The sequence below is a fragment of the Streptococcus sp. HMSC078H03 genome (genome assembly GCF_001808655.1).
GTDB lineage: Bacteria > Bacillota > Bacilli > Lactobacillales > Streptococcaceae > Streptococcus > Streptococcus salivarius_G.
In genome coordinates this window covers 1-115,343 of the sequence record NZ_KV794072.1, presented here as the reverse complement: position 1 = coordinate 115,343, position 115,343 = coordinate 1, and the positions used below count along the sequence as shown (strand labels likewise).

At 39.6% G+C, this 115,343-nt stretch carries 116 protein-coding genes, 1 tRNA gene, 1 other RNA gene and 3 pseudogenes (1 of these 121 running past the window's edge); 90 read left to right on the top strand and 31 right to left on the bottom strand.

What is annotated here, in order from left to right; translation table 11 throughout:
* The 6 genes from rpsK to HMPREF2607_RS00635 form a co-directional block, all read left to right on the top strand.
* On the top strand, nt 1-22 hold the 3' portion of the coding sequence (gene rpsK / locus HMPREF2607_RS00660) for a 30S ribosomal protein S11 (protein WP_002885718.1). 362 nt of this gene lie to the left of the window's left edge; only the last 22 of its 384 coding nucleotides appear in the window; its start codon lies beyond the left edge, outside the window; the stop codon is at nt 20-22.
* Between the two features lie 48 nt (nt 23-70).
* Entirely contained in the window at nt 71-1,009 is a 939-nt protein-coding gene (locus HMPREF2607_RS00655; RefSeq protein WP_002887046.1) for a DNA-directed RNA polymerase subunit alpha, read from the top strand.
* A 17-nt stretch (nt 1,010-1,026) separates the two neighbouring features.
* Nucleotides 1,027-1,413, top strand: coding sequence for a 50S ribosomal protein L17 (gene rplQ, locus HMPREF2607_RS00650; RefSeq protein WP_002885709.1), 387 nt, complete (start codon nt 1,027-1,029; stop codon nt 1,411-1,413).
* 249 nt (nt 1,414-1,662) lie between these two features.
* The gene (locus tag HMPREF2607_RS00645) at nt 1,663-2,958 is read left to right on the top strand and encodes a glutamate-cysteine ligase family protein (RefSeq protein WP_021144708.1); all 1,296 of its coding nucleotides are present in this window, start codon (nt 1,663-1,665) and stop codon (nt 2,956-2,958) included.
* A 191-nt stretch (nt 2,959-3,149) separates the two neighbouring features.
* A tRNA-Leu gene (locus HMPREF2607_RS00640) sits at nt 3,150-3,235 on the top strand.
* A 145-nt stretch (nt 3,236-3,380) separates the two neighbouring features.
* Nucleotides 3,381-4,262, top strand: coding sequence for a class II fructose-bisphosphate aldolase (locus HMPREF2607_RS00635; RefSeq protein ID WP_002887043.1), 882 nt, complete (start codon nt 3,381-3,383; stop codon nt 4,260-4,262).
* A gap of 83 nt (nt 4,263-4,345) precedes the next feature.
* Here HMPREF2607_RS00635 and HMPREF2607_RS10575 read toward each other — a convergent pair whose 3' ends face one another.
* The 15 genes from HMPREF2607_RS10575 to HMPREF2607_RS00560 all read right to left on the bottom strand — a co-directional run bounded on the left by HMPREF2607_RS10575 (nt 4,346) and on the right by HMPREF2607_RS00560 (nt 18,101).
* Nucleotides 4,346-5,692 carry a tyrosine-type recombinase/integrase gene (locus tag HMPREF2607_RS10575; RefSeq protein ID WP_070475376.1) on the bottom strand — a complete coding sequence of 449 codons (1,347 nt, stop codon included), beginning with the start codon at nt 5,690-5,692 and terminating at the stop codon, nt 4,346-4,348.
* Nucleotides 5,692-5,940, bottom strand: a complete 249-nt coding sequence (locus tag HMPREF2607_RS00625) for a DNA-binding protein (protein WP_070475374.1) — start codon at nt 5,938-5,940, stop codon at nt 5,692-5,694. Before HMPREF2607_RS00625 ends, HMPREF2607_RS10575 begins: the two co-directional genes overlap by 1 nt.
* 13 nt (nt 5,941-5,953) lie before the next feature.
* Nucleotides 5,954-7,066: a CHAP domain-containing protein gene (locus HMPREF2607_RS00620; protein WP_070475372.1), complete on the bottom strand. Its 1,113-nt coding sequence runs from the start codon at nt 7,064-7,066 to the stop codon at nt 5,954-5,956.
* 16 nt (nt 7,067-7,082) lie between these two features.
* Nucleotides 7,083-7,307 carry a hypothetical protein gene (locus tag HMPREF2607_RS00615; protein WP_038675095.1) on the bottom strand — a complete coding sequence of 75 codons (225 nt, stop codon included), beginning with the start codon at nt 7,305-7,307 and terminating at the stop codon, nt 7,083-7,085.
* A gap of 1 nt (nt 7,308) precedes the next feature.
* On the bottom strand, nt 7,309-9,189 hold the full coding sequence (locus HMPREF2607_RS00610; protein ID WP_070475370.1) for a conjugal transfer protein: 1,881 nt from the start codon (nt 9,187-9,189) through the stop codon (nt 7,309-7,311).
* Between the two features lie 11 nt (nt 9,190-9,200).
* Nucleotides 9,201-11,705, bottom strand: coding sequence for an ATP-binding protein (locus tag HMPREF2607_RS00605; RefSeq protein ID WP_070475369.1), 2,505 nt, complete (start codon nt 11,703-11,705; stop codon nt 9,201-9,203).
* A 13-nt stretch (nt 11,706-11,718) separates the two neighbouring features.
* Nucleotides 11,719-12,129: a conjugal transfer protein gene (locus tag HMPREF2607_RS00600; RefSeq protein ID WP_070475367.1), complete on the bottom strand. Its 411-nt coding sequence runs from the start codon at nt 12,127-12,129 to the stop codon at nt 11,719-11,721.
* Nucleotides 12,130-12,131: 2 nt separating this feature from the next.
* Nucleotides 12,132-12,356 (bottom strand): hypothetical protein, encoded by a 225-nt coding sequence (locus HMPREF2607_RS00595; protein WP_021144863.1) that lies wholly within the window; start codon nt 12,354-12,356, stop codon nt 12,132-12,134.
* Nucleotides 12,357-12,365: 9 nt separating this feature from the next.
* Nucleotides 12,366-13,361: a conjugal transfer protein gene (locus tag HMPREF2607_RS00590; protein WP_070475365.1), complete on the bottom strand. Its 996-nt coding sequence runs from the start codon at nt 13,359-13,361 to the stop codon at nt 12,366-12,368.
* Between the two features lie 11 nt (nt 13,362-13,372).
* On the bottom strand, nt 13,373-13,930 hold the full coding sequence (locus tag HMPREF2607_RS00585; protein ID WP_070475363.1) for a conjugal transfer protein: 558 nt from the start codon (nt 13,928-13,930) through the stop codon (nt 13,373-13,375).
* Between the two features lie 4 nt (nt 13,931-13,934).
* Complete coding sequence (locus HMPREF2607_RS00580) at nt 13,935-14,165, bottom strand: hypothetical protein (protein ID WP_021144867.1); 231 nt, start codon at nt 14,163-14,165, stop codon at nt 13,935-13,937.
* Nucleotides 14,166-14,179: 14 nt separating this feature from the next.
* Nucleotides 14,180-15,412, bottom strand: coding sequence for a replication initiation factor domain-containing protein (locus tag HMPREF2607_RS00575; RefSeq protein ID WP_070475361.1), 1,233 nt, complete (start codon nt 15,410-15,412; stop codon nt 14,180-14,182).
* Between the two features lie 207 nt (nt 15,413-15,619).
* On the bottom strand, nt 15,620-17,308 hold the full coding sequence (locus HMPREF2607_RS00570) for an FtsK/SpoIIIE domain-containing protein (protein ID WP_070475359.1): 1,689 nt from the start codon (nt 17,306-17,308) through the stop codon (nt 15,620-15,622).
* A 13-nt stretch (nt 17,309-17,321) separates the two neighbouring features.
* Entirely contained in the window at nt 17,322-17,783 is a 462-nt protein-coding gene (locus tag HMPREF2607_RS00565; RefSeq protein WP_070475357.1) for a conjugal transfer protein, read from the bottom strand.
* 21 nt (nt 17,784-17,804) lie between these two features.
* On the bottom strand, nt 17,805-18,101 hold the full coding sequence (locus tag HMPREF2607_RS00560) for a hypothetical protein (RefSeq protein WP_064520885.1): 297 nt from the start codon (nt 18,099-18,101) through the stop codon (nt 17,805-17,807).
* Between the two features lie 860 nt (nt 18,102-18,961).
* Here HMPREF2607_RS00560 and HMPREF2607_RS00555 point away from each other — a divergent pair.
* The 11 genes and pseudogenes from HMPREF2607_RS00555 to HMPREF2607_RS00505 all read left to right on the top strand — a co-directional run bounded on the left by HMPREF2607_RS00555 (nt 18,962) and on the right by HMPREF2607_RS00505 (nt 26,821).
* Nucleotides 18,962-19,303 carry a helix-turn-helix domain-containing protein gene (locus HMPREF2607_RS00555; protein WP_070475356.1) on the top strand — a complete coding sequence of 114 codons (342 nt, stop codon included), beginning with the start codon at nt 18,962-18,964 and terminating at the stop codon, nt 19,301-19,303.
* A 5-nt stretch (nt 19,304-19,308) separates the two neighbouring features.
* The gene (locus HMPREF2607_RS00550; protein ID WP_070475354.1) at nt 19,309-19,488 is read left to right on the top strand and encodes a helix-turn-helix transcriptional regulator; all 180 of its coding nucleotides are present in this window, start codon (nt 19,309-19,311) and stop codon (nt 19,486-19,488) included.
* Nucleotides 19,489-19,494: 6 nt separating this feature from the next.
* Nucleotides 19,495-20,781 (top strand): Abi family protein, encoded by a 1,287-nt coding sequence (locus HMPREF2607_RS00545; RefSeq protein WP_070475353.1) that lies wholly within the window; start codon nt 19,495-19,497, stop codon nt 20,779-20,781.
* A 92-nt stretch (nt 20,782-20,873) separates the two neighbouring features.
* On the top strand, nt 20,874-21,734 hold the full coding sequence (locus HMPREF2607_RS00540; protein WP_070475351.1) for an ImmA/IrrE family metallo-endopeptidase: 861 nt from the start codon (nt 20,874-20,876) through the stop codon (nt 21,732-21,734).
* An 8-nt stretch (nt 21,735-21,742) separates the two neighbouring features.
* Complete coding sequence (locus tag HMPREF2607_RS00535) at nt 21,743-22,429, top strand: helix-turn-helix domain-containing protein (protein ID WP_070475350.1); 687 nt, start codon at nt 21,743-21,745, stop codon at nt 22,427-22,429.
* Nucleotides 22,430-22,443: 14 nt separating this feature from the next.
* Nucleotides 22,444-22,899 (top strand): hypothetical protein, encoded by a 456-nt coding sequence (locus HMPREF2607_RS00530; protein ID WP_186821379.1) that lies wholly within the window; start codon nt 22,444-22,446, stop codon nt 22,897-22,899.
* Nucleotides 22,899-23,643: pseudogene (locus HMPREF2607_RS10000) on the top strand (hypothetical protein). Before HMPREF2607_RS00530 ends, HMPREF2607_RS10000 begins: the two are co-directional and overlap by 1 nt.
* Nucleotides 23,640-24,002 carry a hypothetical protein gene (locus HMPREF2607_RS00520; RefSeq protein WP_070475348.1) on the top strand — a complete coding sequence of 121 codons (363 nt, stop codon included), beginning with the start codon at nt 23,640-23,642 and terminating at the stop codon, nt 24,000-24,002. Before HMPREF2607_RS10000 ends, HMPREF2607_RS00520 begins: the two are co-directional and overlap by 4 nt.
* Nucleotides 23,995-24,288: a DUF5960 family protein gene (locus HMPREF2607_RS00515; RefSeq protein ID WP_070475347.1), complete on the top strand. Its 294-nt coding sequence runs from the start codon at nt 23,995-23,997 to the stop codon at nt 24,286-24,288. Before HMPREF2607_RS00520 ends, HMPREF2607_RS00515 begins: the two co-directional genes overlap by 8 nt.
* Nucleotides 24,289-24,368: 80 nt before the next feature.
* On the top strand, nt 24,369-25,538 hold the full coding sequence (locus HMPREF2607_RS00510) for a hypothetical protein (protein ID WP_070475346.1): 1,170 nt from the start codon (nt 24,369-24,371) through the stop codon (nt 25,536-25,538).
* Nucleotides 25,538-26,821, top strand: a complete 1,284-nt coding sequence (locus HMPREF2607_RS00505; protein ID WP_070475345.1) for a DNA cytosine methyltransferase — start codon at nt 25,538-25,540, stop codon at nt 26,819-26,821. The genes HMPREF2607_RS00510 and HMPREF2607_RS00505 overlap by 1 nt, the downstream gene beginning before the upstream one ends.
* A 47-nt stretch (nt 26,822-26,868) precedes the next feature.
* Here the strand turns inward: HMPREF2607_RS00505 and HMPREF2607_RS00500 are convergent, their stop codons facing one another.
* Together HMPREF2607_RS00500 and HMPREF2607_RS00495 are read right to left on the bottom strand one after the other, a co-directional pair.
* Nucleotides 26,869-27,171, bottom strand: a complete 303-nt coding sequence (locus tag HMPREF2607_RS00500) for a hypothetical protein (RefSeq protein ID WP_070475343.1) — start codon at nt 27,169-27,171, stop codon at nt 26,869-26,871.
* A 16-nt stretch (nt 27,172-27,187) separates the two neighbouring features.
* Nucleotides 27,188-27,655, bottom strand: coding sequence for a hypothetical protein (locus HMPREF2607_RS00495; RefSeq protein WP_315940785.1), 468 nt, complete (start codon nt 27,653-27,655; stop codon nt 27,188-27,190).
* Nucleotides 27,656-28,144: 489 nt separating this feature from the next.
* On the opposite strand from HMPREF2607_RS00495, the gene HMPREF2607_RS00490 reads away from it, so the two are divergent.
* From HMPREF2607_RS00490 to HMPREF2607_RS00485, 3 genes are read left to right on the top strand one after another with little or no spacing between them, the layout of a single operon-like run.
* Entirely contained in the window at nt 28,145-28,501 is a 357-nt protein-coding gene (locus HMPREF2607_RS00490) for a hypothetical protein (protein WP_002885732.1), read from the top strand.
* 32 nt (nt 28,502-28,533) lie between these two features.
* Entirely contained in the window at nt 28,534-28,872 is a 339-nt protein-coding gene (locus HMPREF2607_RS09995; protein WP_073687829.1) for a hypothetical protein, read from the top strand.
* 15 nt (nt 28,873-28,887) lie between these two features.
* Nucleotides 28,888-29,448 carry a TIGR01440 family protein gene (locus HMPREF2607_RS00485; protein ID WP_045772033.1) on the top strand — a complete coding sequence of 187 codons (561 nt, stop codon included), beginning with the start codon at nt 28,888-28,890 and terminating at the stop codon, nt 29,446-29,448.
* 53 nt (nt 29,449-29,501) lie between these two features.
* Here the strand turns inward: HMPREF2607_RS00485 and treR are convergent, their stop codons facing one another.
* A complete protein-coding gene (treR, locus tag HMPREF2607_RS00480) occupies nt 29,502-30,212 on the bottom strand; it encodes a trehalose operon repressor (RefSeq protein ID WP_014635135.1) in 711 nt (236 codons plus the stop codon).
* A 155-nt stretch (nt 30,213-30,367) separates the two neighbouring features.
* On the opposite strand from treR, the pseudogene HMPREF2607_RS10740 reads away from it, so the two are divergent.
* From HMPREF2607_RS10740 to ilvC, 15 genes and pseudogenes are all read left to right on the top strand, one after another.
* Nucleotides 30,368-30,762, top strand: a pseudogene (locus HMPREF2607_RS10740) (glucose PTS transporter subunit EIIB); the annotation flags it as partial.
* Complete coding sequence (locus tag HMPREF2607_RS00475) at nt 30,753-32,318, top strand: PTS sugar transporter subunit IIABC family protein (protein WP_398581617.1); 1,566 nt, start codon at nt 30,753-30,755, stop codon at nt 32,316-32,318. The pseudogene HMPREF2607_RS10740 and the gene HMPREF2607_RS00475, both read left to right, overlap by 10 nt.
* A gap of 67 nt (nt 32,319-32,385) precedes the next feature.
* Entirely contained in the window at nt 32,386-34,011 is a 1,626-nt protein-coding gene (gene treC, locus HMPREF2607_RS00470; RefSeq protein WP_070475341.1) for an alpha,alpha-phosphotrehalase, read from the top strand.
* An 81-nt stretch (nt 34,012-34,092) separates the two neighbouring features.
* The gene (locus tag HMPREF2607_RS00465) at nt 34,093-35,988 is read left to right on the top strand and encodes a M13 family metallopeptidase (protein WP_070475339.1); all 1,896 of its coding nucleotides are present in this window, start codon (nt 34,093-34,095) and stop codon (nt 35,986-35,988) included.
* A 115-nt stretch (nt 35,989-36,103) separates the two neighbouring features.
* Nucleotides 36,104-38,716 (top strand): annotated as a pseudogene (adhE, locus tag HMPREF2607_RS00460) (bifunctional acetaldehyde-CoA/alcohol dehydrogenase); the annotation flags it as partial.
* Between the two features lie 161 nt (nt 38,717-38,877).
* Complete coding sequence (locus tag HMPREF2607_RS00455; RefSeq protein ID WP_048790857.1) at nt 38,878-39,723, top strand: hypothetical protein; 846 nt, start codon at nt 38,878-38,880, stop codon at nt 39,721-39,723.
* A gap of 25 nt (nt 39,724-39,748) precedes the next feature.
* A complete protein-coding gene (locus HMPREF2607_RS00450; protein WP_021147500.1) occupies nt 39,749-40,720 on the top strand; it encodes a hypothetical protein in 972 nt (323 codons plus the stop codon).
* A 159-nt stretch (nt 40,721-40,879) separates the two neighbouring features.
* Nucleotides 40,880-42,364, top strand: coding sequence for a threonine synthase (gene thrC, locus HMPREF2607_RS00445; protein ID WP_045769373.1), 1,485 nt, complete (start codon nt 40,880-40,882; stop codon nt 42,362-42,364).
* Nucleotides 42,365-42,424: 60 nt separating this feature from the next.
* Nucleotides 42,425-43,711, top strand: a complete 1,287-nt coding sequence (locus HMPREF2607_RS00440) for an MATE family efflux transporter (protein WP_070475337.1) — start codon at nt 42,425-42,427, stop codon at nt 43,709-43,711.
* A gap of 111 nt (nt 43,712-43,822) precedes the next feature.
* Entirely contained in the window at nt 43,823-44,188 is a 366-nt protein-coding gene (locus HMPREF2607_RS00435; RefSeq protein ID WP_002885694.1) for an Asp23/Gls24 family envelope stress response protein, read from the top strand.
* Nucleotides 44,188-45,855: a DAK2 domain-containing protein gene (locus HMPREF2607_RS00430; protein ID WP_070475335.1), complete on the top strand. Its 1,668-nt coding sequence runs from the start codon at nt 44,188-44,190 to the stop codon at nt 45,853-45,855. The genes HMPREF2607_RS00435 and HMPREF2607_RS00430 overlap by 1 nt, the downstream gene beginning before the upstream one ends.
* A 169-nt stretch (nt 45,856-46,024) precedes the next feature.
* The gene (gene ilvD / locus HMPREF2607_RS00425) at nt 46,025-47,746 is read left to right on the top strand and encodes a dihydroxy-acid dehydratase (protein WP_048790860.1); all 1,722 of its coding nucleotides are present in this window, start codon (nt 46,025-46,027) and stop codon (nt 47,744-47,746) included.
* A 133-nt stretch (nt 47,747-47,879) separates the two neighbouring features.
* Complete coding sequence (locus HMPREF2607_RS00420; RefSeq protein WP_022496094.1) at nt 47,880-49,580, top strand: acetolactate synthase large subunit; 1,701 nt, start codon at nt 47,880-47,882, stop codon at nt 49,578-49,580.
* Nucleotides 49,573-50,049, top strand: a complete 477-nt coding sequence (ilvN, locus tag HMPREF2607_RS00415) for an acetolactate synthase small subunit (protein ID WP_002887025.1) — start codon at nt 49,573-49,575, stop codon at nt 50,047-50,049. Before HMPREF2607_RS00420 ends, ilvN begins: the two co-directional genes overlap by 8 nt.
* A 74-nt stretch (nt 50,050-50,123) precedes the next feature.
* Nucleotides 50,124-51,146, top strand: a complete 1,023-nt coding sequence (gene ilvC / locus HMPREF2607_RS00410) for a ketol-acid reductoisomerase (RefSeq protein WP_002887024.1) — start codon at nt 50,124-50,126, stop codon at nt 51,144-51,146.
* Between the two features lie 131 nt (nt 51,147-51,277).
* Here ilvC and tyrS read toward each other — a convergent pair whose 3' ends face one another.
* Nucleotides 51,278-52,534: a tyrosine--tRNA ligase gene (tyrS, locus tag HMPREF2607_RS00405; protein WP_003092098.1), complete on the bottom strand. Its 1,257-nt coding sequence runs from the start codon at nt 52,532-52,534 to the stop codon at nt 51,278-51,280.
* A 101-nt stretch (nt 52,535-52,635) separates the two neighbouring features.
* On the opposite strand from tyrS, the gene pbp1b reads away from it, so the two are divergent.
* The 17 genes from pbp1b (at nt 52,636) to HMPREF2607_RS00320 (ending at nt 71,626) form a co-directional block, all read left to right on the top strand.
* Nucleotides 52,636-55,059 carry a penicillin-binding protein PBP1B gene (gene pbp1b / locus HMPREF2607_RS00400; RefSeq protein WP_070475333.1) on the top strand — a complete coding sequence of 808 codons (2,424 nt, stop codon included), beginning with the start codon at nt 52,636-52,638 and terminating at the stop codon, nt 55,057-55,059.
* Between the two features lie 359 nt (nt 55,060-55,418).
* Entirely contained in the window at nt 55,419-59,000 is a 3,582-nt protein-coding gene (rpoB, locus tag HMPREF2607_RS00395; protein ID WP_070475330.1) for a DNA-directed RNA polymerase subunit beta, read from the top strand.
* 100 nt (nt 59,001-59,100) lie between these two features.
* Nucleotides 59,101-62,739, top strand: a complete 3,639-nt coding sequence (rpoC, locus tag HMPREF2607_RS00390) for a DNA-directed RNA polymerase subunit beta' (protein WP_002887020.1) — start codon at nt 59,101-59,103, stop codon at nt 62,737-62,739.
* A 162-nt stretch (nt 62,740-62,901) separates the two neighbouring features.
* Nucleotides 62,902-63,264 (top strand): DUF1033 family protein, encoded by a 363-nt coding sequence (locus HMPREF2607_RS00385; protein WP_070475328.1) that lies wholly within the window; start codon nt 62,902-62,904, stop codon nt 63,262-63,264.
* 79 nt (nt 63,265-63,343) lie between these two features.
* Complete coding sequence (comGA, locus tag HMPREF2607_RS00380; protein ID WP_002887018.1) at nt 63,344-64,285, top strand: competence type IV pilus ATPase ComGA; 942 nt, start codon at nt 63,344-63,346, stop codon at nt 64,283-64,285.
* Entirely contained in the window at nt 64,167-65,267 is a 1,101-nt protein-coding gene (gene comGB, locus HMPREF2607_RS00375) for a competence type IV pilus assembly protein ComGB (protein WP_142246479.1), read from the top strand. Before comGA ends, comGB begins: the two co-directional genes overlap by 119 nt.
* Nucleotides 65,268-65,275: 8 nt before the next feature.
* Entirely contained in the window at nt 65,276-65,590 is a 315-nt protein-coding gene (gene comGC, locus HMPREF2607_RS00370; RefSeq protein ID WP_037611125.1) for a competence type IV pilus major pilin ComGC, read from the top strand.
* Nucleotides 65,550-65,978 carry a competence type IV pilus minor pilin ComGD gene (comGD, locus tag HMPREF2607_RS00365; protein ID WP_253183813.1) on the top strand — a complete coding sequence of 143 codons (429 nt, stop codon included), beginning with the start codon at nt 65,550-65,552 and terminating at the stop codon, nt 65,976-65,978. The genes comGC and comGD overlap by 41 nt, the downstream gene beginning before the upstream one ends.
* A 31-nt stretch (nt 65,979-66,009) precedes the next feature.
* On the top strand, nt 66,010-66,240 hold the full coding sequence (gene comGE, locus HMPREF2607_RS00360; RefSeq protein ID WP_021144685.1) for a competence type IV pilus minor pilin ComGE: 231 nt from the start codon (nt 66,010-66,012) through the stop codon (nt 66,238-66,240).
* Nucleotides 66,227-66,664: a competence type IV pilus minor pilin ComGF gene (gene comGF / locus HMPREF2607_RS00355; protein ID WP_021144684.1), complete on the top strand. Its 438-nt coding sequence runs from the start codon at nt 66,227-66,229 to the stop codon at nt 66,662-66,664. The genes comGE and comGF overlap by 14 nt, the downstream gene beginning before the upstream one ends.
* Nucleotides 66,642-66,959 carry a competence type IV pilus minor pilin ComGG gene (comGG, locus tag HMPREF2607_RS00350; RefSeq protein WP_021144683.1) on the top strand — a complete coding sequence of 106 codons (318 nt, stop codon included), beginning with the start codon at nt 66,642-66,644 and terminating at the stop codon, nt 66,957-66,959. The genes comGF and comGG overlap by 23 nt, the downstream gene beginning before the upstream one ends.
* 44 nt (nt 66,960-67,003) lie before the next feature.
* Nucleotides 67,004-67,960 (top strand): class I SAM-dependent methyltransferase, encoded by a 957-nt coding sequence (locus HMPREF2607_RS00345; RefSeq protein ID WP_002885753.1) that lies wholly within the window; start codon nt 67,004-67,006, stop codon nt 67,958-67,960.
* A 56-nt stretch (nt 67,961-68,016) separates the two neighbouring features.
* Complete coding sequence (locus tag HMPREF2607_RS00340; RefSeq protein ID WP_014635115.1) at nt 68,017-69,210, top strand: acetate kinase; 1,194 nt, start codon at nt 68,017-68,019, stop codon at nt 69,208-69,210.
* Nucleotides 69,211-69,460: 250 nt separating this feature from the next.
* Complete coding sequence (locus tag HMPREF2607_RS00335) at nt 69,461-69,658, top strand: helix-turn-helix transcriptional regulator (protein ID WP_014635114.1); 198 nt, start codon at nt 69,461-69,463, stop codon at nt 69,656-69,658.
* Between the two features lie 11 nt (nt 69,659-69,669).
* A complete protein-coding gene (locus HMPREF2607_RS00330) occupies nt 69,670-70,326 on the top strand; it encodes a CPBP family intramembrane glutamic endopeptidase (RefSeq protein WP_014635113.1) in 657 nt (218 codons plus the stop codon).
* A gap of 77 nt (nt 70,327-70,403) precedes the next feature.
* Complete coding sequence (locus tag HMPREF2607_RS00325) at nt 70,404-70,850, top strand: hypothetical protein (RefSeq protein ID WP_014635112.1); 447 nt, start codon at nt 70,404-70,406, stop codon at nt 70,848-70,850.
* 113 nt (nt 70,851-70,963) lie between these two features.
* Nucleotides 70,964-71,626, top strand: coding sequence for a CPBP family intramembrane glutamic endopeptidase (locus HMPREF2607_RS00320; RefSeq protein ID WP_002885821.1), 663 nt, complete (start codon nt 70,964-70,966; stop codon nt 71,624-71,626).
* Nucleotides 71,627-71,652: 26 nt separating this feature from the next.
* Here the strand turns inward: HMPREF2607_RS00320 and proC are convergent, their stop codons facing one another.
* Together proC and pepA are read right to left on the bottom strand one after the other, a co-directional pair.
* Nucleotides 71,653-72,423, bottom strand: a complete 771-nt coding sequence (gene proC, locus HMPREF2607_RS00315; protein WP_013991257.1) for a pyrroline-5-carboxylate reductase — start codon at nt 72,421-72,423, stop codon at nt 71,653-71,655.
* A gap of 15 nt (nt 72,424-72,438) precedes the next feature.
* Nucleotides 72,439-73,506, bottom strand: a complete 1,068-nt coding sequence (gene pepA / locus HMPREF2607_RS00310; RefSeq protein ID WP_021152626.1) for a glutamyl aminopeptidase — start codon at nt 73,504-73,506, stop codon at nt 72,439-72,441.
* A gap of 99 nt (nt 73,507-73,605) precedes the next feature.
* On the opposite strand from pepA, the gene HMPREF2607_RS00305 reads away from it, so the two are divergent.
* From HMPREF2607_RS00305 to tadA, 8 genes are all read left to right on the top strand, one after another.
* A complete protein-coding gene (locus tag HMPREF2607_RS00305) occupies nt 73,606-73,890 on the top strand; it encodes a DUF4651 domain-containing protein (RefSeq protein ID WP_021152625.1) in 285 nt (94 codons plus the stop codon).
* On the top strand, nt 73,887-74,201 hold the full coding sequence (locus HMPREF2607_RS00300) for a thioredoxin family protein (protein WP_070475326.1): 315 nt from the start codon (nt 73,887-73,889) through the stop codon (nt 74,199-74,201). The genes HMPREF2607_RS00305 and HMPREF2607_RS00300 overlap by 4 nt, the downstream gene beginning before the upstream one ends.
* A 3-nt stretch (nt 74,202-74,204) precedes the next feature.
* Nucleotides 74,205-74,729, top strand: coding sequence for a hypothetical protein (locus tag HMPREF2607_RS00295; protein ID WP_022496105.1), 525 nt, complete (start codon nt 74,205-74,207; stop codon nt 74,727-74,729).
* Nucleotides 74,730-74,760: 31 nt separating this feature from the next.
* Entirely contained in the window at nt 74,761-75,384 is a 624-nt protein-coding gene (ytpR, locus tag HMPREF2607_RS00290; protein WP_002885779.1) for a YtpR family tRNA-binding protein, read from the top strand.
* A gap of 137 nt (nt 75,385-75,521) precedes the next feature.
* On the top strand, nt 75,522-76,553 hold the full coding sequence (locus HMPREF2607_RS00285) for a YeeE/YedE family protein (protein ID WP_070475324.1): 1,032 nt from the start codon (nt 75,522-75,524) through the stop codon (nt 76,551-76,553).
* 14 nt (nt 76,554-76,567) lie between these two features.
* A complete protein-coding gene (locus HMPREF2607_RS00280) occupies nt 76,568-76,795 on the top strand; it encodes a sulfurtransferase TusA family protein (protein WP_003095911.1) in 228 nt (75 codons plus the stop codon).
* A gap of 228 nt (nt 76,796-77,023) precedes the next feature.
* Complete coding sequence (locus HMPREF2607_RS00275) at nt 77,024-77,416, top strand: single-stranded DNA-binding protein (RefSeq protein ID WP_002885697.1); 393 nt, start codon at nt 77,024-77,026, stop codon at nt 77,414-77,416.
* A 769-nt stretch (nt 77,417-78,185) separates the two neighbouring features.
* The gene (gene tadA / locus HMPREF2607_RS00270) at nt 78,186-78,704 is read left to right on the top strand and encodes a tRNA adenosine(34) deaminase TadA (protein WP_021144676.1); all 519 of its coding nucleotides are present in this window, start codon (nt 78,186-78,188) and stop codon (nt 78,702-78,704) included.
* Between the two features lie 84 nt (nt 78,705-78,788).
* Here the strand turns inward: tadA and HMPREF2607_RS00265 are convergent, their stop codons facing one another.
* From HMPREF2607_RS00265 to HMPREF2607_RS00255, 3 genes are read right to left on the bottom strand one after another with little or no spacing between them, the layout of a single operon-like run.
* On the bottom strand, nt 78,789-79,043 hold the full coding sequence (locus tag HMPREF2607_RS00265; RefSeq protein ID WP_037620444.1) for a hypothetical protein: 255 nt from the start codon (nt 79,041-79,043) through the stop codon (nt 78,789-78,791).
* Nucleotides 79,044-79,090: 47 nt separating this feature from the next.
* The gene (locus HMPREF2607_RS00260; RefSeq protein WP_002885883.1) at nt 79,091-79,258 is read right to left on the bottom strand and encodes a class IIb bacteriocin, lactobin A/cerein 7B family; all 168 of its coding nucleotides are present in this window, start codon (nt 79,256-79,258) and stop codon (nt 79,091-79,093) included.
* 19 nt (nt 79,259-79,277) lie between these two features.
* Nucleotides 79,278-79,436: a class IIb bacteriocin, lactobin A/cerein 7B family gene (locus tag HMPREF2607_RS00255; RefSeq protein ID WP_002885650.1), complete on the bottom strand. Its 159-nt coding sequence runs from the start codon at nt 79,434-79,436 to the stop codon at nt 79,278-79,280.
* Nucleotides 79,437-79,756: 320 nt separating this feature from the next.
* Between HMPREF2607_RS00255 and ffs the strand changes: the two genes are divergently transcribed.
* The 7 genes from ffs to HMPREF2607_RS00220 all read left to right on the top strand — a co-directional run bounded on the left by ffs (nt 79,757) and on the right by HMPREF2607_RS00220 (nt 84,818).
* Nucleotides 79,757-79,842: signal recognition particle sRNA small type (ffs, locus tag HMPREF2607_RS00250), an RNA gene on the top strand.
* Between the two features lie 14 nt (nt 79,843-79,856).
* The gene (locus HMPREF2607_RS00245) at nt 79,857-80,696 is read left to right on the top strand and encodes a methyltransferase domain-containing protein (protein ID WP_003092095.1); all 840 of its coding nucleotides are present in this window, start codon (nt 79,857-79,859) and stop codon (nt 80,694-80,696) included.
* Nucleotides 80,697-80,809: 113 nt separating this feature from the next.
* Nucleotides 80,810-81,562 (top strand): HAD family hydrolase, encoded by a 753-nt coding sequence (locus HMPREF2607_RS00240; RefSeq protein WP_003092016.1) that lies wholly within the window; start codon nt 80,810-80,812, stop codon nt 81,560-81,562.
* 85 nt (nt 81,563-81,647) lie between these two features.
* Complete coding sequence (gene dapD, locus HMPREF2607_RS00235) at nt 81,648-82,346, top strand: 2,3,4,5-tetrahydropyridine-2,6-dicarboxylate N-acetyltransferase (protein ID WP_002886999.1); 699 nt, start codon at nt 81,648-81,650, stop codon at nt 82,344-82,346.
* A gap of 77 nt (nt 82,347-82,423) precedes the next feature.
* Entirely contained in the window at nt 82,424-83,557 is a 1,134-nt protein-coding gene (locus tag HMPREF2607_RS00230; RefSeq protein ID WP_021144675.1) for an N-acetyldiaminopimelate deacetylase, read from the top strand.
* Nucleotides 83,558-83,625: 68 nt separating this feature from the next.
* Complete coding sequence (locus HMPREF2607_RS00225; protein WP_003092039.1) at nt 83,626-84,153, top strand: 5-formyltetrahydrofolate cyclo-ligase; 528 nt, start codon at nt 83,626-83,628, stop codon at nt 84,151-84,153.
* On the top strand, nt 84,144-84,818 hold the full coding sequence (locus HMPREF2607_RS00220) for a rhomboid family intramembrane serine protease (protein WP_014635099.1): 675 nt from the start codon (nt 84,144-84,146) through the stop codon (nt 84,816-84,818). Before HMPREF2607_RS00225 ends, HMPREF2607_RS00220 begins: the two co-directional genes overlap by 10 nt.
* A gap of 45 nt (nt 84,819-84,863) precedes the next feature.
* Here HMPREF2607_RS00220 and galU read toward each other — a convergent pair whose 3' ends face one another.
* The 6 genes from galU to HMPREF2607_RS00190 all read right to left on the bottom strand — a co-directional run bounded on the left by galU (nt 84,864) and on the right by HMPREF2607_RS00190 (nt 90,283).
* A complete protein-coding gene (gene galU / locus HMPREF2607_RS00215; protein WP_003091906.1) occupies nt 84,864-85,778 on the bottom strand; it encodes a UTP--glucose-1-phosphate uridylyltransferase GalU in 915 nt (304 codons plus the stop codon).
* A gap of 17 nt (nt 85,779-85,795) precedes the next feature.
* Nucleotides 85,796-86,818, bottom strand: coding sequence for an NAD(P)H-dependent glycerol-3-phosphate dehydrogenase (locus tag HMPREF2607_RS00210; protein WP_022496721.1), 1,023 nt, complete (start codon nt 86,816-86,818; stop codon nt 85,796-85,798).
* Nucleotides 86,819-86,936: 118 nt separating this feature from the next.
* A complete protein-coding gene (locus HMPREF2607_RS00205) occupies nt 86,937-87,497 on the bottom strand; it encodes an MptD family putative ECF transporter S component (protein WP_038676838.1) in 561 nt (186 codons plus the stop codon).
* Between the two features lie 8 nt (nt 87,498-87,505).
* The gene (locus HMPREF2607_RS00200; RefSeq protein WP_021144672.1) at nt 87,506-88,297 is read right to left on the bottom strand and encodes a formate/nitrite transporter family protein; all 792 of its coding nucleotides are present in this window, start codon (nt 88,295-88,297) and stop codon (nt 87,506-87,508) included.
* Nucleotides 88,298-88,414: 117 nt separating this feature from the next.
* Entirely contained in the window at nt 88,415-89,662 is a 1,248-nt protein-coding gene (locus tag HMPREF2607_RS00195; protein WP_049545211.1) for an NAD(P)H-dependent oxidoreductase, read from the bottom strand.
* An 18-nt stretch (nt 89,663-89,680) separates the two neighbouring features.
* A complete protein-coding gene (locus HMPREF2607_RS00190; protein WP_021144670.1) occupies nt 89,681-90,283 on the bottom strand; it encodes an NADPH-dependent FMN reductase in 603 nt (200 codons plus the stop codon).
* 207 nt (nt 90,284-90,490) lie between these two features.
* Between HMPREF2607_RS00190 and HMPREF2607_RS00185 the strand changes: the two genes are divergently transcribed.
* The 5 genes from HMPREF2607_RS00185 to HMPREF2607_RS00165 all read left to right on the top strand — a co-directional run bounded on the left by HMPREF2607_RS00185 (nt 90,491) and on the right by HMPREF2607_RS00165 (nt 94,203).
* A complete protein-coding gene (locus HMPREF2607_RS00185; RefSeq protein ID WP_021144669.1) occupies nt 90,491-90,937 on the top strand; it encodes a dUTP diphosphatase in 447 nt (148 codons plus the stop codon).
* Between the two features lie 10 nt (nt 90,938-90,947).
* Entirely contained in the window at nt 90,948-91,415 is a 468-nt protein-coding gene (locus HMPREF2607_RS00180; protein ID WP_021144668.1) for a cysteine hydrolase family protein, read from the top strand.
* Nucleotides 91,412-92,773, top strand: coding sequence for a DNA repair protein RadA (gene radA, locus HMPREF2607_RS00175; protein ID WP_081051385.1), 1,362 nt, complete (start codon nt 91,412-91,414; stop codon nt 92,771-92,773). Before HMPREF2607_RS00180 ends, radA begins: the two co-directional genes overlap by 4 nt.
* A gap of 86 nt (nt 92,774-92,859) precedes the next feature.
* Nucleotides 92,860-93,555: a TIGR00266 family protein gene (locus HMPREF2607_RS00170; RefSeq protein WP_002885783.1), complete on the top strand. Its 696-nt coding sequence runs from the start codon at nt 92,860-92,862 to the stop codon at nt 93,553-93,555.
* A gap of 150 nt (nt 93,556-93,705) precedes the next feature.
* The gene (locus HMPREF2607_RS00165; RefSeq protein WP_002885818.1) at nt 93,706-94,203 is read left to right on the top strand and encodes a beta-class carbonic anhydrase; all 498 of its coding nucleotides are present in this window, start codon (nt 93,706-93,708) and stop codon (nt 94,201-94,203) included.
* 95 nt (nt 94,204-94,298) lie between these two features.
* Here the strand turns inward: HMPREF2607_RS00165 and HMPREF2607_RS00160 are convergent, their stop codons facing one another.
* A complete protein-coding gene (locus tag HMPREF2607_RS00160) occupies nt 94,299-94,652 on the bottom strand; it encodes a DUF3397 domain-containing protein (RefSeq protein ID WP_002885872.1) in 354 nt (117 codons plus the stop codon).
* Nucleotides 94,653-94,823: 171 nt separating this feature from the next.
* Here HMPREF2607_RS00160 and rplK point away from each other — a divergent pair, with 171 nt between their 5' ends.
* The 18 genes from rplK (at nt 94,824) to tgt (ending at nt 115,199) form a co-directional block, all read left to right on the top strand.
* Nucleotides 94,824-95,249: a 50S ribosomal protein L11 gene (gene rplK, locus HMPREF2607_RS00155; RefSeq protein ID WP_002885648.1), complete on the top strand. Its 426-nt coding sequence runs from the start codon at nt 94,824-94,826 to the stop codon at nt 95,247-95,249.
* Nucleotides 95,250-95,348: 99 nt separating this feature from the next.
* Nucleotides 95,349-96,038: a 50S ribosomal protein L1 gene (gene rplA, locus HMPREF2607_RS00150; protein ID WP_002885800.1), complete on the top strand. Its 690-nt coding sequence runs from the start codon at nt 95,349-95,351 to the stop codon at nt 96,036-96,038.
* A gap of 179 nt (nt 96,039-96,217) precedes the next feature.
* Complete coding sequence (locus HMPREF2607_RS00145) at nt 96,218-98,188, top strand: peptide ABC transporter substrate-binding protein (RefSeq protein ID WP_021144665.1); 1,971 nt, start codon at nt 96,218-96,220, stop codon at nt 98,186-98,188.
* A gap of 236 nt (nt 98,189-98,424) precedes the next feature.
* Nucleotides 98,425-99,879 carry a glutamate--tRNA ligase gene (gltX, locus tag HMPREF2607_RS00140; protein WP_021144664.1) on the top strand — a complete coding sequence of 485 codons (1,455 nt, stop codon included), beginning with the start codon at nt 98,425-98,427 and terminating at the stop codon, nt 99,877-99,879.
* Nucleotides 99,880-100,333: 454 nt separating this feature from the next.
* The gene (locus HMPREF2607_RS00135; RefSeq protein ID WP_002885760.1) at nt 100,334-101,641 is read left to right on the top strand and encodes a GHKL domain-containing protein; all 1,308 of its coding nucleotides are present in this window, start codon (nt 100,334-100,336) and stop codon (nt 101,639-101,641) included.
* 59 nt (nt 101,642-101,700) lie between these two features.
* Nucleotides 101,701-102,591, top strand: a complete 891-nt coding sequence (locus tag HMPREF2607_RS00130) for a hypothetical protein (RefSeq protein ID WP_002885882.1) — start codon at nt 101,701-101,703, stop codon at nt 102,589-102,591.
* A 21-nt stretch (nt 102,592-102,612) separates the two neighbouring features.
* On the top strand, nt 102,613-103,893 hold the full coding sequence (locus HMPREF2607_RS00125; protein ID WP_021144663.1) for a hypothetical protein: 1,281 nt from the start codon (nt 102,613-102,615) through the stop codon (nt 103,891-103,893).
* 23 nt (nt 103,894-103,916) lie between these two features.
* Complete coding sequence (locus tag HMPREF2607_RS00120) at nt 103,917-105,233, top strand: GHKL domain-containing protein (RefSeq protein ID WP_021144662.1); 1,317 nt, start codon at nt 103,917-103,919, stop codon at nt 105,231-105,233.
* Nucleotide 105,234: 1 nt separating this feature from the next.
* On the top strand, nt 105,235-105,978 hold the full coding sequence (locus HMPREF2607_RS00115) for a response regulator transcription factor (RefSeq protein WP_002885796.1): 744 nt from the start codon (nt 105,235-105,237) through the stop codon (nt 105,976-105,978).
* 944 nt (nt 105,979-106,922) lie between these two features.
* Entirely contained in the window at nt 106,923-108,122 is a 1,200-nt protein-coding gene (locus HMPREF2607_RS00110; RefSeq protein WP_002885646.1) for an argininosuccinate synthase, read from the top strand.
* 326 nt (nt 108,123-108,448) lie between these two features.
* Nucleotides 108,449-109,834 (top strand): argininosuccinate lyase, encoded by a 1,386-nt coding sequence (gene argH, locus HMPREF2607_RS00105; protein ID WP_060971562.1) that lies wholly within the window; start codon nt 108,449-108,451, stop codon nt 109,832-109,834.
* A gap of 84 nt (nt 109,835-109,918) precedes the next feature.
* A complete protein-coding gene (gene rnpA / locus HMPREF2607_RS00100; protein ID WP_002891957.1) occupies nt 109,919-110,254 on the top strand; it encodes a ribonuclease P protein component in 336 nt (111 codons plus the stop codon).
* A gap of 115 nt (nt 110,255-110,369) precedes the next feature.
* Nucleotides 110,370-111,176 carry a membrane protein insertase YidC gene (locus tag HMPREF2607_RS00095; RefSeq protein WP_070475322.1) on the top strand — a complete coding sequence of 269 codons (807 nt, stop codon included), beginning with the start codon at nt 110,370-110,372 and terminating at the stop codon, nt 111,174-111,176.
* Between the two features lie 11 nt (nt 111,177-111,187).
* Nucleotides 111,188-112,231 (top strand): RNA-binding cell elongation regulator Jag/EloR, encoded by a 1,044-nt coding sequence (jag, locus tag HMPREF2607_RS00090; RefSeq protein WP_021144659.1) that lies wholly within the window; start codon nt 111,188-111,190, stop codon nt 112,229-112,231.
* Between the two features lie 131 nt (nt 112,232-112,362).
* On the top strand, nt 112,363-112,959 hold the full coding sequence (locus tag HMPREF2607_RS00085; RefSeq protein WP_064520950.1) for a TetR/AcrR family transcriptional regulator: 597 nt from the start codon (nt 112,363-112,365) through the stop codon (nt 112,957-112,959).
* Nucleotides 112,956-113,519, top strand: coding sequence for an NAD(P)H-dependent oxidoreductase (locus HMPREF2607_RS00080; RefSeq protein ID WP_070475317.1), 564 nt, complete (start codon nt 112,956-112,958; stop codon nt 113,517-113,519). The genes HMPREF2607_RS00085 and HMPREF2607_RS00080 overlap by 4 nt, the downstream gene beginning before the upstream one ends.
* A 195-nt stretch (nt 113,520-113,714) precedes the next feature.
* Nucleotides 113,715-113,849, top strand: coding sequence for a 50S ribosomal protein L34 (rpmH, locus tag HMPREF2607_RS00075; protein WP_002885866.1), 135 nt, complete (start codon nt 113,715-113,717; stop codon nt 113,847-113,849).
* 207 nt (nt 113,850-114,056) lie between these two features.
* A complete protein-coding gene (gene tgt, locus HMPREF2607_RS00070) occupies nt 114,057-115,199 on the top strand; it encodes a tRNA guanosine(34) transglycosylase Tgt (RefSeq protein WP_060971559.1) in 1,143 nt (380 codons plus the stop codon).
* Nucleotides 115,200-115,343 lie beyond the last annotated feature (144 nt).

The window sequence follows — 115,343 nt, the reverse complement described above, 5'->3', positions numbered from 1 at the left end:
TCCAAAACGTCGTCGTGTGTAATCTTTAATAACAATAGTACACAAGGTTCGTTTCGAGGGAGTATAATAAATGATTGAGTTTGAAAAACCAATAATAACAAAAATTGATGAAAATAAAGATTACGGCAAATTTGTCATCGAACCACTAGAACGTGGTTATGGTACAACTTTGGGTAACTCTCTTCGTCGTGTACTTTTGTCATCACTTCCAGGTGCTGCCGTAACATCAATTAAGATTGATGGAGTACTCCACGAATTTGATACCGTACCAGGCGTCCGTGAAGACGTGATGCAAATTATCCTTAATATTAAAGGACTTGCTGTAAAATCTTACGTCGAAGACGAAAAAACAATTGAACTTGATGTCCAAGGTCCAGCTGAAGTTACTGCTGGAGATATCTTGACTGATAGCGACATTGAAATTGTTAACCCTGATCATTATCTTTTCACTATCGCTGAAGGAGCTTCTTTGAAAGCGACTATGACAGTAGCTACAAACCGTGGTTATGTTCCAGCAGATGAAAACAAGAAAGATGATGCACCAGTGGGAACATTGGCTGTAGATTCAATCTACACACCAGTGAAAAAAGTCAATTATCAAGTTGAACCTGCCCGTGTAGGTAGCAACGATGGTTTTGATAAATTGACAATCGAAATCATGACAAACGGAACAATCATCCCTGAAGATGCCCTCGGTCTCTCGGCTCGCGTTTTGATTGAACACTTGAACTTGTTTACTGACCTTACTGACGTTGCTAAAGCTACTGATGTAATGAAAGAAACTGAAAAAGTGAACGATGAAAAGGTGCTTGACCGTACCATCGAAGAACTTGATTTGTCTGTACGCTCATATAACTGTTTGAAACGTGCCGGTATTAATACCGTTCATGATTTGACAGAAAAAACTGAGCCTGAAATGATGAAAGTCCGTAACCTAGGTCGTAAATCTCTTGAAGAAGTCAAAGTTAAGTTGGCTGATCTTGGACTTGGACTCAAAAACGATAAATAATAATATAGGAGGATAACATGGCTTACCGTAAACTTGGACGCACAAGCTCACAACGTAAAGCGGTTCTTCGTGATTTGACTACAGATCTTATCATTAACGAAGCAATCGTTACAACTGAAGCACGTGCTAAAGAAATCCGTAAAACAGTTGAAAAAATGATCACTCTTGGTAAACGTGGTGATTTGCACGCACGTCGTCAAGCAGCTGCATTTGTACGTAACGAAATTGCATCTGAAAGCTATGATGAAGCAACTGATAAATATACATCAACAACTGCTCTTCAAAAACTTTTCTCAGAAATCGCACCTCGTTATGCTGAACGTAACGGTGGATACACTCGTATCCTTAAAACAGAACCACGTCGTGGCGATGCTGCCCCAATGGCAATCATCGAACTTGTTTAATTTTTATCAATTTTGTTGAGTGTTATGATGATGGAATAGCTTAGCTTTTCTTAGTCTAGCTCTGGTCTACCGCTGGGCAAACGCCTAGCGGGAACACTCATCATAAAAATGGGAATAAATAAGCATGTAACGCTTGTTTACGAAAGGTAATACTGTTATTTTTCGTAAGCAGGCGTTTTTTTGGGCTATAAATCGTCTGAATATTTTGATATAATGAAATAAGCTTATTTCAAAAAGGGGGACATTATTTTGACAACAGCCAAGGAACTGCTTAAGCAAAGGTATTATGAGCCAATTAAGGAGCAACCGGAATTATTTGTGGGGATTGAGTTGGAATACCCAGTTGTTAATTTGAGTGGTAATGCTACAGATGTCTCTCTTACAAAACAGTTACTAGTCTATCTCTTGGATAATTTTGATTTTCAAGCTGATAAGTATGATTCTGATAACAATCCTATTCAGCTTATTGATAAAGCTTCTGGAGATATGATTCTTTTTGAAGTCTCCTACAATACGATTGAGTTTGCTTTTGCAAAGGCTGAAAGAATCTCTGAGGTTGAGGAACGTTTGGATACTTACCTCGGTATAATCCAACCTTATCTGCAGAATCATAATCATGAGTTGCAAGGTTGGGGAGTGAATCCAAACTGGGTAAAAAATGACAACAGATCTGTTAAATCTCCTCGTTATGAGATGCTTATGGATTTTCTCGAGTTATCTAAAGCAAAGAAGGATCCTTTCTTTCATGATTATCCAGAATATGGTTCTTTCATCTGTGGGAGTCAGGTACAGTTAGATGTTTCAAAAACGTCCTATTTAAGGGTTTTAAATGCTTTTAATCAAATAGAGGGACCCAAGGCAGTATTATTGGCAAACTCTGAATTTTGGGGTTCTGATTGGGATTTAGCGCTTTCCCGTGATGTTTTCTGGGAGAATTCCATGCATGGTGTGTTTGAGGAAAATGCAGGGGTATTTCCTAAGGTGTTTAAGAGCGAAGATGACTATTTTTCTTACTTGTCTGAGACAGCCATTTTTACTGCCAAGCGTGGTGATGAAACCTACTATTTTGAACCAATACGTGCTAAAGACTATCTAAGTACGTCATCTGTCAAAGCACACTCTATTCATGGCAAAGTAGTCACTATTGAGCCAAGTGAGGAAGATTTTAAGACTCACCGTTCTTATCAATTCCAAGATTTAACGACACGAGGGACGATTGAGTTTCGCAGTGTTTGTACCCAACCTTTCTCATTAACCTTTGCACCAGTAGCCTTTCACCTTGGTCTTTTAGTCAATTTGGAAAATCTGGAAAATATTTTGAATGACTCACCTTTTTTTGAAGCATTTGACTATGATTTTCCTAGAATTCGTCGTTTATTTTCGAAAAAAGATATTTCTGCTACAGACCTCAAAATGATTTTACCTTTGACAGAATCGTTATTGGCTTGTGCTGAGGATGGCTTAAAATCGCGTGGTTTTGGAGAAGAAGTCTACTTAGCTCCCCTTAGAGAGAAATTAGATAAACTGAATAAGAGTTTAGGTTAATCTTTGATAAAAGATATAATAGATAACTTTTGCTAAAAAATTTAAAAAAAGGCAAAAAAGTATTGACGTCAGCAAACAATAAATGGTATTATATAGTAGTTGTTTCGAAAGAGACAAGAGAAAGTTATAAAAACTTTCAAAAAAAGTATTGACACGAGTTGTCAATCTTGATATAATAACTAATGTTGTTAGCGGAAATGGCGGAATTGGCAGACGCGCAGGACTAAGGATCCTGTGACCGCTTTAGGTCGTGAGGGTTCAAGTCCCTCTTTCCGCAGAGTAACCAGTCAGATGACTGGTTTTTTTGTATTAAAAAATCAAAACGCTTACAAATTGTAGAAAAGCTAGTTTTTTGAGTCTAATTGTGATAGAATAAACTTGTAAACGGGTTCAAACCCAAAAAAATATAGGAGGCCTTTATAATGGCAATCGTTTCAGCAGAAAAATTTGTCCAAGCAGCTCGTGATAATGGTTACGCAGTTGGTGGATTTAACACAAACAACCTTGAGTGGACTCAAGCTATCTTGCGTGCAGCAGAAGCTAAACAAGCTCCAGTACTTATCCAAACTTCTATGGGTGCAGCTAAGTACATGGGTGGTTACAAATTGTGTAAAGTTCTCATCGAAGAATTGGTTGAATCAATGGGTATCACTGTACCAGTTGCTATTCACCTTGACCACGGTCACTACAATGATGCTTTGGAATGTATCCGTGTAGGTTACACTTCAGTTATGTTTGACGGTTCACACCTTCCAGTTGAAGAAAACCTTGAAAAAGCAGCTAAAGTTGTTGAATTTGCACACGCTAACGGTGTATCAGTTGAAGCTGAAGTTGGTACAATCGGTGGTGAAGAAGATGGTATCATCGGTGATGGTGAATTGGCACCAATCGAAGATGCTAAAGCTATGGTTGCAACTGGTATCGACTTCCTTGCAGCAGGTATCGGTAACATCCACGGTCCTTACCCAGAAAACTGGAGCGGACTTCACCTTGACCACTTGCAAAAATTGACAGAAGCTGTTCCTAACTTCCCAATCGTATTGCACGGTGGATCAGGTATTCCTGACGATCAAATCCAAGCAGCTATCAAACTTGGTGTTGCTAAAGTTAACGTTAACACTGAATGTCAAATCGCATTTGCTAACGCAACACGTAAATTTGTTGCTGAATACGAAGCAAATGAAGCAGAATACGACAAGAAGAAACTCTTCGACCCACGTAAATTCTTGAAACCAGGTTTCGAAGCTATTACAGAAGCTGTTGAAGAACGTATCGACGTATTCGGTTCAGCAAACAAAGCTTAATTAGACTATATAAGATTGAAAATAAAGGGTTTGTCCAATGTGGACAAGCTTTTTTCTTGTGTTTTGCCACAGATTTGCCACACTTATTGTGTAAGAGTATCAAGGATAGGTATAATTTGATCCTTTGTTTTTTTAGTGATATGCAAATAAATTTCTGTTACACGACTACCTCTAGAATGTCCAACACGATCTTGAATAGCCTCCAAAGGTACTCCTTGTTCAGCTAAGAAGCTGATATGCGTGTGTCGGAAGATATGAGTTGTAATATGTTTATTGAAACTAAGCTTATTGTCAATATCGATTCCTGCCCGTCTCGGATTTCCCTTGCGGTTTAGTTTACCATTTTCTGAAGAGTTGAGGAAGTTGTTTAAGACACTGTAATGAAGAGGAGTACCATTGTAATCAGGTTTATGGATGCTCTTAGAGGTGAAAATCCATCCATTATCTTTATAGTCAGGATTGAATCTTATATGTTGGTGATTTAACTCAATTTCCTCTTTAAGAATTTCGATAGCCCTTTTAGATAATTGGACATTTCGGTAACTTTGTAAGTTTTTTACATTACCTTCATAGCTATCTTCTGAGGCTCCTCCATGAGTAGCACGAGTTCTAATAACTGAGGCTATATTTTTATTAAAATTAATAGCTTCCTCCTTTAAACCGAGTACTTCACCAATACGCATTCCTGTTAGTGCTTGAAATTCAAAAATACGTGCATACTGTTTATTGTACTTACGAACAATGGATAATACTTCTTTGAGTTCCCAAGATTCAAGATATTGATCTTCTATATCTGATTTCTTTAAATGATTTAATTCGTCAGAAAGCCCTTTCCTACCAATACTTATATAGGGCATTGGATTTTGGTCAGGAGAAATGTAATCATGAAGAATGGCAAACTTATAGATTGATGTTAAATCGGATTTTACACCTTGTGCGAGTCTTTTATGGTTTCCTATAGGATAAAGATTATCAAGTAAGTTTTTAATTAAACTAGATGGAATATTTTTTAAAATCGAATCCTTAGGGATTTGCTTAGTAATATGGTTACGGTATCTACCATCTTCACCTGCTAATGTTTTAGGAGCAACTAGTTGTCTTTCAACTCGTTCATTATGCCATTCATTCCAGACCTCATCAAGCGTGATATCTGATTTTTCTAGAAGAATAGTTCTAGTCAGCTCTTCATAAACCTTATTGGCCTTCTCTTGAAGTTCTTTATGGATAATAGCTTTAATTTGAGGAGAGAGTTTTATTTTTCCTGTGGGATCCTTTTTATTGGCGATAGTGTACCAATCAGATAGAATTTCTCTACGTTTATTCGTTAATGGGTTATTGAAGTAGGTTCTAAATTTTACTTCAATATATCCAGCTTTATCAGCAGGACGTGTTGATTTTTGAGTAATATTAGCTATTTTAACTTGCTCCATTATCCCACCTCCTTAAATCGTTTATCTTGCCTATAACGTAGGAAATTTAAGAATCCCTCAAAGTTGATCCAAACGGTTCTGTGACCGGAATTAATCACATAGTCTTTGAATTGGGGATTTAGTCTCATCTCAGTTAGCAGATTGTTAAGAGTTTTGAGTTTAAGTCCTTCAAAACGTTTCATAAGGGCCATTTTGTCACCCCATTCGGCTTTGCAGTTTTCAACTGGTACGTATTTAAGCTTTAGCATAAATAACTCCTTTCTATTTTCCAATAACATAAGTAAATTGTTTTGCTGTTTCTGCATCAAAAGTGCGGTAGCTAACGACTCCTAGGCCTTTGACGTTTGATTCAGAGATAAGAATAGAGCCATCTGATTTGACTTGTTCCACAAAGGCAACGTGTCCATAGGTTGGATCTGCACCAGCTTGTCCTGGGCTAAAAGATAGTGCGGAGTGTTCGGTAGGGGTATGAGTTGTTTGGTAACCAGGGGCATTCATCCATTGACCGCCATTTCCCATGTACTCTCCGAAGCTAACACCGACCTCTTTTCCTCGGTTATAGACAAACCAGGTACATTGTCCCCAAGGATAAGACAGACCTGTATAGCTTGAGGTATTTATTTCTTTGGTGAGGCTGTAGCCTTGTGGGACATCCCCAGTTGTGACACCACCTCCGTCTCTGGTTTTTCCTGTCGTTTGTTCAGGGGCCTTTGGTGTGCCTCCATGCTCATCGATATAAGTATCGAGTTTTTGCATGGTTTCAGCACGCCTTTTTCCTGAGCCAGTGGTATCGGTGAAGTAGACCCCACCATCTGTTGACGTATTGAGAGACCCACTCGCAAATTTTTGCGCTTTGTCATCTTGGACTTTGAAGGTTTCATTTTTATTGCCAATGATGGTCTGATTGGTGAGTCCAACAACGGCCACTTCATCGTTAAAATTATTGGCATTTTCTGGATTAGAGTCAAATGCCCCAAAACCAAACATATTAGAGCCTGGATTTGTAGCGACTCCAGCTGTTCCAAGTGAGCTTTCATTTAAGGCAATCGCAACAATGGCACGAACATCTAGATTAGACTTAGCCTCCCAATCTAGGAGCTTTTTCCCATTGATGCGCTTCTTGTCATAGGAGATTCCTAAAGTATCTAAAAAACCGTCCAATTGCTCTGCTTTAATACCATAGCGATGGACGAGTAAATTATGGGTATAGGGATCTCCATTTGACCAGTGGTCCGTGTAGGTTGCCCCATTTAGTGATTGAGAAGAGCCACCAGTGCTACCTCCTCCGACGGCTCCCATAATGATGATAATGATAAAAACGGGAAAAAAGAGAGGAATGAGGCTAGACAATAAATACCATTTTAGTTTTTTCATCGGCTCTCCTTTCTACTCAATGTCTGATATAAGCTGTAAATAGAACAGTCCCAAAGCGCCATTTGGCATCTAAGACGACGGAATGAGCTTTTGTTTGTGCAATGATCTGGTCTTTATCTTTTTCTGATACTGGAAATAAAAGAAGGAAATCGACGGAGCGTTTTCCTTCTTGGTAAGCCTTAAAAAGTGTTTCTTCAAGCATTCTTGGAAAGGCTGTTCTTGAGCGTATTTTAGTATTCATTCTATTCTCCTCTCAATTGGTTTAGGCGTTGCGTTAAACGATCTCGTCGCTCGATATTGGCTCTTATTTTATCGTCTCGTGTCATAGTCTGACGATAAGCACGGGTGAAGGCATTAGATCCTTGAGCTTTATACATGGCTTGAGGGTCTTTGTAATCATCCAATCTCCGTTCTAAAGTATTGATACGGTGCTGTTTGAATGGTGACATCCACTCTTCTCTGAGCGTTTGGAATTCATCCTCTGAACTAGGTGTTCCTTCTGACATGATTGGTGACTCGCTAGGAGGTGTTGGGTTCTCTTCTTCAATCGGCTTGAAGTTATCAGGTGGTGTCTGTGTTGGAGGAATGATTGGTTCTGGAGATTCTGGGGTTATTGGAGCCTCTGTTGGTCCAGATGGCATAACTGGTTCTGGTTGACTTGGTTCCTTACGAGTAAAGAAGGAGCCTGCATTTTGGAAATGGCTCTTGGCATTCATCATCACCCCAGTCCCAAAACCAGCCCCAGCCAATGCAAAGTTTCCCAGGTGTTGGGCCGTCGCAAGGCTTCGTGTTGGGACTTGTGAAGCAACCTCTTTGCTTTTTGTGACGCCATGTTCAACTTTAGTCCCAATATCTGTCGCAACCATTCGAGCTTTGGAGCCAAGAATGAATTGGAGGAGTTGGCCTTTGAATCTCCAGATGAGGAAATAGATGACACCTTTAGAAACCACAGATACTAAGAGTTTGAAGACAAGACCAAATAAGAGAAGGGACGGCAAGGTTTTTAGAACACCATCAAACCCATTTGTGACTATGTTTTCTATCATTTTTTCAATATAGAAAATAAGAAGTGTTAAGAGAGTTGTAATCGCTGGAAAAATCAAGCCCCCAAACATAACTTTAAGCACTCCAAAGACCAACTCTTGCATCCTTGGAACGAAGGACATGAGAAGGACTACTGGAAAAAGTAGAATCATGGTGAGAACAAGGATTTGAGCCACCACATTTAAGAGCTGGATAAGGATAATGGGGACGGCTAATACAAAAGCTTCTACAATTTTAAAAATCACATAGAACATCCGAGTGAAGATGAAGTCTGGCATGGCTGACACCCAACGGTTCTTTTCACCATCATCGTTGGCTCCGTCTCCTAGATCGTCTAAATACTTGGAACGGTCTTTGGCTTTGACTGCCTTAAAGTTCCCATTCTTATCACTAGTTCCAAGGACTTTACTGTCGTCAAAGGCTTCTTCTTTCCCGTCTTGGCTGTTCTTGTATTTGCCATTTTCTTGGCCAGTATTGACAAAGACATAGGCTTTATAGGACGTTTCTGCAATGTAGCTATCTGACATCGATTTTCCAATTTTAATAGACTTGTCTTTGGCATAGTCCACCTTAATGCCTGCAATCTTTTTGGTAACGTCTTTAGAGACATTATTAACGGTATCAAGGAGATAAAGCCCACCAGAGGTTCCAGCAACAGTCCCAAAGTACCCCAGAGCTAATAGGAGTACTAGACAGACATGAAGGAGTGTTCTTGAAAAGGAGCCTTTTGAAAAGAAATATTGATAGAACAGATAGAAAGCTAAAACCAAAAGCAAGGTGCCTACAAGTGATTTGTTGGTAATGTTACCAGTATTAGAGCCCGTAAATCCGTGCCAAATACTGCTTGCCCCATGAAAGACATAGGTTTTATAGGTGGCGTAGAGATCAATCTTTTCTAAAATGCGAATGAGAAGGGAAAAGAAGCCAACGACGGCATTGAGAATGAAAAAGAAGAGGTTAACGAAGAGTTCATTAATCAGAACCCAGGCCCCATTAAAGGAGCCAAAGTTGGTTGGTTCCATGTAGGACTTTAGGGAGAAGATATCCACTCCCTTTAGCTTGGCAAAAGCTTCTTGCATCGGTTCACCTCCTAACTAGCGTATTTATTTTCGAGATTTGAAGACACTGTTGCTTTCATAGGTTTTAGAAGCATATCAATATCTTCAAAGAGATTGTGGACGGAAATCATATTGAGATTACCGTAGACATCGTAGTAAAGGCACTGACCAGAAATCATATTATCGATCCATTCGAGGTTGCTTTCAGTGACTTCGAGATTGACGTGTCTGAGAATATCTTCACGTTCAGACTTTTCATAGAAGGCAAAGATGGTCCCAAATCCAGTCGTGTCATCGTCGTTTTCTGCATCATGTACAGATTGTGTAATCAGTGCCAAGGTATTATTTTTAGAGCGTCCGATACGTCTCATATTTTTGATAACGGCTTTTCCTTCTGCGGATTTCATGAGAATCCAAGCTTCGTCAAAGAACTCAATGGTATCTTCATTTTCATTGCGTTCGCCAAAGTGGGTACAAAAGGCCCCAAGTGCAAACATGAGGGCTATGGAGTTTCGTTCGTGGTCTGAAATCTTTGTGGAGTCATCTTTTGGAAGCTTGAGGTTATTGACTTCTAGAATAGTGACTCGGGACTCATAGTTAAGTCCTGGAGTTGTGCCATCTGAGAAGGCTAGTTCCAAGATAGAATTCGTCACAATTGATGTAAGATAACGACCAACCGAAGCGATTTCAGAGGAAGTGGAGTCTCTAAGCACTTTTAGGACATGCTTAAATCCGACGTTTTCACCAGCTACTCGACGTTCTACGATAGCGTTAATGGCCTCTGTGATGGCTGTTTTCTGATCCATCGTCACGTCATCGACAGCTTGTAGCAGAAACTCAAGCATGTTCTTTGCGACCTCTACGGCTTGTTCCTTATCAAGGACTACAATGGGGTCTAGAACTCCGTGGTTTGATGGCAGTGAGCTATCCAGTGTCACAAAGTTAAAGTTGTCAATCTGTTTTTTGCGTTCGGGGTAGCGTCGTGCAAATTCAGGGGAGTTGATTACCTCTTGATAGTGATTTCTGAGTTCTCGTTTTGGGTCAATATAGAGGGTTTTAACATTTTGTAAAGCCACACTTAAAAAGATAATCTGAGCGAGGAAAGATTTTCCTTGTCCTGTCGCACCCGTAATAATGATATGTGGGTTCTTGGTAATCTTTCCGGCAATATCTTCTTTATTTCCGACTGTGGCATTGTAGAGGACGATATTTTTAGAGGAATCAATGGCTTTAGCGATAGTGTCCCAACGACCTGTCCAGTTGTCCACTCGGCCGATATACCAACCGATACGGTTCCCTGAGGACGTATTGGTAAAGGGCATGAGTTCTGAGAACCCACGAGCTGTGACCATGTGTGTCCAAGTACGTGTTTTCTTTTGAAGGTTTTCCCCGTAGAGTAGGGCTTGAAAGAGATAAGGTCCATCTTGAGAGGCTTCACTGATTTCAACGCCCATATCATCAAAATAGTTGAGAACTACTTGTCGTCTTTGACGAAGCTGATTGACACTAGAAGCAGAGACAATCAGATATGCTCCATATTCGATGATATCTTCCTTGTTTCCGACTTTCTTCATCAGGTCTTTTAGGGAAATAGAGCCCATGATGATTTCGTCTTGTTGGACGGTGTCCGTGTTTTCAGCTTCTTCCATGATGTTTCGATAACGGGTATTAGATCGCCCCATTCTCCCCTTAATTTTGTTGGTATCAATAAATTCTGCCTTAATGCGTAGTTCTACGGGAAAGTTCAATCGTTGGACAAATTCGCCTAGGTGAAAGCCGTTGAATTGCACAGGAAACTTCCCAACAGGAAGAATGGTCACAAAGGAAGAACCATAAGGACTTTCGAGCTTGAGGAAGCCTCCTTTTAGGACTTTAATTAGGGTGTCTGTGATATTAAATTGGGAGCGATTAGCGAGGACCTCCTTTTTGTAATGGGGAATATAGCGGAGGTATTGCATCCTCTGGTAGTAAAAGAGTTCTTCATTGGTTAGACGTTTGGCACGTAGGACGGAAAAAGCTTGGAAAATAGTGAATTCGTCACTTCTGTAATCGTCATACCAGGTGGGACTCAATGCGTATTCGTAACCAAGACCGTTTGCGATTTTCTCCGAAAACTCGTTAAAGCTCTCATAGGCCAAGTCTTTCACTGTTGCCCCGTGATTTTGTTTGCGTAAGGCCACTCCGACGACCCAATCAAACTGATAAGGAATTTCCATTTCATCCGTGAGACGGTCAACCGTGTAAAGAAGGAGTTCTTCTCCCAGTTCACGGCTATCATCTGCCAATGCTTCTGAAAAGTCCCTCATTTTCTCTTCTAAGAGATAGTCTTTGGGAATGAGTGAAATCTCAAAGGACTTGTTTTTCTGGAGTTTCTTCATCATTTGGGCAACTGTAATCTTGTGTTTGTCCTTTTTCTCTTCATCTGTAATAGTGATGGGAGTATTGGGAATGCGGTAATAAGCCACTACCGTTCGATCTTTTTTGAGGGCTAAATTTTCATGGGTTTTCCTAATAGGATAGGTTAAGGTAATACTCATAAGACCTCCTTTTCTATAGATTTGTTTTTTCAAAGACAATTTCTTCTACTGGCTCTATTCGGTCTTCATGATAGATCGCTTTTTTATTGAGCTTGAAATCCCAGAAGTAAATCAGGTAGTCCCCAATGAAAACGTGCATCTTCTTACCGTGTGGTTCGTACTCGGTGTAGAATTTAGCGAGTTTATAGGGGAGGTACCAGTAGAGCAGTAGTGAGATAGAGTGTGTGACTTTTGCGAGGGGGACCAGAATGAATCCTCCAAAGAGCAACATGGCCACAAAAACGACGGCAAAGACAATGAAAAAGGATAGTTGCATTGGTGTTGCGAAGTACCAAAGGCGAGTTCCCTTTTTTGTCTTGATTTCCTGGATCCAATAGGGGGCGTTCAAGCCCTTACTGTAGTCATAGAGTCTTTCGTCAGTCATACTTAAAGTCCTGAATCAATACCAAAGAGTCGTAGGAACCAGCCGACCACTTTTAGGATATCTTGTCCTTTTGCGATAGAGACGATGACGGCATAGAAACCAACGACTGAGAAGAGTTGAAGCCATGAACTGTTTCGCCAAGCTTTAATAGCCAACAAAACAGCGATAGCGGTGAGAATCCAAATTCCATCGCCTTGGAGGAAGGTACGTAGATTGTCTGTGTTCATAGAGTTCTCCTAATCTTTATCGTTTGCGTAGTTGAGAGGAATGGTGTGTTCTAGTTTTGTAACATAGTAGCTCTTGTCTTTTTCTGAGAGCGTGAAGGTGAAGTTTTCAGAGTGTGTCGTTCCTCCCACCTCAAAGGTTGCTTGTACATAAGCAATGAGATCAGCCCCATCTCTCTTAAGATAGGTGTAGTCAATCGTTTTAAAGGTGGTATTGGCTACAATAGCAACGTTCTTAGCAATAAGATTGAGGTTGTCTTGGTTAGTGGTATAGTTGGTAAAGAAAACCTTGAGGAGCTTTTCAACCTTCTTGTGTTGACTGTCTGAGACGTGGTCGTTGGCTGTGAGTTGGAGTTGATCGTCTTCGCTAAAGTGTCCAGCTTGTGAAGACTCAATCGCTGAGAACCAAGGAAGTCCAGAAACGTAGTATTTTCCCTCTTTTTCATCAAAGGGAATATTAAATCCCGTCACCAGTTCTTTTTCCTCGGTGTCTTTGTCATGTTGGATCATTTCCTTGTATTTGACCTTGTAGGTGGCTACCTTCCCTTCGACCGTGACTAATTGTGAGTAGAGCAGGGTACTTGGGTTACGCACTTGACCTTGTGCTTTAACGTCTGGAACGAAGTTATAGAAACTGTTGAGGTGTTCGACTTGTGCTTGTTGTTTATCCCCTTCTTGTGGGAGGGTGAAGTAGGCGTAGACATAGTCATTGAGGTAATACTGGAGCTTGTAGTCATACTTGCGATTAGCGTCTATAGGCTGTGCTTTTTGTTTTTGAGTCGCTTCCACTTGAGCTTGTAGTGTTCCCACTTTATTTGAGAGTGTGATGGCACGGACGGATCCCATAAGACCAACAAAAAGGAGGAACGAAATTCCTCCGATAACAGCTAGATTGACGGTCTTTTTCGTAGTAACTTTTAGCTTTGGTGGGCCTCCTTTCTTCTCCACCTTTTTAAAGTTTGAGAGGTATTCCCTTGCTTTTAGTAAGTATCGTTTAGCTTTTATCATAGGTCCTCCTTTTAGAGACTAGCAAGTTCAATGAGTTTGGAACCTTTGGCATAGAGTCGCTTATTGGCTTTTTCAATCTCACTGTTGATGTAGTAGTAGCCTCGTAACTCATTATGCAGTTGTTCGACTAACTCAGACTTTAGATCCTTGGCTTCTTCTTTTTTGAGAAGGGCATTTAGTTCTCCAGCCTTGGTCCAAGCTTGCTTGTGGTCTTTCTTTTTGAGTAATTCTCCGAGTTCGTTGGTAACTTGTCCAACTTTTGTTTCAAACATCGTTTTAGTGGCCATATCAATTTCCTTTCTAAATGTGTCGTGATTGTTTTTGATGGTCTGTTGAATATAGGCAATGAGAGAGGGACGCATCCGTTTATTGAGACTCAGTACCTGACCATCTAGTGTGAAACAGGCATGTTCATAGTCGTAGAAGCCCCTATCATCTGGAGGTTTTTCGGTGCATCTTCCAGCACATTCATAGTAGAAGTCCTTACCTTTCCTAAGGAGGATATACATGTTCCAAAACTCCTGATCAGGAAGAAGAAGGAAGTCTGCTTGATAGATTTTCTTGAGCATGGCCTTAGCCCTCTAGGAGGTCCTCGTAGCCAAGTGCTTGATAAATAAAGTCTGTATCAAACCAGAGCCAATCATTGATTTGAGTGTCGGTAGGGGTGTTGCCTGAAAAGAGATCTTCACAGATGGTGGTTAGGGTATCTATCCCACCACGTTCACGGACAGTGTTTAAGGTACTCAGTCCACCAGACCAGGCTTTAAAGTTGTTTAATGAATTGATTTCGACTTTGTATTCCATAAGGGATTTCCTTTCTAGTGTTCATAGTGTTTGTTGGTTTTGAGGAGTCTTAAGATAGCCTCCCCACGATCAGTAATTTCACCGCTATTTTGAATCATCTTCATGTATTCTGTTTGCATGATTTTGTCTGCTTCAGAAACGAGTGCGAGAGAATTTGCGACTTGGTAGGTTAACCAGCGAATGGTTCGTTCGATACTGTAGGGTTGTGGACTGGTTGAGAGTTTTAGGGGTTCAACCCCTCCAAAGAGCCTTTGCCATTTTTCATAGGGCTTATAGGCTCCAAACCGAGTGAGACCATCATAGACTTGGATTTCCTTGTTCACGATACCTCTTGCGATTTCTCCGAGGTCCACACCGTTGATGTATTCCTCCACAACCCCTTGGGCTTTCTGGTCTGAAAAGCGTAGTTCGTAGCGGTTCCAGATACCAAAAATCTCCAAGGATTCTTCCAAGGAGATATTTTCCATACGGGCGATTTCGTATCGCTTTTCATAAAAGTTGAAGTAGAGCTGGCTTTGACGACTCCCAAAGTAAAGGGAAAGACCGTGATTGGCTTCCATATCCTCGTTATCGGTGAAGGAGCCCCCACCTGTGATGTTCCATTTTCGAATGGTATCTAGGACAATTTCTTTGGCGTAGAGCTTATCAATGAGCTTTGGGATTTGGATATGTTCATCTTCGTGCCCATAGCCTTTATAGAGCTCGTCTAGGGCGATATCAAGGCGTTTTACCCTGACATCTTCGTAAGCATAGAGAATATTTTGAAGAAAGGTCTGCCAAGAAATCCCCTTGTGCTCTAAGAGGAGTTCCATCTCCCGACAGCCTTGACCAGAGAGTTGGAGACACGTTTGGTAGTTATTAGTCGCAGACTTATCAAAGAAATCGAAAATCCAAATGTTTCCCCGTTGCCACAAGTGGGTATAATTCATAAGCCGTGTTTCTTGGTCAGTAAATTCGCTTAAGTGACAAAAAAGAAAGTTCTCACAGAAAGTTTCTAAATCTCGCAAACTAGGGAAGGTTAGTCGCAAGTAGTCGATGTGAGCCCTGAGGTTGTTTTTGTGACACTCTTGATAATAACCGAGTTTTTCTTTGAGTTCTCGGAACTTGTCAATGGTGAGACCTCTTTCCCCTGCTTCATAGGAGCGGTAAGTTCTTATCGGTAAGTCAACGGCTTGTGCAAAGGCTTTTTGGCTGAGGCCTGTTTGTTTTCTGAAGTTTTTGATCTGAAAGGGACTTATTTTAGTCATTCATGGGAACACCTCCTTTTGACTAAGTGACACACTTTTTGGACCAAAGTGACACACTTTCTAAATCTTGAAATCCCAACTCCCACAAGGAATGAGGAGGGGTGGACGTGGCACTTTGGCCAAATGTAACCCCCCTATTAGAAATCGGGGGTTGAAGTCTCATCATGGCCTAGGAACTTCGGGCTACGGTCTGCGCCTGACCTGTGGTCAGGCTTGCCCTTGCCCTTGTCCTAGCCCATGATGACTAAGCACCGCTTCAACGGCTTTTGGATAAGATTTGCGTCCTCCCTCCTCAAAGTGGATGAGACTTTCAAGAAGGAGTTCTTCTTGAAAAGGATCGACTAGAATGGCGGATTCCGTCCGTTCAAAAACAATCCCTTGTTCTTGCAAGAGATAGATAATCTTTCGGAGCGTCGCCATTTTGAGGTCCTGTTCCTCCGCAAACTCCTTGAGCGGACGTCCATTGGTTTCATTGTTTAGAACTTCTTCCTCCTCTATTGGTTCAATCGGTTCTGGTTGTTGGTGGTCTTCTCCAAAGACTTCAAATTCTTCGCCATTGTATTCCATGATAGGGATTTTTGAGTAGGCATCATAGAAAGAGAAGCCTTGGTCAAGTGGTACGTAAGGGGAGAAGAATTCGCCAGCCAAGTCGCCATTATTAGCGATATAGCCTCGTCCTTTAACTTTGACCCCATTGATTTCATCGAGCTTTTTAAATTCTTTGGTTTTGTTAGCATCTCCAAACATCATGTCGTAACCTGTTGATTCCAAGTGGCCAACTGAGAGGCGTTTCATAAAGTTATCTCGAAGAGCTGTTTTGATAAATTCACCGTCAGGCCGTTGCATGGCAAAGATGATAAAGACGCCAGATTGACGCCCTTCTAAGACGAGCTGAGAGAGGTATTCCATGAGTTCTGACTGTAGGCTATAGTCACGGTCAATCTTGGCCATCAAAGCTGCCCACTCGTCGACGAGGATAAATTTGGGTGTCATGCCGTAGTGTGTAAAGTTCTTCCCAGCTTGAAATTTGGGTGAGGTCGACATGAGTTCATAGCGTTTTTCCATGAAGGCGACGTTCTCTTTAAAACACTGGATGATATCTTCTTTACTTGTATAGACACGACCATGAAAGACAGGAATCTTTTTGAGTCCAGCCAGATCAGAGTTCTTTGGGTCACAGATATCCACAAAGCCAATCTTAGCCAGTGCATAGATAATGGTCATAAGAACAACGGTTTTACCGCCACCAGTTCCCCCACCAATGAGCAAGTGAGGTTCTTCAATATAGTCCCAAGTGACGTCTGTCATAAGTTGGAGTTTAGAGCCCTTAACCTCGACCTCATTAATAGTGATACGGCTATCAATGCGGTTGATGGCAATGTCATAGGTGATGAAGCGTTTATCAAAGGTTTTATTACGAAAATCCCCGTTAAACATGACTTCAAGAGTTGACCCAAGATTGAGAAAACGGTCCTGAAATTTATTCCCTTCTAGGATAAAACGGACTTCAATCTTGTAGCGAGACTGTTTCAAGTACACCTGAGGAAGGACAATCTTTTCAATCGTTTTGTTTTCACGCCTGATATTCTTAATCAAATAGAGGTTATTTTCTATCAGGAAACGAGACAAAATTCGAAGACTATTGAGCTTTTGGAAGAAGACGATTTTCTCGTAGCACATGCGATTCAGTAGGTAAGACACCAAACAAGAAGTAACAAGAATACCCCCGATATAGTAAACTTGTGGCAAGGGATGGTCTTTTAATTCTTCTAGGTTAAGATAGCAATAATGTCCAATAGCCAACAAAGAAGGGAACCACCAGATAAACCAGGTGATTCCCCTAATATGACGATAAAAGGCCCTAACTCTTATCCCACGATAGGTAAAGAGCTTCATAGTGCATCACCTCCTAGTTTTCTTTCTTGTTGTCTAGAGGTTTATTTTCCTTAAGAGGTGTTCCTCCACTTTTTTTCTTGATTTTAGAAGCAAAGAGCTTGTAAATATCATTACGGTTAACGTGAGTGTGGGTGATCACAATATCTTCAAGTTCTACCTCTTCTCGATATTTAATCCCTAAATCTTCAATCTCAGACTGGGCCATATCCGCAATGGTGAAAAAGAGGGTTTCATGTTGGATAGAAGAATGAATCGCGACAACAATCCCTCGGATTTCTCCTGTGTTAACTTGGACGAAAGAGCCGTCAGGGTTGCGTTGGGTGCGGTCTTCTTCATAGATGATATCAGGGCCTTCAATGCCACGGAAAGATAGCTTTCCAAGGACTTCTGGCACGTTGAGACCATCTGTAATGACACGATAGGTCTTGTCCGCAATTTGTAGTTTTTCCCCGTAGTTTAATCCGATTTTAGCCATATGTATTTCTCCTTTACTTTCTTATTTTTTTAGGACCAATTTTTCCGCAAAGACATTGAGAGCTGGAGCAACTGAGTTGCCGTTTAGAGCTGTATCTGAGAGAAAAATCGGGTTGACCGCTTCTACGAGAGCATCTTCTGGGAAGACCGTTGTAGAAGCAGGGGTAATAACGTGGAAAGCCCCATGTTTTTCGCTATTAAGAATATGACGTTGGTATTTACCTTCTTTTCCAAAGATAAAGCGAGGTGCATTCCCTAGTTTTTCGTAGTAAGCAGGACCAATAAAGTCTGGTTTCATGATAAGTGTTTCTGGAATCATAGAATTTTCCTTTCTAAATTTAAGCAAAAGAAAAGAGTTAAGCTAATTGCTTCACTCTTGAATAATAGTGGGTAAATAGTTTACGTTTAAACTGTCGACTATAGAACTGAATATCACCACTAGGATAGCTGTTTCTTCGAGCTTCTTGGACTATATGATCTAGGTCAACAAGGGCTTGTGTATAGAGTTTAGCTTGTAGTTTAGGTGAGTAGTTAAACATGCCATAGGTGAATTCATAGTTATCATAGAGGCGTTTACATTGTAATGCGAAAAAAGTTAGTCATAATTTCTCCTTTATTGTAAGCGTAAAAAAGCTACTAAGATATAAGGAAGACTTAGTAGCTTGAGGGTAAGTCCATCTCAACAGATAGACAGCAGTAAAGAAAAGTTGTTTGGTTGGAAAGAACCCTCTTTCCACGGTGGCAACGTTTAGCAAGGTGCTTTGCATCAATTACCATCGCTTGCCCGGCCAATCTCTTTAGGTAGTCATTGTCATACCCTAGGGATTCTCTTACGCAACTCTGCGCAACCAGTTCACTTTACTATTCGGCAAAAGTGCTAAACGTCCGAAATGCGTGGAAGCCCACAAAATACTTGTTTTCATCTTCACTTCAACCCTAAAACGGACTTGACTTTACTTATCAAAACAATTACAATAAAGGTACGAAGATTAGTGTAGTTTGATAGTCAGTCCTCTGGTTGTCAGACGCACTTTTTATTTAATTGTCAATGATCGTAATGCTGAAAGTTCGGCATTATTATTTTTAAAACCGATATAACTATCAGCTATATTTAAATTATATAACCAATAGTTATATATGTCAAGGGATAATTTGAAAAAAATTTTTTAGAGGTTTAAAATGGAATTTTCGGAACGCTTAAAAGACCTTAGAAAACAAGCAGGGCTCACGCAAGTTGATGTGGCAGAAAAACTAGGAATTTCGCAACCAGCCTATGCTTCATGGGAACGTGGGGTCAAAAAACCAACACAAGACAATCTAGTCAAGATTGCACAGATTTTAAATGTATCAGTAGACTATTTAGTTGGGAATTCAGAAGAGAGAATAGATGAATTAGATAATATTGAATTACTTTTCCGTATGAATTCAAAAGGTCTGACTGAGGAAGAGAAAGAAATATTCAAAAAAGAACTAATTGAGTTTATGGAAGAACGGAAGAAGGCGTTTGATAAAGGAATGTGATTTCTATGAAAATAAAAGAATTGAGAGTTGAACGTGGTCTGACAAAAGTTCAATTAGCCAAGGAATTAGGTGTCAATAAAAGAACGATTCTTCGATGGGAGAATGATATGATGAGTATATCTTTGAAAAATGCTGTAAAGGTGGCAGAATTTTTTGAGATTAGTTTAGATGAGTTGGTGAGATAAATATTTATGGCAAGACAATTTTCAGGGACTATTGAAGAGGTTTTTAATAACTATGGAACAGTGTCTACTTTAATTGGTGGCACAAAGGTTAGTTTTTTCTTTTTTATAACACCGGATATGTTATATAAGGGTAAGTATCTCAAAATGGCTAGAAAAGTTACTTTTAGGTTGATAAATTCGCAAATAAGGGATGTTAAAGTAAAAATTGCGACAGATCTTTGCTCTTGCCCTGGGGAAAAAATCAAAAAATTTAAAATTAGCAAAAAAGATATAACAGACGTCAATGATTATCATGCTTATATCTTTCAACATTTTTATAAAGTAACCGATACCGAAATATTAGACGAGATAATTGATAAAGACATTGAGCTTAAAGAAGTTATTTTAAAATGGGTTTTAAAAATGGAGAAAAATATAAAATCTCAATTAACTAAGCTCTTAATGGAATCTTCCATTAACTCTTCGGAGTTTTATGAAGCTCTTGGCCAAAATAATTCTCTAAATCCTTTAAAAAATAAAATTTTTAAGATTTTAAAATCACGTTACATGTTTCGAGCTGAATTTGAATTATTTAAAATCGATAAAACTGATAATAATGATGCGGCATCCATTAAATTAGTTGATGTTCCACTAACTCTTTTCTTCGAAAATTTAACCATTGATGAGTTAAGTAAGGTTTACAGCTATGTGATAGAATTTTTTCATACAAGGTTTAATAATGAATCCGATTCATATAAATTTTTGATTTATTCTAAGCAAATGTTTGCGGAATTATCAATTATTAGAAATGCTTCTGCTCATGGAAATCCACTAATCCCCACTATTTTGGATGATTCATATAGTCCAAGTTTCTTATTTGATTTGAAGTCAGTTTGGCCCCATCATAATTCAGGAAATAATGTTGAAGAAGAATGGGAACTTTTTCATGCAATCCGCTGGTCAACTAGAATGTTGGCAAAAGATGGGATAGCTCCTATATATGCGGGAAGTCCGCAATTGACAGCTCTTTATATTTCGAAATATATTTTAATAAATCCGGCACGAAGATCTTTTTTTTCATTCTTATTTGTAGTTTTATGCTATTTCAGATTTATTAACATTAAAGAAAGAGAAAGCTTTTATCACGATTTTAGTTTATTTATGATTATTCCGGAACATTCTTTAGAAGATGAAGTAGAGAATAATATTTTCTTTAATTATCCTAAAGATAATTCGGTAATGAAACAAATATTTATTTTTACTTACGTACTCTTTAGTGACGAATTTTGGCTATATCTTCCATTGATTCATTAAAAAAAGGTGGACAAGCGTCCACTTTTTTTATACAATCAACTAAACCAAAATAGTTTAGTTTTGTCATTCATACTTAAAGGAGGTATCGTTCTTTGGATGAATTGTATACAAGAGTAAGTAATGCAACAAAACAAGCGTTATATCAGTTTATGAAGGACCAAGATATTTCTTTGCTGAACTATCATTTTGATTATTATTTTCGATTTTGTATTCAACAAAATAATATTCAAGTAATTCCTCATCATTTCTCCAGTCATAAGATAGAAGGATTAACAGTAGTAGATAAGTTAGGAATCAGTTTTTCTTTTGAGATAGATAATCTAAAAGTAAAACAGAATTTTACACTGTGTCATGAATTAGGTCATTTTATACTTAAACATGATGGAAATTATTTTGCAGAATCAGTTGATAATCAAGATAATTTACTAGAGCGTGAGGCAAATATTTTTTCTGCTGTAGTACTAATGCCTGATATTGTCCTTCTTTCAAAAATCTACTATAGTTGCGATACTTTCCATCAAGTACAAAATAGTCTAGAAGTTTCAAAACAGGCTTTATTTTTTCGTCTTTTGGACTTTCTACGGGAATATTATCCTGATAAAGATAGTGAAATCAAACAAGCGGTTGAGACTTACATTGAAGGGAAGAATGCTTCTATTTTTCGTTTGTTTCATGATATTAGAGAACAAATTATCGAGGAGTTCCATCAGTTTCAACCTTCCCTTATTAATCAGGTTAAGCAGAGAGTTAGAAAAGTAGGCTTTACAACCAGTCAAGAATATCCAGATTTATTGAACCAAGATAACTGGAAAGCAATCAAGGAAGAAAGTATTAATTTAAAAACGTGGCTTATTTATAATAAAGGGAAGTCGATTGCGTATGTTTGGGATAAAGAAAAATTCTCAGATGAAGAGGCAAGAAAAAAGGCAGAAATACAGTTACTATTAATGTGAGGAGAACTATGTATCAGCCAGAAAAACTAAAAGCTCGTAGAAAAGAGCTAAGAATGACTCAAAAAGATATTGCAGATCAATTAGGTATTAGTTATCAAGCCTATTCTGCATGGGAACGTGGAGTAAAAGAACCGTCCAAGGAAAAAGTCCAACGACTAGAACAAATACTAAGAGTACCAAAAGGTTACTTTACAGAAATTGAGATTGTTCGTCTGTATAATACATTGTCGAATAAAGGTAAAAATCAAGTAGTAGACTATGCCCGTGACTTGGTACAAAAAGAGAAGACTCAACAAGTAATATCTGTTTCAGAAAATCTCTATGAGTACCATGTATACGAAAAGATGTCGGCTGGTATCGGTGCTTCTGTTTATGATGATCGAAATTATGATACAGTCTACTTTAACGAAGAACTGGCGCATGATTTTGCTTCATGGGTATCGGGGGATTCAATGGAGCCAAAATATCAAAATGGGTCTGTAGCTCTTATCCGTGAGACAGGTTTTGATTATGATGGAGCAGTCTATGCTGTAGTGTGGAACTTTCAGACCTTTATCAAGAAAGTCTACCGTGAGAAAGAGGGGCTACGCCTAGTTTCTATTAACAAGGATTATAAGGACATCTATATTCCTTATGATGAAAACCCTCGTATTGTGGGTAAAATTGTAGGAGACTTTATGCCATTAGAGGTATAAGTTAGGAGAATACCATGGGAATGACGTATAAAGCAAAATTAGAAAAAGCTAAAATGAGGAATATCACTATCCCCTCAGAAATTTTGAAAAAAGATATTGTGGGCGTATATAAGTTTTTTGCCATTTTAGAAGATGAAAAAGTCTGTTTTTATATTGGAAAATCAACTAATATCAGAGAACGATTGTTGTCTTCAAACGGCCATATTCATTTGTTTTTTAAAGAATCAGAGAAGTTAGTACCGTCTGAAATTAAATATTATCTTGATCAAAATTATGAGATTTTAGTTGAAATAGAAGAGGTTGATTACTTCGATACGGACTTTAGCAGAGCATCTCATCGACTTTCTTTGGCTGAAATAACTGAAATTGTTAAATATCAAAGTATAGGACAATGTTTGAAGCAACTACCAGAAGGCATAGGAAAAGGTGAGATGGAATATTGGGAAAACAAATATAAAAGAGATAGATAATGGGCTATTTTGATTGTTCACGAGAACCAAAATCTGATATTGCTTTTGTAGATATGAGATTTTTCTATGCTAGTGTTGAGTGTGTGGAACTTGGATTGTATCCTTTAAGGACCTCGCTTTGTGTGATGAGTAGAGTAGATAATTCGAACGTACTTATCATAGCTTCCTCTCCAATGTTCAAGAAAGTCTTTGAGAAATCGAACGTAGGGCGAAGCTATGATTTACCCTTTGATATTTATACTAGGAAATTCTCAAGTCTTTCCTAGGGATTATGTCAAATAAGTTGATATTGAATTGATTTTAAGAGAAATGGCAGAGCAGGTAGCTATTCGATTGAGAAGAGCTCACAAAAAGTGTTGTACGGTCTCTATCTCCATAGGCTTTTCAAGGAATGAAATGACCTATCCAGGCTCAGATGAAGGTAGAGCCGACTAATAATACTAGAGTTATCACAGACCATGTTCTGTTATTGTTTAGAAAGAAATATGATTCAGGAGCAGTCAGAATGTAGCCGTTAGTTATTCAAATTTTGTAGATGATTCTATCCAGATTATCTCGTTATTTGATGATGTAGAGAAAATTGATAAATAAGAAAGGCTCCATACAGCTATTGATACCATCCGAAATCAATTTGGATTTACTACAATTTAAAAGGGGAACTCTTGGCTAGAAGCATCAAGAAGTTTAGAGCGAAATAAGTTGATTGGTGGTCATTCAGCTGGTGGACTAGATGGTTTAAAATGATTGATAGAAGTTATCTTCCCTTCCAGTCAGCAAGGGAACATCAAGATAGGGGAATGATGAAATGGATGGGCTTCTTCCTTTCAGAACATACAACCTCATTGACAGATGATAAGAACAAGGTTGATATGAGTAGCGAGTTGACTAAGTTAGATAAACTCACCTTGATTAACCAGTTGTATGTTGGTAGGTTGACAGGAATATTTGAAGTCAAATCCGACAAGAGAAAAGAAGGATACACTGGACAGGTAACAGAAATCAGCACGTCTGAAATCACAATAAAAACAGCTGATAAGTACCAGCTACTTCAAGTGGATAATATTTTGGGAATCAGTTTAATGGAGGAATTGAGCGGTGAGTAGGAGAGAAATTTATAAAGATAAATTACAGTTTGACTATTTCTCGAATTCGTATATTAAGTTTGAAGAAGACTTCTACAAGTATTCAGCTATGGATGTACCATTGACATTCCTCACTGATGATATACTAAGAGAAATGGCCATGAGTCAAAAGAACTATTTCAAACTCAATAAGGAGAATAGCAAAGATGGACGAGATCACTATTTCTACTTCAAAATTGAAATGAGTGATGAAAGTAAGATGGTTAGGAAGTATCAGTATTTGCAGGTGTTTAGAAGTGTACAGTGAAAATTTATATAGTTTGATGGCCTAAGTCAATTAGGCTCAAGTATGATATAATAAACAATACGAAAAGGAGTCATGTGTGTATGTGTTCAAGTATTGATATATTAGAAAAAGCATTTCAAGATATAATAAACAATAGTGACGAGATTAAAAGAGGAATCTCTGAAATTTTATTGGACAAAAAAGAAGTAGATAATGCTAACTATGAAAAAGAAGTTGAATACATCAATGGTATTACTTCTGATTTCACAATAACTGATGGTCAATTCCGCCTATTGTCTACTCTTGAATGTAAACGAGCTGATATTGGTGTGACAGAGTATGTCAGAGGGATTGGGCAACTATTCCAATATGAGTATTTCTTTGAACAAAAAATTTCTCCGAGAAAGTTTTCGGAATATTTATATGATGAAGGAAAAGAATATAATACAGCAATTGTAATCCCATCTGATTTCTATAAGAATACAACACTAAATATTGGACGTTTTAAATACCCTAAATCAACTAAAATAATTGAAATCAATTTAGCATCGAAAAATGTCCGAGAAATTGATAGAAAACTTTTAGATGAGTTTGCTAAAAAAGACTCTAATACAACTGCTATTTCATCATACTACTTACGTGACAATCGAATTTTTGAGTATTTTATAGCTTTACAATATATAAACTATTGGCATTTTCTTAATCCTGGCTCGAATGAGCCATTGAATAGAAAAAAGATGGAAGAGCATCTCAAAAAGACAGAAACAATCAATAATGGAAACTGGCGAAACGTCTTTATTACTCTAGCTTCTTTAGGATTTACTGATAGTAAAAATCATCTGACAAGTAGTGGAAGAAGAATGGCTATGTTGGACTTATCTGAGTTTTCATATACCTTATTTGATGCTTATATTAAACCATACATTAAAGTTTTGCTGGCTACTTTAAACAATAATCGTGATTCAAATACTGGGAAAGTAAATTTAAGTAATCAAGAAATTGTTGAAAAAATAAAAGAAGAATACAGCAATAAAGAGGTTCTGTATTTGACTGAGAGCAGGGGAAGATATGTTTCCAGTTGGTTAAATATTATGCGTGATGATTATGGATTTGTAGATTTTAAACCAAGAAATAATACAAGAGAAGTCAAATATGATCCATTTGATCTGTCGAAAGATGATTTAATTCAAAAAATAAAAGAGCAACCCATTGCTAAACGATACTGTGAAAAGTTCTATGAACTTTTAAGAAATGGAGATTTCAATAACTAATGAATACTGGTTATACGATTTTGGAAACTTTTGTGGGAGCTGGAGGTTCTCACTTAGGATTCATGCAAGAGAATTTTAAGACAGTCTATGTGAATGACTTTGTAAAAGAGTGTTTAGAGACTCTTACTTTTAATAATCCAAATTTAGCAGAAGAAAAGGCAATTATTGACAATACACCAATTGAGGAGTTGAAGCCCTATGAATTATTAAAAGAAACTGGACTGAAAGCAGGTGAGCTTGATGTAATGTTCGGTGGAGTTGTCTGTAAAGGCTTTAGTCTAGCTGGTGAAAGAAGTCCAAATGATGAACGAAATACATTATATAGAAAGCAACTTGATCTCGTTGAGGCTTTTAAACCAAAAATTTCTATTGTGGAGAATGTTCCGGGTATTGTAAATGCAGAAATTCTGGACCCTGAAACACCAACAGAAATCAAAGAGCAGGTTGATGAGATTTGGCAAAAATTAGAACGCTATAAAGGGCAAAAAGCAAGTCTCAGAAAAGTCAATGGAATAACAGAGGAGTTTGAAGAGGAAGGTAAAGCATTACGATATGAGAAGGCTGACATGATGAAGTCATTAAAACAGGATGGATATCTTATTTCAGTTATTGATGACCTTTATCAGACATATGAAAGACTTGGCTATACTGTTGTTCATAAAGTGTTGAATGCTGCTTGGTATGGTTCAGCAACAAAACGTGAACGTGTTATTATTGTTGCAGTAAGGAAAGACCTAAAATTAGAATATAAATTTCCTGAACCTCGTTTTATGAGCAAGGATATCTTTAAAAAAGATATGCCGGTTGATTATTTAGATCTTCCTAAACCTAAAACAGTTAATGATGCATTGAGTGAAATTGACTATACAGATGAGGAAGATTTGGATAATGTTCCGATGAACCACAATGAAAAAACTGTACGTCGTTTTAAATATATCCCTGAAGGTGATTCAATCGCAAATCATATTGATGAATTGCCGGCTGATTTAAAAATAAGTAAGTTTTATTCTCGTGGTTCTACAATGAGATTAGCTGGTTATGAACCCAGTCCTACACTGGTTCCTGGCCATAGTAATTTCCCAGTACATCCACGAGAACATAGAAGTATCACTGTTAGGGAAGCTGCAGCAATCACCGGATTCCCTTTGGATTATAAATTCTTTGGCAATCATTCTAAACGTTGTGAACATGTTGGAAACGCAGTTCCCCCAGCATTAGCAAATGCATTAGCAAAAGAATGTAATATACTTTTAGATGAGTATTATCAAAAAGGAAAAAAATGATTAACAAAAAGACAGTAGCATAATTTGATTTGCTACTGTCTTTTATCTTACCCATAATATTCTATTTTAGACGGCTTAATAACCTCATTATAGAAATTCTCTACGCTCATCATAACATATCCTTTTGATTGTTCAGGTATTGACAGGACAAGTTCTTCATATGAAGGTAGAGAAGTAACGTCATTTAGCAAGACATTCAATTCTTTGGTCTTGCAAAGTTGGTATAGTTCATTGCTGAAAGTAGATAGTTGCTCTGAATGATTAGAATGAAAAACATTCTTTTGGATTCTAATGTCTAGGTTTTGGATAAAATCATATAGATTATCATAGATTTCTGAGTTGATTTTCATTCAAATGACCTCCTCTTTAGTTTTGCAATTCATTGTATTTCTTGACGGCTTCTTTATAAGCATCAGTACCTTCTTTATAGTACTCATGTTCAGTACCACTGATATCAACGGTGATGACTCCATCAGAATGTTTGTAAGTCACTTCTTTGGCTGAAGCATCATCACCAGAAAGTTCAAAGGTATTGTTTTTACTATTGATGGTGAATTTGTCGTACTCTCCCTTCTCAATCGTACCTGCAGTACCTTTGACAGTGAATGACAACTCATTTCTTAGACCATTCTCGGTATCAATCCAGTAGTAGTTGCCATCTAGGTTGTTTTGTGATGAGCAAGAAATGAGAAGAAAAACTGCTAGGACAAGAAGCAGAAGTGATAAGATTTTTTTCGTGATGAATTTCTCCTTTTCTACTATTATAACAGATAATTCTTTCTCTATTATTAATAAGTGAAGTTCGTATAAACGGAAAATGATTGAAATAAACATTTATTAAACCAAGTCTTACGACTTGTGGCAAATTTAATTAAATATTTTGCCTCCAATTAGCCACACTTTTTATAGAATTAATAGGAACAATAAGGTTATCTTCCTATTAATATGTTTGGTTGGAATCCTAAATATAGCGTTTTACGATGTAATGGGAAGTATGGCGAATAAATCAACTATGTTCAGCAAACAAAGCTTAATTAGACTATATAAGCTTGAAAATAAAGGGTTTGTCCAATGTGGGCAAGCCTTTTTCTTATGTTTTGCCCCCGATTTCTAAATTTCAGTTCGTTTTGATTATAGAAGTAGCGCAAACAAAGCTTAATTAGCTTATTAAAACAAGGTCCTTTTCGGATCTTGTTTTTTTGTACTAAAATAATTAGTTAGTATCTGCCAATCAATCCGTGATTGAGAGTAAACAATTTTAAAGAGTGGATATGGTTTTGGTTGATAGATTCTATTTCCTAACTTTTTAAGATATGCTATAATATGAATATGTTTGATAATTATATTGTACCTGTATTTTTTGGTGGTGGAGCTCTTGCTCTACTAGGTTTAGTGTTATTTGGTTGGGCTTTGCCTTCATTTTTGAAGGGTAAGTGGTCTTATTTGATTTCTTTGCTAGGTTTAGGTTTGGTTGCTTTTGCCTATTTTGATTCGGCGATTGTTATCACTTATAAAATCTGGCTTGGATTGCTAGGTGTTATCATGGTTGGTTGGGGACTTCCTTTCAACAATCGCAAGGGACGCCGTGCAATGACTATTTTTTGGGCCATCATGGCAATCGTTGTAGGTATTGCTGCTATTGCATTTACTATTGCTTATGGTGTTATTAACCGCCACTAACATGAAACTGTAAAACATGCTATAATAATGGCATGTTTTATTTTATGACCCTATCATTTATTATCATGCCTGCCTTGGGCTGCTTCTTAATAGGTTTGGCTTTTGCTAAACCAGATCGTTGGGACTTTTCTTGGATTTTATCCTTAATAGGTTTGGTGGCCTTTATTTCTTCTTTTTGGCATATAGCACGTGTAGATTTATGGTTTATGCTAAGTTATAGTGTTGGTCCTTTTTTGATGGGATTTGGTTTCTCCTGGGATCTAAGTAAGAAACGTCGTAGGCAGTTATTATTATTAGGGGCATTTTTCCTTGTCTTTTTTGTGATTCTGTACTATCTTATTGTGCGAATCCTGAATACAGCTGTTGTCTAAAGGAGGGCTGTTGTGATGTTGCTAGATTTAGAAGAGAAGACACGTGTGCTTGTAGAAGATATTGTTGAACGTTCCGCTATTGGGCGAGGAGCTATCTTTGTTTTGGGGTTGTCTTCCAGTGAGGTTGCTGGTGGGACTATCGGAAAAGCCTCTAGCCGTGAAATTGGTCAACGAATTGTGAAAACTATTCTTGAGGTTTTGGAAGCTAAAGGGATTTACTTGGCTGTTCAGGGCTGTGAACATTTGAATCGTGCTTTGGTTGTTGAGCGTGAGCTTGCCATGGCTAAAGATTTGGAAATTGTGAATGTTCTTCCGACCTTACACGCTGGGGGAAGTGGTCAGCTGGCCGCTTTCGATTATATGAAGGATCCTGTTGAGGTGGAGGAAATTGTTGCTCAGGCTGGTATTGATATTGGGGATACCTCTATTGGTATGCATGTGAAGAGGGTCCAAGTTCCTCTTCGTCCGATTATTCCAGAATTAGGCGGTGCCCATGTGACTGCTTTGGCGAGTCGTCCTAAGTTAATTGGTGGCGCTCGTGCGGAGTATCTAGCAGATCCTATTCGTAAAAACTAAAAAGTATCGGACAAGAATGTCCGATACTTTTTCTGTTAGCTGGGCTTTTCGTTTTAATGATGGCGCTTGGCATAATCAACAAATTTGAATTTTTCAAGTTTGTGGCGACTTTCCGTAAATTGGAACTGTTTTCCATTGTTTAAATAAACTTTTGAACGGACACAGACGACGTGCTGGTCCTTACCTAGGTCGATAAGAATCTTATCCTGATCGGTAGCATTATCGATAGTGATTTCTTTAAAGGCGTGGGAAATGCTAAGGTTGAGCTGATTCTCAATGTAGTCGTAAATAGAGTATTCAGCAATGCTACGGTTTAGTTGAGGAACAAGGCTTGCATCTAGGTAATCAATATCTATAACAGAGGCACAGCTATCAACGACTCTTTGACGAACAACACGCCAGACCTGTCGGCTATTAGAAAAACCAGTTCTTTCTGAGAGTTTGGAATCAACGATGATTTTATCCAGAGAAATAACGTTGGTTTGCGAATTAAGGCCTTGTTGTTCTATTAGTTCTTGGTAACTAGTAAGGTCAGACACAGGAAAGTTGATTTGTTCCTGGTTAATAACCTGAGAACCAGAGCCATGAATTTTTTTGACCAAGCCTTCTTCAACGAGTAAGGTTAATGCCTTTCGTATAGTATCTCTACTAACCTGGTAAGATTGAACCAGTTCTTGCTCGGTGGGGAGGAAGTCTCCCACTTGATACTTTTGCTCATGGATAGCTTTTTCTAAATCTTTATAAATAATCTGATATTTTTTCATCTTTCTCCTCATTTGTAGGTAAAAAAACATACAACCGATGTTTTTTTACAAAAATATGTTAAAAAATCCCGGAACACTTGCAGACAAATTTGCAATCGTTTACAATCAGTTTATCAAGTCAATCAGATATTGTCAAAAAAGAAAAGGAGATTCAAATGGGTAAATTTGAACAAGAAGCCAAAGATCTGCTTGCTGCAATCGGTGGTAAAGAAAATGTGACTGCTGTCACTCACTGTGCGACGCGCATGCGTTTTGTTCTTGGTGATGACAAGAAGGCAAATGTGAAAACAATCGAAGCCATTCCTGCTGTTAAGGGGACTTTCACCAATGCAGGTCAATTCCAAGTTATCATTGGTAATGATGTGCCAATCTTTTATAACGATTTCACTGCTGTATCAGGGATTGAAGGTGTTTCTAAAGAGGCTGCTAAATCAGCTGCCAAGAGTAACTAAAACCCAGTTCAGCGTGTTATGACAACCTTGGCGGAGATCTTTACACCTATTATTCCAGCTTTGATTGTTGGGGGGGCTTCTTCTTGGTCTGCAAAATGTCTTGGGTAGTATCCAATTCAGTAATCTAGGTGGTAAAACAATTGTTGAGGTCTCGAAATTCTGGGAAGGTGTTAATGAAATTGTTTCAGTCATCAGTGGTGCTATCTTTGGTTTCTTGCCAGTAGGTATCACATGGTCTGTCTCTCGTAAGATGGGGACAAGTCAAATTCTTGGTATTGTACTTGGGATTTGCTTGGTTCATCCTAGCTTGCTTAGTGCCTATGAATATGCGGCTCACAAGGCTGCAGGAGATATTCCACACTTTATCCTTGGTTTTGAAAAAGTTGGTTACCAAGGACAAGTTATTCCTGCCCTCTTGGCTGGTTTAACACTTTCTTACCTTGAAATTTTCTGGCGTAAATACATTCCAGAAGTTATCTCAATGATTTTTGTACCACTCTTGTCATTGGTTCCAGCAGTTATCCTTTCTTACGCTGTTCTTGGTCCAATTGGTTGGTGGCTTGGAGGCCTTATCTCAGGTGTGGTATTGGCCGGTTTGACTGGTCCTGTTAAATGGCTCTTCGGTGCAATCTTTGGTGCCATCTATGCACCATTTGTTATCACTGGTCTTCACCATATGACTAATGCGATTGACCTTGAGTTGGTGCGTACTGCTGGTGGTACTGGTTTATGGCCAATGATTGCTCTCTCTAACATTGCACAGGGTTCAGCAGTATTTGCTTACTACTTTATTAAACGTCACGATGAACGTGAAGCACAAATTTCACTTCCGGCAACTATTTCAGCTTATCTTGGTGTTACTGAACCAGCACTTTTTGGTGTTAACGTTAAGTATGTCTATCCATTAGTAGCAGGTATGTCTGCGTCTGCCTTGTCAGGCTTGCTTTCAGCGGTTTTTGGAGTTCAAGCAAACTCTATTGGTATCGGTGGTCTTCCAGCAATCCTCTCAATTAAACCTCAATATTGGGCAATCTTTGCGATTATCATGATTGTCGATATTGTAGTTGCTATGGTATTGACATTCCTCTTCCACAAAACTGGATTTTTAACGAAAACAGAGGAAGATGGGCACGCACAAGAAGCTCTTAAAGAAGCTTCAGAAGGTTTGGTACAACCAACGGTTCTTGTTGAATCAGCAGAGGTTGTTAGTCCACTTGCTGGCCAAGTTAAACCACTTAGCCAAGCCACAGACCCAGTCTTTTCATCAGGTGTAATGGGACAAGGTGTTGTCATCGAACCAAGTCAAGGCGAATTGGTTTCACCAGTGAATGGTACAGTGACAGTACTCTTCCCAACTAAGCACGCCGTAGGTATCGTTTCTGAAGAAGGTGTTGAAATGCTAATGCACATTGGTATGGATACGGTTAGTCTTGACGGAAAAGGTTTTGAGGCTCATGTTGAACAAGGTGATAAAGTTGTTGTTGGTCAACAATTGATTAGCTTTGATATGGATGTTATCAAAGAAGCTGGTTTGGTCACTGAGACTCCAGTTATCATTACAAATCAAGATGATTTCCAAGCAGATGTTGAAGGAAATCTTCCACGTGATATCAACCGTGGGGATGATCTCATGACTGCAACGCGTACAAAATAATGACACATAAGGGGTGGAGGCATAAAGGCCCCACCCTTTGAGTTAAAAAATAGAAAAGGAATGGAATATGGCACTAGATAAAACAAAGGTTGTTTACCAAATTTATCCAAAATCATATAAGGACACTACAGGAAATGGAATCGGTGATTTCAGAGGAATCATTGAAAAAATTCCTTATCTAGCAGAGTTGGGCGTGGATATGGTTTGGCTCAATCCTTTCTATCCGAGCCCACAACGTGATAATGGTTACGATATTTCAGACTACACAGCTGTCAACCCTGTCTTTGGAGATATGGCTGATTTTGAAGAAATGGTCCGTGTCGGTAAAGAGCACAAGATTGACTTCATGCTAGACATGGTGCTTAACCATTGCTCAACAGAGCATGAGTGGTTCCAAAAGGCATTAGCTGGGGATAAGTATTACCAAGATTTCTTCTTCATCCAAGACCAACCAACCGATTGGTTGTCTAAATTTGGTGGTTCTGCCTGGGCTCCTTTTGGAGATACAGGGAAATATTATCTTCACCTCTTTGATGTGACCCAAGCTGACCTCAATTGGCGCAATCCAAATGTTCGCAAGGAGTTGTTCAAGGTGGTCAACTTCTGGCGTGACAAGGGAGTCAAAGGTTTCCGTTTCGATGTAATCAATTTGATTGGGAAAGATGAGGTCTTGGTAGATTGCCCTGAAAATGAAGGGAAACCAGCTTATACGGATAAACCAATTGTCCATGACTATCTTCGTATGATGAATGAAGCGACCTTTGGTTCTGATGATAGCTTTATGACAGTTGGAGAGATGTCATCGACAACCATTGACAACTGTGTTTTGTATTCAGCACCGGAGCGCCACGAGTTGTCTATGGCCTTTAACTTCCACCATCTTAAAGTAGACTATGAAGATGGTCAAAAATGGACCATTGCTCCCTTTGATTTTGAAGAGCTCAAGCGTCTCTATCATACTTGGGGCAAGGAAATGAGTGAACGTGGTGGTTGGAGTGCCCTTTTCTGGAATAACCATGATCAACCTCGTGCTTTGAATCGCTTTGTGGATATTAAAAACTTCCGTAATGAAGGAGCGACCATGCTCGCTGCTAGCATTCATTTGTCACGTGGAACACCTTATATCTACATGGGCGAAGAGATTGGAATGATTGATCCAGACTATGATTCGATGGCAGATTATGTGGATGTCGAGTCCATGAATGCTTACCAGATGCTTTTGGATCAAGGTAAGTCTCCTGAGCAAGCCTTCAAGATTATCCAAGCTAAGTCACGAGATAATTCTCGTACGCCAATGCAATGGGATGCTTCTGAAAATGCAGGTTTTTCAACAGGCACTCCATGGTTGAAAGCTGGTAAATCTTATAAAGACATCAACGTTGAAAATGAAATCGACGGACCAATCTTTAAATTCTATAAAGAATTGATTCGCTTGCGTAAAGAAATGCCTATCATCTCAGAAGGCAGCTATCAGCCAGCACTTGAAGATAGTCAACAAGTCTATGCATTTGAACGTCACTTAGATGGTCAAAAACTCTTGGTACTCAATAATTTTTATGGAAGTGAAGCAGAAGTGGAGATTCCAGCAGAATACCAGTCAGGGCGCGTGCTCTTATCAAACTATGACGATGCAGAGCTTGCTGAAAAGGTAAGTCTTAAGCCTTATCAAACCCTAGCAATCTTAGTTAAATAAGCCAAACTTTCCTCAGTAAATGCTTTTGCTGGGGAATTTTGTTATAATGAAAGCACTTTTAATGTTGATGGAGGAAGTGTAATGACACGCTTACAAGATGATTTTTATGATTACGTCAATGGAAAATGGGCGGAGACCGCTGTAATTCCTGATGATAAACCTTCAACCGGTGGTTTTATGGACTTGGACCAAGATATCGAAAACTTGATGTTGGATATCACTGGAAAATGGCAACGAGGTGAAGAATTGCCCGAAGACAGTATTCTCCAAAACTTTGTCAAATATCATAAGATGGTAGCAGATTTTGATGCAAGAGAAGCAGCTGGTGTGGCTCCAGTCATGCCCTTGATCAATGAAATCAAGGCCTTGTCTTCTTTTGAAGACTATACCAGCAAGTTAGGCACCTATGAACTAGCTGGCAAACCAAATCTCTTGCCATTTAGCGTGTCACCAGACTTTATGAATGCTCAAATGAATGTCTTGTGGGGAGAAGCACCGGCTCTCATCTTGCCAGATACGACCTACTATGAAGAAGGTAACGAAAAAGGTCCAGAATTACTAGCTATCTGGCGCCAAATGATGGAAAAACTCTTGGCAAAATTTGATTTCTCAGAGGAAGAAATCAAAGATATCCTGGATAAGGTCATTGCAGGGGATGCAGAATTGGCCAAATATGTCTTGTCGAACGAAGAAAAATCAGAGTATAACAAACTCTACCATCCCTATGAGTGGGCGGATTTCAAGGCCTTGGTTCCAGAATTGCCACTCGATGCCTTCTTTACAGAAGTGATCGGACAAACTCCAGATAAAATCATCGTGCCAGAAGAGCGTTACTGGAAGGAATTCGCACCAACATTCTACTCAGCAGCCAACTGGGAGACCCTTCATGCTGCATTGAAACTCGGCGCAGCTCTTTCTTGGACTCTATTTTTGACGGAAGAAATCCGTGTCTTGGCTGGTGAATATAGTCGTACGATTTCAGGTATTCCAGAACCTCGTTCCAAAGAAAAAGCAGCCTTGTCATTAGCAGAAGTGCCTTATAGCCAAGCGCTTGGATTATGGTATGCGGGAGAAAAATTCTCACCAGAAGCAAAAGCAGACGTAGAGCATAAAGTTGCAACTATGATTGAGGTTTACAAGGCTCGTCTAGAAAAAGCAGATTGGCTCGCCCCTGAGACTCGTGAAAAAGCAATTGTCAAACTCAATGTCATCACACCTCATATCGGTTACCCTGAAAAGTTACCAGAAACTTATGCCAAGAAGATTATCGACGAGAGCAAAACCTTGGTTGAAAATGCTCAAGCTCTCTACGAAATTTCAATTGCTCATAGCTGGAGTAAGTGGAACCAACCAGTTGATCGAAGTGAATGGCATATGCCAGCAAATATGGTCAATGCCTACTATGATCCGCAACAAAACCAAATTGTATTCCCAGCAGCAATTTTGCAGGCACCTTTCTATGATCTTCACCAATCGTCATCAGCTAACTACGGCGGAATCGGTGCAGTCATTGCCCATGAAATTTCACACGCTTTTGATACCAATGGTGCTTCCTTTGATGAGAATGGTAGCTTGAAGGACTGGTGGAAACCAGAAGATTACGAAGCCTTTACCGCTCGCACGCAAAAAGTCATCGATCAGTTCGAAGGCCAAGACTCTTACGGTGCTAAGATTAACGGGAAATTGACCGTCTCTGAAAACGTAGCGGATCTTGGAGGCATCGCTGCAGCCCTTGAAGCCGCTAAGAAAGAGGAGGATTTCTCAGCAGAAGAATTCTTCACCAACTTTGCTCGCATCTGGCGCATGAAAGCTCGGACAGAATATATGCAACTCCTTGCAAGTGTCGATGTCCACGCACCAGGAAAACTCCGTACCAATGTTCAACTACCAAACTTCGACGAATTCCACAAGGAATTTGACGTCAAAGAAGGCGACGGCATGTGGCGTGCCCCAGAAGATCGTGTGATTATTTGGTAATAATGATGAAATCTGTCCAAAAATGGATGGATTTCTTTATTTTTGTCGTTGTAAGGGTTTACATAACGACTAGAAAACGCTATAATATACTTGTGTTAAAGCTTGTGAAGTTTTTAACAAGTATTCAAAGGAGTTTCATATGACTAAACAAACTAAAGATGTTCAAACAGTAATTGATGAATTGGCAACAAAGGGTGTTGAAGCCCTTGATGCTATGGCTAACTTTACGCAGGAGCAAGTGGACCATATTGTTCACCAAGCTGCGATTGCTGCCCTAGATAAACACATGTATTTGGCAAAATTGGCCGTTGATGAAACAGGGCGCGGTATTTATGAAGATAAAGCCATCAAGAACATGTATGCTTCTGAATACATTTGGAATAGTATTAAATATGATAAAACTGTAGGCGTTATTGCTGAAGATAAAGAACAAGGCTTGATTTCTATTGCTGAGCCAGTCGGTGTTATCTGTGGGGTTACACCAACAACTAACCCAACTTCAACAACCATTTTCAAAGCACTTATTGCTCTTAAGACACGTAACTCTATCATTTTTGCCTTCCACCCATCAGCTCAAAAATCATCTGCAGAGGCAGCTCGTATCGTTCGTGATGCAGCTATCGAAGCAGGTGCACCTAAGGACTGCATCCAGTGGATTGAAGAGCCATCTATCGAGGCAACTGGTCTTTTGATGAACCATCCTAAGATTGCTACAGTACTTGCGACTGGTGGACCTGGTATGGTTAAGGCTGCTTATTCAACTGGTAAACCAGCGCTTGGTGTAGGAGCCGGAAACGTCCCATCTTATATTGCTGCTGATGCTAAGGTTAAACGTGCTGTCAACGATATCATCGTTTCAAAAACTTTTGATAATGGTATGATTTGTGCTTCTGAACAAGCAGCTATCGTTGATGCAGCTATCTATGACGAAGTTAAGGCTGAATTTGAAGCACATCAATGTGTCATCATTTCTAAAAAAGCTGACATTGCTAAATTGGAAAAAGTTGTTCTTAATGAAGCTCGTACAGCTGTAAATGGTGCCATTGTAGGTCACTCAGCTATTGAAATTGCTGAAAAAGCTGGTCTTAAAGTTCCTGCAGGTACAAAATTGCTTTTGGCAGAAATTCCAGATGCAACAATGGAACACCCACTTGCCTTGGAAAAATTGTCTCCAGTACTTGCTCTTATCAAATCTGACGGCGTTGAAGATGGTTTCAAAAAAGCAGAAGGTATGCTCAATTTGGGTGGTCTTGGACACACAGCTGTTATCCACACTGAAAATGAAGAGCTCCAACTCCAATATGGTATCCGCATGAAAGCCTGCCGTGTCTTGGTAAATAGCCCATCAGCTGAAGGTGGTATCGGTAATATCTACAACAACATGATTCCATCATTGACTCTTGGTTGTGGTTCACATGGTCATAACTCAGTGTCACACAATGTTAGCTCATTCGATCTCTTGAATGTCAAAACATTGTCAAAGCGTCGCAATAACATGCAATGGTTTCGCGTCCCACCAAAAATCTTCTTCGAAAAAGATTCAATAACTTACTTGCGCCACATTGAAGCTGAGCGCGTGATGTTGGTTTGTGACCCTGGTATGGTTCAGTTTGGTTACGCTGACTTGGTTAAACGTCAATTGGAACTTAACCGCCACAGACCAGCAGTAGATGTTTTCTCAGATGTTGAGCCAAACCCATCTACGAATACGGTTTACAAAGGTTTGGAACGCTTTGTAGACTTCCAACCAGATGTGATCATCGCTCTTGGTGGTGGTTCTGCAATGGATGCTGCTAAGGCTATGTGGATGTTCTTTGAACACCCAGATGTAAGCTTCTTCGGTGCTAAACAAAAATTCTTGGATATTCGTAAACGTACTTACAAGATTCCTTACGCTCAGAAGACAACATTTATCTGTATCCCAACAACTTCAGGTACAGGTTCAGAGGTAACGTCATTCGCGGTTATCACTGATAGTGAAACTCATATCAAGTACCCATTGGCAGATTATGCTTTGACTCCGGACATTGCTATTGTTGACCCTGCTTTGGTTATGAGTGTGCCTGCTAGCGTTACAGCAGATACAGGTATGGACGTTTTGACTCACGCCATTGAATCTTATGTATCAGTCATGGCTAGTGACTATACACGTGGACTTTCACTTCAAGCGATTAAACTTGTTTTTGAAAATCTCGAACATTCTTACCGCTTTGGTGATGAAGAATCACGTGAAAAAATGCATAATGCGTCAACAATGGCTGGTATGGCCTTTGCCAATGCCTTCCTTGGTATCAACCACTCACTCGCTCACAAGGTTGGCCCTATGTTTGACATTCCACACGGACGTACTAATGCGATTTTGATGCCTCACGTTATCCGTTACAACGGTCGTGATCCTCAAAAACACGCTATGTTCCCTAAATATGACTACTTCCGTGCAGACAAAGATTACGCAGATATCGCTCGTTTCATGGGATGGGGTACTGACAAACAATCAGATGCTGAATTGGTTGAAGTTTTGGCACAAAAAGTATACGAATTGGGTGTTGCCGTTGGTATTGACATGAACTGGAAGGGACAAGGTGTCACTAAGAAACTTCTTCAAGACACTGCCTATACTTTGGCCGAACATGCTTATGAAGATCAATGTACAACAGCTAATCCGAAAGAACCACTTATTTCAGAATTGAAAGAAATTATCGAAATTGCCTTTGATTACAAAGGGTAAGCGATAGACAAAGGTAGCTCTATAAGGGCTACCTTTTTTTGCTAGAAATCCTCTATATTAGAGTGTTTATCCAAATTAAAAATAAAGGACTTTCCCGAATAAGATAGAAAAACGCTTTAAGAATTGTTATAATAACCTTACAGCAAGATAAGGAGATTCCTATGACAAAAGAAGAAGGGCTTAGTTTGGGTGAAACAGCACATCCTCTCAAGCCTCATGAATTGAGGTCATCAATGGCTTCTACAGCAGGGAATAGAGCGACTAATAAGTTTAAAGAGTTTAATGCTGATAGGATGGTGAGTGTTCAATTCAATCCTAGTCAACAAGTAAAAGAATCAAAGGAGCCAGTAACCTCGAAGAATATTGTGGGGATGGTATCAGGTGTGATTGCAGCGATACTCACCATACTTTTGATTGTTTGTCTCGTGATGGGATACCGTTATCGAGCCGCAAGCATTGAGGGCGATTGGACAAGCCCAACCTTTAGTGAGAAAATGTTAGCCACTCTGAAAGATACTGCTACTACTAAGAATAAAGTTAGTAATGCTTTACCACAAGGTCAAAATCTTATCACCGATATCAATACAGCAATGAGTATTACTGACAATAAGGCTCACTTAAAAGTGAGCTTTGTTTACAATCGTAAAGGTCTTTATCAGGCTTACCAGAGTAGAGTTACTGAATTGAAAGGTCAGTATGGCGAGGAGTTCTCGGAGGTTTTTGATAGTTATTCATTGTCAGAAAAAGACTACTATAAACAGTTTGATGAGACAGTGAAGAAAGAACTTCCAAAGAGTTATACCTACGATGCCAAAACCGGTCGTGTTACAACAACTGCTTTCACGGGTGATATTAACCGTTGGGAGCAAACAATCACTGTGGATAAGGCTGGAGATTCAGATGCTTTTAAAAAAGGTGATGTCTTAGATTATACGCCTAACAATGAAGGCTTTACTATCAAGGCACACAGTGAATTTGGTGACATTAGCTTTACAAAAAATAAATAAAAAAGGAAATTAAAGGGGAATATAAATGACAAGAGAAGAATGGTTGGACTATTTTGAGACGGTAAACGGACGTAAGCCGAGTGTTCAGGAAATGGCGGATGCTTTGAAAGCTGGAGAGTTTGTTAATGAAGCACCAGCTAAAGCTGAAGATAAAACTACTACTGAACCTATTAAGGTTGAGCCAGAAATCGTCGAGACAAGCACTAGTCCTCTACCAACAGAAACGGCACCAGAGGTAACAGCACCTTCTACGGTTGCTTTTCCAGAAGGACAAGCAGCTATGGCAAATTTGGCTCCTAAGAAACCAATGGATCCCAAAAAGAAAAAACGCATCCTAGTCTCAGTTTTGTCAGCGGTAGTCCTTGTCTTCTTATGTATCGGTGGCTTTATGACTTACCGTTATGTGACAGGTAATATTGATGGCAAATGGTACAGTAGTTCTCTAGGTAGAGAGTATAGCTCAAGCATGTCTGAAAGTTTGACAGACTTGGATAGTAAGGAGCTTGAAAAGTACTTTACAGATACTGCTGTAACCATGAAAGTAAAAGGTAGCAATGCCAAGGTTACTGCTAGCTATACTTTTGATAAGAAAACCTATATCAAGGACTATCGTGAGAGGGTTCAGAAGTCCTTCTCAGCCTTTGGAGATTTATTTAAAGCCTTCTATGGAGATTCCTTTGAAAACTATTACAGTGAGGAAACCATAGAAAAAGAACTTGATGAAGCTCTTGAAAAAGCTGCAAAAGACAGCGGTCAAAAGTATGATTCGAAGACAGGCGAAACAACGACAACCCTTTTCAAAGGGAAGGTTAGCCGTTTGGGACATAAGATGACCGTTACTTCTGTCAACAAAGACGTTGATATTGATGGTCTCAATGTGAAAAAAGGTCAAGAGCTAAAAGTGACTAAAAAAGATAAGAAAGTAACGCTTAGTGGTGATGGAAAATCAAAAGATATCACTTTCTCAACTAAGAATGACACCAAAGATAAATTTTAAGATGACATCCGGAATAGCTATTCCGGATTTTTTCATGTTTTTGAGAGGAGAAAATAGGGTGATATCCGAATGATTTTCTCACAAGTCACAATACGTGTAGAAATATTCTGACAATTATGCTACAATAGAGCCACAGACTATCTAAAAAGAGGATTTACCATGACACTTGTATACCAATCAACACGTGACGAAAATAATAAAGTAACAGCTAGTCAGGCTATTCTTCAAGGTTTGGCAACAGATGGTGGCTTGTTCACACCGTTGTCAACGCCTGAGGTTGCTTTGGACTTTGATCAATTGAAAGACGCTTCTTACCAAGAAGTTGCTAAATTGGTCTTGTCAGCTTTCTTGGATGATTTTACTGAAGAGGAATTGGATTACTGTATCACAAATGCTTATGATGACAAGTTTGATACAGCTGCCATTGCACCAGTAGTTAAACTTAAGAACCACTACAACCTTGAACTTTTCCATGGTTCTACTATCGCTTTCAAAGATATGGCCCTTTCAATCTTGCCTTATTTGCTAACAACATCAGCTAAAAAGCAAGGTGTTGATAATAAGATTGTCATCTTGACAGCTACATCAGGTGACACTGGTAAGGCTGCCATGGCTGGTTTTGCAGATGTTCCTGGAACTGAAATCATTGTCTTTTATCCAAAAGACGGTGTTTCAAAAATCCAAGAATTGCAAATGACCACTCAAACAGGAGCTAATACGCACGTTATTGCCATTGATGGTAATTTTGATGATGCCCAAACAGATGTAAAACGTATGTTTAATGATGTTGATTTGCGTGAGAAATTGTTGGCTCATCATACGCAATTCTCATCAGCTAACTCAATGAACGTTGGTCGTTTGGTACCGCAAGTGGTTTACTATGTATATGCCTATGCGCAGTTGGTTAAGGCAGGTCATATCCAAAACGGAGATAAGGTGAACTTCACAGTACCAACAGGAAACTTTGGTAATATCTTGGCGGCTTATTATGCACGTCAGATTGGTGTTCCAGTTGGCAAATTAATCTGTGCTTCTAATGAAAATAACGTCCTTACAGACTTCTTCGCAACGGGTACTTATGATAAGAAACGTGACTTCAAGGTAACAACAAGCCCTTCTATGGATATCTTGGTATCTTCTAACTTGGAACGTTTGATTTTCCACCTTCTTGGTAATGATGCTACTAAGACTAAAGAGCTTATGGATGCACTTGTGACTAAGGGTGAGTATACTTTGGCTGATGCAGATAAAGATATTCTTGATTTGTTTGCAGCAGGTTTTGCAACTGAGGATGAAACAGCTGCTGAAATCAAGCGTGTCTATGATGAAGACAAGTATATCGAAGATCCTCATACAGCAGTTGCCTCAGCTGTTTACGAAGCATATGTTCAAAAGACAGATGACCACACACCAACAGTTATCGCTTCAACAGCTAGCCCATACAAATTCCCACGTGTGGCTGTTTCAGCTGTCACTGGTAAAGACAGTGGGGATGATTTCAAAGCGGTAGAAGATTTGCACCAACTTTCAGGTGTAGCTATCCCAGCGGCTGTAGATGGACTTGAACATGCAGAAGTTCGCCATAAAACAGTTGTTGCGGCAGCTGATATGCAAAAAGCAGTTGAAAGCTATCTTGGTGTATAAGAATAAAAAAATAGGAGCTGAGAAATCAGCCCTATTTTTATCAATATAGAAAAGAATATTATGACAGAAACAAAGAAAATTCTAAACATAGCCTTGCCTGCTATGGCCGAAAACCTTCTACAAATGTTGATGGGGGTTGTCGATTCTTACCTAGTGGCCCAGGTTGGTATTGTCGCTATATCGGGGGTTTCCGTAGCCAATAATATCATTACGATTTACCAAGCTATCTTTATTGCTCTAGGAGCCTCAAGTGCCAGTGTCATTGCCAGAAGTTTAGGAAAAGGTGATGTTAAAGCGACTAACCGAGACACTTGGGATGCTATTATTATTACCCTTGCTCTTAGTCTCATCCTTGGTCTACTTTCCATTTTTGGTGGTGGGGCCATTCTTAATCTTTTAGGTACTGAGCAATCTGTGACTCAGGCTGGTAGTCTCTACCTTGCTCTTGTCGGTGGAGGAGTGGTCTTCCTAGCCTTGATGACTACTTTTGGTAACATCCTACGGGCCAAGGGACGGCCTCGTATTTCCATGGTCGTCAGTCTTTTGACCAATGTTCTTAATGCTATTTTATCTTCTTTAGCCATCTTTGTGGGACATTGTGGGATTATTGGGGTCGCAACGGCTACGGTTTTCTCTCGTTTGGTTGGGACAGTGATACTCTGGCAAGCGATGAAACTAGATGTGAAGCAGCTTGAAATTACCAAACCTTTTAATAGAGAGTTGTTGGGAATTGCCCTGCCAGCAGCAGGTGAACGACTGATGATGCGTGCTGGAGATGTGGTCATCGTGGCTATTATTGTTACCTTTGGTACAGCCGTTGTCGGTGGTAACGCCATTGGTGAAAACCTCACTCAGTTTAACTATATGCCTGGTATGGGAGTCGCAACAGCTACGGTTATCTTGGTTGCCAATAGTCTGGGTCGAGGGGATAAGACGCAGATGAAGCGTATTATACGAGAGTCTTATTGGATTTCCACCTTCTTGATGGTTCTGGTTTCAGGGAGTATCTTGCTCTTTGGCCAAGGATTATCGGGTCTCTTTACAGATAATAAAGCAGCTATTGCGGCTAGTCAGGTAGTTATTCTTTATTCTTTCCTTGGGAATCCTGTGACTTCGGGGACTTTAGTTTACACAGCAGTTTGGCAAGGTCTGGGTAAGGCTAAGATGCCTTTCTATGCGACAACTATTGGGATGTGGATTATTCGAATTTTCTCAGGATACTTCCTTGGGGTGAGTCTGGGAATGGGTCTTGCTGGTGTCTGGATTGCAACCGTTGTTGATAATGTATGGCGTGCGATCTTCCTCTACGTGATGTACCGTCGTTATCTCGTAAAGAGAAAGTTTTAATGATAAATACTGAGGAGATACTCTTATTCAAAGGGTATCTTCTTCTTATTTTTTACAAGTAGGCTCGAATATGGTAAAATAAGCTGATAAAAACTTTTTGAGGTAGTAATTATGACTGTAAAAATCAATACAAAAGATGGTCAAATCGAATTGTCAGATGATGTCATCGCAACAGTAGTTGGCGGTTCAGCAACAGAAATTTTTGGCGTTGTCGGTATGGCAAGTAAGAGTGCTATCCGAGATAATTTTCAAGCACTTCTTGGAAAAGAAAACTACGCAAAAGGAGTTGTCGTGAAATCTACTGATGCAGGTATCACTGTGGATGTCTACACTGTTATGAGTTACGGTGTTAAGATTAGTGAGGTTTCAAAAAATATTCAAGAACGTGTGAAATTTAATCTTGAGAATCAACTCGGTATCAAGGCTGAAACAGTAAATGTTTACGTTCAAAATATTAAAGTCGTAGGAGAAAACTAGTGTCTAAAATTACAACAAGCTTGCTTCAGGAGATGGTCCAAGCGGCAGCAACACGTCTAGGTAAGCAAGCAGAATATGTGAATTCACTCAATGTCTTCCCAGTACCAGATGGAGATACTGGAACAAACATGGGAATGACTATGGATAACGGAGCCAAAGCTGTCGCAGATCAATCAGCTTCAACAGTTGGTGAAGTTGGTCAGATTTTGTCTAAAGGTCTTTTGATGGGTGCCCGTGGTAACTCAGGTGTTATCACCTCACAATTGTTCCGTGGATTTGGTCAAAGTATCAAAGACAAAACGGAACTTGACGGCCAAGATCTAGCTCATGCCTTCCAAGCAGGGGTTGAAGTTGCTTATAAAGCTGTTATGAAACCTGTTGAAGGAACAATCCTTACAGTATCACGTGGTGCAGCTTCAGCAGCGATTAAGAAAGCTGAATCTACAAATGATGCTGTTGAGGTTATGCGTGCAGCTCTCGATGGAGCTAAGGCTGCCTTGGCTAAGACACCAGAGATGCTTCCAGTTTTGAAAGAAGTTGGTGTGGTAGACTCAGGTGGTCAAGGTTTGGTCTTCATTTATGAAGGTTTCTTGTCAGCCCTCACAGGTGAGTATATCGCTTCTGAGGACTTCCAAGCGACACCGGCTACTATGACAGAGATGATCAATGCAGAACATCATAAGTCAGTTGCTGGTCATGTTGCCACAGAAGACATTACCTTCGGTTACTGTACGGAAATCATGATTGGTCTCAAACAAGGTCCAACTTATGTGAAAGACTTTGACTATGAAGAGTTCCGAAATTACTTGAGTAACCTTGGGGATTCTCTCCTTGTTGTTAACGACGATGAAATTGTCAAAGTTCACGTCCACACTGAGGATCCAGGTCTTGTCATGCAAGAAGGTCTTAAATATGGGGCTCTTGTCAAAGTTAAGGTTGACAACATGCGTAACCAACACGATGCACAAGTTCAAAAAGAAGAAGCTATCCAAGCTGCACCTTCTGCTCCTAAAGACTTTGCCCTTATTGCAGTTGTTGCTGGAGATGGACTTGCGGATATCTTCAAATCACAAGGTGTTGACTATGTGATTTCAGGTGGTCAAACAATGAACCCATCAACAGAAGATATTGTTAAGGCTATTGAGCAGGTCAATGCTAAGAATGTTATCATCTTGCCAAACAATAAAAACATCTTTATGGCAGCACAATCAGCTGCTGAAGTAGTAGATGTCAATGCGGCTGTTGTTGAAACACGTACAGTACCACAAGGCTTTACAAGCTTGCTTGCTTTTGATCCTAGTCAAAGTATCGAAGCGAACGTTGAAGCTATGACAGCTAGTCTTTCAGATGTAACAAGTGGTAGCGTGACCTTGGCGGTACGTGATACAACTATTGATGGTCTTGAGATTCATGAAAATGATATCCTTGGTATGGTTGATGGTAAGATCCTTGTGTCTACACCAGATATGGATCAAGCCCTTCTTGACACTTTTGACAAGATGATTGACGAAGACAGTGAAATTGTTATGATTTATGTCGGCGAAGAAGGGAATCAAGAACAAGCTCAAGCACTTGCGGAAAAATTGGAAGAGGCTCACGAAGATATCGAAGTTGAAATCTTCCAAGGAGACCAACCAGTTTATCCATACCTCTTTAGTGTAGAATAATTTTGAAATAATCATTTAGGGAGTCTTAGGGCTTCCTTTTTGTTTTGTCAGTTTTGATACGGTTGGGACATCTTTTCGAAATTACAGAAATATTCTGAAAATTCCTTGACATTACTTTCCAAAGTGGTAACATATGTTGTAAGAAATTTTATAGATTGAAGGTAACATCATGAGAAGTGATATGATCAAAGTTGGTGTTGATAAGGCACCAGCACGCGGACTTTTGTATGCGACTGGGCAAGTTAAATCTGCCAAGGATATGCAAAAGCCCTTCATTGCTATTTGTAACTCTTATATTGATATTGTTCCAGGGCATGTTCACTTGCGTGAATTAGCAGATATTGCCAAGGAAGCCATCCGTGAGGCTGGCGGTATTCCTTTTGAGTTTAATACCATTGGTGTGGACGATGGGATTGCCATGGGGCATATTGGGATGCGTTACAGTCTTCCATCTCGTGAATTGATTGCCGATTCTGCAGAAACAGTTATTAATGCCCACTGGTTTGACGGGGTTTTCTACATTCCTAACTGTGATAAGATTACACCAGGGATGATCTTGGCAGCTATGCGTACTAATGTGCCAGCAGTATTTTGTTCTGGTGGCCCTATGAAGGGTGGCGTTGACATGACTGGTCATCAAGCGACGCTATCAAGTTTGTTTGAAGCTGTAGGTACTTATCAGGCTGGAGATATGAGCAAGGAAGAGCTCGATTATTTGGAGAAAAATGCTTGTCCAACTTGTGGTTCATGTTCAGGGATGTTTACCGCTAACTCAATGAATTGTTTGATGGAAGTTTTGGGTCTTGCCCTTCCAGGTAACGGTACTGTCCTAGCCGTTTCAGATGAACGTCGTGAATTGGTTCGTCAAGCAGCCACAAAATTGATGGATAACATCAAAAATAATGTTCGCCCACGTGATATTGTGACCAAAGAAGCTATCGATGATGCGTTTGCTCTTGATATGGCCATGGGTGGTTCAACCAATACTGTTCTCCATACCCTTGCTATTGCGCGTGAGGCTGGTATTGACTATGACCTTAAGGACATTAACGAAATTGCCAAGAAGACACCTTATCTCTCTAAAATTGCACCTTCAAGTGTTTACACCATGCATGATGTGCATGAAGCTGGCGGTGTTCCAGCCATTATCAATCAGTTGATTAAAAAGGGAGCTATTAAGGGTGACCGTATTACAGTTACTGGTAAAACCTTGAAAGAAAACGTAGCTGGTGCTGAAATTAAAAATGAAGAAATTATCCATCCGATTGAGCATCCTATTTCACCAGTTGGTGGTTTGTCTATCCTTTACGGAAATATTGCTCAGGATGGAGCTGTTATCAAGGTCGGTGGTGTAGATCCATCTGTTAAAACTTTCCGCGGTAAAGCTATTTGTTGTGATTCACAAGATCAAGCACTTGAGTTGATTGACAATGGAACAGTTAAGAAGGGACATGTCGTTGTCATTCGTTACGAGGGTCCTCAGGGTGGACCTGGTATGCCAGAAATGTTGGCACCAACTTCTAAGATTGTCGGACGCGGTCTTGGTAAGGATGTGGCTCTGATTACGGATGGTCGTTTCTCAGGAGCTACTCGTGGGATTGCTATTGGTCACGTTTCTCCAGAAGCAGCAGAAGGTGGTAATATCGCCCTAATAGAAGATGGCGATGAAATTGTGATTGATCTTCCAAATCGTACCCTTGATCTACTTGTCGATGAAGCAACCCTTGAAGAACGTCGCAAACATTTGAAACCTTTCAAATCAAAAATTTCAAGTGGTTGGTTGCGTCGCTATACAGCCTTTGCTAAATCAGCCAACGTCGGCGGAACTTTGATGAGTGACGAAGAATTCGAAGAACGTAAAGCAGAACGTCAAGCACAAGAAAAAAACTAAGAACATTCTTTCCGAAGAGTTTGTGATATTTTTCTCTGAAACCCTTGCAAATTTGGTTAAAAATGTTATCATAGTATACAAGGTTTTGAATTTTTAGACAATTCGAAAAAAACAACTACTAAAGGAGGTCCATGTGAAGAAAATTGAACTTGAAGAAGCACGCTCTGGTGCTGATTTGATTCTTGATACACTTCTTGAACTTGGGATTTCAACTATCTTTGGATATCCTGGCGGAGCGGTTCTTCCTTTGTATGATGCTATTTACAAAAATGACAAGATTAATCATATCTTATCTCGTCATGAGCAAGGAAGTCTGCACGAAGCTGAAGGTTATGCCAAATCAACTGGTAAACTCGGTGTTGCTCTTGTAACGAGTGGTCCTGGTGCCACTAATGCTATTACAGGGATTGCAGATGCTATGAGTGATAGCGTACCTCTCCTAGTCTTTACTGGTCAGGTAGCAACACCAGGTATTGGTAAGGATGCCTTCCAAGAGGCTGACATTGTCGGAATTACCATGCCGATTACAAAATACAATTATCAGATTCGCGATACAGCTGATATTCCTCGTATTATTAGGGAAGCGGTTCATATTGCAACAACTGGTCGTCCTGGTCCAGTTGTTATCGACCTCCCTAAAGATGTTGTAGCTAAGGAAACAGCCTTCATCAACGATCCTGAAATTAATCTTCCAAGTTACCAACCGACGCTAAGACCAAACGAAATGCAAATCAAGAAAATCTTGAAGCAGTTGGGTAAAGCTAAGAAGCCGGTTATTGTAGCTGGAGGTGGGGTGTCTTATTCTGAATCTGCTAAGGAGCTAGTTGCTTTTGCAGAACGCTACCAAATCCCAGTTGTTACAAGTCTTCTAGGTCAAGGGACAATTGCTACTAGTCATCCCCTCTTCTTGGGTATGGGTGGTATGCACGGTTCATATGCAGCTAACATTGCTATGACCGATGCTGACTTTATGATTGCCATTGGTTGTCGTTTTGATGACCGTTTGACAGGTAATCCTAAAACATTTGCTAAGAATGCTAAGGTTGTCCATATTGATGTAGATCCAGCTGAGATTGGTAAAATTATTGCAGTGGACCTTCCAGTTGTTGGTGATGCCAAGCAAGCTCTTGAAATGCTCTTGGCAGAGCCAGTGGTTCAGAATAACACTGAAAAATGGATTGAAAAAGTCACAAAAGACAAAGAACGTGTACGTTCTTACGATAAGAAAGAACGTATGGTACAGCCTCAGGCAGTTATCGAGCGTATCGGTGAATTGACTAAGGGTGATGCTGTTGTTGTTACTGACGTTGGTCAACATCAAATGTGGACAGCTCAGTATTATCCATACCAAAATGAGCGTCAATTGGTGACCTCAGGTGGTCTTGGAACAATGGGATTCGGTGTCCCAGCAGCAATTGGTGCCAAAATCGCTAATCCTGATAAAGAAGTTATCCTCTTTGTTGGTGATGGTGGTTTCCAAATGACGAACCAAGAATTGGCTATCTTAAATATTTACAAGGTGCCAATCAAGGTTGTTATGTTGAACAACCACTCACTTGGTATGGTACGTCAATGGCAAGAGTCCTTCTACGAAGGGCGTACATCAGAGTCTGTCTTTGATACTCTTCCAGATTTCCAATTGATGGCTCAAGCTTATGGCATTAAGTCTTACAAGTTTGATAATCCAGAGACAATTGATCAGGATTTGGAAGTTATCAAGGAAGACGTGCCAATGTTCATCGAGGTGGATATCTCTCGTAAAGAGCATGTCTTGCCAATCGTTCCGGCTGGTAAGAGTAATCACGAAATGTTGGGGGTGAAGTTCAATGCGTAGAATGTTAACAGCTAAACTTCAGAACCGTTCGGGTGTCCTTAACCGCTTCACAGGTGTTCTTTCACGACGTCAAGTTAATATTGAAAGTATCTCTGTAGGGGCTTCTGAGGATCCTAACGTTTCACGTATTACGATTATTATTGATGTGAATTCTCAAAATGAAGTGGAACAAATCATCAAACAGCTTAATCGTCAGATTGATGTGATTCGTATCCGTGATATCACGGATCAGCCACACTTGGAACGTGAAGTTATCCTAGTTAAGGTATCAGCACCAACCTCTAAGCGTGCTGAAATCTTGGCGATTATTCAACCTTTCCGTGCTTCGGTGGTTGATGTGGCACCAAGCTCTATCACTATCCAGATGACTGGTGATGCTGAAAAGAGCGAGGCGCTTCTACGAGTTATTCGTCCTTACGGAATTAAGAATATCGCTCGTACGGGTGCTACTGGATTTACCCGTGATTAAAAATCCAACTTAAATTTGTTAACCCAGCCTTAAAAAGGCAATAAAATATTTTTTTAGAAAAGAGACATATTACTATGGCAGTTCAAATGGAATATGAAAAAGACGTAAAAGTAGCAGCACTTGACGGTAAAAAAATCGCCGTTATCGGTTACGGTTCACAAGGTCATGCGCATGCACAAAACTTGCGTGATTCAGGTCACGATGTGATCATCGGTGTTCGTCCAGGTAAATCATTTGATAAAGCTAAAGAAGATGGTTTTGATACTTACACAGTAGCAGAAGCAACTAAATTGGCTGATATCATTATGGTTTTGGCACCAGATGAAATTCAAAAAGATATCTATAAAGATGAAATCGAGCCAAACTTGAGTGCAGGCAAAGCTCTTGGTTTTGCACACGGATTTAATATCCACTTCGAATTCATCAAGGTTCCTAAAGATGTTGACGTCTTTATGGTTGCTCCTAAAGGACCAGGTCACTTGGTACGCCGTACATATACAGAAGGCTTTGGTGTTCCTGCACTTTACGCAGTATACCAAGATGCCACAGGTAATGCTAAAGATATCGCTATGGACTGGGCTAAAGGTATTGGTTCTGCACGTGTTGGATTACTTGTAACAACATTTAAAGAAGAAACTGAAGAAGATTTGTTTGGTGAACAAGCGGTTCTTATGGGTGGGTTGACACACCTTATTGAAGCTGGTTTTGAAGTCTTGACTGAAGCAGGCTATGCACCACAATTAGCTTACTTTGAAGTGCTTCACGAAATGAAATTGATCGTTGACTTGATCTACGAAGGTGGATTCAAGAAAATGCGTCAATCATGTTCAAATACTGCAGAATTTGGTGACTTTGTAACTGGTCCACGTGTCATCGGTCCAGAAGTCAAAGAAAACATGAAAGCTGCCCTTGCTGATATCCAATCAGGTAAATTTGCACGTGAATTCGTTGAAGACCATGATGCTGGCTTCCCACGTTTGAAAGCTTACCGTAAAGAAGCTGAAGAGCTTGAAATTGAAAAGATTGGTGCTGAATTGCGTAAAGCAATGCCATTCGTTGGTCAAAACGACGATGATGCATTCAAAATCTATAACTAATGTGATAGTCTCAAAAACCAGCCTAGTGCTGGTTTTTTTGTGTTCTGAAGAGAGTAGTTGGGAATCAATCCAACTGCTCTTTTTTGGTAAAAAAAAAACTCACTCCATTAAGGAGTGAGAATAGCTATAAATTAGTAAGTCAAGACAAAGTTTTTCTTCTTACCACGACGGATAACAGTAATTTCATTATCAATTTTATCTGTATCTGAGAGGGTGTAATCTAAGTCTTGTACACGTTCACCGTTGATGTAGATAGCTCCGTTTTGGACATCTTCACGTGCTTGGCGTTTAGAAGGTGAAATCTTAGCATTGACGAGAAGTTCAACGATGTTCAGATTTTCATCTGCTGAAATCTCATAAGTTGGGACACCGTTAAGGGCAACTTTAAGGTCACGTGCTGAGAGAGCTTTAAGGTTACCAGCGAAGAGTTGTTCAGTGATGTGAACAGCTTGTTCGTAGGCTTCTTTACCGTGAACCAAAGTAACAACTTCACGAGCCAAAACTTTTTGTGCCAAACGTTGGTGACGAGCTTGGTCAAATTCTTTACCGATTTCTTCGATTTCTTCAAGTGACAAGAAAGTGAAAATCTTCAAGAAGCGAACAGCATCATCATCCATAACGTTAAGCCAGAATTGGTACATTTCGTAAGGTGTTGTTTTAGTAGCATCAAGCCAGACAGCGTTACCTTCAGATTTACCGAATTTTTTACCAGTTGAATCTGTGATAAGTGGAACTGTGATAACGTGTCCAGATTTGTCCGCTTTACGACGCAAGAGCTCAGTACCTGCTGTCATGTTACCCCATTGGTCAGAACCACCAATTTGGAGGGTTACGCCGTACTTATCGTTGAGTTCGTAGAAATCGTAACCTTGCATGATTTGGTAGGCAAACTCAGTGTAAGAGATACCTGTTTCGATACGTTTCTTAACAGATTCTTTACTCATCATGTAGTTAACTGTGAAATATTTACCCACGTCACGCAAGAAATCGATGAAGCTGACTGATCCAAACCAATCATAGTTGTTGACCATAACGGCTTTGTTGTCACCATTTTCAAAATCAAGGAAACGAGAGAGCTGACCTTGGATTTTTTCAACCCAACCTTCAACGGTTTCTTTGGTTTGGAGGCTACGTTCAGCATCTTTAAATGATGGGTCACCAATCAAACCTGTTGCACCACCAACGAGGGCGTAAGGTTTGTGTCCAGCCAATTGAAGTCGGCGACTTGTAAGGATAGCTACAAGGTGTCCAAGGTGGAGACTGTCTGCTGTTGGGTCATAACCAGTGTAGTATGATACGGGTCCCTCTTCAAAGGCTTTTACAAGGGCTTCTTCATCTGTGGTTTGAAAAATCAAGCCACGTGCTTTTAGTTCTTCAAAAATTGTCATGATATTCTCCAGTAAAGTATATTCTGCACCATTATACCAAAAGAAAGTAGGCCTATGCAAGCTTTGTCAAAGTTTGTTATAATAGGCTTTGAGGTATTTCTATGAATTTTGAAAAAATAATAAATTATTTTAGACGCCTAGGGCAGGCTATTCGCACAAAATTTGCTGGTCCTAGGTCTAAAAGAGGGGATAAATCTTTTAATGAAAGGAAAGCTACAACTGATTCTAAGTGGAATCGTAAGCAAGTGAGAAAGTCGCCTGAAGATCGGATGACACTCTTAGACATGGGTGATGTTTTCTTAAAAACCTTAAAGCTCTTGTCTGATTTCTTTTATGTGGTTATTATCGTCCTTACCTTGTTCGGTGCAGGAATTGGTTTGGGTTATTTGGGGAGTCAAATTGAGTCTGTTCCGTCGATTAAGGATAAAACCTTGTTGAATCAGATTAGTGAGGTTAGTTTGGTATCTTCGATGAGCTATTCCGATTCCAAGAAGATTGCGGATATTGACACTGACTTGCTGAGAACACCTATTGAGAGTGATTCGATTTCTAACAATGTCAAGAATGCCATCATTGCGACTGAGGATGAAAATTTTAAGAAGCATAAGGGTGTTGTGCCAAAGGCAGTATTTAGGGCTTTGGTGTCATCAGTTTTGGGAGTTGGCTCTTCAAGTGGTGGTTCGACGCTAACGCAGCAGTTAATTAAGCAACAGGTAACAGGAGATGCACCAACCTTTAAACGTAAGGCGGCAGAGATTATCTATGCCTTACAATTGGAGCGTCGTGTTTCTAAAAATGAAATTTTAACCGATTATCTGAATGTTTCTCCTTTTGGACGTAATAACAAGGGGAAAAATATTGCTGGTATTGAGGAGGCTGCTCAAGGTATCTTTGGCGTATCTGCAGCGGATTTGACAGTTCCTCAGGCGGCCTATCTGGCGGGATTGCCACAGAGCCCGATTGTCTACTCACCTTATACAGCTGACGGTCAATTAAAAAACGCAGAGGATCTTTCTTATGGCTTGGCACGTCAACAAGATGTACTCTACAATCTTTATCGTGGCGGCTATCTAGATAAGTCGCAGTACGAAAGCTATAAGAGTTATGATATCACTAAAGATTTCAAGGCTGGTGAGAAGTCTGATGCTGTAAGTCATGACTATTTGTACTATTCTGTCATGTCTGAGGCTCAGGATGTCATGTATGATTACCTCGTTAAACGTGACAAGGTATCGAGTCAAGATTTGAAAAATGATAAGACAAAGGAAAGCTATCGTGAGAGGGCTCTTCAAGAGCTTCAAACAGGTGGCTATAGCGTTAAGACAACTATTGATAATGCAGTTTATAATGCGATGCAAGATGCTGCGAGTCAATATGGTGGCCTCCTCGACCAGGGTGGCAATAGTGGTGTTGAAGTCGGAAATGTGCTCATGGATAATGCGACTGGAGCAATTTTAGGATTTGTTGGTGGTCGTAGTTACGAAAATAACCAAAATAACCATGCCTTTGATACGGCACGCTCCCCAGGTTCATCTATTAAGCCTATTATCGCTTATGGAATTGCTATTGATCAAGGTTTGATGGGTAGCTCAAGTATCCTTTCTAACTACCCAACTAATTTTACGGGTGGAACGCCTATTCTTCATGATGGTGATAAGGGTACAGCTATGATGAACCTACAAGAGGCACTCAATACCTCATGGAACATTCCAGCCTTTTGGACTTATCAAATGCTTCAACGTCATGATGTTGATGTTGAGGGTTATATGACCAAGATGGGTTATAAGATTGCTAATTACAATATCGAGAGTTTGCCCCTTGGTGGAGGAATTGAAACCACGGTTGCCCAACAGGTAAATGCCTATCAAATGCTTTCAAATGGTGGCGTCTATGAGAAGGGCTATATGATTGATAGTATTACCGATCGGACTGGCGAAGTTATCTATCAGCATAAATCTGAAGGGGTTCAGGTCTTTTCAAGAGCTACGGCTAGCATCATGGATAACTTGCTCAAAGAAGTGGTAGTTAAGGGAGCAACAACTCAATTTCATTCTGAATTGAAAAATGTCAATGGTGCAGCAGCCTCAGCGGACTGGATGGGTAAAACAGGAACGACAGATAACTTTGCGGATGCTTGGTTGATTGTGTCAACGCCTGGTATTACTCTTGGTGGTTGGGCTGGTTATGACAATAATACACCAACCAATTCTAAAACGGGTTACACCTATAATGCGCAATATATGGCTCGTTTGACTTCCGCTATCTATAATGCCAATCCAGGTATTTTTAAAACGGGAGATAAGTTTAATATCGATTCAAGTGCCATTAAGGCAAGTGTGCTCAAATCGACAGGTCTTAAACCAGCAACAGTGTCTGTCAATGGTCGTAATGTTTCTGTAAGTGGTGAAATGGTTGATACTTACTGGGCTAAAAATGGACCTGGAGATACGACTTACAAGTTTGCTATTGGTGGAACTGACAGTGACTATCAAAAAGCCTGGTCTAGCATTCTTGGAGGGCATTAGGAATTGCCAAGAAAACTTGCAAAAAAGTAAAAAATTAGGTATAATATAGACAACTATTTGTCGTCTTACTTGGTTGAAATATTGTCCAATCAAGAGATACAGCAGTTAAATCAACGTTTTTTCGGTCAGATTTAGCTGCTATTTTTGTGCTTATTTTTAGGATTTTCAAGTGTTGTAACGCATATTTAAAGGTTCTAAAAATTCACAGATTAAGTTTGTCGCTTATCATTAATCAAATAAGTGGATCTTAGTGTTTGATCACTTGTCAATGGGACAAGCAACTGAAAAAGGCAGAAGACAAATATTTAAAGTGCACGACTTGCAAAGCAGGTCTCGAATGTAGAAAAGGAGTAGAAGACTTGGCAGGACATGACGTTCAATACGGGAAACATCGTACCCGTCGTAGTTTTTCAAGAATCAAAGAAGTTCTTGATTTACCAAACTTGATTGAAATCCAAACGGATTCATTCAAAGAATTCTTGGATACTGGTCTTAAAGAGGTTTTTGAGGATGTACTTCCTATCTCAAACTTCACAGACACTATGGAATTGGAATTCGTTGGTTACGAATTGAAAGAGCCTAAGTATACACTTGAAGAAGCTCGTATCCACGATGCATCATACTCAGCACCTATCTTTGTGACTTTCCGTCTTATTAACAAAGAAACTGGTGAAATCAAAACTCAGGAAGTCTTCTTCGGAGATTTCCCTATTATGACTGAGATGGGTACTTTCATCATCAATGGTGGTGAACGTATTATCGTTTCTCAGTTGGTGCGCTCACCTGGTGTTTACTTTAACGATAAGGTTGATAAAAACGGTAAAGTGGGTTATGGATCAACAGTTATCCCTAACCGTGGGGCATGGCTTGAGCTTGAAACAGATTCAAAAGACATCGCCTACACTCGTATCGACCGTACACGTAAGATTCCATTCACAACGCTTGTGCGTGCGCTTGGATTCTCAGGTGATGACGAAATTGTTGATATCTTTGGTGATAGCGAGTTGGTTCGTAACACCATTGAAAAAGATATCCACAAAAACCCAGCAGATTCACGTACTGATGAAGCGCTTAAAGAAATTTATGAACGTCTTCGTCCAGGTGAACCAAAAACTGCCGACAGCTCACGTAGCTTGCTTGTAGCTCGTTTCTTTGATCCACGTCGTTATGACTTGGCTGCTGTTGGTCGTTACAAAGTCAACAAAAAACTTAACATCGAGACACGTCTTTTGGGACAAACAATTGCTGAAAACTTGGTAGATCCTGAAACAGGTGAAATCCTTGTTGAAGCTGGTACTGAAATGACACGTGATGTGATTGATTCAATCGCAGAATACTTGGATGGTGATTTGAACAAATTTGTATACACACCAAACGATTATGCGGTGGTTACAGAACCTGTTGTTCTTCAAAAATTCAAGGTTGTTGCACCAAATGATCCAGATCGTGTAGTTACAATTGTTGGTAATGCCAACCCAGATGATAAAGTTCGTGCTTTGACAACAGCGGATATCTTAGCTGAAATGAGCTACTTCCTCAACCTTGCTGAAGGTATCGGTAAAGTAGACGATATCGACCACCTTGGTAACCGTCGTATCCGTGCCGTTGGTGAATTGCTTGCCAACCAATTCCGTATTGGTTTGGCTCGTATGGAACGTAACGTACGTGAGCGTATGTCAGTTCAAGATAACGAAGTCTTGACACCACAACAAATCATCAATATTCGCCCTGTAACCGCAGCTGTTAAAGAATTCTTCGGTTCTTCACAGTTGTCACAGTTCATGGACCAACACAACCCATTGTCAGAGTTGTCACACAAACGTCGTTTGTCAGCCTTGGGACCTGGTGGTTTGACACGTGACCGTGCCGGATATGAAGTTCGTGACGTGCACTACACGCACTACGGTCGTATGTGTCCAATTGAAACACCTGAAGGACCTAACATCGGTTTGATCAATAACTTGTCTTCATACGGACACCTTAACAAGTATGGTTTCATTCAAACACCATATCGTAAGGTTGACCGTGCAACTGGTAAAGTAACCAACGAAGTAGTTTGGTTGACTGCCGACGAAGAAGATGAGTACACAGTTGCTCAGGCTAACTCTAAATTGAACGAAGATGGAACATTTGCAGAAGAAATCGTCATGGGTCGTCACCAAGGTAATAACCAAGAGTACCCATCACACCTTGTAGATTTCGTGGATGTTTCTCCTAAACAGGTAGTTGCAGTTGCGACAGCATGTATTCCTTTCTTGGAAAACGATGACTCTAACCGTGCCCTCATGGGTGCCAACATGCAACGTCAGGCTGTGCCTTTGATTGATCCTAAAGCACCTTATGTTGGTACTGGTATGGAATATCAAGCTGCCCACGATTCAGGAGCTGCAGTTATCGCTCAACACGATGGTAAAGTTGTCTACTCTGATGCTGATAAAGTTGAAGTTCGTCGTGAAGATGGTTCTCTTGATGTTTATACTATTCAAAAATTCCGTCGTTCAAACTCAGGTACTGCCTATAACCAACGTACTTTGGTTAAGGTTGGCGATATTGTTGAAAAAGGTGACTTTATCGCTGACGGTCCATCTATGGAAGGTGGAGAAATGGCCCTCGGTCAAAACCCTATCGTCGCTTACATGACATGGGAAGGTTACAACTTCGAGGATGCCGTTATCATGAGTGAGCGTCTTGTGAAAGATGACGTGTATACCTCTGTTCACTTGGAAGAATTCGAATCAGAAACACGTGATACAAAGCTTGGGCCTGAAGAAATTACACGTGAATTGCCAAACGTTGGTGAAGAAGCCCTCAAAGATCTTGACGAAATGGGTATTATCCGTATCGGTGCTGAGGTTAAAGAAGGTGACATTCTTGTTGGTAAGGTAACACCTAAGGGTGAAAAAGACCTTTCTGCTGAAGAACGTCTTCTCCACGCTATCTTTGGTGATAAATCTCGTGAAGTACGTGATACATCACTCCGTGTACCTCACGGTGGTGATGGTGTCGTTCGTGATGTTAAAATCTTCACACGTGCAAACGGTGATGAATTGCAATCAGGTGTTAACATGCTTGTTCGTGTTTACATCGCTCAAAAACGTAAGATTAAGGTCGGAGATAAGATGGCCGGTCGTCACGGTAACAAAGGGGTTGTTTCTCGTATTGTTCCTGTTGAAGACATGCCTTACCTTCCAGACGGTACACCAGTTGATATCATGTTGAACCCTCTTGGGGTGCCATCACGTATGAACATCGGTCAGGTTATGGAACTTCACCTTGGTATGGCTGCTCGTAACTTGGGTATCCACATCGCAACACCAGTCTTTGATGGGGCAAGCTCAGAAGACCTTTGGGATACTGTTCGTGAAGCAGGTATGGATAGTGATGCTAAGACAATCCTTTACGATGGACGTACAGGTGAACCATTTGATAACCGTGTGTCAGTTGGTGTCATGTACATGATCAAACTTCACCACATGGTTGATGATAAACTTCACGCTCGTTCAGTAGGTCCTTACTCACTTGTTACCCAACAACCTCTTGGTGGTAAAGCACAATTTGGTGGACAACGTTTCGGTGAGATGGAGGTTTGGGCCCTTGAAGCTTATGGTGCGTCAAATATCCTTCAAGAAATCTTGACTTACAAGTCAGATGACGTTAACGGACGTTTGAAAGCCTATGAAGCTATCACTAAAGGTAAACCAATTCCAAAACCAGGTGTACCAGAATCATTCCGAGTACTTGTTAAAGAATTGCAATCACTTGGTCTTGATATGCGTGTCCTTGATGAGGATGATTATGAAGTTGAATTGCGTGATCTTGATGAAGGTGAAGACGACGATGTCATGCACGTTGATGATCTTGAAAAAGCACGTGTGCAACAAGCCAAAGAAGCTGCTGAATTAGAAAAAGCTAAAGAAGAAGCTTCAGATAAAACAGAATAAAATAAGCTTTAGAGAGGGAGTTCACTCTCTCTGCTAAGGTAGCTGATAAAGGTGAGAATAGCGCTGCTATTGTCAATAGAACAAAAGAAAGGTAATACTAGTGGTTGACGTAAATCGATTTAAAAGTATGCAAATCACACTAGCTTCACCAACTAAGGTCCGTTCATGGTCTTATGGTGAAGTTAAGAAACCTGAAACAATCAACTACCGTACGCTCAAACCAGAACGTGAAGGTCTCTTCGACGAAGTGATCTTTGGTCCAACTAAGGACTGGGAATGTGCGTGTGGAAAATACAAACGTATCCGTTATAAAGGTATCGTTTGTGACCGCTGTGGTGTTGAAGTAACACGTGCTAAGGTTCGTCGTGAACGTATGGGTCACATCGAGTTGAAAGCACCAGTATCACACATCTGGTACTTCAAGGGAATCCCTTCTCGTATGGGATTGACTTTGGACATGAGTCCTCGTGCGCTTGAAGAAGTTATTTACTTCGCAGCCTACGTGGTTATCGATCCAAAGGAAACACCACTTGAACCAAAATCTCTCTTGACAGAACGTGAATATCGTGAAAAATTGCAAGAGTATGGACATGGTTCATTTGTCGCTAAAATGGGTGCAGAAGCTATCCAAGACCTCTTGAAACAAGTGGATTTAGAAGCTGAAATTGCTGAACTCAAAGAAGAGTTGAAGACAGCAACTGGTCAAAAACGTGTTAAAGCAGTTCGTCGTTTGGACGTTCTTGATGCCTTCTACAAGTCTGGTAACAAACCAGAATGGATGGTTCTTAACATCTTGCCAGTATTGCCACCAGACCTTCGTCCAATGGTTCAATTGGATGGTGGACGTTTTGCGGCATCAGACTTGAACGATCTTTATCGTCGTGTTATTAACCGTAACAACCGTTTGGCTCGTTTGCTTGAATTGAATGCTCCAGGTATCATCGTGCAAAACGAAAAACGTATGTTGCAAGAAGCGGTAGATGCCCTTATCGATAATGGACGTCGTGGTCGTCCAATCACTGGACCAGGTAGTCGTCCACTTAAATCTTTGAGCCACATGCTTAAAGGTAAACAAGGTCGTTTCCGTCAAAACTTGCTTGGTAAACGTGTTGACTTCTCTGGACGTTCCGTTATCGCCGTTGGTCCAACACTTAAAATGTACCAATGTGGTGTGCCACGTTTGATGGCCATCGAACTTTTCAAACCATTTGTGATGCGTGAAATCGTTGCGCGTGAATACGCAGGTAACGTGAAAGCCGCTAAACGTATGGTTGAACGTGGTGATGAACGTATTTGGGATATTCTTGAAGATGTTATCAAGGAACACCCAGTACTTCTTAACCGCGCACCTACCCTCCACCGTTTGGGTATCCAGGCCTTTGAACCTGTCTTGATTGATGGTAAGGCCCTTCGTCTTCACCCATTGGTATGTGAGGCCTACAATGCCGACTTTGACGGTGACCAAATGGCCATCCACGTTCCATTGTCTGAAGAAGCTCAAGCTGAAGCACGTTTGCTCCTTCTTGCGGCTGAACATATCCTTAACCCTAAAGACGGTAAACCGGTCGTAACGCCATCTCAGGATATGGTTCTTGGTAACTACTACTTGACTATGGAAGAAGAAGGCCGTGAGGGTGAAGGTATGGTCTTCAAGGATATTGATGAGGCAGTTATGGCTTATCGTAATGGTTATGTTCACTTGCATAGCCGTGTAGGTATTGCAGTAGACAGCATGCCTGATAAACCTTGGAAAGAAAACCAACTTCACAAGATTTTGGTTACAACTGTTGGTAAGATTCTCTTTAACTCAATCATCCCAGCAGAAATTCCATATCTTCAAGAAACAACAAATGAGAACTTGACAGATAGTACACCAGATAAGTACTTCCTTGAACCAGGTCAAGATATCCAAACAGTAATTGATAGTTTGGAAATTAATGCACCGTTCAAGAAGAAAAATCTTGGTAACATCATCGCTGAAACCTTCAAACGTCTTCGTACGACTGAAACATCAGCCTTCCTTGACCGTTTGAAAGACCTTGGTTACTACCACTCAACACTTGCTGGTTTGACAGTTGGTATCGCCGATATCCCAGTTATCGATAATAAACAAGAAATTATCGATGCTGCTCACCACCGTGTTGAAGAAATTAACAAGGCCTTCCGTCGTGGTTTGATGACAGATGATGACCGTTATGTTGCTGTTACAACAACATGGCGTGAAGCGAAAGAAGCCCTTGAAAAACGTCTGATTGAAACACAAGATCCTAAGAACCCAATCGTTATGATGATGGACTCAGGAGCTCGTGGTAACATCTCTAACTTCTCTCAACTTGCCGGTATGCGTGGTTTGATGGCCGCTCCTAACGGACGTATCATGGAATTGCCTATCCTTTCAAACTTCCGTGAAGGTTTGAGCGTTTTGGAAATGTTCTTCTCTACTCACGGTGCGCGTAAAGGTATGACCGATACGGCCCTTAAGACAGCCGATTCAGGTTACCTTACTCGTCGTTTGGTTGACGTTGCCCAAGATGTTATCATCCGTGAAGACGACTGTGGAACAGACCGAGGTCTTCTTATCCGTGCGATTACTGATGGTAAAGAAGTTACGGAAACACTTGAAGAACGTCTTCAAGGTCGTTACACTAAGAAATCAGTTAAGAATCCTACAACAGGTGAAGTAATCGTAGGTCCAGATACTTTGATTACTGAAGACATGGCTGCTGCTATTGTCAATGCTGGTGTTGAAGAAGTAACTATCCGTTCAGTCTTTACATGTAACACACGTCACGGTGTCTGCCGTCACTGTTACGGTATCAACTTGGCAACAGGTGATGCGGTTGAAGTTGGTGAAGCAGTTGGTACTATCGCCGCTCAATCTATCGGGGAACCTGGTACACAGCTTACTATGCGTACCTTCCACACCGGTGGGGTAGCCTCAAATACCGATATCACACAGGGTCTTCCACGTATCCAGGAAATCTTTGAAGCACGTAATCCTAAAGGGGAAGCGGTTATCACTGAAGTTAAGGGTACTGTTATTGAAATCGAAGAAGATGCTGCAACACGTACTAAGAAAGTCTTCGTTCAAGGTAAGACTGGAATGGGTGAATACGTTGTTCCATTTACAGCTCGTATGAAAGTTGAAGTGGGTGACGAAGTACACCGTGGTGCGGCCTTGACAGAAGGTTCAATCCAACCTAAACGTCTCCTTGAAGTACGTGATACCTTGTCAGTTGAAACTTATCTTCTTGCAGAAGTACAAAAAGTTTACCGTAGCCAAGGGGTAGAAATCGGTGACAAACACGTCGAAGTAATGGTTCGTCAAATGCTTCGTAAAGTACGTGTTATGGATCCAGGTGATACAGATCTCCTTCCAGGTACACTTATGGACATTTCTGACTTCACAGATGCTAACAAAGATATTGTTATCTCTGGTGGTGTTCCTGCAACATCTCGTCCAGTCCTTCTTGGTATTACGAAAGCCTCACTTGAAACAAATTCATTCTTGTCAGCGGCTTCCTTCCAAGAAACAACACGTGTCCTTACAGATGCAGCTATCCGTGGTAAGAAAGACCATCTCCTTGGTCTTAAAGAAAATGTTATCATTGGTAAGACTATCCCTGCTGGTACAGGTATGGCTCGTTACCGTAACATTGAACCACTTTCAGTTAACGAAGTTGAAGTTATTGAAAACATTGCTGTTGATGAAGCAATTGTGGAATCATCTGAAGACTAAAACGAAAGCAAAAGAACTCACAATGAATTGTGGGTTCTTTTCGTATTTATATGACTAGAATCTCTTCTATTTTTGATAAATATAAAATATAAGACCATTTTTTTTATCTTTTCCAGAAAATTTTGTATAATAAGAACACCAAAGATGAAGTGAGAAAGAAAAATGTACCAAGTAGTTGAAATGAAAGGGGATTTGGAACCGTGGTGGTTCCTAGAAGGCTGGCAAGAGGATATCATCAGTACTAAGGAATTTGAAGATTTTTACGATGCCCTCAAGTACTATAAAAAACTTTGGTTTGCGATGGAGGAAACCTTTCCAAGTTATATCAGCCGTAGTAGTGTCATGACTGCTTTTTGGAATCAAGAGGATAAGCACTGGTGTGAGGAGTGTGACGAATACCTGCAGGTCTATCAATCGATTGCTCTTTTGGATGATTGGCAGGAAATTCCTGAGGAAAAATACCGTCCGGGATATGAAAAGCGAAATGACCTTCCAAATCATGCCCACTGTAAAATTAAACGTTAAATAATGCAGAAGCTCGAAATTTTCGAGCTTTTTTTCATTTTCTTAAACTTTTTACGAATAGGTCTATGAGGAGGTCCTTATGGTAACAGAATTTGCTAAGGAAATGATCAAAAATGCTGATAGTTGTGGGGCTCAAGACATCTACGTCATTCCACGTCAGGATAATTACGAGCTCTATATGCGAGTTGGCCAGGAGAGGAGATTAATTGATGTATATCGGCCTGATTTCATGGCTAGTCTTATTGGTCACTTTAAATTTGTGGCGGGAATGATGGTGGGTGAGAAGCGTAGGAGTCAACTAGGTTCCTGTGACTATGATTGTGGTGATGGTCAAAGGGTTTCTCTGCGTTTGTCTACCGTTGGGGATTATCGTGGCTTAGAAAGTTTAGTTATTCGTGTTCTACATTCCGAACGTCGAGAATTAGTGTACTGGAATCAAGGAATCCAGCCTATTATGGATGCTTTGGATTATCGTGGATTATATCTCTTTGCAGGTCCCGTTGGTTCTGGAAAGACTACGCTTATGCATGAGTTGGTTCAGGAGCGTTTTAAGGGACAGCAGGTGATTTCGATTGAGGACCCTGTGGAAATCAAACAGGATAATGTTTTGCAACTCCAGGTAAATCAAGCAATTGACATGACCTATGATAATTTGATTAAGCTATCATTACGTCACCGCCCGGATGTTTTGATTATTGGAGAGATTCGAGATAAGGAGACTGCTCGAGCGGTTATTAGAGCTAGTCTGACGGGAGTGACTGTTCTTTCAACTATTCACGCAAAGAGTGTGGCAGGTGTTTATGAGCGTCTTCTGGACCTTGGTGTAGATAAATCTGAGTTGGATAATGCCCTTCAAGGGATTGCCTACATGCGTCTGATTAAGGGAGGAGGTGTGATTGATTTTGCCAGTGAAAATTTCCAAAGCCATTCGTCAACCAGCTGGAACCAGCAGTTGGAAGGCTTGGTTAAACAAGGATATCTCACTGAAGGGGATATCCAAGGGGAAAAAATTAAAGATTAATCAGCAACTTAAGGTTATCCAGCTTTTTAAACAACTTTTAAAGGCAGGATTTACCTTGACTGAAATCGTAGACTTTTTGGAGCGAAGTCACTTGTTGAAAGAATCGTCATTGTCTCTTATGAAAGCGAGTTTAATGCGAGGCGACAGGTTGGACCAGATGTTTGCGTCAGTGGGCTTTTCGGACAATATTGTTACTCAGATTGCCCTTGCTGATAAGCACGGTAACCTTCTAGGGAGTTTAACCAAGATTGAAACCTATATGCTTCGTATGACCAAGGTTCGTAAGAAACTCATGGAGGTAGCGACCTACCCTATTCTACTTCTGGGTTTCCTGATTCTGATTATGTTGGGGCTCAAAAATTATCTTTTACCTCAATTGTTAGAGGGGGATGGTAAGGAGAATTGGGCTGTACAGTTGGTTCAGATTTTTCCCCAGCTCTTTTTTGTGACTTTGTGCGGACTGCTTGTATTAAGCTTAATTCTCTATCTATGGGTGAAACGCCAGCCAGCCCTTGTCTTTTATCGACGAATGGCAAAAATCCCTTTTATAGGCCAAACTGTCAGGCTATATACGACCGCCTATTATGCTAGAGAATGGGGAAATCTCTTAGGGCAAGGTATTGACTTGCTAGACTTGGTTGCTCTAATGAAAGAGCAAAAGTCCAAGCTCTTTCGTGAGCTGGGGACTGATTTAGAAGAAGCCTTGATGCTAGGACAGAGTTTTCCTGACCGTATTGCTAGTCACCCTTTCTTCACTAAGGAACTATCCTTAATTATTGCTTATGGAGAGGCTAATGCTAGGTTGGGCTATGAGTTAGAAGTCTATGCTGAAGAGGTTTGGCAGGCTTTCTTTAACCGTCTTAATAAGGCAACAACCTTTGTGCAACCCCTCATTTTTGTTATTGTTGCTGTCGTGATTGTAATGATCTATGCAGCTATGCTATTACCAATGTATCAAAATATGGAAGGAATGATGTCATGAAAATGATGTTGAAAAAATTGAATGCCGTTAAATTACGTGCTTTTACGCTGATTGAAATGCTGGTCGTGCTTCTCATTATCAGTATTCTCCTTTTGCTCTTTGTACCTAACTTGAGCAAGCAGAAGGATTCTGTTAAAGAGACTGGAAATGCGGCTGTGGTCAAGGTCGTGGATTCTCAAGCAGAACTTTATGAAATGAAGAATAACAAGACAGCTAGCTTAGCCGCTCTTGTTTCAGAAGGTCAAATCACGCAAAAACAGGCAGATTCATACAATGATTACTATGCGAAACATGGTGGCGAAAGCCGCTCAGTGGCCAATTAGAGCCTTTACCTTGTTGGAGAGTCTGGTGACTTTAGCAGTGGTTGCCTTTCTCACTCTGAGTTTATCAGGCTCAGTCACAGGTATTTTTCAGCAGGTTGAGACTAATCTTTTTTATCTGCGCTTTGAGTACCTATACCGAGATAGTCAGCGCTTGGCAGCGGCGGAAGGGTCCAATGTTGAATTGCAGTTGGCCAAGGATAAAATCAGTAACGGAAAATCAAGTCTGGTGATTCCTAAAAATATACATCTGGATAAGGGGCAGACGCTAGTGTTTGATGCCAAAGGAGGCAACTCTAGCCTCACAAAGATTCGTTTTTCAAGTGATAAGGAGGTGGTGACCTATCAGCTTAATATGGGCAGCGGTAAATATAAAAAGACGGTCTCTTAGAGGCTATATTCTTATCGAAAGCCTGGTAGCAATGGCTGTTTTAGTACTTGTCAGTGGTCTTATTTTGGAACAAATCAATACCAATCGTAGGCTAATGGCTAGGAATCTCCACCAACAGGAGGTCTTGAGTGTGGCAACCATGGCAGTTCAGACCAAACAGGATCAGTTGACCTTAAATGGCATCACAGTGACAGTTAAACGTAGCAAGCAAGGTATCGCGGTTTATGAATCAGGAAAGGAGATTATTCATGTCTCTCAATAGCAAGGTTCGTGCTTTTACCCTCTTGGAATGTCTAGTAGCTCTATTGGTGATTGCTGGTTCAATTCAAGTTTATCAAGGTCTGACCACAGTATTGGTGAGCAATGTTAAGCAGGTCAAGCAACAAGAAAACCAAGACTGGCTCCTATTTGTTCAACAAATGGAGGCAGAATTAGAAGGTTGTCAGTTGGTAAAGGTAGAGGGGAACAAACTCTATGTCAAGCAGGATAATCAAGACTTAGCTTTTGGACTATCAAGTGCTACTGATTTTCGAAAAACAAATGCTGATGGTCGAGGTTACCAACCTATGCTTTTTAATGTAAAATCTAGTACGATAAGCCAAAAGAGCCAGATAGTCACCATCCAAGTGACTCTTAAAAATGGGCTACAAAGGAGTTTTGTTTATGCTTTTGAAAAAACAAGTTAGGGGAGGTGTTCTCCTATATGCTCTGTTTATGGCTGGCATTTTCACACTCCTTCTTCATGTTTATCTGGAGCGGGTGGTTGCTAGCTCTAGACAGAACCAAGCGCAAATGATCTCCAGTCAGAGTCGTCTCATGGCAGAGATGACCATGGACTTGGCGGACAAGGAAGCAGGTGCTTTTAGTTTCTCTCAGGGAACTACGACTTATGAGGTTAAGGACAAACAAGTGATTGTTAGAGTTGCCAGTAAAGGTCAAATCAAGACCTATCGTTATGTGAAGAAGCAGGAGCAGAAATAGAAATTCTCTTTCCTTTTTGATATGATAGAAGGACGGAGGAAATCATGAATTTTGAAGCAATTGAGACAGCCTTTGAGCTGTTGTTAGAAAATGTCCAAACCATTGAAAATGATCTTGGAACCCATGCTTACGATGCGCTTATTGAGCAAAATTCCTATTATTTGGGGGCTGAGGTAGCTAATGAAGTCATCATCAAAAACAACGAGAAATTACGTGCCCTTGATCTAAGTAAAGAGGAGTGGCGTCGTGCTTTTCAGTTCTTGTTTATTAAACTAGGGCAATTGGAAGCCTTACAAGCCAATCACCAATTTACACCGGATGCTATTGGATTTATCATTCTTTACCTACTTGAAGGTTTGACCAAGGACGACCAATTAGATATTTTGGAGATTGGTTCGGGGACAGGAAACTTGGCTGAAACTCTTCTAAATAATAGTCAGAAAACCCTTAATTATATGGGAATGGAAGTTGACGATCTCCTTATCGATTTGTCAGCTAGCATTGCTGATGTGGTGAATTCAAGTGCAGTTTACATCCAAGAAGATGCTGTTCGACCACACATTCTCAAAGAGAGTGATGTTATTATCAGTGATCTACCTGTTGGTTATTACCCAAATGATGAGATTGCGAGTCGTTTCAAGGTTGCAGCAACCGGTGAACACACCTATGCCCATCACCTTCTCATGGAGCAATCACTCAAGTACCTGAAGAAAGATGGTATTGCTATTCTTTTGGCACCAACTAATCTTTTGACAAGCCCACAAAGTGATTTGCTTAAGAAATGGCTATCAGGATATGCTGATATTATTGCCGTTATCACTCTTCCAGAAGCAGCTTTTGGCAATAAACATAACATGAAGTCTATCTTTGTGCTTAAAAAACAAACTGAAAATGCTCCTGAGACCTTTGTTTATCCACTTAGTGATTTGCAAAACCCAGAGGTCCTCAAAGATTTTACAGAGAATTTCCAAAAATGGAAATCAGATAATTCCATTTTCTAGCAAAACATGTTAGAATAGGACTATATTATTGAAAGCGTTTTACAAAGAGGTGGCTTATGACAAAAACAATAGCAATTAATGCAGGAAGCTCAAGCTTGAAATGGCAACTATATGAGATGCCAGATGAAGTTGTTCTTGCTAAGGGTTTGATTGAACGTATCGGCTTGAAAGATTCTGTTTCAACAGTAAAATTTGATGACCGTTCAGAATCGCAAACCCTAGATATTGCTGACCATGTTCAGGCAGTAAAAATCTTGCTTGATGATTTGATTCGTTTTGATATTATCAAGAGTTATGATGAAATTACAGGTGTTGGTCACCGTGTGGTTGCTGGTGGAGAATATTTCAAAGAATCAAGCTTGGTGGATGAAGATGCCTTGGCTAAGATTGAAGAATTGTCAGCCTTAGCACCTTTGCACAATCCAGGTGCAGCTTCAGGGATTCGGGCCTTTAAGGAGCTCCTCCCAGATATTACGAGTGTTGCTGTTTTTGATACAGCCTTCCATACGTCTATGCCGGAAGTAGCCTACCGTTATCCAGTGCCTAATCGTTACTATACAGACTACCAAGTCCGTAAGTATGGAGCACACGGAACTAGCCACCAATATGTTTCTCAAGAAGCAGCTAAGTTGTTAGGTAAGCCAATTGAAGAAACTAAGATTATCACAGCCCATGTGGGAAATGGTGTTTCAATTACTGCCGTTGATGGTGGTAAATCAGTAGACACGTCAATGGGGTTGACACCACTTGGTGGCGTTATGATGGGAACACGTACTGGGGATCTTGACCCTGCGATTATTCCATTTGTTATCGACCGTGAGCCTGAAATGGCAGATGCAGAGTGTATCCGTCACGTCTTTAATAAGGAATCAGGTCTCCTTGGTATTTCTGAAAAATCAAGTGATATGCGTGATATCATTGCTGGTAAGAATGCTGGCGATGAAAAATGTGTGTTAGCCTATAATCTTTATGTGGATCGTTTGCGTAAATACATTGCTCAATACTTCGGTGTGTTGAACGGAGCGGATGCTATCGTCTTTACAGCAGGTATTGGTGAAAACTCTGCAGAAGTTCGTGCTTCAGTCTTGGATGGTCTCACTTGGTTTGGTATTGAAGTGGATCCTGAAAAGAATGTCTTTGGACATGTAGGCGACATTACAACAGCAGAGTCAGCTGTTAAAGTATTTGTTATCCCAACAGATGAAGAGTTGGTGATTGCACGTGATGTTGAGCGCCTTAAAACTAAATAAGTTATCAAAAATTTGATAAGACCAGAAAAGTTGGCTGAGTGATTGGCCAGCTTTTTTGAATGCTCTGACAGAATCATTCGACTATTTCTATTTATGTGTAATTCAATAAGTAAAGAAAACTTTACAAAAAATGTAAAAAAGACTTTACAAAATATGTAAAGTAAACTATACTATAAATGTAAAGTAAACTTAACGAAGAAAAGTAAGGAGTTTAACTATTTGAGAATAAACGATAAAGTTGAGGTACCACATGGAAACAAAAATTCAGGAACTTCGCAAGGCTAATAAGATTAGTCAGGCAGAGTTAGCAGATGAGATGGGAGTCACGAGGCAGACCATCATTTCACTCGAAAAAGGTCGCTATAATGCGTCGTTGGAACTAGCTTTTAAAATTGCTAGGTATTTTAGAAAGACTATTGAAGAAGTCTTTATTTTTGAGGAAGATTAAGGAGAAAAGATATGTTTAAACAAGTAATGAAGAAAATTGGTGTTATTTTTTTAGCGCTCACTCTACTAATCTTAGATTTAACACTATTAGGTGCTTTCCCACTACTTACTCAGGATGGTAAGTTTTCACTTGTGGAGCAAATAGGTTACGGTGTTTGGGCATTAGGGAGTTTGGCTATTTTTATCGTGATTGCTTATAGATTTAAACTCTTATCGCTTAAAGAGATTAATTGGAGACGCCTCGTTGCGATTGCTTCTCTTAATCTCGTCATCTTTTTCCTAGGTGATTTTCTAGGGTATTTTGTTGGTCAGTTAACACACAATGCGACTATGGAAAATCAAGATGCTTTAAATAAGATATTTATTCACGTACCAACCTATCTTAAGTTTGCAGTAGTAGGTTTTATCGTTCCTATTATGGAAGAAATCATTTTTAGGGGACTCTTAGCCAAGGTGCTCTTTGGAAAATACTTTAAGACGGGTCTTGTTATTTCCAGTCTTCTCTTTATGGCTGGTCACTCAGCATTTACGCTTCAGACAATTGTCATCTATGGTATTATGTCAGCTGGTCTTGCGATAACATATTATAAGACTAAGCGTATCGAGTACAGTATGGGTGTTCATATCTTAAACAATAGCATAAGTGTACTACTCAGTCTTTTCGTTTAAGGTGAATAAGTGTTTAAAGTTATCAGTGAAAAAAGTTATATTGCTCTTATAAAGGATAATAAAGGGAGTGTTAAGATATGTTAATAAAAATGTTATTAGGAAAGAGAAAAACAGAGGTCGAGTTTAAGAAATACATTACACGAGTAGCATGTTCTCTTTTTTTCTTGGGTGTTTTGGGTTTGTTTGTTATTCGCTCTAACAGTCTTAGTGATTATGCTCTAGGCTTAGTTTTAGGACTTACCATTGGGGTTTATGTTTTGTCAATCTATTATTTTGCGACGCTTACTCATCCTAAACGTCTTCACCAGATGTATATTGCTGCCTATGATGAGCGAAATAAACAGATTTTAATGGCGACAGCAGTTGCAACTCTGATTTTAGAGTTTTTGCTTATCTTTGCTTTGATTGCCCTATATGCCTTTGTCAATATTCAGTTGCCATATGTTACAGTCCTATCAGTCTTGCTCTATGGCTTAGTATTGGGATTTGCTCTTATTCGTCTCATCCTATCTAAAATAGGATAAGAGCCTATATTATCTTGAAAAATTCACCTCTCGTTCTCTTTTTTGTCTTGTCAAATAAGTTTTATTGTATTATAATAAAGATACAAATAAATGATGAAAAGAGGTAGATTCTCATGAACAAAGGGTCAATTCTCAAACGCTTTCTTTATTTTTTACTAGCTTTCCTAATACTAATTATTGATCAAGTTCCAACCATCTATTTAGGTGTCAAAGATATAAGGCTGGTCTGTCTCTTAATTTTTGTCTTGCTTCTTATGAGCGCAGGAGCTCTTTTCTTAGGAAAACGTCTTGGGCTTTTCGAAGGCTTTAAGGCCCTTTCTTCCCTGAAGGCCTGGGGTATGATTGGCTTGACCTACCTAGGTATTTATATCGTTACTAGGATTGGTTCTATAGTCATGATGATGGAAGGTGTTAGTAATAGCACCAATCAGGCAGCCATAGAAAATGCCCATATGAATCCCTTCCTTCTCATAACGTTTACAGTAATTATGGCACCGATTGTGGAAGAGCTGGTTTTTCGAGGGCTCCTCATGGGACGCGTCTTTAATCCAGATTCTATTGTTGGCTTGATTGTTAGTAGTTTACTTTTTGGCCTTGTTCATATGCCGAATAGTATCGGTGTTTGGATTGTATATGCAGGTATGGGGCTTGCCCTTGGGATAGCATATCGTAAGTTTCAAAAGTTAGAGTACTGTATCATGGCCCATATCATTAACAATAGTATTGCGGTTTCAATGTTGTTACTCTTACAATTTTTAGCGCCATATATCAAATAAAGCTCGGAATCTTCCGAGCTTTTTTCTTATAGTTTTTTGGCTTTAGCAATGGTTGTATCAATACTTGAAACCACACTATGGGTGAGGCCTGTACGCTCAAGGTCCATGAGACCGGCGATAGTAGTCCCACCAGGGCTACATACCTTGTCAATAAGATCATGTGGACTGTCGCTACCAAGACTGAGATTTTCAGCGGTAGCTAGAACAGTCTGTGTGGCAATGGTCAGAGCGACCTGCTTACTTAGGCCGTTTTTGACACCAGCCTTGGCTAGAGCCTCGATAAAGAGGGCGATGTAGGCAGGGCTAGAACCTGCTAAGGCAGTAAAGGTATCAAAATCCTTCTCAGCCAATTCAACAGTGGTTCCAAAACTGTCTGTGATTTCCTTGGCAACTGCTAAAAGGTCCTCGGATACCTTATCATTAGTGCAAAGACCAGTAGTGCTTTTGAGAATTTGAGCATTAAGGTTCGGCATGATACGAATAAGAGGAAGGTCTGGACTGGTGAGGGAAGCGAGGCGTTCTAAGGTCACTCCAGCAGCCATACTTATGATAGGTTGATGGAAATTGAGATCGGCTAGTACCTTATCAAACATTTGAGGTTTGATACCAAGGATGACCAGGTCAGCATTATCCAACAATTCCTGATGGGAAGCAGCCGCTTCAACCTCTAGTTCCTCTGCAATCTGGCGTGAACGAGCCAAGGAAGACCCTGAAATAATGATACGATGTGAGCTTGTATTTAGGCCGTTGATAATGGCTGTTGCCATTTTTCCGACACCGATAAAACCTATAATCATGGGTTACTCCTTGTCTTAGTAGTTTTTAATTAAATCTACTGTCGAGCGATCCAACTTCTTAACAATAGCTTGTAAGAAGGCCTGTGCTTCTAGGAAGTCATCCATCGCATAAAGGGTTTGGTGTGAGTGAATGTAGCGGGCACAAACACCGATAGTTGTTGATGGAACACCAGCATTCTGCAAGTGAGCGGCACCAGCATCTGTTCCGCCCGCAGCACAGTAGTATTGGTATTTGATACCAGCTTCTTCAGCAGTAGTTAAAAGGAAATCTTTCATATTGGGCAACATGATGTGACCTGGATCGAAGAAACGAATAAGTGTACCATCACCTACCTTACCTTGATTACCATAGATATCACCTGCAGGAGAACAGTCCACTGCAAAGAAAACTTCAGGATCAAATTTAGTGGTAGAGACATGGGCACCACGTAAACCAACTTCTTCTTGAACATTGGCCCCAGCGATTAGAGTATTGTTGAGTTCTTGATCCTTAACGTTTTCCAAGAGTTCACGAATCATGAGAACACCATAACGGTTATCCCAAGCTTTAGAAATGACATTCTTTTGATTGGCTGTGAGAATCGTTTCTGATTCAGGAATGATGACATCACCTGGGAAAACGCCGTAGGCATTTGCTTCTTCTTGGTTGGCAAAACCAGCATCAAAGACGATATCAGAAACACTGGGAAGACTTGAAGCTCCACCGCTAGCACGTAAGAAATGAGGTGGCACTGAACCTGAGATGACAGGATAGGTACGGCCGTCACGAGTGTGTAGAGTGAAGCGTTGTGAGCTGACAACAAGTGGGTTCCAACCACCAAGTTCAACGACACGGAAAGTTCCGTCTGCTTTGATTTCCTTAATCATAAACCCAACTTCATCCATGTGGGCAGCCACAAGCACCTTAGGGGCATTTTCTGCTTGGCTATGCTTGATACCGAAAATACCACCGAGACCATCTGTTTGGACCTCGTCTACAAGTGGAGTGATGTTGTTGCGAAGGTAGTCGCGTACAGGAGCTTCAAAGCCTGAAGTAGCACTGAGCTCGGTTACTTCTTTAATTTTGTCAAATAGGGTAGTCATAAAATCCTCCTTGAGTAGTACTTGCTACTATTTTAGCACGATTCTCAAGAGATAGGTAGCCTCTCCCCATTCGTCTAAAATTATGGTAAAATGTTTCTTATGAAACGTAAAACATTGGCCTTGTTTGCTGGAGGCGTAGGAGCTTTAGGTCTCTTGGCAATGGCAGAGAAGTATAGACAGTCACGTACAGAAATGAAGAAGGCTGCATTAATCCAAGATATTAGACAAGAATTATCTCACTTGGGGACTATCGCAGTCCTTTATACAAATCCCACTGATAAGGAAAATCCAGGACTTACAGGAGGTATCGTCTTAGAGGATGGACGTTCCTATAGCTTTGTTTATGCAGAGGATATCTTGACCTATGAGGAGGAGCAGGCATGATTATTCCTAAGAATCTTGAAGAATTGGCAAGCTATGTTGAAAGTGATCAAAAGGTGGTTTTCTTTTTCACTGCCGATTGGTGTCCAGACTGCCAGTTTATCTATCCCGTTATGCCTGAAATTGAAGCCCTCCATCCAGATATGACCTTTGTGCGTGTTAACCGTGATGATTATATGGCTTTGGCGCAAACTTGGAATATTTTTGGTATCCCAAGTTTTGTCGTGACTCAGAAAGGTCAGGAATTGGGACGCTTGGTCAATAAAGCTCGTAAAACCAAAGAAGAAGTCAATGCCTTTTTGTCGGAGATTTAAAAGATGAAAATCAATCACTTTCCTAATATCTCTCTTGATATTTCAGAAACTAAAGAAAAGTATCTGACAGAAAAAAATGAGGAGATCATCGAAGAATTATGCCAAATTTTAGTAGAGCATTCCAAAATTGAAAGTGATATCTTCCTAAAACACCAAGAAATAAACACCTACAAAAAGGAAAATAATCTGCCTACACATCAAACTATTCCTGGGGAAATGGAGTTATTTGATGAATTTAAAGAGAAGTTGACTCCTTTAGCTCAAAAATACTTGACTGATAACTGTTATAAAAGAGGTTTTTCAGCTTCTTTTGGTTCTCCAGGCACCTATGATTTTGTGTTAGAGCCCTGTCGAGTTAAGTTTATTATGAAGAGTAAGGCTAAGATGTTTCTCGAATTTTCTTATGGGAATGACTTTTGGTACCATAAACAATTTATCGTAAAATTAACAGAGAGTGACTGGAAAATTGACAAGATTAGTTATCGCTATGGTAGTAATGACGATTCTTGGCATGTCAGTCGATTTTAAAATCTATAAAAGAACTATTGAAGGAGAACCCATGATTTTTGCATACAATAAGGAACAAGTTGGTGACGTTTTGTTGGTTATCTTGGAAGATACTAAGGACATCAAACGTAGCGTAGAACGTAAAGGTAAAGTGGCGCGTGTCACAGCTGATGAAACAGGCAAGACTCTTGCTTGGAATATTTTTGAAGCGTCAAGCCTCATTGATATTGAAGGTAACGGTCAAGTTTTCTTGTCAGACCAAGATGTAGCTGTTTTGAACGAGGAATTGGCTAAAGAGGGCTTTGAAGAGCGTTTGGAAAACACACAAGGTCCAGTCTTTGTGGTTGGACAAATTGATGAAATGGTTGCACATCCAGACAGTGACCACCTTAACATCTGCCAAGTGAACATCGGTGATAAGAAGGTCCAAATCGTTGCAGGAGCACCAAACGCAGCGCTTGGGCTTAAAACTATCGTAGCCCTTCCTGGTGCTATGATGCCTAGTGGTGCCCTTATCTTCCCAGGAAAACTTCGTGGTGAAGATAGTTATGGTATGATGTGTGCCCCACGTGAGTTGGCACTTCCAAATGCCCCACAAAAACGTGGTATTATTGAGCTTGATGATTCAGCAGTAGTCGGTGAGGCTTTTGATCCAGCTAAACACTGGAAAGGGTAAATAAGACAAGAAGCGGTAAGTAAGCCGCTTTTTTGTTTGTCATAAGGAAAGTTTATAGCTAATCATAAAAAAGAAAGATTATGCAAGTTATAATATTTTTCTTAAAATGTAATCAATATTTATTTTAGGAGGTACTTATGCTTACAACTATTCTTTCTGGTGGCCTCATTGGTCTGATATTTGGATTCATTTTGCAACGAACTCGTTTCTGCTTGACTGGTGGTTTCCGAGATATGTATATTGCACGTAATAATACATTATTTTACGCTTTTCTTATTGCAATCACAGTAGAAAGTATAGGAGTACTTTCCCTGATTCAATTAGGTATTATTGGAAACCCTTATGAAGAATTTTCCGTGTTAGGAGCAATTGTGGGTTCCTATCTATTTGGTATTGGAATTGTTCTCGCTGGGGGATGTGCCACAGGAACGTGGTATCGTGCCGGTGAAGGTCTCCTAGGTAGTTGGGTTGCACTATTCTTTTATATGACAAGTGCAGCGGCTATGAAATCAGGATTTCTTGTTCCTTTGAATCAATTAATAGCTAAGCGATGGGTAATTAATGATGATTTAGCTGGTCAATTAGGAATTCCGGTTTGGTATCTTCTTGTTTTCTTAGTAGCTATAACAAGTTTCATTGTCATTCGAGAGTTACGTAAGCCCAGACGTCAGATTGCTACACTTCCATCAAAATATAAGGGAGTGAGACACTATCTTTTTGAGAAAACTTACCATAAATATTTTGCAGGATTTCTAATAGGTCTTGTTGCTTTAATTGCTTGGCCTGCTAGTCAGTTGACAGGTCGTGTTGGAGGGTTAGGGATTACAACTCCCTCAGCACATCTAATTATTTATATTATTACAGGTGATAGTAAACAGCTTGGTTGGGGTGTTTTTCTTGTATTGGGGATTTTTCTTGGTTCCTTTCTTGCTGCAAAAGGTTCTCGAGAGTTTCGTTGGCGCTTGCCAGACTTGTCAACCATCGGTAAGAGCACACTAGGGGGTATTTTTATGGGAATCGGTGCTTCATGGGCTGGTGGTTGTACGATTGGTAATGGTTTAACAGCTACAGCAATTTTTTCTAGTAAGGGATGGATTGCTTTACCAGTGACTATTTTAGGTGTTTGGACGGCTTCCTATATTATCTTTGTAAAACCCAACAAAAATTAAGAGGAGAATATCATATGGCTTTGATAAAACTTGAAACGGGTGGATTGGTATGTCCATTCCCATTGATTGATGCGAAGAAAAAAATGGCTGAATTAGCTACAGGTGATGAGTTGTTGATAGCTTTCGATTGTACGCAAGCAACGGAAAGTATACCAAACTGGGCTGCAGATAATGATTATCCTGTGACGCGCTTTGAACAAGTCGGTCCTGCTTCATGGGAAATTGTGGTTCAAAAACGTTGAGCTAGCTAAACGAGTAGAGAAAATTTAACATTCAACTGCTGTTATGAAAATATCTGAGAGAGCAGTATTACTAGAAAAGTAATAGTCTCCTATTTACTAGGAATATTAGGACAATTTGCTTATGTAGATTGGAGTATTAGTAAGGATACTCTCAAAGAAATCTGTAAAGCTATTTAAAATAATCTATTTTTTACTTCCGCTTACGAATAGATAGGTGGAGGTAAAAAAATGTATAACAAAGTTATTTTAATTGGACGTTTGACGGCGACTCCTGAAATGGTAAAAACTGCTAGTGATAGGTCTTTTACACGTGTCACAGTTGCGGTTAATCGTCGCTATAAGACGCAAAATGGTGAGCGTGAGGCTGACTTTATTACAGTGGTTGTCTGGGGGCGTTTGGCTGAGACCTTAGCATCTTATGCTAGCAAGGGGAGTTTAATTTCTCTTGATGGGGAGCTTCGTACCCGTAAGTACGATAAGGATGGTCAAACCCATTATGTTACTGAAGTGCTTTGTTCCTCTTTCCAACTTCTGGAGAGTCGTGCTCAGCGTGCTGTTAGGGAAAATAATCCTGATAATGACTTGGCTGACCTCGTCTTGGAAGAAGAACTTCCCTTTTAGTTTATCCTTTGACTAGCTATCTAGGTCTCCTATCTTTGAAGCAACCTCTCTAAAAAATCATTATCTTGTTCCATACCTTGTTTTGAAGAATTGTTGGAGATAAAACATTAAACACTTGTTAGACTAATAAACAGTAAAATTAGATAAGACTTAGGATGGTAGGTGTTTAATAGTGTAGATAGACTAGAAAAAATAGTTTAAGAATCCCTAAAATGCTGATATATCAACATTTTAAATGTTAAGCGAAATATTCAAAACAATGAATACAATTAACAGTTGTTTCTAATCTATATCATTGTTTTATTACCGATTTTTAAATTAAATGATAGAGGTTTCATGATAAACTATAGGTGGGTAAGGAAAAAGCTATAAAAGTTACTTTTATAGTAGGCATTATTTGTTTGGAAGGAAAGTGTGAAATATCACAACTATAACGCTATCCTTGCAATTGTTTGAGACAGTTGCATTTTTGTTTATCGTTGTGAGGCCTTAGGCCTATATAATGATTTCACAGACAATTGACTATGACACTCCGACTGACATATGAATTAGGATGTTAAGCGGTCGTTGACTTTTCGTCTAGCCTTGGGGGAACACATTGGTGTGATTCCTAAGACTCACCAGACTAATGTGTTTGAAGCTAGGATGATTCGTCTTAGCTTTTTTTGTGTCCTTTAAAATGGAGGTCTTCGGTATTGCTTTTCTTATGCTATAATAGAAGAACTAAGCGAGACACTATCTCGCAAATCTTGGAACGGGAGTGACACTAATGCTTGACTTTACCCAAGAAGAGAAAGACTTTTTTATGTCTGAAGCTCTTAAGGAGGCCGAAAAATCTCTAGATAAAGCAGAGATTCCAATTGGCTGTGTCATCGTTAAAGATGGCGAAGTCATAGGTCATGGGCACAATGCACGTGAGGAGCTCAATCAAGCTATCATGCATGCGGAGGTCATGGCTATTCAAGAGGCTAATAGGACTGTAGGCAATTGGCGTTTGTTAGATTGTACCCTCTTTGTAACCATCGAACCCTGTGTCATGTGTAGTGGGGCAATTGGCTTGGCTCGTATTCCTAAAGTTATCTATGGAGCAAGCAATCAAAAGTTTGGTGGTGCAGGTAGCCTTTACGATATCCTAAGAGATGAACGTCTCAACCATCGCGTAGAAGTAGAGACTGGTGTCATGGAGGAAGAGTGTGCTAAGATTATGCAAGACTTTTTCCGTCAGAGTCGTGAACGCAAAAAAGAAGCCAAACGATTGGCTAAATTGGAAACAAGGCAAGATATGTAAACAAAAGTGCAAGTCCCTTTGGACTTGCATTTTTGAATGGAAGATGAATTTTTGTTTTCCTGAAGGCAGTTTAGGTCACTCTTTCTATGATTTATTTTTTTCTTTCTCTCTTGTTAAAAGAAAAATAGGCATAAAGAGAATCAGAGTACCAAAAGCGGACTTCAAATTAGTATCAATAATTGGTGTTCCTAATCGTACATGAAAGATAAGGTTGATTAGGAGTATCAGAAGTAGGCTACTGATAATTCCAGCTAAAGCTATTTTTACGAGTAAATAGTTATTCGTTTTAGGTGATTGATTAGCAGTAGTATCATTTGTTTGATTTTTTGTATGTTTCATGAGTTATCATCCTCAAAATCTTTGAGATGTCAGCTGAGTTCTGTTAGTTAGTGGGTGAGGTTATAGAAAGACTTACCTGCAGCATAGCTAAGGTCATAAGTCAGTTTTGCAGCAGCGATGCCAACAGAAATAGCGGCCCAAGGAACTACTCCACCTGATACAGCTTCAAGTTCTTGAGTAGTCATGTTTTTACGATTGTTAATGGTCTTAGTCATTGTTCATATGTCCTTTCTTTTATCGCGCAGAGTCCATGTAGCCATTGTAGGCTCCAAGGCATACCATCGTTCCAATAGGTCCTGAAGCTAGGCAGAGCCCTCCAATGGCAAGGTTAGTCTTCCATCCTCCTCCTGTTACTGAGGCTAGGTCAGCTGCCTTCATTTCTTTGTTAATCATTGTCATTCTCCTTTTTTATTTTAGGTGAGTTTTTAAATCTCATACCCTCTCACCACGAGTTAAGAGATATGTTAAACATGACTTCTCCTTTAAATAAAGTCAGCCATGTCACTAGCTTTTGGTGCTTTCCTCAAGCTATGGATTTATTATAAGGTGTCGAGAAATAAAAAAGTAGTGACATAAATGTCACCATGGTAAGTCTTATGCTTTATCGAAGTTTAGACTGATCGAAGGAAATAATAGGGACTGATAGGGGATAGATCTAGCTAGTCTTATCTTAAGTTCTCTACTTGCAATCACTTCGATTTATGGTATAATATTTTTCGGAGCAACATCTGTGCGTGAAGCGGGTCAGGGGAGGAATCCAGCAGCCCTAAGCGATTTCAGGTGTGTGCTCTTTTTTTGTGTTAAGGAGGATTTATGGCCAAATTTAGTGTTTTTAAAGATCAAGAGAGTCTTTTTGCTTGTCCTATCTGTCAAGCGCCAATGCATTTGGATTTGTCTAGCTTGGTTTGTCAGAATAGGCATACCTTTAATATCGCCAAGCAGGGCTTTGTTAATTTTTTGAGACAGACTAAGGGAGATAAGCACTATGATATGGCTTCTTTTGAAAAGAGGAGTCAGATTCTTGCAGCAGGCTATTACGATTCTATCCTGGAGGTGATTTCAGAGCGCTTGCGTGACCTTCCTGGACACTCGCACGTTCTAGATGTTGCCTGTGGTGAGGGCTATTATAGCCGTCAGTTGGCTCAAGAGTTTGACAAGGATTTCATGGCCTTTGATTTGTCTAAGGATTCTATCCTTCTTGCGGCTCGTCAAAATCCTCAGAAAAACGTAGCTTGGTTTGTTGGCGATTTGGCTCAATTGCCTTTACGTGAAAACAGTATTGATGTGATTTTAGATATTTTTTCACCAGCTAATTATCAAGAATTTGGACGACTTTTGTCTGATCATGGCTTGATTTTTAAGGTTATTCCTCATGAGGATCATCTTAAAGAGTTTCGCCAATTGTTACCGGAGGCGCAGGCTTATTCGAACCAGGATGTTCTGGAACATTTTCAAGAGTCCTGTGACCTTTTGGAGCGTGTGACGATTGCTAAGACTTGGTCTATGCCATCAGAGCATGTTCAAACATTTGCCGAGATGACACCTCTTTTCTTCCATGCCAATAAGGAGACTTTGGACTTGACTTCAGTGACGCAATTAACCGTTGCGGGAGAACTGCTGATTGGCCGTATTAGAGATGATAAGCAATCCTAACAGTCGTTGGGATTTTTTTGATGGGAAAATGTCTCAGTTAGCTTGTTTGGTCTTCCTAAAAGGTGTATGATGAGAGCAATAAGTAAGAAAGTTTCAGTAATGGGTAAAAAGCGATGAAAAGTAGAGCCTATAAGAACTACATTTTTGATTTTTATGGTACCTTGGTTGATATCCTAACCGATGAGAAGGATCCTGTGTTATGGGATAAACTAGGCCAGCTATATCAAGCTTATGGAGCGGCTTATGAAGGTGATGTTCTTAAAAAGGCTTATGCTAAGCGCGTGGATCAGGCCCGTAAGGAGTTAATGGAGCTCAAAGGAGTTGCTTATCCAGAAATTGATTTAGCCCACATTTTTAACCAGCTTTATGTAGATGCTCGGCCTCAGTCTAGTAACTCTAATCAGCCGGACGATTGGGGAAATTTGATAGCCATGGTCTTTCGCGTCTTATCTCGCAAACATTTGACGGCTTATCCTCATACTAAGGAGGTTCTAGCCTTTCTAAAAGAGCAGGGATGTCGGATTTATCTCTTGTCTAATGCTCAAGCAGCCTTTACTAACGCTGAGATTGATCTAATGGCGTTAAGACCTTATTTTGATGCTATTTACTTGTCTTCGGATGCCGGTATCTGTAAGCCCCAACCTGAATTTTTAAAGCAAGTTTTGGATGATCATGGGTTAAACCCGTCTGAGACTGTCATGGTTGGAAATGACTTGACGACTGATATTGCTGTGGCTGAAGCAGTTGGGATCGATGGTATCTTGCTGAATACCTTCCCTTATTCTCGTCGAGAACTGGAGAATTCTCCAATTAAGTCAGACCTAGTGATTACTGATATAGAGGCTCTAAAGACCAATTTTACATAAAAATACACTCTATTTGGCAAAAGCAAAGACAATTATCAGAATTTTTGGTATAATAATTCCTAACTTTATGTGAATGGAGAATCTCATGACTGCACAAAAAATGTCTGCACAAGAAATTATCGCTTTTATCGGTAATGCTGAAAAGAAAACGAATGTTAAAGTAACTTTTGAAGGGGAATTGGCAACTGCTGTTCCAGCTTCTGTCACTAAACTTGGTAACGTTCTTTTCGGAGACTGGAAAGATATTGAACCACTTCTTGCTAACTTGACTGAAAACAAGGACTATGTTGTGGAACAAGATGGCCGTAACTCAGCTGTTCCATTGCTTGATAAACGTCACCTTAATGCACGTATCGAACCAGGCGCTATCATCCGTGACCAAGTAACTATCGAAGACAATGCTGTCGTTATGATGGGTGCTGTAATCAATATCGGTGCTGAAATTGGTGCTGGTACTATGATTGATATGGGTGCTATCCTTGGTGGTCGTGCTACTGTTGGTAAAAACAGCCACATTGGTGCGGGTGCTGTCCTTGCTGGTGTGATTGAACCAGCTTCAGCAGACCCAGTTCGTATCGGTGACAACGTTCTTGTTGGTGCTAATGCTGTTGTTATTGAAGGTGTTCAAGTTGGTAACGGTTCAGTCGTTGCTGCTGGAGCTATCGTTACTCAAGATGTTCCTGAAAATGTGGTTGTAGCTGGTGTTCCAGCTCGTATCATCAAGGAAATCGATGAAAAAACACAACAAAAAACAGCACTTGAAGACGCTTTGCGTAACTTGTAACATATTGATAGTAGAGGCCTGTAGGGCCTCTATTTCTAGATTCTCTATAAAATAAGACAAATAAAAAGGATAAAAACATGACACTTGATTTAATTAAAATCAGACGAGACCTTCACCAAATTCCTGAAATTGGTTTGGAAGAATTTAAAACTCAGGCTTATCTCTTAGAGCGTATTGCTGAAATGACTGAAGGTAAGGATTTTGTGGAGCAACGTACTTGGCGTACAGGAATTCTTGTCTATCTTCACGGGCATGCTCCTGAAAAAACTATTGGTTGGCGTACAGATATTGATGGTCTCCCAATCGTAGAGGAAACCGGTCTTGACTTCAAGTCTACTCATGAAGGTCGTATGCATGCTTGTGGACACGATATGCACATGACCACAGCACTTGGTCTTTTGGACCAGATGCTTCAAGTACAGCCTAAAAATAACATGCTCTTCCTCTTCCAACCAGCCGAAGAAAATGAAGCTGGTGGTATGCTTATATATGAAGATGGTGCCTTTGGAGATTGGTTGCCAGATGAGTTTTATGGTCTCCACGTCCGTCCAGATTTCAAGGTAGGTGATATTGCGACTAACACAAGCACCCTTTTTGCTGGGACTTGTGAAGTCCTCGTTACTTTCAAGGGGAAAGGTGGACATGCGGCCTTTCCACATGAGGCCAATGATGCCCTTGTAGCAGCTTCTTACTTTATTACTCAGGTGCAAACGATTGTCAGTCGTAATGTTGACCCTATCCAGGGTGGGGTAGTTACCTTTGGTTCTTTCCATGCAGGAACTACTAACAATGTTATCGCTGAAACTGCAGAGGTTTATGGAACTATTCGTACCCTTACTCAGGAAATGAGTCTCCTTATCCAGAAGCGCGTGCGCCAGATTGCAGAGGGTGTAGCAGCTAGCTTTGGTATGGAAGTGGATATCATGTTGAAACAAGGTGGTTATCTTCCTGTGGAAAATAATCCAGCCTTGGCTAAAGAGTTAATGAGCTTCTTTGATGCTAGCCCAGAGGTCAACCTGATTGATTGTCCACCAGCTATGACTGGAGAGGATTTCGGTTATTTGCTTAGTAAGGTTCCTGGTGTCATGTTCTGGTTGGGAATTGACACGCCATATGCACTTCACCATCCTAAGATGAGTCCAAATGAAGATGCTCTCGCTTTTGCAGTGGCTGAAATTGGAAAATTCCTTAAACACAAGGCAGAAGCCTAACCATAGTTGATACAACTAAAAAATCTACCAAGTCTGACTTTTGGTAGCTTTTTTGATATGATAAACCTATGAAAAATGAACTTAGAAAAACAGTCTTGGCTCAGTTAACTTCACAAGAACCTGAGACTAAGGCTAAGATAGATAAACATCTTTTGGAGCAATTGATTGCCTTACCTGCTTATAAAGATGCCCAGGTGATTGCGACTTATTTGTCTTTTCCTCATGAATATGATACCAGTCTTTTAATCAATCAGGCTTTAAAGGATGGTAAACGACTGTTGATTCCTAAAACATATAAACAAGGTCGAATGATTTTTGTGGATTATGATCCAGATAATCTTGTTGCAACCTCTTTTGGCTTGATGGAACCTGCGTCTGATTTGGCTGTGGAAAAATCAGAGATTGATTTGATTCATGTGCCAGGAGTAGTTTTTAATGATGAAGGCTATCGCATTGGTTACGGAGCAGGTTACTATGACCGCTATTTGTCTGATTTTGAAGGGGAGACCGTTAGTACGGTTTATCCTTGCCAGAAACATGATTTTCAACCAGACAACTATGATATACCTGTTAAGGAGGTCGTCACATGCAAATAAATGAGTGGAAGAAATACCCAGCAACCTATCTATTGTTGGGGCTTACGACGCTGACTTTCATCTGTCAATATCTCTTAAATGGCTTTCAAGCGACCTCGCCTTTGAGCCTCTTTAAGATGGGGGCTATGTACGGTGCTTTTGTTCAGTACAGCCCACTGAACCTCTGGCGTCTTGTAACACCAATTTTTGTGCATATAGGTGTTGAGCATTTTCTATTTAATATGCTTGCCCTTTACTTTATGGGGAAAATGGCTGAGCAGATTTTTGGGACTCTACGTTTTCTAGGGCTCTATTTGTTAGCTGGTGTTATGGGAAATGCCTTTACCTTACTTTTTACGCCTAATGTTATTGCGGCTGGTGCTTCGACATCCTTGTTTGGGCTTTTTGCGGCTGTTGTGATTCTTGGCTATTATAGTCATAGTCCTTTGCTTAATCAGTTAGGTCGCAATTACTTGGCTTTGATTGTCATTAACTTAATTTTCAACCTGTTTACACCTAGTGTTGGGATTACAGGCCATCTCGGTGGTTTAGTTGGAGGTGCTCTTGCGGCTATCTTTTTGGCCAACAAGGTTGAAAGCCGCTTATTTAGTAAAGGTTGGCGTTCTACAGCCCTTTTAACCTACATGTTACTATTGCTGATTCTTCTAGGGTTTACCTATCTTTAAGTCATATGAAAAAACCATCGAATGTCATGTTCGATGGTTTTTATATTAGTCTTTTTTAGCTGCTTTGCCTTCAAGTTTGTGTCCCAAGTCAATGAGGTATTGCTTGAGGTCATCTTTAACTTGAGGATGTTTAAGTGCGTAATCGATAGACGTTTTCATGAATCCGAATTTGTCACCGACATCATAACGGTCTCCAGTAAATTCGCGAGCAAAGACGCGTTGTGTCTTGTTAAGTTTATCGATAGCATCAGTCAATTGGACTTCATTTCCAGCACCTGGTTCTTGAGTTTCCAAAATACCGAAAATTTCAGGTGTTAGAAGGTAACGCCCGATGATAGCAAGATCACTTGGTGCATCCTCTGGATTTGGTTTTTCAACGAAAGTTTCAACGCTATAACGTCCATTTTCACCTTTGCCTTGAGGGGCGATGACACCATAAGAAGAAACTTCTTCGTGAGGTACAGGCATAACTGCAATGGTTGATGCGTGCGTTTCCTCATAGTCGTTAATGAGCTGCTTAGTCAAAGGTACTGCTTTGTCATTAGTGATATCCATGAGGTCGTCACCAAGCATGACAACGAATGGTTCATTTCCGACAAATGCTTTGGCTTGAAGAACAGCATCTCCAAGACCACGTGGGTGGCTTTGGCGGATAAAGTGGAGGTTGATAGCAGTGGTATCATTAACCAATTTCAACAGGTCTGTCTTACCTTTTTGTTCCAAGTTGTATTCTAACTCGAAGTTTGAATCAAAGTGGTCTTCGATAGAACGTTTTGACTTACCAGTAACCACCAAGATATCTTCGATACCTGATTTGAGGGCTTCTTCAACGATAAATTGGATGGTTGGTTTGTCAACGATTGGCAACATTTCTTTGGCCAAGGCCTTAGTAGCTGGTAAAAAGCGTGTTCCGAGTCCTGCAGCGGGGATGATAGCTTTTCTAACTTTTTGATTCTTCATGAGAACTCCTTAGATTTTTATTTTTTATCCCATTCATTTTCAGAGCGCAATTCATTGGACATCATATTGAGAATAGATTCCTTGATATCAGCACCCTCATAGATAGATTTGTAGATTGCTGTTGTAATTGGCATGTAGACGCCGAGTTCTTGGGCGATTTCGTAGGCAACCTTTGTGGTTGAAATACCTTCGATAACCATTCCCATGTTACGTTCAATGTCTTCTAGCTTTTCTCCACGACCGAGCGCATCCCCAGCACGCCAGTTACGTGAATGGATAGAAGTTCCTGTAACGATAAGGTCACCAACCCCAGATAGACCGCTGTAAGTCAAAGGATCAGCCCCAAGTTTCACACCAAGACGAGTAATTTCCGCAAGTCCACGAGTAATAACGGCTGCCTTAGCATTGTCCCCATATCCCATACCGTGGAGGGCACCAGCACCTACCGCGATAATGTTTTTAAGAGCACCAGCTGTTTCAACACCAATCACATCTGAATTGGTGTAGAGGCGGAAGTAGCTATTGCTGAAAATACCTTGGACATAGCGTGCCGCTTCAAGATCCTTAGATGCTGCTGTAATCAAAGTGATATCGCGAACGATAGTTTCTTCAGCATGGCTTGGACCAGATACGACAACAATCTCACTACGAAGTTCCTTAGGAATCTCTTCTTCAAGGATTGTTGAAAGGCGTTCGTGTGTTCCAGGTTCCAAACCTTTTGAAGCATGCATGACAACAACTTCGTGGTCCAAAAGTTCAGCAACTTGCTTAGCAACTAAGCGAGTAACCTTGGTTGGAACAACAAAGAGAACAGCGTCGACACTATCTAGGGCTTCAGATAGCTCTTTGTAGGCTTTAATGTTTTCATCTAAAACCACATCCTTGAAGTAGCGGGTATTGGTGTGTTTCTCGTTAATTTCATCAATTTGTTCAGGGATGTTTCCCCAAATACGAACCTCGTGTCCGTTGTCGTTGAGTACCTGAGCAAGGGCAGTTCCCCATGAACCAGGGCCCAAGACAGCGATTTTTTGTTTTTTCATCATTAGGTCTCCCTTTAGGTCCTTTCTAACAAAGTAGAAAAAGACTGTATTCTTTCTCATTATAACATAAGAAAAGCATGTTTGTCTTGTACTCTCTGTTAGGAGGGCTGATGGCTATTTATTTTTTCAGCCAATTTTGGGCAATGTAGCCCCCAATGAGAGCAGCCATGAGCGTTCCTCCAATCAGGATTAAGACATGACTGGCTGTAAAGGGAACCATAACTTGATTTACATAATCTTGAGTTTTCCCTTTGGCTAGGAGCTGTGCGATATAAGCTTTGGGCGCAAGCCACATGGTGATAATGGGTGCTAAGTTCCCTAGGGAAAAGATCATATAGGAAAGTAAATTAAGTTTACTATTCTCATAGTTCCCTTTCTTAGCTAGAAAGTCAGCGACAAGGCCAGCCAGAAAGCTAGGAAGAAAGGCTAGAACAAAGTGCCCAGAAGCAAAGAAGAAGAGGGACATAAAGATACCCAGACAGGTAATCGCTCCAAATTGTTTTGTCTTTCTGATAAGCCCCAAGTAGACCCAGCCTGCAAAGATAGCCGCTAAGGCAGGTGTATGATACATATTTTTGACTTTGAAAAAGATTAAATCAATAGCAACTGCAAGGGCTAGGCAAATAAAATACAGTAGAATAGCTAGGCTGGTTTGTTTGATGAATGTCTTTTGACGCATGTGGTCTCCTAATCAATGTGAGGTGTTTTAGTTTTATTGAGCCAAGAGTATGCCAAACCAATGAAAATACCTCCGCCAATCCAGTTACCGAAGAAAACGACTACCCACTGACGTAGAATATTTGCCAAAGTGAAATTATCCACAGCATCACGCACACCGTTGAAACCGAGCAACATGAAAGAAGCAAAGTTAGCAATCAAGTGTTCATTAATCAAAAATACAAACATAAAGATAGCTGATAGCGCAATGAAAATTTTAGCAGATTCTTCTTTGAGGAGCATGTAGCCCAAGATGGCAATATTAACGAACATATTAGCTGTAATACCTTCTGTAAAGTTCATCCAATCTGTTTTTCCAAGCTTGGTTGAGACAGCAGTAACTAAGAAACTCTTGTCAGTCAAATGTTGGAAAGAGAAGGATTGGTTGAAGAACCAGGCCAAGATAAGGGCACCGACAAAATTAAAGAAGGTACAGTAGAGGAGGATGGCACACACCTTGCTCCATTTGATTTTACCATAATAGGCACCACTGGTCAGGAACATCATGTTTGAAGTAGCCAACTCTCCATTGAATATGAGAACGAAGACCAGTCCGATGGCAAAGATAAAGGCGAAGACAAAACGAGAAAGGGCTGGAATACCTGTAGCGATAACATCCGCACCAATAATTCCTACAGCAGTTGACATAGTAAGATAAGCTCCAGCGAGCATAGAGCGCAAGGCATAGCGCCCCAGACTTTCGTCAAAGAGAGCTTCTTTTTTAGCGCAGGCAGCGAATACTTTTTCTTTAAATTGAGACATAGGTTTACCTCTAAAATGTGTGGCATGGAGCATGGGCAAATGCGCAAGCTCGAGTGAAAATAAATCTAAGATGACCATGAAAAAAAGTCAGGACAGTTGTCCCAACTTTTCCAAGTCTTAATATGAGGATGCTCCGGATGTGGCATCTGCGGCTGAAGATGCATCGCCGTGACCACCCGCATCTGATGCACCAGATGTGGCGTCGCTACCGCCATGACTAGCTGCAGCTGGTGCAAAAGGACCGCTTCCTCCGACAAGGCGTTGACCAGTTGTTTCGAGATACCAGTCAAGCCATGGTTTAAAGTTAAAGACGATTTCATTGATTCCTGCATAAGAACCATCATCATAGTACATAGCCTGATAGTTGTGCGTATTGATAACTCCTTCAGGTGACCCTGGAACAATCGTACGAACATATTCTTGGTTACCATTACGAAGTGTACCGATAACCCATTCTACATTTTTCATACGAGCTGGTGGAAGTGAGCCGTGAACAGTTGACATACGGCTACCAGATTGAGGTGGTACACGTTTAGCAAACATAGTGTCAGGATCTTGATGGGCGTTATTGTAGTAGAGGAACTGGTTGTTATCATCGGCATAGGTCAATTCAAATGGCATAGCCTTGAGGAACATGTCAATTTGATTAACCGTCAAAATACCGTGGTCCAATTTCACGTAGGTATCACCAGATACCGCACCAGTGATTTCAGCTACTTTTTCTACCCACTCTGGATCGTCAGGATCAACTTCGGTAACAGTTGTAGCGATTGGGTTGTTACAATCCAAGTCTTCAGGTTCAATTGGTTTTGGTTTTTTCAATTTAGAAACCACTCCTACATATTGGATGAAATTATCTAAGCATTGTTCAAGAAAGTTAATAGTACCTTCGTTAGTAATGTTCCCCTCAAGGTCAAAGGCTTCTTTAGCCTTTCCAAGCAAGAATTCATTACCTGGAAGTGTATAGGCATTGACACCAGGTGCTTCAAGGATTTTACGCAAATGCACTTGGGCACGTGAAGTTCCTTGGTCGTAGTAAGAAGCACCAACAATCATTACAGGCTTGTTTTCAAATGGGTGCACTTCGAATGAGAGCCACTCTAAAACTGACTTAAGTGCTGCAGAGATAGTGTGGTTATGTTCAGGTGTTGCAATGATAACACCGTCAGCGCGTGTAATTTTGTTATTAAGTAAGCGAAGTTGGAAGCTGTCATCCCATTTTTCATCTTGGTTAAACATAGGAACTTCATCAATTTCCAAAACTTCAAGTTCAAATTTTATTTTAAAATGTCTTCTGATAAATTCGAGCAGTTTACGGTTATATGATTGGTCATAATTTGCTCCAACGAGTCCAACAAATTTCATAGTTTCTATTCTCCTGTCCTATAGGCTTTCCCAGTCGAAGTCTTCAGCTTCTTTATGTAGCAACTCTGTAGCATGTGAGAGTTTACCAGTAATTTTGACGTAGAGACGGAAGTCATCGAAAATAGCATCTAGTTTTTTGATGACATCAAGGTCGACTAAATCACCATTGCTATCAAAAGCTTGTAGGGAATGTGAAAGTAAGAATTCGTCTGGAAGCACATTAGCTTTGATTTCTGGAGCATTCAAGATTTGACGAAGTTGTAACTGTGCACGAGAAGCCCCGAGTGTTCCGTAAGATGCCCCTGTAATCATAACTGGCTTATTCAAAAGAGGGAAAACGCCGTATGATACCCAAGCTAAAGCGTTCATGAGAACGGCAGGAATTGAGTGGTCATACTCAGGTGTTCCAATAATAACACCATCAGCTTCATCGATTTTTTTAACGATTTCAAGGACACTTTCTGGCAATTTCTTGTTAGCGGGTTTGTTAAAGATAGGAAGGTCTTTGATTTCAACAAGTTCGATGTCTGCCTTATCTGCAAAATGTTTCTGAATATATTGCAATAATTGTCTATTAGTTGAACGTTTTGAATTCGTACCAACAAGTCCGATGAATTTCATGACAATTCTCCTTAAAAGTATTATATCTAGTACTATGTTAGCGTTTTCCTGGTTAAAAGTCAATCTTCGTTTAATGAGAAAGTGATTAGACTATTACCTTTGTCATCTTATTTCGAATAGATTATAATAGGATAGATTTAAAAGTCTGAAGCTAGCATGGCTAGTTTATACAAATACTAGTCAATAGATGTATCGAAAGGAAAAATAATGACAAAAATTCGTGGATTTGAACTCGTATCAACCTATAACAATCAGGAATTGCTTCCAAAACGTGAGACAGCCCATGCTGCAGGTTATGACTTAAAGGTGGCAGAGAACATTGTCATTGCTCCTGGGGAAATTGTTCTCGTCCCAACAGGTGTTAAGGCTTACATGCAACCTGGTGAGGTTCTCTATCTCTATGACCGTTCATCAAACCCTCGCAAAAAAGGTCTGGTCTTGATTAACTCAGTTGGCGTTATTGACGGCGATTACTATGGAAATCCAGGAAATGAAGGTCATATCTTCGCCCAGATGAAAAATATTACTAATCAGCCCGTGACTCTTGAAGTTGGCGAACGCATCGTTCAAGGTGTCTTTATGCCCTTCTTGATTGTAGATGGAGACGAAGCTGATGGTGTTCGTACAGGTGGCTTTGGATCGACTGGACAGTAGAGGAAGCAAAGTGGCAGATTATTTGTTAGTAATCGATATGCAGTCAGATTATGTTGCTGTAGGAAAAGCATATCATGAAGAACTGATTGCAGCTGTAAATGACAAAATTGCTAGCTATCCTAGCGACCGGGTTATCTATATTCTCAATCGTTTTTTCTGGGAGAGAAAAGATAGAAAGAAGAAATTTGCGACCGGCTTGCTGCTTGTATCTTCTCGTATCTTTGAGAAGCGTCGGGCTTCTTGCTTTACTAATTCAGATTTAAAAGATTTTTTAGAGGGAAATGGTACTAAAAGCATAGAGTTTATAGGGGTAGATGGCAATGGCTGTGTTAAGGCTTCCGTTTTGGCGGCTATCAAGGAGAACTATCAGGTTTCCGTCGGTTTGTCTGCTGTCGGAGTTGCCAACCAGAGGAAATTTCAAAAAACATTGCATAAGTGGCACTCTGCTGGAGTAAGCGTAGAAGGAGAATTATCATAGCTAAGAAAAAATCAACTTTTGTTTGTCGAGAATGTGGCTACAATTCACCCAAATATCTAGGGCGTTGTCCCAACTGTTCTTCTTGGTCCTCTTTTGAGGAAGAAGTTGAGGTGCAGGAGGTAAAAAATGCTCGTGTCAGTTTAACGGGTGAAAAGTCTAAACCTACTAAATTAAAAGAAGTCTCTTCAATTAATTATGCCCGCATAAAGACTGACATGGACGAGTTTAACCGTGTTTTAGGTGGCGGTGTGGTTCCGGGTAGTCTGGTTCTTATTGGAGGAGATCCAGGGATAGGGAAATCGACTCTTCTCTTACAAGTGTCAACACAGCTGGCTAACAAGGGAACTGTCCTCTATGTTTCTGGGGAAGAATCTGCCGAGCAAATCAAATTGCGGAGCGAACGTTTAGGTGATATTGATAACGAATTTTATCTTTATGCTGAGACTAATATGCAAGCCGTTCGCAGCCAAGTGGAGGCTATAAAACCCGATTTCCTCATTATCGACTCTATTCAGACCATCATGAGTCCAGAGATTTCAGGCGTTCAAGGCTCTGTATCTCAGGTTCGTGAAGTTACTGCTGAACTCATGCAGATTGCCAAAACCAATAACATTGCTACATTTATTGTTGGGCATGTGACTAAGGAGGGACAGTTGGCTGGACCACGTATGTTGGAACACATGGTGGATACTGTGCTCTATTTTGAGGGAGAACGTCATCATACCTTCCGTATTTTACGAGCAGTCAAAAACCGTTTTGGTTCAACTAATGAGATTGGGATTTTTGAGATGCAGTCTGGTGGTTTGGTAGAAGTGCTAAATCCTAGCCAAGTTTTCTTAGAGGAACGCCTAGACGGAGCCACAGGTTCTGCCATTGTTGTAACAATGGAAGGTAGCAGACCTATCTTAGCTGAAGTTCAAGCCTTGGTGACCCCAACCGTCTTTGGTAATGCCAAGCGGACAACAACAGGACTGGATTTTAACCGCGTCAGCCTCATTATGGCTGTTTTAGAGAAACGTTGTGGTCTTCTTCTCCAAAATCAAGATGCTTATTTAAAATCAGCTGGTGGTGTCAAATTGGACGAGCCGGCTATTGACCTTGCTGTTGCCGTTGCCATTGCTTCTAGTTACAAGGAGCTTCCAACCAATCCACAAGAAGCCTTTATAGGAGAAATTGGCTTGACCGGAGAGATACGCCGAGTAACTCGCATTGAACAGCGTATTAATGAAGCTGCTAAACTAGGTTTTACTAAGATTTATGTTCCCAAAAATTCTCTGCACGGCATGAAAATTCCAGAAGGTATCCAGGTGGTTGGCGTTACGACAGTGGGAGAAGTACTCAAAAAAGTCTTTTCTTAAAAAAGTGATAAAAAGTCAATTTGAAAACGTTTGCAAAATTATATCTCCAATGCTATACTTTTCATAAGGATAGGGAGGTATTTATTATGCAATTTTTCACAGACAGCAACATGCAATTCCCTTTAGTAGAGTTATCTCTTAATCAAGGTGAAACAGTCTTTATCCAGCGTGGCAGTATGGTATATCACACACCAAATGTGACACTGAGTACCAAATTGAATGCCAGTGGATCAGGTCTAGGTCGCTTTGTAAAAGCCGTTGGGCGTTCAATGGTTTCGGGCGAAAGTAGCTTTATTACTCAGGTTGTCTCACAGTCCAATAACGGTTATATAGCCTTGGCCCCTGATTCTCCTGGTCAAGTGATTCCACTTTATTTAGGTGAAAAACAGTACCGACTAAATGACGGTGCCTTTCTAGCACTTGATGGCACAGCTTACTATACAATGGAGCTCCAGTCAGTTGGTAAGGCTATTTTTGGTGGTCAGGGTGGTTTCTTTGTGATGACAACCCAAGGTCAAGGAACACTCTTGGCGAATGCCTACGGTTCTATTAAAAAAATTGAGCTAAACAACCAAGAAGTGACTATTGATAATGCTCATGTCGTTGCCTGGAGTCAGACACTTGATTACAATATTCACTTGGAAAATGGTTTCTGGCAGTCTATTGGGACAGGAGAGGGTGTTGTGAATACCTTTAGAGGAACAGGTGAAATTTATGTTCAAAGTCTCAATCTTCAAACCTTTGCAGGCTTGCTTAATAGATACTTACCAAAACGTTCATAGTATAAATTGAAGGAGAGTGGATGCTTGTTAGCATCTATTCTCCTTTTTATATTGCGAACTCAATAGCTGACAAGTTAATAAAAAGATGATAAGATAGTGTTTAAATAATTTGATAGTCAAATTATTTTCTTCATTAGAAAGTGAGTTATTATGTCTTATTTTGAAAACTTTCTCAATGCCAACAAAGCCTATGTTGACCTCCACGGGACAGCCCATCTTCCCTTGAAACCAAAGACTAAGGTGGCTATTGTGACTTGTATGGATTCACGCCTTCACGTTGCCCAGGCCTTGGGGTTGGCCCTAGGTGACGCTCATATTTTGCGTAATGCGGGTGGTCGTGTGACGGAAGATATGATTCGTTCTTTGGTCATTTCTCAACAACAGATGGGGACACGAGAAATCGTAGTTCTTCACCATACAGATTGTGGTGCTCAGACCTTTAAGAACGACGAGTTTACCGCCTATCTCAATAAGGAACTTGGTGTTGATGTTTCTGATCAAGATTTTCTTCCATTCACAGATGTAGAAGAGAGTGTTCGTGAAGATATGGCTATTCTTCGTCAGTCACCGCTTATCCCTGAGGATGTTATCATCTCCGGTGCGGTTTATGATGTAGATACTGGTCGAATGACTCAAGTTCATCCCTAATACCGAAAAGTTTAGCAGGCATGATTGCCTGCTTTTTTCATGGTTTGACATAAAAAAACTCAGCATAAAATATAAATGCTGAGTTAATCTAGTTTTTAAGAAACGATAAAAATGAGAATCACAGTCCCTAAATAGAAAAGACTGGTGATAAAAAAGCTGATACGCCAGAATAACTTAAGAAAACGTTTAAACTTGAAAGATTGTGTTTTTCTTAGCATCTGAATTGTGATAATTATAGCCGCCAAGGATAATAAGATAGTGATGTAAGGCAGAAAGCTATGGGTGAAGAAACGGGCTGACACAGCAACCACCTCAATAAAATAAAGTGGGAAGGTAAGGTCAGCAAAATTAAGCCCGAGGTATTTTAAACTAAAGAATCGGTGGATGATAAAAGCAAAGATAGGTGTTAAAATCAAAAAAGCTATAGCAAAGAATTTATATAGAATCATAAGTCTATTTTACCTCGAAAAGTCCTTTATGTAAATTTTTTCCTAAACTTAATAAGAAATTCTTGCATCTAAAAAGAATTTCTGTATAATAGATAAGGTATGTAAAAACATACTTGTGGGAGGTAACAAAACTTACTTACCGCCAAAACCACAATAGGAGGAAATTACAAAATGGCTAAAAAAGTCGAAAACATCGTAAAACTTCAGATTCCTGCTGGTAAAGCGACTCCAGCTCCACCAGTTGGACCAGCTCTTGGTCAAGCCGGAATCAACATCATGGGATTCACTAAAGAGTTTAACGCTCGTACAGCTGATCAAGCTGGTATGATCATCCCAGTTGTTATCTCTGTGTATGAAGATAAATCATTTGATTTCATCACTAAAACACCACCAGCTGCTGTTCTTTTGAAAAAAGCTGCAGGTGTTGAAAAAGGTTCAGGTACTCCAAACTCAGTTAAAGTTGCTTCAGTAACTCGTGCACAAGTACAAGAAATTGCTGAAACTAAAATGCCTGACTTGAACGCTGCAAACATCGAATCAGCTATGCGTATGATCGAAGGTACTGCACGTTCAATGGGATTCACTGTTACTGACTAATTCAGTTAACAAGAAAACCACAGACGTCGTCTCACTTCGCTGAGTGACGTGGAAGATGAAAGTCGTTATGACCACATTACACAAGGAGAAATAATTAACATGGCTAAAAAAAGCAAACAAATGCGTGCTGCTCTTGAGAAAATCGACAGCACAAAAGCTTACAGCGTAGAAGAAGCTGTAGCTCTTGCACAAGAAACTAACTTCGCAAAATTCGATGCTACTGTTGAAGTATCATACAACCTTAACATCGACGTTAAGAAAGCTGACCAACAAATCCGTGGAGCAATGGTATTGCCAAACGGTACTGGTAAAACTCAACGCGTTCTTGTATTTGCTCGTGGTGCTAAAGCTGAAGAAGCTAAAGCAGCAGGTGCTGACTTCGTTGGTGAAGACGAACTCGTTGCTAAAATCAACGGTGGATGGCTTGACTTTGACGTTGTTGTTGCAACACCAGATATGATGGCAATCGTTGGTCGTCTTGGACGTGTCCTTGGACCACGTAACTTGATGCCAAACCCTAAAACTGGTACAGTAACTATGGACGTTGCTAAAGCAGTTGAAGAGTCTAAAGGTGGTAAAATCACTTACCGTGCTGATAAAGCAGGTAACGTACAAGCTATCATCGGTAAAGTTTCATTCGAAACTGAAAAATTGGTTGAAAACTTCAAAGCATTTAACGATGCAATCCAAAAAGCTAAACCAGCTACAGCGAAAGGTACTTACATCACAAACCTTTCAATCACTACTACACAAGGTGCTGGTATCAAAGTTGATCCTAACTCATTGTAAGAGTAGTAAAAAACCTATCTTCGGATAGGTTTTTTTCTTACTCTAGACACGAAATTTGAGTAGAAAATAAAAAATATTCAGAAAGTAGTGCTGCTTTTTCGAATTTATGGTATAATTTAAGCGTATACACATAATTATTGATTTTGAACTTTTTACGTTGCGAATTAAGGAGGCAATGAATGAAAAAGAGTAAGGTATTTTTACTAGCAACCGTAGGCCTGTTATCTGTAGGTGTTTTAACGGCTTGCTCGTCATCAAGTAAGACGTCTGGTAAGACTTATAATTATGTTTACGGTGGCGATCCTGCAACCCTAGACTATGTTTCTACAAATAAGAAAAACATGACGACAGCCGTTAGTAACGGTGTTGATGGTTTGTTTGAAAATGACCAATATGGGAATCTAAAACCTTCTGTCGCTGAAAACTGGTCTGTTTCTCAAGATGGTTTGACATATACTTACAAGATTCGTAAGGGTGTCAAATGGTACACTTCAGACGGTGAAGAATATGCCAATGTAACAGCTAAAGACTTTGTAACAGGTCTTAAGCATGCTGCTGATACTAATTCTGAAGCGATTTATTTGCTACAAAACTCAGTTAAGGGCTTGAATGATTACCTTTCAGGTGCCAACAAGGACTTCTCAAATGTTGGTATCAAAGCAGTTGATGATTACACTTTGCAATATACGCTTAGCCAACCAGAACCTTACTGGAATTCAAAATTGACCTACTCTGTTACTTGGCCTGTTAATGAAGATTTCTTGAAATCTAAAGGTAAAGACTTTGGTAAGTCAACAGACCCAACATCTATTCTTTATAACGGTCCATATCTTCTTAAATCTTTGACAACGAAATCTTCTATTGAGTTCACCAAGAATGAAAACTATTGGGATAAGGATAATGTCTATTTTGATACAGTTAAATTGACTTACGATGATGGTACAGACCAAGAATCCTTGGAACGTAACTTCACTGATGGAGTCTATAACTTAGCTCGTCTATACCCAACTAGCTCAAACTATTCTAAAGTTGAAAAACAGTACAAAGACAATATTTTCTATACACAACCTGGAGCAGCTGTAGAAGGTGTCGGTATTAATATCGATCGTCAAACTTATGACCATACATCTAAAGAAAATGATCAACAAAAGACATCAACTAAGACAGCTCTTCTTAACAAAGATTTCCGTCAAGCATTAGGTTTTGCCATTGACCGTACAAATTACGCCGCACAACTTAACGGTAAGGAAGGTGGAAGCACTGCCGTTCGTAATATCTTTGTTAAACCAGACTTTGTTCAAGCAGATGGTAAGGACTTCGGAACAATGGTGATGGATCAACTTCCAGCTTATGGTGATGAGTGGTCTGGTGTGAATCTTGCAGATAGTCAAGATGGTCTTTATAATCCAGAAAAAGCTAAGGCTGAATTTGCTAAAGCCAAAGAAGCTCTTCAAGCAGAAGGGGTTCAGTTCCCAATCCATTTGGATGTTCCTGTCAATCAGTCAAATAAAATCTTTGTGAACCAAGTGCAGTCACTTAAACAATCTATTGAATCAGCTCTTGGAAAAGATAATGTTGTACTTGATCTTCATCAATTGTCAACTGATGATTTCTATAACATTACCTACTCTGCTTCAAATGCAGCGGCAGAGGATTGGGACTTGTCAGTAGGTGTGGCTTGGGAGCCTGACTACCTTGATCCATCAACTTATCTTGATGTCTTGAAGACTACAAATGGTGAAAATACTAAATCTTTCATGGGTTATGACAATCCAAATAGTCAAGCGGTTGAAAAAGTAGGTCTTAAAGAATATGACCAATTGGTTGATGATGCTTCTAAGGAAACAACAGACTTGACGGCTCGTTATGAAAAATATGCAAAAGCTCAGGCATGGTTGACGGATAGTGCACTTTATATCCCAACGACTACTTATAACGGTGCAGCCGCTGTAATTTCTCGTATTAAGCCATTCTCAGGAGCTTATGCTCAAGCCGGTGATAAAGGTTCTACATACTACTTCAAGTATCTTAAATCTCAAGATGATATTGTGACTAAGAAACAATACGATTCAGCTTATAAAGATTGGCTTAAAGAAAAAGCAAAATCTAATGACAAAGCTCAAAAAGATCTTGCCAAACACGTTAAGTAATCTATCGAAAACGTCTACCTTTAGGTAGTCGTTTTTTTAACAAAATTTCTCGAACCACCCCTAGATTGTGATATAATAAGAAAGATTGGTACTCGCTTCTAGATTTTTATTTGGAAAGTTTGGGGGATAGAGTTGCCTACTGGTACTTATCATCTTAAGGTTAGTCCTAAGGAAGGGACTTTAGGCTCAATAGGTATCCAAAGACTGAAGAATGAAACAAAAAAAGGAGATTTATCTTGGCTAAAGATATCCGCGTTCGTTACGCACCAAGTCCAACAGGGCTTCTACACATTGGTAATGCTCGTACAGCATTGTTTAACTACCTTTATGCACGTCATCATGGCGGTACATTTATTATCCGTATTGAAGATACTGACCGTAAACGTCACGTTGAAGATGGTGAGCATTCACAGCTTGATAACTTGCGTTGGTTGGGAATTGACTGGGATGAAAGTCCTGAAACACACGAAAACTATCGTCAATCAGAACGTTTACCGCTTTACCAAAAATATATTGATCAACTTTTGGCAGAAGGTAAAGCCTATAAGTCATACGTAACTGAAGAAGAGTTAGCTGCAGAGCGTGAACGTCAAGAAGCAGCTGGTGAAACTCCTCGTTACATTAACGAGTTCCTTGGCATGACTGAAGAAGAAAAAGCTGCCTACATCGCAGAACGTGAAGCGGCAGGTATTGTACCTACAGTTCGTTTGGCGGTTAATGAGTCAGGGATTTATAAATGGCATGATATCGTTAAGGGAGATATCGAATTTGAAGGTGGTAATATCGGTGGTGATTGGGTTATCCAGAAGAAAGATGGATACCCAACTTACAACTTTGCGGTAGTTGTTGATGACCATGATATGCAAATTTCACACGTTATCCGTGGAGATGACCATATTGCCAATACACCAAAACAACTCATGGTTTATGAAGCTCTTGGTTGGGAAGCACCTGAGTTTGGACACATGACCCTTATCATCAATTCTGAAACTGGTAAGAAGTTGTCTAAACGTGACACTAACACCCTTCAATTTATCGAAGATTACCGTAAAAAAGGTTACCTTCCAGAAGCAGTCTTTAATTTCATTGCTCTTCTTGGTTGGAATCCTGGCGGTGAAGACGAAATCTTTTCTCGTGAAGAACTCATTAAACTTTTTGATGAAAACCGTCTAAGCAAGTCACCAGCGGCCTTTGACCAGAAGAAATTGGACTGGATGAGTAACGACTACATTAAGAATGCAGATTTCGATAAGGTCTTTGCTCTTTGCAAACCTTTCTTGGAAGAAGCTGGTCGTTTGACAGATAAAGCTGAAAAATTAGTGGAACTCTACAAACCACAAATGACAGCAGCAGAAGAAATTGTCCCTCTTACAGATCTCTTCTTTGAAGATTTCCCAGAATTGACAGAGGCTGAAAAAGAGGTTATGGCTGGTGAAACAGTACCAACAGTACTTAAAGCCTTTAAAGCCAAACTCGAAGCTATGTCTGATGATGAGTTTGTTGTTGAAAACATTTTCCCACAAATTAAGGCTGTTCAAAAAGAAACAGGAATCAAAGGGAAAAATCTCTTCATGCCAATCCGTATTGCTGTTTCAGGAGAAATGCACGGTCCAGAATTGCCAGATACTATTTTCTTGCTCGGACGTGAAAAATCAATCAAACATATTGATCAAGTTCTTGCAACACTATAAAAACAAACCCAACAATTGTTGGGTTTTCGAATGCACATAAGCGATATGTCAATGATTATATGATAATTGCTAAGCCTACATTTGTAATATAATGATGATATTTCGTAACCATATCATCATTTTCAAAAGTTTAAATTAGTTTTATAATAGATTGGTAATAAAAATTAGGGAGGAGTGAGCATTATGAGAAGATTTGGTTGGTATTTCTACTACGTTATTGGCATGTACCCATAAAAAGAGGTAATGAGTCAGTTAAAGAGCTTAGTTTTTCTAAGCTCTTTTTTATGTTTATGAAAAGTAGGGGACATGTGGAATCGTCTGATGTTAGATTGTTCTTAATCAGGAAAAAATAGCTTTATATTTTTAGCTTTTTCTAATAGGAGTGACGCTAAATTATATATTTATGTTACAATAAAGTAGGTTGATTTTTGAAAGGAAGGGGGGGAGTCTAGAGATGATCGTTTTATTTACGGTTCTACGTCTATTGGCTATTTTAATTGTTAGTCACGATATGTCAGGTTTGCTCAAAACTTGGAAGAGTAAATGCTGGTTTATCGCAGGGAGTCTCTTGCTCTCTCTATTTGTTGGAGGCATTACAGGGTCGCTCTTAGCACTTTTGTTCTGCTATCTTTTCTTAAATAAAATATCAAGTAGTGAAAAGAATTCTTTTCTTTTCACCTTTTTGCCGTGGGTTTTTGTTGAAGTCACCTCGAAACTGCTTCAACTTTATTTTTTCCCATGGATTTTTCAAATTAATTATTTACAGGTCAAAGACACCCCAGTACTCATTGCTTTGTCTTATCTCTTGATTTACCCAATTTTTCATCTGATTGTCAAAGTGTTCTTTATTGACTTTGGTGCTCTCAATGTTATGGGAAATAACCATACTTACCAAGTTAGACAACGCTTATTGGTTGGGGTGACTCTGGCTTATATTATTTTATCTTTAATTATTTTCTATGCTAGTAACATCTTTCCTTACACAGGCCTCTTTATTTATTTAGCAGGCAGTATTACGGTTGTCTACTCCATCCTCTTTATTTTGCTCTTTGCTCAGCTTAATATTTATTCTAAGAGAAGAGTGAAGGATCAGTTGGCTGAAGAAATGGCTAGACACGAGGAAAGTTTAGAAGAATATAGCCACCGTTTAGAAAAACTCTATAATGATATTTCTCAGGTGAAGAAGGATTATCTCGAAGGGCTTAAAACAATGGAGGTTAGTATCCAACGTCGAGACTTACCTGCTTTGAAACAAGAGTATGCAGAACTTTTAGAGAAATCTGGTAATAGCTTAACGTTATCAAATTATGAATTATCACGTTTGATCAACTTAGAAATCACATCTCTCAAGAGTCTCTTTTCTGCTAAAGTGCTTGAGGCAGAGAACTTAGGAATTAAGGTTAACTTGGAGTTGCCAGATGTCATATCGTCAACTCAGATAGAGGCCTTAGATTTGGTTGTGATTTCTTCTGTCTTCTTAAATAATGCTATTGAGTCGGCGGTGGATTCTGAAGATCCTACTTTAACTATATCTTTCTTTAAAAATCAAGGTTATCTTATCTTGGTTATTGACAATACAACCAGAGAAGAACGTATTCCTGTGTCAAGGATTTTTGATGAAGGGGTTTCTAGCAAAGGTGAAGGCCGAGGGCTTGGTTTGTCTAAGGTCGCAGATATACTTAATCGCTATCCAAAAGTAAATCTTGAGACTCGTAGTTGTGACCATCATTTTACACAGGTCCTCTCTTTTCAGGATAATTGATAAATCAAAGATACTATTTGTGGGGAATAGGATAAGGGAAATAGAAAGGGGAAAAGCATATGCAACTTGCGATTGATGGCCTTATTGCTTTGGTTGTTGTCGTTTCACATCTTGTGATTTTAGCTAGAATGGCTTATCTAGATGTTTTTACTTACCGTTACATTCCTTATGTAATCGTAGTAACTGCCGTTAAGTGGTTAGCCAAGGTGCTATGGCAAATTGATATTCCAGATGCAATTTATCTCCTAGTCTTTATTTTTCTTGAAAAACCTCAGGCTCTACGAGAAGAAAAGTATTTTTATGCTTTCTTTGCCCCTGTCTTTTGGACTTTGATTACAAGTTTCTTTAGTTTTTATCTTTTCCGAGTTTTCTTTAATAAGCCGGTCGAGTTGGTTCCAAACCATTTAGGAATCCTAGCTGTAGATAGTGTTGTTCTTCCCTTCTTTCTAGGTTTGCAAAAAATGTTCGGTTTAGATAGCTTCTTCCAGGAACCCTATCAGGACTTGCAGGATAAATATAAGAGCATGCTCTTGCAAGTTGATCTTATTTTAATTATCAGTTATCTGCTTATCCTCTTTAAACAGGAGATATTCTCCTTGCTTCTGAGTCAGACCTACCTCCCAGGTTACCCTCAAATTTATATTTGGGTTGGTTTCCTTATACACATGTATATTCTTGTTCGTTTTGTTTCCTACGGTAAAGACGTACGAGATAGCAAAATTCTCAGAGAACAAGAGGAGCACTTGAGGAGTCTGGAAGCTTATAATGAAAAAATCGAAACTGCCTATAAGAGTGTACGTTCGTTTAAACATGATTATGAAAACATACTCATTAGTATGCAGACAAGTATTGATAGTGGGGATTTTGACCTTATTGAACAAACCTATCAGGATATTTTGAAAAAGGCAGGTCAAGAACTCATTGAAGAAGATGACGAAAATGTCTCTTGAGTATAAACAGGAAATATTATCATGAACTTACAGCTTTGGACCATGGTATCCCTTGAAAATAGTATTATTCAGATTATTAGTTTTCATATTACCTGGTTTATTTATAAAAAACTAACAAGGAGCAAATTAGCTTACTGGAAAGTATTTTGTTTAAGTCTCTTAGGTATAGTGGTATCACTTGGTAAAGGTGATGGCTTCTATTATCAAGTTGTTATCTTTTTAGCTTTGGCCTTAAAGGAACGGCGGGAACATCGTTTGACGCTCTGGGCAAGCCTCTTTTTTGGAGCCTTCTCGGTTCTTTTTACAGATTTATTTGCGACTTTTACCCCATTTTATGTATTCAATAATCTGTTCACAAATATGACCTTGGGTGAGATTCAAGAAAACTTCTTGCTTAAATTGTTATCTTATGTGATGATTTACCCATTCTTTCTCTATATCAATTATCTTTCCAGTTCAGATGTTGATAAGGTCAAGGAATTGATTTATTCACGTGGTCGTGAACGTCTGTTGATAGCCGTTGATCTGACCTTTGCACTCTACATTATTTGTAGTACTCTTTTGGTATCAACAGGTAGTGATGTGGGAGGGCCAATTTTTATTGCGATGGCAGTTTATCTCCTAATGGTAACAACCTTGAATCGCTACTCTCATAAATTTGTCAGAGAACGTAGTAAGGAAGCTGTGGAGACTTATGTCTATAACTTGGAAGTCTATAATAAACATATTGAGGATCTTTTTACAAAAGTAAAACCTATTGAAAAAGATTTTGAGAGTCTTTTGGTAGCTCTTGAGACCCCATTGGCTAAAAATCAATTATCAGAGGTTTTATCCGTTTATCATGAGCATTTGAATCATCTTAAACTTGATAATTTGGACTTAAATGATAAGTTGGCCCCTCTGTTTGAGATTCCTTATCCGGTATTAAGAAGTTGGATTGTAAACCAAATCATTCCTTTGGAACAAAAAGGTATCACCGTTAGGCTGGATGTCAATGTTGATGCTTATCCTAACAATTTAAATATTGCAGTTCTTATTAGAGTTTTAGAACGTTGCATGAATTTAGCTGAAAAACTTTGGGCCAAGGAGCCGGAGACAGATATTGGTTTCCTTATTCAACAGAATGAGCATGGTAATCTCAGCTTTATTCTTGAGAATACCAATCAGGAAGCTGATCCGAAACTCGATGGTAGTCTGGCTATTAGTCGTGATTTTGCCCAGTTTTGCTGGTCAAACGGTATCGGTTTAACAAATAAAAAAGAATTATTTAAAACCTATCAAATTGTCACGGTAGGACTATAATCGTAGAAAGGAGAGGGATAACTATGCTGGGTAACATCCTATTTCAAATTTTGATGTTTATCATTATTTGGGATATCTACTTACGTATTGGTGGACAAAACACTAATCTTAAAAATCGTATACTTTATTTGTTATTTGATGTTGCTCTATGCATTTGGGGACAACTCATTGGACGCTATATAGGCATAGTACCTCCCTTAGTAGCCATTGTAACATTGACATTTAGTTACCAATTGAATAAAAGTGTCACCTCCGTAGAGCGCTTTTTTCTAGGTTTTTACCCAGTGGTACTAGTCGATTTGGCAAGACGTTTTTTGGCTACTTTCTTCTTTCCACCGATACTTGGCATAACTGTTGATACTTTAAACACTAATATTTGGTGGTCTATGGTACCACTTTCCTTCGTCATGTTGACGGTCAGAATAGTAGATTTTATTTTACGTCTAGATTTTACAGATATCTTGAAAGTTGCTGCCCAACAAGAAAAAAAGAACCGTCTGGGTTTGGTCAACATGCTTCTTTTGCTTTATTATTTAGTTATCTTTTTAGTGTCGACATTTGATACTTATTTTCCAGAGTTACATCTTGAGAGTAGATTTAGGTTGCCATTAGTAATGGGATATCTCTACTTACTCCTCTTTGTACTTGGTGCTGTAAACCAGTTTGCTAAGGAGAAAATAGAGCAGGATTTAGCGATGAAGCAGGCTAACTATCTTGATGATTTGAAGCGTGAGAATACTAGGGTAGAAGGTTTGTATAGAGACTTGATGCATGTTCGCTCTAACTATAATTTCCTACTTAATAATCTGAGAGATATTGAAAGAACAGGGGATATTCGTTCTTATAAAAAAGATTTGGTTGATCTTTATGTCAATCGAGATCAGCATAGTTTTTCAACTCAGGTCACTGATTTGGATAATATCCAAAATCCAAGTATTCATAGTCTACTTTCATCAAAATATCATGAAGCTCAGATGCATCGCCTCAATATTCATGCAGAGATTCCAGATCCAGTGATTCATAACTATCTAACTGATTTAGATTTAGCTGTTGTTTTGGGTCACCTCATGGATAATGCTATTGATGGTGCTCGTAAAGCCAGTGAAGGTTTTATTAGTCTGGCCTATTTTGATGAAGAGGATTGCCAGAGTTTTATTATTGAAAGTACAATTGCAGAAGAGCAAGTGCCACTTTCAATGATGAGTACCCAGCTTTCTCATCCTGAGGGTGGTATAGGTGTTAATGCTGTTCAAGATATTTTGGAACGTTATCCGAACACGTCCTTCTCTGTCCGTAGTCAGAATCATAAAATGATGCAAATACTAGAAATGAGGCCCTAATATGAATATATACATTTTAGAAGATGACTTAATGCAGCAAACACGTATTAGTGACATCATCAGAGAATTGGTTTCAGAGGGCACGTTTTCCGTACGAAAACTTGAAGTTTTTTCTAAACCTCACAAACTATTGTCCAGTATCAATGAAAAGGGCAACCATCAGGTTTTCCTTTTAGATATCGATATTGATGGTGAGCGAAAGAAGGGGCTAGAAGTTGCCTCAGAAATTCGTCAACAAGATGCTAATGCAGTTATTATTTTTGTAACAACTCACTCAGAGTTTGCACCGATTAGTTTTAAATACAAGGTTTCTGCACTAGATTTCATTGATAAGACAGTTTCTAATGCAGAGTTCAAACAACAACTAAAACAAACATTGACTTTTGTGAACCAAAAAGTTGGAGATGTGGATGATGATGAGATTTTTGTGTTTGAAACCGCTCAGTCTCGGATCCAAGTCCCTATGAGAGATATTTATTATTTTGCGACTGCTGTGACACCTCATAAGGTGATGCTGATTACTAAAACAGAGCGTTTGGAGTTTTATGCCAATCTTGGAGATATTACTTCGGTAAATAAAAAACTCTTTTCTTGTCATCGCTCCTTTTTAGTTAATTTGGATAACATATCTCGTATTGATAAGACTCAGTTGATGATTTATTTTGAAAATGGTGATTCTTGTCCAGTTTCACGTTTGAAAATGAAGGCTCTGCTTAAAAAATGGTCAGAGGTAAAAGAACATTAGTCGATGACTAATGTTCTTTTTAGTCTAAAAAAGCATGTGTTTATTTCATAGGTGATTGATTATCTTATGAGTGAACAAATTCTGTAAAAACACAAAATAGATGTCCTTTAGTGATAAAATTTAGAGATTTATAAAAAAATATCTTAAAAAAATGCAGTTCAGGATGAAAAAACGACATTCTATGAAATCGTATAGACAATTAAATTGAAAAAAGCTATTATATAATCAAGATATGTGATTCGGAAATGAGACATCGTCAATCTTATTGAAATCTACATACACTTTATGAAAATAAATAATGTACTTTTATATAACTTTTTCCTAATCCCCATTTTTTATTGGCCGCTCGTCCAATTACATATCTTTTTTATAGAAATTAATAGGCTTGAGAAATCAAGCCGTTTTTTTGTTTTTAAGTGGATTAGTGCAGATTAGGATAAAAAAATACATTCTGTGAGTGAAATTCGACATTTTAGGAAATGAAGATATACATTTGGGGATTGCATGCTATAATGTAATCAAGGTTAGAGAGCAAGAAGAATGTATGGTTTAAGTTAGTCCCTTAAACATAATAATTTCCCTCATTCATTCTATCTAAAATTGCTGTTGTGTTCTCTACCGATGATGCTGTTGTTCAAAAGGTCTGTACTTTGTACAGGCCTTTTGGCATTTTAGAAGATAAATAGTTAAAGATGCTTTTGAATCTATTTGTATAGTTTCAAAAGTGTTTTTTATTTTTCATTACCTCTTGCATAAAATTGAATAAAAATTAAGATTTAAGCACTTCTAAGGTCAAAATAATAAATAAAAACAAATAAAAATGAAATAAATATAAAAAAATAACAAAAAAGTGTTGACAAGTGAATAAATATGCAATATAATTAATCTCGTAAGGTTGATAGAGATAGCAACCACAAGAAAATATAAGAAAAGAGAAAAATATTATGTCAAAAGAGAAAGTTATTCTTGCCTATTCGGGAGGTCTTGATACCTCAGTCGCTATTACATGGCTTAAAAAAGATTACGATGTTATCGCCGTTTGTATGGATGTCGGTGAAGGTAAAGATCTTGAGTTTATCCATGACAAAGCTTTGACAGTTGGAGCTGTCGAGTCATACGTGCTTGATGTTAAAGATGAGTTTGCTGAAGATTATGTGCTTCCAGCACTTCAAGCTCACGCTTACTATGAACAAAAATATCCTTTGGTTTCAGCACTTAGTCGTCCAATCATTGCTAAAAAATTGGTTGAGATTGCTCATAAAACAGGAGCAACGACTATCGCTCACGGTTGTACTGGTAAAGGTAATGACCAAGTTCGTTTCGAAGTTGCCATTGCTGCCCTAGACCCAAGTCTTAAAGTAGTAGCGCCAGTACGTGAATGGAAGTGGTCTCGTGAGGAAGAAATTGAGTATGCTAAGGCTAATGGTGTTCCAGTTCCAGCAGACCTTGATAATCCTTACTCAGTCGATCAAAACCTTTGGGGACGTGCCAACGAGTGTGGTGTTCTTGAAAATCCTTGGAATCAAGCTCCGGAAGAAGCTTTTGGGATTACCAATTCACCAGAGTCTGCGCCAGATGAAGCTGAATATGTCGATGTAACCTTTAAAGAAGGGAAACCAGTTGCTCTTAACGGTAAAGAAATGAAATTGGCTGACCTTATCCAAGAAATGAATGTTATTGCTGGTAAGCATGGCGTCGGACGTATCGACCACGTTGAGAACCGTCTTGTAGGTATCAAATCTCGTGAAATTTATGAATGTCCAGGAGCTATCGCCCTTTTGACAGCTCATAAAGAAATTGAGGACTTAACTTTGGTACGTGAAGTTTCTCACTTTAAACCAATTCTTGAAAATGAATTGTCAAACCTTATCTACAATGCTTTGTGGTTTAGCCCAGCGACACAAGCTATCATTGCTTATATTAAGGAAACACAAAAAGTTGTTAATGGTATCGCTAAAGTTAAGCTTTACAAAGGGCATGCTCAAGTAGTAGCACGTCAATCAGCTAATTCATTGTATGATGAAAACTTGGCTACTTACACATCAGCGGACAGCTTTGATCAGGATGCTGCGATTGGATTTATCAAGCTTTGGGGTCTTCCAACTCAGGTTAATTCACAAGTTAACCATCCATTTGACAATTAATGACAGATTACATAAGAAAAGTAGGCTATTAGAAGAAAAACGCTTCTTATCAGATAAAAGTGGACAGAGAGCCACATCTGATACTCTTTTCTTATAACTTATATTATTATCGTTAAGGCGTTCTGAGAGGCGTCACGAGCCTAAATAAACTACGACAGAGATCTGGTTTTAGGAAAACAAGTGTCCAGAGAGACAAATTAAGCTAGACAAATACTATCTAGCTTTTTTCATTTAAGTTATTGTGACCAAAGAGGTCGTTGCTTGTTATAAGTATTAAGAAAGGATGGAAGATTATCTCAGTGTAGGGAAATCTTCAAAATAAAACTATGGCAGAAAATCATAAACTATGGGGCGGTCGGTTCGAAGCTAGTCTTGAAAAATGGGTAGAAGAATTTGGTGCTTCAATCTCATTTGACCAAAAGATGGCAGAGTTTGATTTGAAAGGGTCTATTGCCCATGTTACGATGCTCGGTGAGACAGGAATTATTACCAAAGAGGAAGCATTACAAATTAAACAGGGATTGGAAGAGCTGCTTGAGGAATATAAGGCTGGTAAACTAGAATTTGATGTTTCCAATGAAGATATTCATATGAATATGGAGAGTCTTTTAACAGCTAAAATTGGACCAGTAGCAGGAAAACTTCATACAGCACGTTCACGTAACGACCAAGTAGCTACGGATATGCACTTGTATCTAAAAGCCAAACTAGTGGAAGTTATTGAGAAGCTCGATAACTTACGTGCTACTTTGGTCAATCTAGCAGACAAACATACCTATACAATTATGCCAGGCTACACCCACTTGCAGCATGCACAACCGATTTCTTTTGGTCACCACTTGATGGCTTATTACAACATGTTTACACGTGATGCCGAACGTTTTGAATTTAATATCAAGCATACGGATATCTCTCCACTCGGAGCTGCTGCACTAGCAGGAACAACTTTCCCGATTGATCGTAATATGACATCTGACTTAATGGGCTTTGCAAAACCATATAGCAATTCCTTGGATGCTGTTTCCGATCGTGACTTTATTCTCGAATTCTTGTCAAACTCAAGTATTCTCATGATGCATATGACACGTATTTGTGAAGAAATCATTAACTGGTGTTCTAACGAGTTTAAGTTTGTAACTCTATCTGATACTTTTTCAACAGGCTCTTCCATTATGCCTCAAAAGAAAAACCCAGATATGGCAGAACTAATTCGTGGGAAATCAGGTCGTGTCTATGGCAATTTGATTGGATTATTGACGGTGATGAAGTCATTACCTTTGGCCTACAATAAAGATCTCCAAGAAGATAAAGAGGGTATGTTTGATACGGTAGAAACGATTACTGTCGCTATTGATATTCTCGCAGGCATGCTCAATACAATGACTGTTAATGACAAACATATGGCAGAGTCAACAGAGAAAGATTTTTCAAATGCTACAGAGTTGGCTGATTATCTTGCATCTAAAGGCCTACCATTCCGTGAAGCACATGAGATTGTTGGAAAACTTGTCCTTGAGTGTACCAAAGCTGGTTATTACCTTCAGGATGTTCCTCTCGAACGTTATCAAGAAGTTTCAGATTTAATTGAAGAGGACATCTATGAGACACTTAAATCTCATACAGCTGTTGAACGTCGTCATTCCCTTGGTGGAACTGGTTTTGACCAGGTTAAATGGCAAATCAAAGAAGCTCAAAAAGCTCTAAAAAAATAAGTCTCTAAGGCCCTAACCATAAGGTTTTGGGCTTTTTTGCTATTTATGATATAATAGTACTAATTTTGAGTTTGGAGTCGCATTTTGAAAAAATCTTATCGCGTTAAGAAAGAGAAAGACTTTAAAGCATTATTTGATGCAGGACACAGTGTTGCTAATCGAAAATTTGTTGTCTACTGTCTGGATCGTGATCTGCCTCATTTTAGAGTAGGTTTGTCAGTCAGTAAGCGTCTTGGTAATGCGGTTACTCGGAATCGGGTAAAACGTCGTCTACGACATGCACTAATGGACATGTCATCTCAGTTAGAACATCAAGATTTTGTCGTTATTGCTCGTAAAGGTGTCGAAGACTTAAGTTATCAAGACATTTATAGCAATCTCGTTCATGTCTTAAAAATAGCAAAGTTATATAAGGACTAGTAGATTATTTTGCTTCTTTACATTGTAGGATAAACTAAGATCACTCCTGATTTTTGAGATACTCTTAATGAATGGAAGCGAAGCAGTTCTTTATCGTATTAAAAAGGAGTTTTTAGTGAAGAAAAAACATAATATATCTGTTTTAGGTGCAGGAGCTCTCTTGCTTTTGTCCGCGTGTGGACGAAGTGATGTTACAAGTCACTCTACAGGCCTTTGGGAACGTCTTATTTTAATGTTTGGGAAGGCTATTCAAGGGCTTTCATTTGGTGGTTCTATTGGATTAGGTATTATTATTTTCACGATCTTAATTCGTGCAGTAATGATTCCTTTGTATAATCGCCAAATTAAGTCAAGCCGTGAACTACAAGAGTTGCAGCCAGAGTTACGTCGCTTGCAGAGTGAGTATCCTGGACGCGAGAATCGTGAAGCTCTTGCTTATGCACAACAAGATCTTTATAAAGAGCATGGTGTAAATCCTTACGCAAGCTTCGTTCCTCTCTTGATCCAATTTCCTATTTTGATGGCTCTTTATGGAGCGCTCACAAGAGTGCCAGAATTGCGAGAAGGAACATTCCTCTGGGTTGACCTAGGTCAGAAAGACCCTTACTTTATTCTTCCGATTTTGGCGGCTGCTTTCACCTTCCTTTCAACTTGGTTGACAAATAAGGCGGCTAAAGATCGTAGTGCAATGCTTCTTGTTATGAATATCATGCTTCCAATCTTTATTTTCTGGTTTGGAACTCAGATTTCTTCAGGGGTAGCACTTTACTGGGCAGTTTCAAACGCCTTCCAAGTTGTTCAGATTTTGGTTTTTAATAATCCATTTAAAATCATTGAAGAACGTAATCGTTTGGAAGCGGAAGAAAAAGAACGTAAAGCTAAGATTCGTCGTGCCAAGAAAAAGGCGAATAAACGTAAATAAGGAGGCTTATTATGGTTGTCTATTCTGGACGAACAGTCGAACAAGCTATCGAAAAAGGTTTGAAAGATCTTAATTTACCTCGTATGAAGGCTCATATTAAGGTGATTTCTCGTGAGAAAAAAGGTTTTCTAGGGTTCGGAAAGAAGCCAGCTCGAGTTAGTGTTGAACCAATAAATGAAAAGATAGCTCATGAAGCAGATCAAAACACCGTTAAAGTGGCTCCTGATGCTATAAAACAATTAGACGATTCTGTCGCAAGTCCAAAAGACGAAACGATTGCTTTCAATAAAGTGACAAAACTTGTTGCGGTTTCAGATAATAAGGAAATTGCACATGAAGACTTAAAGCAACCAGTTTCTACAGAGACTCTTGATGAAGAGTTGCCAGATAAGAAACAGGAGCAACCAAAGGCAACAATTATTCCGCTATCTGTTAAACGTGAGTTATCAGAAGAGGGTGCGACAGAATCTATGGCAAATTCGCTTGAACCCCAACTAGAACCGGTTACTCAAGTTCAAACTTCGGAGACTTCTGAAGGGGCTTTCAGTTCTTTAGTGTCCTCTGAGTTTAGTTCAGATGAGTCTTCTGAAAATAATTTAGAAGATATTCAAGGGGCTGCAGATGATGTTTTATCTTACCTCGAAAAAATTATCTATGAAATGGATGTTGATGCTAGTCTAGAGGTTAGTCACAATCGTCGCAATATTATCATTCAGATTGAAACAGACCAACCTGGTCGTGTTATCGGTTATCATGGCAAGGTTCTCAAGTCTTTGCAACTTTTAGCGCAAAATTATTTGCACGATCGTCATTCTAAACGTTTTAGTGTTGTTCTTAATGTTCGTGATTATTTGGAGCAACGCACAGAGACTTTGATTGATCTAGCAGAAAAAACGGCGGCTAAAGTAAAAGAAACAGGTCGAGAGTACGTTATGGATCCAATGACGAATAGCGAACGAAAAATTATCCATAAGGCACTTTCTCAAATTGAAGGTGTTGAAAGTCACTCGGAAGGGGACGATCCTAATCGTTACGTTGTTGTGACAAAAGTATGATTACAATAGCGTTTATTGCTTACAGAAACTAGTCTTATTTGAAGGCTAGTTTTTTTGACAACAAAAAGTAGACGGCGTATACTTTATTTAAAAGGTAGTCGCTGTCTACTTAGATGGAAATAGGAGTCAAAATGAAACGTAATACTGCTGAATTGAAGGAAAAGTTAATCGAAACTGGAGTCGAGGAGATAAGAACAAGAGGTGTCGATCAACTATCTATCCGAACGGTGGCTCAAAGATGTGGGGTCACCCATGGGGCACCCTATAAGCACTTTGAAAATAAGGATGTCTATCTTCAGGTAGTTTTGGAGCATTTATCTGAGATCTTTTTGAAGTATCTGACAAAAGGGGTAGACTCTTCGCTTGATGTAAGAGGTCAATTAGTATTAATGGGCTGTAATTTTGTGGAATTTGCTCAAAAAGAAACAAATAGTTTTGAGGCCTTGTTTATTAAGTTTCCTTTCAATTATATGGAGCTCACTCGGGACAGTATCTCTGTTAATGCCCATTTACCAGGGTTTGAGCACTTTAAGAGTGTGGTTTTGAAGCTAAAAAGTGAAATGAACATTTCGGGTAGTGAGGCAGAAATATTAGTTCATATCTGGAGTTTTATTACTGGATTAGCCGTTTTGGTAAGGAGTCCTATTGGTGATAATTTCAATAGTAACACTATTGAAGAGACTGTTAGTACTATGTTAGACATCTATGTTAAAGGAGCTAAACAATGAAAACCTTAATTATCTACGCCCATCCAAACGATAAGAGCTACAATGCCTCTATACTAGAGACTGTTAAAGAAAATTTATCGTCTAAACATGAGTTAAAGATTCTAGATTTGTATAAAGAGAAGTTCGATCCTGTTTTACGTTTTGATACAACACATAGGAGAAGAGATTTAGCGCACGATGTAGCTATGAAAGACTATCGAGATTTAATAACTTGGGCAGATCAGTTGATTTTTATTTTTCCAACTTGGTGGAGTGGAATGCCAGCTATCTTGAAAGGATTTATTGAACGCATCTTTGTTGCTGGTTTTGCCTATGAAAATACACCCCGTGGATTGGATGGTAAATTGACTGGGAAAGCTTGGATTATTACAACCCACAATACACCAAAGATTGTTCTACCTTTAGTTCAAGATTATAGCAAAGTCCTAAAATTTCAAGTCTTAAAACCTTGTGGTATTAAACCGGTCAAAGTTACCCAGGTTTCACCTGTTGAGTATATGAGTGACCATAAGCGAAAAGAGGTACTCAAGAAAATAGCTAAACTAGAAAGAAGGTTATGAGCAAGCGATAATATAGGAACGGCATTGTAGTTTACAGTTATCACTAGCTATCGGGCATCGAAGATATAATGAAATTAATATCTAAGTAATTCTTGACAAGATTAAGCTATTGCTATAAAATAGTATGGTATGTTTAGTAACTGATCAAAAATAGCCGGCTAAACGAATACGAAAATCTATCAGGAGGTATTCAACGTGAAACGTACTTATCAACCAAGTAAAATCCGTCGTCAACGTAAACACGGATTCCGTCACCGTATGTCAACTAAAAACGGACGTCGTGTTCTTGCAGCTCGTCGTCGTAAAGGACGTAAAGTTCTTTCAGCTTAAGACATTATTGAAAGCAACAGTGCTCGAGACTGTTGCTTTTTGTTTTTTGCTATAAATGATAGTGTTGATGTTTGATGTTATTCATCCAAAAGTTTGAAAATATAGAGCTGACAATTCTTGTAATTTTTGATAAACTAAAGCGGTTGTGGATAATGACCACTTACTAAAAAATACTTAGGACTGTTTTTCCTAATGTAAGGAGTATAAATGACTGACTTTCCTATTAAATATCGTCTTATAAAGAAAGAAAAACACACAGGAGCACGCCTGGGGGAAATTATCACGCCTCATGGAACTTTTCCAACACCGATGTTTATGCCTGTAGGTACCCAAGCTACAGTAAAAACGCAATCTCCTGAAGAATTAAAACAGATGGGTTCAGGAATTATTTTGGCCAATACCTATCATTTATGGCTAAGACCTGGTGATGAGCTCGTTGCTAAAGCTGGAGGACTCCATAAATTCATGAATTGGGACCAAGCGATTCTTACAGATAGCGGTGGTTTCCAAGTATATTCATTAGCCGAAAAACGAAACATCTCGGAAGAAGGTGTAACTTTTAAAAATCACCTCAATGGAAGTAAGATGTTTTTATCTCCTGAAAAAGCGATCTCGATTCAGAACAATCTCGGTTCAGATATTATGATGAGTTTTGACGAATGCCCTCAATTTTACCAACCATACGATTATGTGAAAAATTCTATTGAACGTACAAGTCGTTGGGCAGAACGAGGGCTAAAAGCACATCGTCGTCCACATGACCAAGGCCTTTTTGGAATCGTACAGGGAGCAGGTTTTGAAGATCTTCGTAGACAATCTGCACAGGATTTGGTTTCCATGGATTTTCCAGGTTATTCAATTGGAGGTCTTGCAGTAGGAGAAACTCATGAAGAGATGAATGCAGTTCTAGACTTTACCGTGCCTTTACTTCCTGAGAATAAACCACGTTATCTTATGGGGGTAGGGGCACCAGATAGTTTGATTGACGGTGTTATTCGTGGTGTTGATATGTATGATTGTGTCCTCCCAACACGAATTGCTCGTAACGGAACTTGTATGACGAGTCAAGGACGTCTCGTGGTTAAAAATGCGGCGTATGCAGAAGATTTTAGCCCTATAGATCCTGAGTGTGATTGTTATACATGTAAGAATTACACACGTGCTTATGTGAGACATTTGTTGAAAGCAGATGAAACGTTTGGAATTCGCCTGACTAGTTATCATAATCTCTACTTCTTGGTAAATTTAATGGCCAAGGTACGACAAGCTATTATAGATGACAATTTACTTGAGTTCCGCCAAGACTTTATAGAAAAGTATGGTTACAACTCAAGTAAAAGAAATTTTTAAATAATTTATTTAGCAGTACATGATTGTACTGCTTTATTTTTTTAAAAATCCTATTGACAAGTATTGATTTGGGTGATAAGATATAAAAGTTGTCTTAACTGACTTGCCACAAACTTGAAAAGGTTCCAAAACTTTAAAAAAGTT

Excerpts from the sequence above, each read along its gene's own strand:
- HMPREF2607_RS00655 (WP_002887046.1), top strand. The coding sequence starts at position 71 with ATGATTGAGTTTGAAAAACCAATAATAACAAAAATTGATGAAAATAAA.
- rplQ (WP_002885709.1), top strand. The coding sequence starts at position 1,027 with ATGGCTTACCGTAAACTTGGACGCACAAGCTCACAACGTAAAGCGGTT.
- HMPREF2607_RS00635 (WP_002887043.1), top strand. The coding sequence starts at position 3,381 with ATGGCAATCGTTTCAGCAGAAAAATTTGTCCAAGCAGCTCGTGATAAT.
- HMPREF2607_RS10575 (WP_070475376.1), bottom strand. The coding sequence starts at position 5,692 with ATGGAGCAAGTTAAAATAGCTAATATTACTCAAAAATCAACACGTCCT.
- HMPREF2607_RS00625 (WP_070475374.1), bottom strand. The coding sequence starts at position 5,940 with ATGCTAAAGCTTAAATACGTACCAGTTGAAAACTGCAAAGCCGAATGG.
- HMPREF2607_RS00620 (WP_070475372.1), bottom strand. The coding sequence starts at position 7,066 with ATGAAAAAACTAAAATGGTATTTATTGTCTAGCCTCATTCCTCTCTTT.
- HMPREF2607_RS00615 (WP_038675095.1), bottom strand. The coding sequence starts at position 7,307 with ATGAATACTAAAATACGCTCAAGAACAGCCTTTCCAAGAATGCTTGAA.
- HMPREF2607_RS00610 (WP_070475370.1), bottom strand. The coding sequence starts at position 9,189 with ATGCAAGAAGCTTTTGCCAAGCTAAAGGGAGTGGATATCTTCTCCCTA.
- HMPREF2607_RS00605 (WP_070475369.1), bottom strand. The coding sequence starts at position 11,705 with ATGAGTATTACCTTAACCTATCCTATTAGGAAAACCCATGAAAATTTA.
- HMPREF2607_RS00600 (WP_070475367.1), bottom strand. The coding sequence starts at position 12,129 with ATGACTGACGAAAGACTCTATGACTACAGTAAGGGCTTGAACGCCCCC.
- HMPREF2607_RS00595 (WP_021144863.1), bottom strand. The coding sequence starts at position 12,356 with ATGAACACAGACAATCTACGTACCTTCCTCCAAGGCGATGGAATTTGG.
- HMPREF2607_RS00590 (WP_070475365.1), bottom strand. The coding sequence starts at position 13,361 with ATGATAAAAGCTAAACGATACTTACTAAAAGCAAGGGAATACCTCTCA.
- HMPREF2607_RS00585 (WP_070475363.1), bottom strand. The coding sequence starts at position 13,930 with ATGCTCAAGAAAATCTATCAAGCAGACTTCCTTCTTCTTCCTGATCAG.
- HMPREF2607_RS00580 (WP_021144867.1), bottom strand. The coding sequence starts at position 14,165 with ATGGAATACAAAGTCGAAATCAATTCATTAAACAACTTTAAAGCCTGG.
- HMPREF2607_RS00575 (WP_070475361.1), bottom strand. The coding sequence starts at position 15,412 with ATGACTAAAATAAGTCCCTTTCAGATCAAAAACTTCAGAAAACAAACA.
- HMPREF2607_RS00570 (WP_070475359.1), bottom strand. The coding sequence starts at position 17,308 with ATGAAGCTCTTTACCTATCGTGGGATAAGAGTTAGGGCCTTTTATCGT.
- HMPREF2607_RS00565 (WP_070475357.1), bottom strand. The coding sequence starts at position 17,783 with ATGGCTAAAATCGGATTAAACTACGGGGAAAAACTACAAATTGCGGAC.
- HMPREF2607_RS00560 (WP_064520885.1), bottom strand. The coding sequence starts at position 18,101 with ATGATTCCAGAAACACTTATCATGAAACCAGACTTTATTGGTCCTGCT.
- HMPREF2607_RS00555 (WP_070475356.1), top strand. The coding sequence starts at position 18,962 with ATGGAATTTTCGGAACGCTTAAAAGACCTTAGAAAACAAGCAGGGCTC.
- HMPREF2607_RS00550 (WP_070475354.1), top strand. The coding sequence starts at position 19,309 with ATGAAAATAAAAGAATTGAGAGTTGAACGTGGTCTGACAAAAGTTCAA.
- HMPREF2607_RS00545 (WP_070475353.1), top strand. The coding sequence starts at position 19,495 with ATGGCAAGACAATTTTCAGGGACTATTGAAGAGGTTTTTAATAACTAT.
- HMPREF2607_RS00535 (WP_070475350.1), top strand. The coding sequence starts at position 21,743 with ATGTATCAGCCAGAAAAACTAAAAGCTCGTAGAAAAGAGCTAAGAATG.
- HMPREF2607_RS00530 (WP_186821379.1), top strand. The coding sequence starts at position 22,444 with ATGGGAATGACGTATAAAGCAAAATTAGAAAAAGCTAAAATGAGGAAT.
- HMPREF2607_RS00520 (WP_070475348.1), top strand. The coding sequence starts at position 23,640 with ATGATTGATAGAAGTTATCTTCCCTTCCAGTCAGCAAGGGAACATCAA.
- HMPREF2607_RS00510 (WP_070475346.1), top strand. The coding sequence starts at position 24,369 with ATGTGTTCAAGTATTGATATATTAGAAAAAGCATTTCAAGATATAATA.
- HMPREF2607_RS00505 (WP_070475345.1), top strand. The coding sequence starts at position 25,538 with ATGAATACTGGTTATACGATTTTGGAAACTTTTGTGGGAGCTGGAGGT.
- HMPREF2607_RS00500 (WP_070475343.1), bottom strand. The coding sequence starts at position 27,171 with ATGAAAATCAACTCAGAAATCTATGATAATCTATATGATTTTATCCAA.
- HMPREF2607_RS00495 (WP_315940785.1), bottom strand. The coding sequence starts at position 27,655 with ATGTTTATTTCAATCATTTTCCGTTTATACGAACTTCACTTATTAATA.
- HMPREF2607_RS00490 (WP_002885732.1), top strand. The coding sequence starts at position 28,145 with ATGAATATGTTTGATAATTATATTGTACCTGTATTTTTTGGTGGTGGA.
- HMPREF2607_RS09995 (WP_073687829.1), top strand. The coding sequence starts at position 28,534 with ATGTTTTATTTTATGACCCTATCATTTATTATCATGCCTGCCTTGGGC.
- HMPREF2607_RS00485 (WP_045772033.1), top strand. The coding sequence starts at position 28,888 with ATGTTGCTAGATTTAGAAGAGAAGACACGTGTGCTTGTAGAAGATATT.
- treR (WP_014635135.1), bottom strand. The coding sequence starts at position 30,212 with ATGAAAAAATATCAGATTATTTATAAAGATTTAGAAAAAGCTATCCAT.
- treC (WP_070475341.1), top strand. The coding sequence starts at position 32,386 with ATGGCACTAGATAAAACAAAGGTTGTTTACCAAATTTATCCAAAATCA.
- HMPREF2607_RS00465 (WP_070475339.1), top strand. The coding sequence starts at position 34,093 with ATGACACGCTTACAAGATGATTTTTATGATTACGTCAATGGAAAATGG.
- HMPREF2607_RS00455 (WP_048790857.1), top strand. The coding sequence starts at position 38,878 with ATGACAAAAGAAGAAGGGCTTAGTTTGGGTGAAACAGCACATCCTCTC.
- HMPREF2607_RS00450 (WP_021147500.1), top strand. The coding sequence starts at position 39,749 with ATGACAAGAGAAGAATGGTTGGACTATTTTGAGACGGTAAACGGACGT.
- thrC (WP_045769373.1), top strand. The coding sequence starts at position 40,880 with ATGACACTTGTATACCAATCAACACGTGACGAAAATAATAAAGTAACA.
- HMPREF2607_RS00440 (WP_070475337.1), top strand. The coding sequence starts at position 42,425 with ATGACAGAAACAAAGAAAATTCTAAACATAGCCTTGCCTGCTATGGCC.
- HMPREF2607_RS00435 (WP_002885694.1), top strand. The coding sequence starts at position 43,823 with ATGACTGTAAAAATCAATACAAAAGATGGTCAAATCGAATTGTCAGAT.
- ilvD (WP_048790860.1), top strand. The coding sequence starts at position 46,025 with ATGAGAAGTGATATGATCAAAGTTGGTGTTGATAAGGCACCAGCACGC.
- ilvN (WP_002887025.1), top strand. The coding sequence starts at position 49,573 with ATGCGTAGAATGTTAACAGCTAAACTTCAGAACCGTTCGGGTGTCCTT.
- ilvC (WP_002887024.1), top strand. The coding sequence starts at position 50,124 with ATGGCAGTTCAAATGGAATATGAAAAAGACGTAAAAGTAGCAGCACTT.
- tyrS (WP_003092098.1), bottom strand. The coding sequence starts at position 52,534 with ATGACAATTTTTGAAGAACTAAAAGCACGTGGCTTGATTTTTCAAACC.
- pbp1b (WP_070475333.1), top strand. The coding sequence starts at position 52,636 with ATGAATTTTGAAAAAATAATAAATTATTTTAGACGCCTAGGGCAGGCT.
- HMPREF2607_RS00385 (WP_070475328.1), top strand. The coding sequence starts at position 62,902 with ATGTACCAAGTAGTTGAAATGAAAGGGGATTTGGAACCGTGGTGGTTC.
- comGA (WP_002887018.1), top strand. The coding sequence starts at position 63,344 with ATGGTAACAGAATTTGCTAAGGAAATGATCAAAAATGCTGATAGTTGT.
- comGD (WP_253183813.1), top strand. The coding sequence starts at position 65,550 with ATGCGAAACATGGTGGCGAAAGCCGCTCAGTGGCCAATTAGAGCCTTT.
- comGE (WP_021144685.1), top strand. The coding sequence starts at position 66,010 with ATGGCTGTTTTAGTACTTGTCAGTGGTCTTATTTTGGAACAAATCAAT.
- comGF (WP_021144684.1), top strand. The coding sequence starts at position 66,227 with ATGTCTCTCAATAGCAAGGTTCGTGCTTTTACCCTCTTGGAATGTCTA.
- comGG (WP_021144683.1), top strand. The coding sequence starts at position 66,642 with ATGCTTTTGAAAAAACAAGTTAGGGGAGGTGTTCTCCTATATGCTCTG.
- HMPREF2607_RS00345 (WP_002885753.1), top strand. The coding sequence starts at position 67,004 with ATGAATTTTGAAGCAATTGAGACAGCCTTTGAGCTGTTGTTAGAAAAT.
- HMPREF2607_RS00340 (WP_014635115.1), top strand. The coding sequence starts at position 68,017 with ATGACAAAAACAATAGCAATTAATGCAGGAAGCTCAAGCTTGAAATGG.
- HMPREF2607_RS00335 (WP_014635114.1), top strand. The coding sequence starts at position 69,461 with ATGGAAACAAAAATTCAGGAACTTCGCAAGGCTAATAAGATTAGTCAG.
- HMPREF2607_RS00330 (WP_014635113.1), top strand. The coding sequence starts at position 69,670 with ATGTTTAAACAAGTAATGAAGAAAATTGGTGTTATTTTTTTAGCGCTC.
- HMPREF2607_RS00325 (WP_014635112.1), top strand. The coding sequence starts at position 70,404 with ATGTTAATAAAAATGTTATTAGGAAAGAGAAAAACAGAGGTCGAGTTT.
- HMPREF2607_RS00320 (WP_002885821.1), top strand. The coding sequence starts at position 70,964 with ATGAACAAAGGGTCAATTCTCAAACGCTTTCTTTATTTTTTACTAGCT.
- proC (WP_013991257.1), bottom strand. The coding sequence starts at position 72,423 with ATGATTATAGGTTTTATCGGTGTCGGAAAAATGGCAACAGCCATTATC.
- pepA (WP_021152626.1), bottom strand. The coding sequence starts at position 73,506 with ATGACTACCCTATTTGACAAAATTAAAGAAGTAACCGAGCTCAGTGCT.
- HMPREF2607_RS00305 (WP_021152625.1), top strand. The coding sequence starts at position 73,606 with ATGAAACGTAAAACATTGGCCTTGTTTGCTGGAGGCGTAGGAGCTTTA.
- HMPREF2607_RS00300 (WP_070475326.1), top strand. The coding sequence starts at position 73,887 with ATGATTATTCCTAAGAATCTTGAAGAATTGGCAAGCTATGTTGAAAGT.
- HMPREF2607_RS00295 (WP_022496105.1), top strand. The coding sequence starts at position 74,205 with ATGAAAATCAATCACTTTCCTAATATCTCTCTTGATATTTCAGAAACT.
- ytpR (WP_002885779.1), top strand. The coding sequence starts at position 74,761 with ATGATTTTTGCATACAATAAGGAACAAGTTGGTGACGTTTTGTTGGTT.
- HMPREF2607_RS00285 (WP_070475324.1), top strand. The coding sequence starts at position 75,522 with ATGCTTACAACTATTCTTTCTGGTGGCCTCATTGGTCTGATATTTGGA.
- HMPREF2607_RS00280 (WP_003095911.1), top strand. The coding sequence starts at position 76,568 with ATGGCTTTGATAAAACTTGAAACGGGTGGATTGGTATGTCCATTCCCA.
- HMPREF2607_RS00275 (WP_002885697.1), top strand. The coding sequence starts at position 77,024 with ATGTATAACAAAGTTATTTTAATTGGACGTTTGACGGCGACTCCTGAA.
- tadA (WP_021144676.1), top strand. The coding sequence starts at position 78,186 with ATGCTTGACTTTACCCAAGAAGAGAAAGACTTTTTTATGTCTGAAGCT.
- HMPREF2607_RS00265 (WP_037620444.1), bottom strand. The coding sequence starts at position 79,043 with ATGAAACATACAAAAAATCAAACAAATGATACTACTGCTAATCAATCA.
- HMPREF2607_RS00260 (WP_002885883.1), bottom strand. The coding sequence starts at position 79,258 with ATGACTAAGACCATTAACAATCGTAAAAACATGACTACTCAAGAACTT.
- HMPREF2607_RS00255 (WP_002885650.1), bottom strand. The coding sequence starts at position 79,436 with ATGATTAACAAAGAAATGAAGGCAGCTGACCTAGCCTCAGTAACAGGA.
- HMPREF2607_RS00245 (WP_003092095.1), top strand. The coding sequence starts at position 79,857 with ATGGCCAAATTTAGTGTTTTTAAAGATCAAGAGAGTCTTTTTGCTTGT.
- HMPREF2607_RS00240 (WP_003092016.1), top strand. The coding sequence starts at position 80,810 with ATGAAAAGTAGAGCCTATAAGAACTACATTTTTGATTTTTATGGTACC.
- dapD (WP_002886999.1), top strand. The coding sequence starts at position 81,648 with ATGACTGCACAAAAAATGTCTGCACAAGAAATTATCGCTTTTATCGGT.
- HMPREF2607_RS00230 (WP_021144675.1), top strand. The coding sequence starts at position 82,424 with ATGACACTTGATTTAATTAAAATCAGACGAGACCTTCACCAAATTCCT.
- HMPREF2607_RS00225 (WP_003092039.1), top strand. The coding sequence starts at position 83,626 with ATGAAAAATGAACTTAGAAAAACAGTCTTGGCTCAGTTAACTTCACAA.
- HMPREF2607_RS00220 (WP_014635099.1), top strand. The coding sequence starts at position 84,144 with ATGCAAATAAATGAGTGGAAGAAATACCCAGCAACCTATCTATTGTTG.
- galU (WP_003091906.1), bottom strand. The coding sequence starts at position 85,778 with ATGAAGAATCAAAAAGTTAGAAAAGCTATCATCCCCGCTGCAGGACTC.
- HMPREF2607_RS00210 (WP_022496721.1), bottom strand. The coding sequence starts at position 86,818 with ATGAAAAAACAAAAAATCGCTGTCTTGGGCCCTGGTTCATGGGGAACT.
- HMPREF2607_RS00205 (WP_038676838.1), bottom strand. The coding sequence starts at position 87,497 with ATGCGTCAAAAGACATTCATCAAACAAACCAGCCTAGCTATTCTACTG.
- HMPREF2607_RS00200 (WP_021144672.1), bottom strand. The coding sequence starts at position 88,297 with ATGTCTCAATTTAAAGAAAAAGTATTCGCTGCCTGCGCTAAAAAAGAA.
- HMPREF2607_RS00195 (WP_049545211.1), bottom strand. The coding sequence starts at position 89,662 with ATGAAATTTGTTGGACTCGTTGGAGCAAATTATGACCAATCATATAAC.
- HMPREF2607_RS00190 (WP_021144670.1), bottom strand. The coding sequence starts at position 90,283 with ATGAAATTCATCGGACTTGTTGGTACGAATTCAAAACGTTCAACTAAT.
- HMPREF2607_RS00185 (WP_021144669.1), top strand. The coding sequence starts at position 90,491 with ATGACAAAAATTCGTGGATTTGAACTCGTATCAACCTATAACAATCAG.
- HMPREF2607_RS00170 (WP_002885783.1), top strand. The coding sequence starts at position 92,860 with ATGCAATTTTTCACAGACAGCAACATGCAATTCCCTTTAGTAGAGTTA.
- HMPREF2607_RS00165 (WP_002885818.1), top strand. The coding sequence starts at position 93,706 with ATGTCTTATTTTGAAAACTTTCTCAATGCCAACAAAGCCTATGTTGAC.
- HMPREF2607_RS00160 (WP_002885872.1), bottom strand. The coding sequence starts at position 94,652 with ATGATTCTATATAAATTCTTTGCTATAGCTTTTTTGATTTTAACACCT.
- rplK (WP_002885648.1), top strand. The coding sequence starts at position 94,824 with ATGGCTAAAAAAGTCGAAAACATCGTAAAACTTCAGATTCCTGCTGGT.
- rplA (WP_002885800.1), top strand. The coding sequence starts at position 95,349 with ATGGCTAAAAAAAGCAAACAAATGCGTGCTGCTCTTGAGAAAATCGAC.
- HMPREF2607_RS00145 (WP_021144665.1), top strand. The coding sequence starts at position 96,218 with ATGAAAAAGAGTAAGGTATTTTTACTAGCAACCGTAGGCCTGTTATCT.
- HMPREF2607_RS00135 (WP_002885760.1), top strand. The coding sequence starts at position 100,334 with ATGATCGTTTTATTTACGGTTCTACGTCTATTGGCTATTTTAATTGTT.
- HMPREF2607_RS00130 (WP_002885882.1), top strand. The coding sequence starts at position 101,701 with ATGCAACTTGCGATTGATGGCCTTATTGCTTTGGTTGTTGTCGTTTCA.
- HMPREF2607_RS00125 (WP_021144663.1), top strand. The coding sequence starts at position 102,613 with ATGAACTTACAGCTTTGGACCATGGTATCCCTTGAAAATAGTATTATT.
- HMPREF2607_RS00120 (WP_021144662.1), top strand. The coding sequence starts at position 103,917 with ATGCTGGGTAACATCCTATTTCAAATTTTGATGTTTATCATTATTTGG.
- HMPREF2607_RS00115 (WP_002885796.1), top strand. The coding sequence starts at position 105,235 with ATGAATATATACATTTTAGAAGATGACTTAATGCAGCAAACACGTATT.
- HMPREF2607_RS00110 (WP_002885646.1), top strand. The coding sequence starts at position 106,923 with ATGTCAAAAGAGAAAGTTATTCTTGCCTATTCGGGAGGTCTTGATACC.
- argH (WP_060971562.1), top strand. The coding sequence starts at position 108,449 with ATGGCAGAAAATCATAAACTATGGGGCGGTCGGTTCGAAGCTAGTCTT.
- jag (WP_021144659.1), top strand. The coding sequence starts at position 111,188 with ATGGTTGTCTATTCTGGACGAACAGTCGAACAAGCTATCGAAAAAGGT.
- HMPREF2607_RS00085 (WP_064520950.1), top strand. The coding sequence starts at position 112,363 with ATGAAACGTAATACTGCTGAATTGAAGGAAAAGTTAATCGAAACTGGA.
- HMPREF2607_RS00080 (WP_070475317.1), top strand. The coding sequence starts at position 112,956 with ATGAAAACCTTAATTATCTACGCCCATCCAAACGATAAGAGCTACAAT.
- tgt (WP_060971559.1), top strand. The coding sequence starts at position 114,057 with ATGACTGACTTTCCTATTAAATATCGTCTTATAAAGAAAGAAAAACAC.